Raw genomic sequence first — 114,843 nt, 5'->3', positions numbered from 1 at the left:
CAGGATGACGCTGATGCCGAGCAGGCTCGGCACCGCGACGATGAGGCGCCTGAGGAGGTAGTTTCCCATCGCTCAGCCTCTAGGATGTCTAATCATGCTGGTGGCGCAATCAGGTCTCGCGATACCAGTTGGCGATCTGCCAGAGATCGTTGTCCCAACCGCTCTTGTTAGCGACCATCCCGTTCTTCAACCCGATGCAGTTGCGGCGATTGATCTCGGGCAGGATGTAATTGTCCTGAACGACGAGATCGTTGAGCTTAATGAACAGCGCCGCGCGCTTGACCGGGTCGAGCTCGCTCGAGGCCTGCTTGTAGGTCTCGTCGTATTCCTTGTTCTGCCAGCGCGAGACATTGCGGCCCTGCCACTTGTTCTCCTTGTTCGAGACCTCCCATGAGGTGAACTGGTTCATGAAGAACTGCGGATCCGCCTGCGGCATGGTGGTCTGGTACATCTCCATGTCGCAGTAGAAATGGGTGTAGGTGTCGGGGTTGGCCGCGTCGGAGGAGAAGAACACCGACGCGACGACCGATTTCAGCTCGACCTCGATGCCCGCCTTCTGAAAAGCCTGCTTGATGATCGCCTGGTTCTTCTGGCGCGGCGCGTTGATCGACGTCTGGAATACCAGCTTGATCGGCTTGCCGTCCTTTTCGCGAATGCCGGACGAGTTCTTCTTCCAGCCCGCCTCCTCCAGGATCTGATTGGCCTTGTCGATGTTGAACTCGAACTTGTTGTTCGGCGAGCGGAAGCGCTCGGGATTGTTGAGGAAGTTGGGCGTCGCGACGCCAGCGCGCCCGTAGATGAACTTCTGCACCGAGGCGCGATCGATCAACAGGTTGATCGCCTTACGGACGGCCGGATCGGAGAACACCGGATGCTTGGTCTTGATGCTCGCGCGCTCGCCGTCGACCTCGGTCCAGGGATCGGTGACGTTGAGCGCGATATATTCGATGTGACCGGTCACCGTGAGCTGCGCCTTGCCCTGGCCGCCGGCCTCCAGCTTGGTCAGGATCTCGTCCTCGACCTGGAGATTGTAGGCGTAGTCGTATTCACCGGTCTGCAGCACCGCGCGTGCCGCCGACACCGCGTCGCCGCCGCCCTTGACCTCGACCGTGTCGAAATAGGGTCGGTTTTCCTGATGATAATCGGGGTTGCGCTTGGCGGAGATGGAATCGCCGGGCTTGAAATCGACGTAGACGTACGGGCCGGTGCCGACCGGCTTCAGATTTGCCGGCGCCTCACGCGACTTGCCGCCGATATAGTCGGCGAACAGATGCTTCGGAATCACCGGACCGTAGGCTGCGACGAAGGCATCCGCCCAGAACGGCGTCGGCTGCTTGAACGTCAGCTTGACAGTATGGTCGTCGATCTTCTCTGCCGATTTGATACCCCGGTAGCTGCCGATCGAAACCGCAGCGGTGTCGGGATTGACGGAATATTCCCAGTTGAAGATCACGTCGTCTGCGGTGAACGGCTTGCCGTCGTGCCATTTCACGCCCTGCTTCAGCTTCCAGGTGACCGACAGGCCGTCGGCGCCGAGCAGGCCGTTCTCCTTGCTCGGAATCTCGGCCGCGAGAATCGGCACGAGATTGCCGTCGGCGTCCCAGCCGGCGAGCGGCTCGTAGAACAGCCGGCAGGCCTCCTGATCCTTGGTGCCGTTGGCGAAGTGCGGGTTGAGCAAAGTCGGCGCCTGCCAGAACAGCAGCTTGAGCGGGCCGCCGCCGCCGGCCTTGGGCGGCTTGTATGCGATCGGCTCGGCGGCCATCGCAACGCCGGAATGGGCGAGCATCGCGCCGGCCATCGGCGCGGTCAGCCCCACGGCGATCATTCGCTGCACAAATTCGCGCCGTGACAGGCGTCCCGCTTTGACATCAGCGATCTGGCTACGGAGGTCACGCTCGTTCATTCATCGACTCCAAAGTGGTGCTGAATGCCAAAAAACGCGTCCCCGTCATGCATCGATCAGGAACTGCACAAAATTGGATCAGCCTTCGAAGCGACTGTCAAAGCAGAATCCGGGCCAATTCCGCAATAAAGAATGGATCGATTGTCGCACTTCGCAGATGCGGGAAGAATGACTGCCAGAGCATCCCGGAAAATGGAACTACGTCGTCAACGACGGTCGCCCCGCACCGGGATGGTCTGCTGCGGCATCAACGCCGTAAGGAGTGCTCAGCTCTCGCGATACCAGTTGGGCAGCTGCCAGAGGTCGTTGTCCCACCCCGAGGAATGGGTTTGCAGACCCTTGCGGATGCCGCTGACGCGCGGACGATTGAGCTCCGGCAGCACGTGACGACCGGCGCAGACCGTGTCGTTGAGCTTGATGTAGAGCGCCGCACGCTTCACCGGATCGAGCTCGCGCGTGAGCTCGTTGTAGAGATCGTCATACTCCTTGCTCTGCCAGCGCGAGATGTTGCGACCCTGCCATTTGTTGGCCTTGCTCGCCACTTCCCACGACACGTACTGAGTCATGAAGGCCTGCGGCTCGGGCGACGACATCGTGATCATCAGCATTTCCATGTCGCAATAGAAGTGCGTGTAGGTGTCGGGATTGGCGACGTCGCTGGAGAAGAACACCGAACCCACCACCGACTTCAGCTCGAGCTCGATGCCCGCCTTCTGGCAGGCCTGTTTGACGATCGCCTGGTTCTTTTGCCGCGGCCCGTTGGTGGAGGTCTGGAAGACGAGCTTCAGCGGCTTGCCGTCCTTCTCCCGAATCCCGCTCGTCCCCTTCTTCCAGCCGGCGTTCTCCAGGATCTCGTTCGCCTTGTCGATGTTGAACTCGAAGCGCGTGTTGGGCGAGCGATAGCGCGCGGGATTGTTGACGCAGTTCGCCGTGGCGATGCCGCCGCGGCCATAGACGAATTTCTGGATCGATGCGCGATCGATCAGGAGGTTGATGGCCTCGCGCACCGCCGGGTCCGAGAACAGCGGGTGCTTGGTCTTGAGGCTCGAGCGCTCGCCGTCGACCTCGACATTGGGATCGGTGGCATTGAGCAGGATGAATTCGAGATTGCCGGTCGGCACGATCTCGGCGACCCCGGTCCCGCCGGTCTCCAGCTTGACGAGGATCTCGTCCTCGACCTGCAGATTCCAGGCGTAGTCATATTCGCCGGTCTGCAGCACGGCGCGTGCCGCCGATACCGCGTCGCCGCCGCCCTTGATCTCGAGCGTGTCGAAATGCGGCCGGTTCGGAACGTGGTAGTCGGGATTGAGCCTGCCGGTCAGGATGTCACCCGGCTTGAAGTCGACGAACAGATAGGCGCCGGTGCCGACCGGCTTGAGATTGTTCGGCGCCTCGCGCGACTTGGCGCCGATGTAGTCGCCGAACAGATGCTTCGGAATGATGGCACCGCGGCCGCCGACGAACGGCGTGAACCATTGCGGCGTCGGCTGGCTGAACACGAGGCGAACGGTGTGGTCGTCGATCTTCTCGATCGTCTTGATGTCCTTGTAGTCGCCGATGGTGACCGCGGACGTTTCGGTATTGGTGGCATATTGCCAGTTGAAAATCACATCGTCGGCAGTGAACGGCTGGCCGTCGTGCCACTTCACGCCCTGCTTGAGCTTCCAGATGACCCAGGTGCGGTCGGCCGCGACGGTGCCGTTGGCCACGCCGGGAATCTCGCTCGCCAGCACCGGGACGAGATTGCCGTCGGCGTCCCAGCCGGCCAGCGGCTCGTAGAAGGCGCGCGCGGATTCCTGGTCCTTGGCACCGATGGCGAAATGCGGATTGAGCAGGGTTGGCGCCTGCCAGAACAGGAGCTTCAGCGCGCCGCCGCCACCCGCCTTGGTCGGCTTGTAGGGGAATTCCTGCGCCGCCATTGCCACTCCCGAATGCGCCAGCATCATGCCGGCCAGCGGCGCCGTCAGTCCGGCCGCCAGCATCCGCTGCACGAAGTCGCGGCGCGACAGCCGCCCGTCCTTGACCGCGGCGATCTCGTGGCGCAGGTCCTGCTCGTTCATGTCCGTCTCTCCAGATCCTCGGTCACAATGCGGGCTCGATCGCGCTCTGAAAGCTCAACCACACTGCAGCACCGCCCGGAAAGCAGGATGTAGGCCAATTGCGCGGACACTGATGCAGCTCAGCGCTCCGGCTTCAGCTTGCGGAAGCGGACGCCCTTGCCATCGGGCAGCCGGGTCGCGACATAGCCTGCCGCCAGGCAGGCCTCGCGCTGCGGCATCTTCTCCTGCGGACTCCGCAGGCTGTCCCACCACGAGGCGCGCTGCGCGGCGCGCGGCAGGCCGTCGCCGATCAGCTCCTCGATCTCCTCGAGGCTGAGCACCAGTTCGGGGCGGGTCTGCCGCTTGAGATAGTCTCGAAGCGCATCATAGTCCGGCAAGTCTCGACTCCCTCATACCAGCGCGTGTGCGGCCGCCTTGACGACAGGCGCAGCGAACGCAACCGCTCGTTAACCTAACATGCGTTACTTCGGCCTGATCCGTCAGTCTACGGACGGGGTTTCACGGGGACGGGACGAGCCGATGCGCTGGACACGCCGAGCGGGCCGGGCGACGCAGCCTTGGCGGCTCTCGGCGCGCACGCTGATCACCTGCTCCATCTCGACCATCATCGGTTTCTCCGCCATCTGCGCCAGCGTCATGATCGACCTGCGCCGGAGCGAGGAGGTCCGCGCCCGGCAGGCGCTGGAGAACATGGCCGCCAGCATCGGCGCCGACATCAGCCGCAACGTCGAGCTCTACGATCTCTCGCTGCGGGCCGTGGCCAGCAACATGTTGCTGCCCGAAATCAACGAGGTCAGCAAGCCGGTCCGCCAATTGATCCTGTTCGACCGTTCGTCGACCGCGAAGAATTTCGGCATCATCCAGGTCTTTGACGCCCGCGGGCGGCTGTCGCTCGAATCGTCGACGCTCGACCCGCTGCCGGAGGACCGCAGCGACGCCGATTTCTTCCAGGTGCATCGCGACGGGCCCGACACCGGGCTCTATGTCGGGCGGCCCGCCCAGCATCATGGCCAATATTCCATCGTTCTCAGTCGCCGCATCTCGACGCCGGACGGACGCTTCGCCGGCGTCGTCGCCGGCTCGATCCGCCTCGGCTATTTCCGCGACCTGTTCGCGCGGCTCACGCTCGGAACGGGCGACAACATCACCGTGCTCCGGCGCGACGGCACCGTCATCGTCGGCGCGCCGTTCGATCCTGCCGCGATCGGACGCAACCTGGCGCGGGCGCCGGCCGTGACCCGCGCGCTCACCGAGCCGGCCGGCTGGTCGAGCAGCCATGGCGCGCTCGACGATCTGCCGCGGCTCCTGGTCTGGCGCAACGGCACCGAGCCGCTGGTCGTGATCGCCAGCAAGTCGTGGGACAGCGTCTTCGCCTATTGGCGCAACGAAGCTGCGCAGATCGGCGCGATGATGCTGGCGCTGATCGTGTTCGTGCTGGCTGCGACGCAGGTCGCCGCGCGCGAGATTCAGCTCAGGGCGAAGGTCGAATCCAGGCTGGAGCAGCTTGCCACCACGGATCCACTGACCGGCCTGAAGAATCGGCGCAAGTTCGACGAGACCATCGAGCTCGAATGGCGGCGGGCGCAGCGCGCCGGCGCGCCGCTGGGGCTCTTGATGATCGATGCCGATCACTTCAAGAGCTACAACGACACCCACGGGCACCAGGCCGGCGACCAGGTGCTGGTCGGCATTGCCGTGTGCATTTCCGATTCGGTGCGGCGCGCCGGCGATTGCGCCGCGCGCTATGGCGGCGAGGAGTTCGCGGTGCTGCTGCCGGGGACCTCGGAAGCGGATGCGCTGCGCGTCGCGGAGACGATCCGCAGCAAGGTCAAGCTGTGGGCGGGAGAGGCGTGCACCACCTCGATCAGCATCGGTGCCGCCAGTGTCACGCCGTCGCGCGACACGGATTGGACCGGCCTGCTCAATGCCGCCGACCGCGCCCTCTACATGGCCAAGGCCGCGGGCCGCAACCGCTGCGCCAGCGCAGCGGTGCATAACCCGTCACCCGCGGCCTCGCTGGCGGCGTGATGCCACCAACTGTCTCGAAGGCGCGGCATTTCTCGTCGGCTTGGCCTCAGCCCTTGCCGTCGAGATAGCGCTTCATGTCCTCGCGCAGGCCATCGCGCAGGTCGGGCCGCGCCATGGCGAAGGCGATGTTGGCCTTCAGGAAGCCGGACTTCGAGCCGCAATCGTGCCGCTCGCCGTCGAAATCCACGCCGTAGAATTTCTGCGTCTTGGACAACCCGATCATCGCGTCGGTGAGCTGGATCTCGCCGCCGGCGCCGCGCTCCTGCGTCGCCAGGATCTTGAAGATCTCCGGCTGCAGGATGTAGCGGCCGGTGATCGAGAAGTTCGACGGCGCGGTGCCCTTGGCCGGCTTCTCGACCATGCCGTCGACCTCGAAGATCTTGCCGTCACGCTTGCCGACGCCGCAGATGCCGTATTGATGGGTCTGGTCGGCCGGCACCTCCTGCACCGCGAGCACATTGCTCTTCTCGGGCAGCTTGTTCGCGGCGGCGATCATCTGCGCCAGGCACCCCGGCGCGTTCAGCACCAGTTCGTCCGGCAGCACCACCGCGAACGGCTCGTCGCCGACGATGTCGCGCGCGCACCACACGGCATGGCCGAGCCCGAGCGGGGCCTGCTGGCGGGTGAAGCTGACGGCGCCGGCCTCCGGCTGGTCGCGCGCCAGGATTTCCATCTCGGTCTTCTTGCCGCGCGCCGCGAGCGTCGCGTCGAGCTCGTACATGCGGTCGAAATGATCCTCGATCGCGGTCTTGTTTCGCCCGGTCACGAACACGAAATGCTCGATGCCCGCCTCCTTGGCTTCATCGAAGACGTATTGGATGAGCGGCTTGTCGACGATCGTCAGCATTTCCTTCGGCATCGCCTTGGTGGCGGGAAGGACGCGGGTGCCGAGACCGGCGACCGGAAAAACGGCTTTGCGGATCTTCATGGGGATGACTAGACCTTGTGGCGATATGAATGCGAAATCGATCGCATTTTAGGTAGCTCGTTTGCAGCCGAGAACAAAGGCGGATGTTGGTCCGGTGTTCCGCTCGACATGGACCGAACGGCTAAATTTCGCTGCGGAAATCGTTAACCTTGTTAATCTCCCGTTAAGCAGGACCGGGCCTCGTGGAGGCCGATCTTCCATGCGATCTGGATCGAGACATGATGCGACGGAACGTGATGCTGACAGCTCTGAAGGCGGGTGCCGGCGCGGCGGTTGTGGTCACGGCGTTGACGGTGGTGTCCGGTTCCGCTGTCGCGCAATCCGGCGGCGGGCCGCTGAACTTTCTCGACGGCCTGTTCACGGGCACCTTGACCAAGGGCAACCCCGCCCCCACCCAGCCCCCCGCCGCCGGCGGGCCGCAGCCGTGGAGCGGCGAGGACGGCGCCTCCGGCCATCCGCTGATGACGGCGGCGGCGATCCGCGAGGCCGCCGGCAATTTCGACAATTGCGTCGCCGGCATGTGGCCAGATGCCGCAAGGCGCAACATCACACAGGACAATTTCCAGCGCTTTACCGCCGGCCTGTCGCCGGACCTGCGCATCATGGACCTGCTCGACGCGCAGCCCGAATTCACCAAATCGATCTGGGACTATCTCGACATCCTGGTGAACGACAACCGGCTGGCGAAGGGCCGCGAGGTGCTGGCGAAGTACAAGCCGCAGTTCGATGCGGCCGAGCGCGCCTACGGCGTCGACCGTTACATCGTCGCTTCGATCTGGGGCATCGAGTCCAACTACTCGACCCAGATCGGTGACCGCAGCGTGCTGCAGTCGACCGCGACGCTCGCCTGCATCGGCCGCCGCCAGGCCTATTTCAAGGATGAGTTCCTCTCCGCCCTGGAAATCCTCAATCGCGGCGATCTGCGCCCCGAGCAGCTGCGCGGCTCCTGGGCAGGCGCCTTCGGCCCGACCCAGTTCATGCCGACCGCGTTCAAGCGCTTCGCCGTCGATGCCGATGGTGACGGCCGCCGCGACGTCGTCGACAATCCGGCCGACCTGATCGCCTCGACCGCCAACAATCTGAAGAAGGACGGCTGGCAGAGCGGCCAGAGCTGGGGCTACGAGGTCGTGGTGCCCCAGGGCTTCAACTACATGCTCGCCGACCGCGCCAAGAGCATGAGCTTCCGCCAGTGGGAACAGCTCGGCCTGCGACGGGCCAATGGTCAGCCGTTCCCGACTAGCGCCGAAAAGGCCTATCTGCTGGCGCCGGCCGGCGCCCAGGGCCCCGGCTTCCTGATGCTGCAGAACTTCCGCGTCATCATGAAATACAACCCTGCGGAAGCCTATGCGCTGGCGATCGGACACTTCGCCGACCGCCTGCGCGGCGCGCCGCCGTTCGTTCAGGCCTGGCCGCGCGAGGAGCGAACGCTGTCGCGCGGCGAGCGGCTCGAGCTGCAGCAATTGCTCGCCGAGCGCGGATTTTACCGCGGAACGCCGGACGGCCAGTTCGGTGGCCAGACGCGCGAGGCGCTGCGGAACTTCCAGGCCTCGATCGGGGCGCCGGCGGACGGATTTGCCACCTCGGACGTGCTCGAACGGCTGCGGGCGCGCTGATCGCAGCCCAACCTGCCCTGCCGGTAACCTTCTGGGGTGATTACCGGCGCCGTCAACACCATCCGGTGAATGCCCGTTTGCGGCCTGATTCGCGTCCTATTATATGGATCGTCACGATCACGCCGCGCGACGGGTGCGCATGTCAAAGCTGAAGTCCATCCTCAAGCTGTTGAACGAGCCCGGCCCGCTGGTCGTGCTGGCGGTCGTCATCGCCATGCTCGTCGGCATCGCCGGCCCCGCCTCGGCCCAGTTCTTCAACTTCAACCCGTTCGCTTCGCCCCGCCCGGCCCCGCGCGGCGGTGGAGGTGGCGGAGGCTGGTTCGGCGGCGACTTCTTCGCTCCGTTCCCGCAGCAACAGCCCAAGCGGGTGATCCAGGACTATTCCAAGGCGCCGCCGCCGGAAAAGCGTGACGGCGCGCCGGACCGCTACGTGCTGGTGCTGGGCGACGCCATGGCCGACTGGCTCGCCTATGGCCTGGAAGAGGCCTATGCCGAGCAGCCCGACATGGGCGTGACCCGCAGGATCAGGACCACGTCGGGCCTCATCAAGTACCAGCCCAGGGGCGAGCCGGCCGACTGGGCCGCCGCCGCCAAGGGCATCCTGGCGACCGAGCGCGCCGACGCCATCGTCATCATGCTCGGCCTCAACGACCGCATCTCGCTGCGCGAGCCTGCGGTGGAGAAGACCGAGAAGCCGGACGACAAGAAGGGCGACAAGGCCAAAAAGGATGCCAAGGCCAAGCCCGGCGAGACAAAGCCCGGTGAGGCCAAGCCGGGCGAAGCCAAGCCGGACGGCAAGGCCGACACGGCGGCCAAGCCCGACGACAAGGCTGCCGATACCGATCTGCCGCAGGACGAGGTCGACAACGACACGCCCGCGGTTGCGGCACCGGAGAAGGCCGCCCGCTCGCCGGGCGGCCTCTATGAGTTCCGGGACGAGCGCTGGGTCGAGCTGTATGCGAAGAAGATCGAGGAGATGATCGCGATCGCCAAGAGCAAGGGCGTGCCCGTGCTCTGGGTCGGCCTGCCCGCGGTTCGCGGTCCCAAGGGCACCGCGGACACGCTGTTCCTCGACTCGCTGTATCGCGATGCCGCCGGCAAGGCCGGCATCACCTATGTCGATGTCTGGGACGGCTTCGTCGACGAGTCCGGCCGCTTCCTGCAGAAGGGCCCGGACTTCGAGGGCCAGATCCGCCAGTTGCGCTCCTATGACGGCGTCTATTTCACCAAGCCGGGCGCGCGCAAGCTCGCCCACTATGCCGAGCGAGAGATCAACCGGCTGCTCGCGGCCCGTTCTGCGCCGCTCGAGCTGCCAAACGAGCCGGCGACGCCGGACGCCAATGCCGTGCCCGGCCAGCCGGCGCCGCGGCCGGTCGCCGGCCCGATCCTGCCGCTGGTGGCGTCATCCGTCGGCACCGACCAGTTGCTGGGCGGCCCCGGCTCCCGACCTGCGGCGGTCGACGCGCTGGCGGCCCGAACCCTGGTCAAGGGCGAGGCCCTGAGCCCGCCGGCCGGCCGCGCCGACGATTTCGTCTGGCCCCGCCGCGAGGTCGGCCGCGAACAGGCCAAGGAGCCGCCGAAGGAGCTGACCCGGCCCGAAGCGCCGATGGCAGCGACCACGCCGGCGGAAGCAACGCCGGCCGCGCCGACACCGGCGCCACCGAGACAGAAGCGGCTGACCGCGCCGACGGCCCCCGGCCAGCAGCCGCCAGCCCAGGCACAGCAGCCGAATCAGCCAGGTCAGGGCGTCCGTGAATTCTTCGGCTTCGGCGCGCCTCAGCAGCCGGCACGGCCCCCTGCCGCGCGCAATCCGAACGTGCCGCCGCGGCCGCCAGCATCGGTCGGCCGCTCGGCGGCAGCGCTGGAGTCCCAGGGACGCTGATCGTGGCCGCGCCTGAGCGCCAGGGGTGATCGACGCGATCGTCCGAAACGAAATGCCCACAACAAGATCGGCCCGCATTCGCGGCGAATGCGGGCCGATTGTCATCTGATCGTCAGGGGGACTTACGGATTCAGTAGCGCCAGCGCTGCGGCGGCTGCGGCCGACTCGGCGAGCGCATCAGCATCGCCAGCAGGAAGCCGATGCCGCCGGCGACCAGGAGCGCGCCCATCGGATTGTCCTGAACCCGCTTGGTCAGGGCCTGCGTGCCGTCACGCAGCGTCTCGGAGCCGTTACCGAATTTATCCTTGGCGAAATCCATCGCCGCATCGCCGGCCTCGCGCGCCGCGTCCTTGGCCTGGCCATACATGTTCTGCACGACGCCCGCGGCCTCGCATGCACGGCCCGAGGCCTGCGTGCTCTTGTCGCCCAACATCTCGCCGACGCCGCCCTCGATCTTGCCTGCGACATCCTTGGCCGTACCGGTCAGCCGATCCTGATCCATTGCCGCTCTCCTTCTCTGAACTGTGCGGGATTGCTGGCCTGCTAACCGGCCAGCGCGGCGCAAGTTCCGAACGACTACAAAATCAGGCCGCCGTCGACGACGAGGGTCTGGCCGATGATGTAGGACGACAGTGGCGAGGCCAGGAACAGCGCCGCACCGGCCATGTCCTGCGGCGTCCCCAGCCGCCGCAGCGGGATGCGCTGCAGCGCGCCCTCGAGGCGCTTCGGATTGGCGGTCGTCACTTTGGTCATCTTGGTGTCGACGAGCCCGGGCGCGATCCCGTTGACGCGGATGCCGTCTTCCGCCCACGCCTCAGCCAGGGTTCGCGTCAATCCCATCGCGCCGGTCTTCGAGGCGTTGTAGGCCGGATTGCCCATGGTCGAATGATAGGCCGCAGTCGACGAGACGATGATGAGCGCGCCCCTGGCATCGCGCAGCAGGCCGTGAAATTTCGTCGCACAGGCCATCAGGCTGATGAGGTTGACCTCGACCACCTTGCGGAAGCCCTCCATGGCGAATTCGCCGCGGCGGTACAACACCGCGCCCTGCGCCAGCACCAGCACATCGAGCCGATCGAGCCGCGGCGCGAAGCTTTCGATCGCGCCGGGATCGCTCACATCGAGCTGATGGTAGTTCACCCCTGCGAGATCGGAGCCCTCTCCTTCGGCATAATCGGCAGCGCTCGCCCGCGTGCCGCTGATGTCGACGCGCGCGCCCTGCGCGCGAAACGCCTGCGCGATGCCGTTGCCGATGCCGCTCGATCCGCCGATCACCAGCACCGAACGTCCCGTGAAATCGAGTGCGTTCATCTCCCCACTCCTTCCATTGTTGTTTGTCGGATGGTGTGGGGATCGGCGCAGGCCCTGTCAACGGCATCGCGGCTGTGGCGACACCGGCATCGGCACCTTTCGCATCAATGCTGCTGCGCAGCTAATTCATCGGCGTCAGCCGCAGCAGGCGGCCGGGCGAATCGTCCTCGATCACCCAGACAGCGCCATCCGGCGCCACGGCGACATCTCGGATACGCTCGCCCATGTCCCAGCGCTCGGCCTCGTCAGGCTGACCATCGGGCCGGAAGGCAACGCGGACCAGCGCCTGCGCCCGCAAGCCTCCAATCAATGCCGATCCCTTCCATTGCGGAAACATCGGACCATCATAGAAGACGAGGCCGGCCGGCGCGATCACGGGATCCCAATACAGCGGCGGCGGCGCGAGGTCGGGCCGCGTCGCATGCCGCGGGATCGGCGTGCCGTCGTAGTTGTCGCCGTTGGACACCAGCGGCCAGCCGTAGTTCTTGCCCGGCTCGATCAGGTTCAGCTCGTCGCCGCCGCGCGGTCCCATCTCGTGCAGCCAGAGCTTGCCATCTGATGCGAAGGCGAGCCCGTACGGATTGCGGTGGCCGCTGGTCCACGTCTGGGCCGGCACGCCCTTGTCCTCGGCCATGGGATTGTCCGACGGAGTCGCGCCGTCGAGATTGAGCCTGAGCACTTTTCCGCGCGCCTGCCGTGGATCCTGCGCGCTGTTCGGCTGCATGCGGTCGCCGATGGTCAGGAACAGATGCGTTCCCGACGGATCGAACGCGATGATGCCGCCGGGCTGGCCGCCGCCGCCGGCCGGCGTCTGGCGCCAGATGACGGTGGGGTCGGTCAGCGCGGCGCTGTCGTTTGCGAGCGACAGCACGGCGCGGGTCAGCACGAGCCGGCTGCCCTCGCTGCTCGGCTCGGTATAGGTGAGATAGATCTGCGACGTCGTCGCGAAGCTCGGCGACACCGCAATGTCCAGGAGACCGTTCTGTCCGCGCGCCGCGACGGCGGGCACGTTGCCGATCTGGATCTTCTTTCCACCTTGCGTGACCAGAAAGATCCGGCCGGGCTTCTCCGTGATCAGCATCCGCCCGTCGGGCAGGAAGGCGATGGCCCAGGGCGTATCGAACTCGGCAACGCTCCGCGCCTCGAACGGCCGCACCGCGCTTGCCTTGCGATCGCCGGCGTTGATGCTCTCGGCTCGCGCAGCCGTAGTCGCAACGAGTCCCATCACCAATGCCAAGCGCATGAAGGTCGTGGAGAGCACCATGATCACTCCGGTTTGTTGATCCGTGTCGTCAGCAACGAGAATTCGGCCATGCCGGATCGGTGCCTACCGAATGCGTTCGATCAGTGATAATCTCAACGGCGCGCATGCGATGCGCATTTTTCCGTGAGCCGCAAATATGCACCAGCACAGGCAACTCAGCCGCTCGGTCAAGGGATTGATCGTCCTGATCACCGGCGCAGCGTCGGGGATGGGGCGCGCGACCGCGCGCGTGTTCGCCAATGAAGGCGCCAGGGTCGCAGTCACCGATGTCGATGAGGACGGGGCCCGCGCCGTGGCGGCGGATATCCTGGCCGGCGGCGGAACGGCGCGTGGCTGGCGGCTCGACCTCGCCGACCGCGACGCCATCAGCGCCGTCGTCGGCGACGCTGCCGCGCATTTCGGCGGACTCGACATCGTCGTCAACAATGCCGGCATCTCGGTGCGCGTCGCGATCGACGACGAAGCGTACGACGAGGCCTGGGCCAGAGGGCTTGCCATCATGCTGACGGCGCAGCAGCGCGTCATCCGTGCCGCGCTGCCACATCTGCGCCGCTCGAACAGCCCGCGCATCGTCAACATCGCCTCGACCGAGGCGCTCGGCGCAACTGCGCTGCACAGCGCCTATTCGGCTGCAAAGGCCGGGGTGACCGGATTGACGCGCGCGCTCGCGGTCGAGCTCGGCCGCGATGGCATCACCGTCAACTGCATCTGTCCGGGACCGATCACGACCGCCATGACCGCGCGCATTCCGGACGAGCAGAAGGCGGTCTATGCGCGGCGCCGCACCGCGCTTGGCCGCTATGGTGACCCCGAAGAAGTGGCGCACATGACCTTGAGCCTGAGCCTGCCGGCCGCCTCGTTCCTCACCGGAGCGGTGATCCCGGTGGATGGCGGGCTGATGGCCCGCAATGCGTGATGTCTGCCGCCCCGGCATGACAGCCGTGCACGCGGCGCTCCGCGCCTTGCGTTGACTTCGCACATCGCCGGCGTAGCCTCCATCAGAAGAAGCGGACAGGAGTCCGCCCTCATGAGGACGCGAGGAGGACACCATGGCGATCGCCATCCGACAGCTGCACCCGCATTTCGTCGGCGAAGTGTCCGGTATCGATCTGCGCAAGCCTCTCGCCGGGGACGACGTCGCGCAGCTGCAGGCCGCGATCGATCACTACGCCGTTCTGGTATTTCACGATCAGGACGTCACCGACGCGCAGCAGCTCGGCTTTGCGCTCAGCTTCGGCGAGCGCGAGCAGGCGCGCGGCGGCACCGTCACCAAGAAGGAAGACTACCGCCTAACCACTGGCCTCAACGACGTCTCCAATCTCGGCAAGGATGGCAAGCCGCTGCCACCGGACCATCGCACGCATCTGTTCAATCTCGGCAACTGCCTGTGGCACTCCGACAGCTCGTTCCGGCCGATCCCGGCGAAATACTCGATCCTCTCCGCGCGCATCGTGAACCCGAAGGGCGGCAACACCGAATTCGCCGACATGCGCGCCGCCTATGACGCGCTCGACCAGGAGACCAGGGACGAGATCGAGGATCTCGTCTGCGAACATTCGCTGATGTATTCGCGCGGCGCGCTCGGCTTCCTCGACTACACCGACGAGGAGAAGGAGATGTTCAAGCCGGTCAGGCAGCGACTGGTGCGAACGCATCCCGCGCACGGCCGCAAGTCGCTGTATCTGTCATCGCATGCCGGCGCCATCATCGGCATGAGCATGCCGGAGGGCCGGCTCTTGCTGCGCGACCTCACCGAGCATGCGACACAGCCCGAGTTCGTCTACGTCCACAAATGGCGGCTGCACGACCTGATCATGTGGGACAACAGGCAGACCATGCACCGCGTGCGCCGCTATGACCAGTCGCAGCCGCGCGACATGCGCCGCGCCACGGTCGCCGGCACCGAACCGACGGTGGCGCAGCAGGCGGCGGAGTAGCGCCCTTTCACACACTGTCGTGAGAGATGCCGTCATTGCGAGGAGCGAAGCGACGAAGCAATCCAGAGTCGCGGGCGGGACTCTGGATTGCTTCGCTTCGCTCGCAATGACGGTTGGAGAAACAGGCGATACCTCGATAACGCGCTTCTTCGATCCCGGCGCGCGCCGGACCATCAGCAGGATGATCGCCTCTACGCGTGCCCCGCGGCGTTGGAGAGCATGCCGGGATCGATGCCGATCTTGCGCAGCGCGAGATCGTATTTGGCGTCGACATTGTCGCCGAAGATCAGCTCCGGATCGGCGTCGCAATGCAGCCAGCCATTGTCCTGGATCTCTTCCTCCAACTGGCCGGCGCGCCAGCCGGCATAGCCGAGCGCGAGGATCGCGTGCTTTGGACCGTCACCCTTGGCGATCGCCTTGAGGATGTCGATGGTCGTCGTCAGGCAGACGCCGTCGTTGATCTTCAAGGTCGCGTTGGCGATGAAGTAGTCGCTCGAATGCAGCACGAAGCCGCGGCCGGTATCGACAGGGCCGCCGCTCAGTACCTTCATCGTCTCGGCGCTGTCGGGCAGGCTGATCTGATCGCTCTTCTCGATGATATTCAGTTGCATCAGGAGCTGAGGGAAGTCGATGCTGCCCGCCGGCCGGTTCACCATGATACCCATGGCGCCCTCGGCCGAGTGCGCGCAGAGATAGATCACCGAGCGCTCGAACCGGGAATCGCCCATCACCGGCATTGCAACCAGCAGCTGGCCGTCGAGGTAACCACCGTGAGAGGTGTGATCCCCGATCCCCGTCACTTTGCGGCGAATGTCGCCCAGCCTTTTTGCCTCAGGATTCATCCGCAAGGACTCTCATGATCATCGATATCCTGATATTGGGATGCGCATCTGTCAATCAAGGTTCAGGTCCTCGCGAGGAAATCTGCTCACAAGCATTTCAATGGTTTGCGCCCGAACCGCACTCTAAAGACGTCTCATGTCCGCCTTGGTTCCTCACCACTCTGCCACACTGCTGGTCGCGACCGTCGTATCATCCTGCCTTGCGTTCGGCGCGCAGGCGCAGGACTCCTCGCCGTGGCAGCGCGACAGCCACTCCGCGGTGCGCCTGCTTGCGGGCTCGCGCAGCGGTCCGGTCATGCTGGGCGGCATCGCCCTTGCGCTGCAGCCGGGATGGAAGACCTATTGGCGGACGCCCGGCGATTCCGGCGTGCCGCCACGGTTCGACTTTTCCAAGTCGGAGAACGTCGAAGCGGTGACGGTTCTGTGGCCCGCGCCGACAAAGTTCGATGATGGCGCCGGTGGACACTCGCTCGGCTATCATGATCAGGTCGTGCTGCCGCTGCGCATCGTCGCCAAGAACCCCGACAAGCCGATGACCCTGCGCGCCGACATCAGCTACGCGGTTTGCGAGAAGATCTGCATTCCCGTCGAGGCAAAGGCCGAGCTCGCCTTCACCAGCGTCGCCAGCACCGAAGATACGACGCTCTCGGCGGCCCTCGACACGGTGCCGAAGCCGGCCACTGTCGGCGATGCCAATCCCTTGACGATCCGCGACGTCAAGCGCGACGGCCAGAAGGACGTCGTCGTCGACGTCGCCGTCGCCGATCCGCGCAGCGTCCAGCTCTATGTCGAGGGTCCGACGCCCGACTGGGCGCTGCCGATCCCGACCGTGCGCGACAGCGGCGTGCCGGGCATCAAGCGCTTCGCCTTCGAGCTCGACGGCGTTCCGCCGGGCGTGAAGCCGGACGGCGCGGCGCTGAAATTCACGCTGGTCGGCCCCGACAAGTCTTACGAGTTCAATTTCACTCTGCCGTGACGGCTGGTGCGCCGCGCGACCGACGCGGCGCCGGTCCAACTCAATCTTAACGTTGCGTTGATAGGGAGGACCATCGCCGCCATCCGCGCGGCCGTGGAGCCGGAGCCCCGCCGTGGCCGTGATGGATGCCCGCAACGCCCCCGCACCGACCGGCCTCGCGGCCCGCCTGAAGGCGCGCTTGGCCGCGCTCGGCGGCAGCGGCGAGGCTTCGCTGACGCGCCGCCTCGCCGGCACCATCTTCCTGATCCGCGTGCTCAGCGCCGGCCTCGCCTATCTCAGCCAGATCCTGCTCGCGCGCTGGATGGGCGGCTCGGACTACGGCACCTACGTCTACGTCTGGACCTGGGTGCTGCTGCTCGGCAGCATGCTCGATGTCGGCATCGCCTCCTCGGCGCAGAAGATCATTCCGGACTACCGCACCTCGGGCCAGCAGGCGCTGCTGCGCGGCTTCCTCTCCGGCGGACGCTGGCTGACCTTGGCGACCTCCACGGCTGCCGCGCTGCTGCTCGCCGGCCTGGTCGCGCTGCTGTCGCCCTGGATCGACGCCGGCGAGCGCATGCCGCTCTATATCGGCTGTCTCACCCTGCCCGCCTTCGTCGTCGCCAACACCCAGGACGGCATCGCCCGCTCGCACGACTGGATGACGCTCGGGCTGATGCCGCAATTCATCATCCGCCAGACGCTGATCATCGGCTTCACCGCCGGCGCCGTCGTGCTCGGTCTCGATCTCGGCGCCACCGCGGCGATGGCCGCGAGCGCGGCCGCGGTGTGGCTCGCGATGCTCGGCCAGATGCTGGTGCTGAACGACAGGCTCCGCCTCCACATCGAACCGGGACCGAAGCAATATGATCTGCGCGGCTGGCTCGCGATCTCGCTGCCGATCCTCCTGGTCGAGAGCTTCTATCTGCTGCTGTCCTACACCGACGTGCTGGTGCTGCAGCAGTTCCGCTCTTCCGAGGAGGTCGGCATCTATTTCGCGGTGGTGAAGACGCTCGCGCTGGTATCGTTCATCCACTACGCGATGTCGGCGACGACGGCGCATCGCTTCGCCGAATATCACGCGCTCGGCGACAAGGCGCGGTTGTCGGCCTATGTCGCGCATGCGATCAAGTGGACGTTCTGGCCGTCGCTCGCGGCGACGCTGGTGCTGCTCGCGCTCGGCAAGCCGCTGCTGTTTCTGTTCGGCGCGCAGTTCACCGCCGGCTACGACATCATGTTCATCGCCGCGATCGGCCTCGTCGTGCGCGCCGCGATCGGGCCGGTCGAGCGGCTCTTGAACATGCTGGGCCAGCAGCGCGCCTGCGCCAAGGCCTATGCGGCGGCCTTCGTCATGAACCTCGTGCTCTGCATCCTGCTGGTGCCGCAGTTCGGCGGCCACGGCGCCGCGGCGGCGACCTCGCTGTCGCTGGCCTTCGAGACCGTGCTGCTGTTCCGGATCGTCAAGCAGCGGTTGGGGCTGCATGTCCTCGCCTTCGGCAAGGCATCTTGAGAAAACCATGTTGACGCATCTGTTGCGTCATCTTGTCCTCGTCTTGTCGGAACTGCGAGCGCAGCGCGCCGCGCGCGACGATCACGCAAGTGTTGGGTGCAACGCCTTGATATTGGCGCGATCCTCCAGGCACATGATTTGATCGCGCGCTGGGGGAGAATGAGATGTCGAGACTGGGGGTCGCACTCTCGCTGGCCGGAACCGTGATGCTGGCCGGCTGCATGGAAGCGACGCTGTCGCCGACGTCGGACGCGGCGTTGACGCCGCGCGACCGCCAGTTGCTGTCGCGCGCGCCTTATGCCGAGGCGCAGATCCCGCAACAGTTCCAGCGGCACATCGTCGACTACACAAGGCAGGAGCAGCCGGGCACGATCGTCGTCGATACCGATGCGCGCTTCCTGTACTACGTTCTGCCGGACCGCAAGGCGATCCGCTACGGCGTCGCCGTCGGCGAGGAGGCGATGGCGTTCTCCGGCGTCGCCACGGTCGGCAAGCTCGCCGAATGGCCGGACTGGGTTCCGACCGCCGACATCCAGGCGCGCCTCGGGCCGTATCCCAAGCGCGTCGCCGGCGGCCCGGCGAATCCGCTCGGCGCCCGCGCGATCTATCTGTACGAGGGCAACAAGGACACCCTGTACCGCATCCACGGCACCAACCAGCCCGAATATATCGGCCAGGCGATCTCGTCGGGCTGCATCCGCATGACCAACACCGACGTCGCCGACCTCTACACCCACGTCCAGCTCGGCTCGACCGTGGTCGTGCTGCCTCCGGGCCAGAGCGTCGCCTCCACCACCCCGAACGTCTTCGCGCGCCGTAGCTGATCGGCTGGCGTCCCGCTAGCCGTAGCGCAGCTTCAAGCCGAGGATCGCCGCCACCAGGCCGAGCGTGATGGCGTTGGCGACGACCAGCGGCAGATCGCTGATCAGCGCGCCGTACAGCAGCCACATCGAGTTGCCGGTGGTCTGCAGCACGAACATGCCCATCGAGATGTCATGGGTCGAGCGCGAGCGCCAGGCCTTGATGACCTGCGGCAGGAACGAGCATGTGGTGCAGGTGGCGGCGCCGAGGCCGATGATGGTGGTCAGCAAGGTGAGGTCCGTGGGCGTGCGTCCAAGAGAAGCACGCTTGTAGAACGGACCGCGCCGAAGCGAAACCCGCCTCGGCGCGAAACTGGCGCTTTGTCCGGCGCTTGCGCGGCGATCAAGCCGCGGTCCAGCCGCCGTCGATCGACAGATTGGTGCCGGTGATCTGAGCCGCATCGTCACCGCACAGGAACAGCGCCAGCGCCGCGACCTGCTCGGATGTCACGAACTCCTTGGTCGGCTGCGCCGCCAGCAGCACGTCGTTGATGACCTGCTCCTTGGTGAGGTTGCGCGCTTTCATCGTGTCCGGAATCTGCTTCTCGACCAGCGGCGTCCACACATAGCCCGGCGAGATGCAGTTGCAGGTGATCTTGAAGGTCGCGAGCTCGAGCGCCACGGTCTTGGTCAGGCCGGCAATGCCGTGCTTGGCCGAGACATAGGCCGACTTGAACGGCGAGGCGACCAGCGAGTGCGCGGACGCCGTGTTGATGATGCGGCCCCAGCCGCGCTTCTTCATGCCGGGCACCGCGGCGCGGATGCCGTAGAACGCCGAGGAGAGGTTGATCGCGATGATCTGCTCCCACTTCTCCGGCGGGAAGTCCTCGACCGGCGAGACGAACTGGATGCCGGCATTGTTGACGAGGATGTCGACCGCGCCGAACGTGGTCTCGCCGAGCGCGATCATGCCGGCGATCTCGGCCGGCTTGCTCATGTCCGCCGGCGAGTGCACGGCCTTGACCTTGTAGTCGCTCTCGATCGCCGTCCGCTCCTTCTCGATATCGGCAGGCGCGCCGAAGCCGTTGAGCACGATGTTGGCGCCGGCGGAGGCGAAGGCGCGTGCATAGGCCAGCCCGATGCCGCTGGTCGAGCCGGTCACGACCGCGGTCTTGCCCTTCAGATTCGTCGTCATTGCTTCACTCCTTCTTGGCGGCAGCGGGACTGCCGTCCTGCGTGAGATCGTAGGTGACCATGGTCTCGCCGGACTGCGGCCGCTGCAGCCAGTCCTTGTGGCGCATCGACTGGTGGACGTCGCGCACGCCCGCCTCCCAATGCTCGACCATCGCGACATGGGAGAAGTCGTAGTCCTTCGATGAGCTCTCGTAGCTCTTGCTGCGATAGATCAGGTGCACCACCGTCACCGTGTTCTCCTGCGCCGCCTTGCACAGTATCTCGAGCGACGGATCGTTGCGCAGCTCGTCCGGCAGCCGGGCGTAGAGCTCGCGCAGCGCCTTGCGCGTGTTGTGGATCATGCGGTTCTTGTCGGTGTTCATCCGCGTCCGGCTGGAATAGCGAATGTCCTTCTCGCGCTCCGCGGCCTCCAGCAGCGTTCGCGGCAGATCGCCGCGCGCGGAGAACAGATCGACCTGGAATATAAGGAGATCGCGATCGGTTTCCATGTCGAGCACGTAGTCGAGCGGCGTGTTGGAGGCGATGCCGCCATCCCAATAGTGCTCGCCATCGATCTCGACCGGCGGGAAGCCGGGCGGCAGCGCGCCCGACGCCATGATGTGCTCGGGCCCGATCCGCTTGCCCCGCTTGCTGAATTCGACATTGTCGAAATAGGTGAAATTGCCGGTGGTGACGCCGACGGCGCCGACGGAGAGCCGCGTCTTCAGATCGTTGATGCGGTCGAAATCCACCAGCCGCTCCAGGGTCCGCTTCAGCGGCGAGGTGTCGTAATAGCTGACCGATTGCGGCGTTCCGGACGGCCACAGCGGCGCCGGCGGAAAGCGCGGCGTGAAGAAGCCGGGCACGCCGAACGCTGCGATCAGCCCGGCGCTGACTTCGTTGAAAGCCGAGCGGTGATGATCACCATTGAGCAGCGGCTTCCACGGCACCGGCGACGACACCATCTCCCAGAATTCCTTGAGACGGCCGATGCGTTTCTCGCGGTCGTTGCCGGCGATGATCGCGGCATTGATGGCGCCGATCGAGATACCGGCAACCCATTCCGGTTCGAAATCAAAATGGCACAGCGCCTGATAGGCGCCGGCCTGATAGGAGCCGAGCGCGCCACCGCCCTGCAGGACGAGCACGCGTTGCGATTCGGCTGGAGTTGCAGGCAGCGGGGGAAATGGATGTTGCGTCATCACTGCGGTCATTAGCAAAGCAAGGCGCCACCGTGGCGTCACTTCGCGGTGACGTCAATCCACCCCCAGGGATAGCACCCTGCACCGGGACGCGTGTCGGCGTCGAGCGCGCCTCCGCTGCACAGGCCCGGAGCGGGCCTGCCCGTTATGACGGCTTCTTGCCGTCCGGCGCGGCGAGGATCATGGTCCAGAACACCTTGTACTTGGTGTTCGGAGCATAGCTCGCGGCGATGCCTATTTTTGTGACACCGCTCTTGAGCATGTTGGCGCGGTGGGGCGGCGAGTCGCGCCAGCCGGAAAACGCTTCCGCCAGCGTGTGATAGCCGGCCGACACGTTCTCGACCGCGACGGTGGCGTCGTAGCCCGCGCCGTTCAGCCGCTTGGCCAGCGGGGCGCGCACGTCATGATCGAGCTTGTTCTTGTCGGCCATCGCCTGCGACTGCGACTCCGCCAGCCGCATCAGCTCGGGATCGACCTCGACCGTGCCGAGCCCGTTGTTCTGGCGGTATTGCGAGATCATCGTCGCGGCAGCGACAGCATCGAGCTTGGCGCCTGCGACCGCCATGTCGGCATACATCGTCGGCGCCTGCACGACCGGCGTCTCGGCCGCGCAGCCGGCGAGCAGGAATGCCAAGGAGAAAGCGAGTGCCCGATGCTTCAATGAACCAGTCCCTATGCCGATACGAGAGGCGGGTTGTTGCACATCAACCGTGGCTGAAAGGTGAATCGGCGGTAAGTTCCGTCGGTACAATTGCGGCCATTCCGGCCGGTTACGGTTCGTTGACCATAAGAGCGGCGCGGTCAAGCCTGCCGGGTGGGACAAAGCCTCTTTAGCCCTGCCAATCGTGTGACGAGCAAGGCGCCCCAAAGCCGGTGTCGTCCCGACCTCCGCGCCGGGACCCATAACCCCAGGGAATGGTTCGAGGCAGGCGGGACGACCAGCCGTTTCTAGCCGCGACATCACCCGGTATGGGTCCCGGCGTTCGCCGGGACGACAGCGGAGGCTACGGCGCGCAGCTGCGCCAATTAGGACGTTGCCGGGCTTCCTGTTTGGCCGACTGTCTTGGACCAACTACCTATAGTCGGGGGCTGAGCTCAGCGTGTCGTCACCCGCCCGCAAAAATCCGATAGTGCCGTGGCTTCAATCCGACCCGTTCGCCGATGCGGAGGTCGCGGTCGCGTGGCGCGTCGATCTCGATGGTGGATCCCTCCGTCAGCGCGATCTCGGCGCGCTGCACCGGGCCGAAGCTGCGGACGTGGGTCACGGCACCATGCAGCGTGCCGCTGTCAGCCGGACCGATCAGCATGTCGTGACGACGCACGAACAGAGTGGACGCGCCCGCGGCATCGCCAGGCGCAGCAATGTCCAGCGGCCGTCCGTTCAGATGCACGGCGCCGCCGGTGATCTCCACCGGCAGCATGATCGACTCGCCGATGAAGCCGTGGACGAAGGCGGTCGCCGGCGCGTCATAGACGTCGCTCGGCGAGCCGACCTGCTCGATGCGGCCCTTGTCCATCACCACCACGCGGTGCGCGACCTCGAGCGCCTCCTCCTGGTCGTGGGTGACGAAGATCGAGGTGACGTTGATGGAGTGATGCAGGGTGCGCAGCCATTGCCGCAGCTCCTTGCGTACCTTGGCGTCGAGCGCGCCGAACGGCTCGTCGAGCAGGAGGATGCGCGGCTCGATCGCGAGCGCGCGCGCCAATGCGATGCGCTGGCGCTGGCCGCCGGAGAGCTGGCTCGGATAGCGGTCGGCGAGCCAGTCGAGCTGGACGAGATCGAGCAGCTCCTTCACGCGCGCGCGGATCTCGGCCTCGCTCTTGCGGATGCGGCGCGGCTGCACGCGCAGGCCGAAGGCGACGTTCTCGAACACGTTCATGTGCCGGAACAGCGCGTAGTGCTGAAACACGAAGCCGACGTGGCGCTCGCGCGCGCCGCGATCGAGCGCGCTCTCTCCGTCGAACAGGATCTCGCCGGAGTCGGGCCATTCCAGCCCCGCGATGATGCGCAGCAGGGTCGTCTTGCCCGATCCGGACGGTCCGAGCAGCGCCAGCAATTCGCCGTCAGCGACCTTGAGATCGACGCCGTCGAGCGCCTTGAAGGTGCCGAACGTCTTGACGACACCCCTGACTTCAATGGTCACGCGGACCTCCCTCATCGAGTTGCCGTTCGAGGACGGTTTTGACGACCAGCGTGATCAGCGCGAGCATCGCCAGCAGCGAGGCGATCGCGAACGAGGCGACCATCTGGTATTCGTTGTAGAGGATCTCGACCAGCAGCGGCATCGTGTTGGTCTCGCCGCGGATGTGGCCGGACACGACCGAGACGGCGCCGAACTCGCCCATCGCACGTGCGTTGCAGAGAAGCACGCCGTACAGCACGCCCCATTTGATGTTCGGTAAGGTGACGCGGAAGAAGGTCTGCAGGCCGGACGCGCCGAGCGAGACCGCCGCCTCCTCTTCCTGCGTGCCCTGCTCCTGCATCAGCGGAATCAGTGCGCGGGCGACGAACGGGAACGTCACGAACACGGTCGCGAGCGCGATGCCGGGAAAGGCGAACAGGATCTGCAGGCCATGGCGCTGCATCCATGGACCGAAGAAACCCTGCGCGCCGAACAACAGCACGAACACGAGGCCCGAGATCACCGGGCTCACCGAGAACGGCAGATCGATCAGGGTGATCAGGAACGTCTTGCCCGGGAAGTCGAACTTGGCGATCGCCCAGGCGGCGCACAGGCCGAACACGAGATTGGTCCCGACCGAGACCAGCGCCACCAGCAGGGTGAGGCGGATCGCGTCCCACGCCTCGGCATCGGCGAGCGCGCTGAAATAGGCCGCGATGCCCTTGCCGAACGCTTCCACGAACACGACGATCAGCGGCAGCACCACGAACACCGACAGGAACGCCAATGCCAGCGTCGTGATGACGATGCGGACCAGGCGCGGCTCGGTACGCGGATCGGGTCGGCCGGCCTGCGCGACGCGCCGGCCGGTCGCGGACGATGCCACGGACGGCGCCTGCAGGGTCATCTCCACGCTCATGTCGGGTCCTAGTTCAAGGGCGCCCGGCTCTGCGCCCAGCGCTGCAACCGGTTCACGGCAAAGATGATCAGGAACGCCACGACGAGCATCACCACCGCGATCGCGGTGGCATCGGCGTAGCGGAATTCGGACAGCCGGATCACGATCAGCAGCGGCGCGATCTCGGAGACGTTCGGCAGATTGCCGGCGATGAAGATCACCGATCCGTACTCGCCGACCGCGCGCGCAAAGGCGAGTGCGAAGCCAGTGAGCAGCGCCGGCGTCAAGCTCGGCAGGATCACGCGGGCCACGATCTGCCAGCGCCCGGCGCCGAGGCTCGCCGCCGCCTCCTCGATCTCCGGATCGAGATCGATCAGCACCGGCTGCACGGTGCGGACGACAAAGGGGATGCCGATGAAGATCATCGCAACGAAGATGCCGAGCGGCGTGAACGCCACCTTGATGCCCATGGCGGCGAGCGGCGCGCCGAGCCAGCCCTTCTGGGTGAACAGCGCCGTCAGCGCCACGCCCGCCACAGCGGTCGGCAGCGCAAAGGGAACGTCGACGATCGCGTCGAACAGGCGGCGCCCCGGAAAGCGGTAGCGCACCAGCGCCCAGACGACGATGGTGCCCATCACCAGGTTCACGCAGGCCGCGGCGAAGGCGAGTCCGAACGAGATCTTGAGCGCGCTCAAGGTGCGCCGGCTGGTGACGATGCCCCAGAACTGGTCGAGGCTGAGATCAGTCGAGCGGACGAACAGTCCCGCCAGAGGAATCAGAACGATCAGCGACAGCCAGGTCAGCGTCAGTCCCATGGTGAGACCAAAGCCCGGCAAGGTGCTGCGGCGTGGTGCAAGTACGTTCAAAAAAAGGCCTGGTCCGTTGATGATCAGTGTCGATGGCTCGAGTCGATGGTGGTGTCCGCCCGCGGCCCCCCGTCTCGTCTTGTCGATCGAGACCGGGGACAGCGTCTCACGCGCAATGTCGCAGATTGCCGCAACACCAGCTTACTGCCTTCGTTTTTTCTGCCTTGCCGTCGAGGCCGTAGCAGACCGGCGGTCACCAACTCGTTCCCTATGATTCGATCAATTCTTGTAGATTTGATCGAAGATCCCGCCTTCCGCAAAGTGTTCCTTCTGAGCCTTGGTCCAGCCGCCGAACACCTCGTCGATGGTGAACAGCTCGACCTTGGCAAAGTCAGCCTCATGCTTCTTCGCGACCTCAGGATCGCGCGGACGGTAGGAGTTGCGTGCGGCAATTTCCTGACCTTCCTTTGTATACCAGTATTTCAGGTAGGATTCAGCCACACTTCGCGTGCCCTTCTTGTCGGCCACCGAGTCGACCACCGCAACTGGCGGTTCGGCCAGGATGGAGAGCTGCGGCGCGACGATCTCGAACTTGTCCTTGCCGAACTCACGCAGGGCCAGATGCGCCTCGTTCTCCCAGGCGAGCAGAACGTCGCCGACCCCGCGCTCCACGAAGGTCACGGTGGCGCCGCGGGCGCCGGTATCGAGCACAGGGACGTGCTGATAGAGGTCGCCGACGAACTGCTTGGCCTTGTCGGCCGAGCCGAACTTCTTCAGCGCATAGCCCCAGGCGGCCAGGTAGTTCCAGCGCGCGCCGCCGGATGTCTTCGGATTGGGCGTGATGACGTCGACGCCCTTCTTGAGCAGATCGTCCCAGTCCTTGATGCCCTTGGGATTGCCTTTGCGCACCAGGAAAACGATGGTCGAAGTGTAGGGCGATGCATTCTGCGGCAGCCGCTTCTGCCACTCCTTGTCGAGCAGCCCCCTGCCGGCGATCGCGTCGATGTCATAGGCAAGCGCCAGAGTCACGACATCGGCCTGCAGCCCGTCGATGACGCTGCGGGCCTGCGCGCCGGAGCCGCCATGCGACTGCTTGACCTCGACGCTCTTGCCGGTCTCCTTCTGATAGCTCGCCGCGAACGCCTTGTTGAACTCGACATACAGCTCGCGAGTGGGATCGTAGGACACGTTGAGCAGGTTCACGTCGGCAGCATAGGCCGACCCCGCCCATGCCAGACCCGCGACCACAGCCAGAACACGCCGCATCATTCGAGCACTCCATTTCCAGGCCCCGCGATGTTGCAGGCGCGCACGCCAGATCGCCGGATGTGCACGTCAGAGTCAACGAAAGCGGATTTTCTTGTTTCCGGCAGGACATGGGCATTTTGCTATGAAGCGCCGCGCAACGGGATTGGCATTCTTTGCCGCGACACATTGCCGTCATCGGCGCGCTGGTGACCACGATAGGGCGCGATCTCGAAAAGATTGCAACAGGGCGAGGCTTGACATTGTTCACTTTATGTTCGCAAAATAGCCGGCAACCTCAGCAGGAGAACAGAGCGGTGGCAACGAGGGACGTGATCGACGGGAGCGCACTCGCACGCTGGCTGAAGCTGGCCATCATGACAATCGTGTTACCCGCTTTCCCCGCTCTGCTGGTGATGTCCACGGTCGCCCGGGCCGACGATCGGACCGGCTTCCGGGTCGGCGAGATCGACGGCGGCCCGGTTGCCCGGATCGACGTTCGGCTAAAGACGAAGAAATATCCGGGAATGCTGCGCTGCCTCGATCAATCCATAGCGCTCTATATCGTCGACCGCGATGGTGCTGTCCCTCCGCCTCTCCGCAATCTCAAGGACAGGCCCGCGGAATTGCAGGATGCCAAGCAGCGCACGCTGAAAGCGTCTGCGACCTATCTGCCCGGCAAGACGGCGAAGGACGGCGTCATGCTGTTCAAGGTTGAGGGGCTGAAGGCCTCGTCTTTCGCAGGCACCGGATTGATGCTCTGGGATCTCGCGCCGCCTGACTCTGCAGATCTCAGCGCGACCGCCGACAAGATCATATGGGCGGACACTGTGACCAACTTCACCTTTGTGATCCGGGCCGACAACGGCGAACAAGTGTTACCGACGGTCCTGAAATCCTGTGGTGTCTCTTAGCTCGACGACGTCACCACCGTGTGGATGCCGCATTCCGTCTTGCCGCGGCCCCGCCAGCGTCCGGCGCGGTCGTCCTCGCCGGTGTCGGAGCGGCTGGTGCAGGGCATGCAGCCGATCGAACGGAAGCCGGCGGCCATGAGCGGATGCTGCGGCAGGTTCGCGGAGCGATAGATGTCCGCGATGTCTTCGCGGGTGACATTGGCGAACGGGTTGAACTTCGCCCGGGCGCCGTCCTGCTCGACGACTTGAATCGCGGCACGCAGGCCGCCCTGGAAACGCTTGCGGCCATTGATCCAGGCCGTAAACGGCGCCAGCGCGCGCGCCAGCGGCTCGACTTTGCGGATCCGGCAGCAGGCGTCGGGGTCGGAGAACCACAGCTCGTTGTCGGCGTCCTCGCGCTTCAGTGCTGCGGCATCCGGCTTGATCGAGCGCACGTCGCGCAGGCCGAGGAGCTCGATCAGCTGGTCGCGATAGGCGAGCGTCTCTGCGAACATGTGCCCGGTGTCGAGGAAGATCACCGGAATCGCCGGATCGACATCGGCCGTGACCTTCAGCAGCGCCGCCGACTCCGTGCCGAACGACGACACCACGGCGAGCCGCTCGCGCCCGATCGCCCCGAGAGCGGCAGCAATGATCTCCTGCGGCGCAGCGGTGCGCAACGCGGCGTCGAGCGCCGCGACTGGGATCTCCGCAACGGAAGGCGATGCAGCCAGCGTGCTCACAGCCCGGCACTCTCCGAATGGCGCAGTTGCAGGCGCTGATGCAGCGCGGAGATCCGGCCGTCGCCGGCCGGCTGGTAGAACACCGAATAGCGCTTCACGGTCTCGGTGAAGGCCTCGGCGTCGGCCTGCTTCTTGACCTCGAAGGCGTCGAAGCCGGCGCGCAGCATGAACACGAACTGGTCGCGCAGCACCTGGCCCGTCGCGCGCAGCTCGCCGCGATAGCCATAGCGCTCGCGCAGCAGGCGCGCCTGGGTATAGGCGCGGCCGTCGCGAAAGCTCGGAAACACCAGCGCGACCAGCGCGAGCCGGTCGAGATAGGGCACGAGATCGTCGACATCGCGATTGTTCGGCCAGATCACGCCGAGCTTGCCGGGGGCGCGGCTGACCAGCGCGTCGGGGCCGGCGAGGAAGCGCGTCTCCGGGACGAGGATCGCACCCTCTGCCGGCAGCTCGGCATCGTCGGTGATGCGGACGAACGCGTCCGCGATGATGTGTCCGCCCTTAACGAGTGGCATAAACCCGCTCCCTGAATGGTTCGACCCCGAGCCGCTTCACCGTGTCGACGAACAGCTCCTCAGGGTGCGCGCGCAGCGCAAGATAGGCTTCGACGATGTCCTCGACGACATCGGCCACTTCGGCATAGGGCACCGCGGGTCCGATCAGGGTGCCGAGCGCGGCGCCCTCGTCGGCACGGCCGCCGATCGTGATCTGATAGAATTCCTCGTTGTTCTTCTCGACGCCGAGGATGCCGATATGGCCGACATGGTGGTGGCCGCAGGCATTGATGCAGCCGGAGATGTTGATGTGCAGCCGGCCGATCAGGTTCGCCGTGTCGTGGTTGGCGAAGCGCCGCGTGATCTCCTGCGCGATCGGAATCGAGCGGGCGTTCGCCAGCGAGCAGTAGTCGAGCCCAGGGCAAGCGATGATGTCGGAGACGAGATTGACGTTGGGGATGGCGAGCCCGATCGCCTCGAGCGCCTTCCACACCGCCGGCAGATCACGCTTGCGGACATGCGGCAGCGCCAGGTTCTGCTCATGGCCGACGCGGATCTCGCCGAACGAGTATTTGTCGGCGATGTCGGCCAGCGCATCCATCTGGTCGGCGGTCGCATCGCCCGGCGGCTTGCCGATCGGCTTCAGCGACACGGTGACGATCGCATAACCCTGCACCTTGTGCGAGACCACCGAGTTCTTGCGCCAGGCCTCGAACTTCTGATCATGCGCGGCCTGCCTGAGCTCGTCCGGCATTGCTGGCTGCGTCTCATAGGCCGGATAGAAGAAGCGCGAGCGGATGTCCTCGACGATGCCGTCGTCCAGCTTGAGCACGCCGTCACGGATCTGCTGCCACTCCTCCTCGACCTCGGCCGCGAACTTCTCGATGCCGAGCTCATGGACCAGGATCTTGATGCGCGCCTTGTAGATGTTGTCGCGGCGGCCGTACTGGTTGTAGACGCGCAGGATCGCCTCGACATAGCTCAGGATGTCATGGCCGTGCACGAACGGCTTGACCGTCTTGGCGATGAAGGGCGAGCGTCCCAGGCCGCCGCCGACCAGCACCTCGAAGCCGGTCTCGCCCTGCTCGTTCTTCAGAAGCCGCAGGCCGATGTCGTGGATCTTGATCGCGGCGCGGTCGTGCTCGGACGCCGTGATCGCGATCTTGAACTTGCGCGGCAGGAACGAGAATTCCGGATGAAGCGTCGTGAACTGGCGCAGCAGCTCGGCCCAGATCCTGGGATCCTCGATCTCGCCCGGCGCGACGCCGGCCCATTGGTCGGAGGTCACGTTGCGCATGTTGTTGCCGGAGGTCTGCATCGACTGGATGCCCACTTCCGCCAGATCGGCCATCGCATCCGGCAGCTCGGCGAGCTTGATCCAGTTGAACTGGATGTTCTGCCGCGTCGTGAAGTGGCCATAGCCGCGATCGTAGCGCCGCGCGACATGCGCCAGCCTGCGCAGCTGGTTCGACGCCAGCGTGCCATAGGGGATGGCGACACGGTACATGTAGGCGTGCAGCTGCAGATAGACGCCGTTCTGCAGCCGCAGCATCTTGAACTCGTCCTCGGACAATTCGCCCGAGAGGCGCCGCTTCACCTGGTCGCGGAATTCGGCGACGCGCTCGTTGACCAAAGTGCGGTCGATTTCGTCATAAGCATACATGACAGGGCCTTCAGGCTTGAGCCGGGAGCGCGATGGAGGCGCCCGTCAGCCGGATGTGTTCGCGCATGTTGCCGGGCTTGACCGCACCGTCGGCGCTCACCTCGACCGGGGCGATGTAGGGACCGATCGCACCGAGATCGTCGGCCACCGCTTCGGTCAGCAGGGCGCGCGCCTCGTCGGCGGTGCGCACGATGGCCGCATCGGAGAGCTCATCCGACCAGCTCTTGGCGCCGGTGCGGTAGATCACCGCGCCGTCCCAGGTCCGGTTCGCGGTGATGATCGAGGGACCGGCGATCTTGATCTTCTGTTGCAGCGGGGAGGTCATTCAGACGGGTTCCAGGAGTTGTGCGATCACGCCACTGAGAGTCTGCTGACGCCACGGCGCGGAGTGCGCCACGACGTCGCCGATGATGAGGATGGCCGGGCCGCCATCGATTTGGCCGACGAGATCCGGCAACTGATCGAGCATGCCGACCGCGGCCTGCGCATCGGGGCGCGTCACCTTGGCGAACACGCCGACCGGCGTCTGCGGCGAGCGGCCGGCGGCGAGGAGCCCCGCGCGCACCGCCGGCGCCGCGGTCATGCCCATATAGACGACGACGGTCATCTTGGTGTCGGTCAGCGCAGACCAGTCGACCGCCTCGGCATCGCGCTCCTTGTGCGCGGTGAGGAAGGTGATGCGCAGCGCTTTGCTGCGGAAGGTCAAGGGCACCTCGAACTGCGCGGCGGCGCCGAGGCCGGCGGTGATGCCGGGCACGATGGTGTAGGACACGCCCGCCTTGCGCAGCGCGTCGACCTCCTCGCCGCCACGGCCGAACACGAAGCAATCGCCGCCCTTCAGCCGGACCGCGCGCTTGCCCTCGCGCGCCGCCTCGATCAAGAGCTTGTTGACGGCATCCTGGCCGATGCCGGGCTTGCCGACCCTGCGGCCGACCGGCACGCGCGAAGCATCGCGGCGAATGCGGTCGAGAATCTCGGGTGTGACGAGCTCGTCGTAGTACACGACGTCGGCGTCCTGCAGCGCCCGCAGCGCCTTGATGGTCAGAAGATCGGGATCGCCCGGACCGGCGCCGACCAGGGTCACATGCCCGTTGCTGCGGCCGGCATGATCGGCGCCCGCAAAAGCACTGGGATCGGCAATGCCGTGCAGCGCCGCCTCGGCCTCCTGCTTGCGCCCCGCCAGCACCAGCGCGCCGATCGGGCCGTCGACGATGCGCTCCCAGAAGCGGCGGCGCAGCGGCATCTCCGCAATCAGCGGATTGATGGTCTTGCGGAAGTCGCCGATGAAGCCCGCGAGCTCGCCGATCCGCGCCGGCAGCAGCGCCTCGATGCGCTCGCGCACGCGGCGTGCCACGACGGGCGACGAGCCGCCGGTGCCGATCGCCACGACGACATCGCCGCGATCGACGATCGCCGGAAAGATGAAGCTGGAATGCGCGAGGTCGTCCATCACGTTGACGGGCAGACCGACGCTGCGTGCCCGCGCGGACATCGCCACGCCGATGTCGCCGGCGCCTGCGCACAGCACGGCGATGACGCCAGTGAGATCGGCGCTCAGCGGGTCGCCTTCGGCGCGCTCGATCTGGCCGTGCTCATCGCGCAGACCCGCGAGATCGAAGTCGCCGTCGGTGGCGAACCAACGAATCCGCGCGCCCGCGGACAGCAACACGCGAAGCTTGGCGCGCACGAGTTCGCCCGCGCCGATCAGCAGCACGGGGCCGGTCTTCAGGTCGAGAAACACCGGCAGATATTGCATTGCGTTCTTCAGCTTCGGCACTTCGGGGTTGACTGGAATTATTTTCTATATAAGTGTCTCGCCTACGACGTAAAGAGAAAATTATTCCTTGGCTTCGCCATAGAATTTTCTCCCAGGCAGGCGATGGCTGATAGCATGCACATTCTCACCAACGACGTTTCCAGAGATCGGTTGCCCTCCTCCGAGATCGAGCAAGCATCTTCCATGCCGCGCGTCCTCAACGCCGCGCCGACGATGGACCATCTCGATGAGCTGGAGGCGCAGAGCATCTACATCCTTCGCGAGGCCTTTGCACGGCTGAAGAAGCTGGCGCTGCTGTGGTCGCTGGGAAAAGATTCCAACGTGATGATCTGGCTGGCGCGCAAGGCATTCTTCGGCCGCGTGCCGTTTCCGGCCATGCATGTCGATACGGCCAAGAAGTTTCCGGAGATGTACGCCTTCCGCGACACCTACGCGAAGGAATGGGGCCTGGACCTGAAGATCGAGCCGTGCCCGCCGATCGATGCGGTCGATCCGACCTTGCCGCCCGCGGCGCGCTCGGCTGCGCGCAAGACCGAAGGCCTGAAGATGGCACTCGCCAAGCACGGCTTCGACGGCCTGATCGCCGGCATCCGCCGCGACGAAGAGGCGACGCGCGCGAAGGAGCGCGTGTTCTCGCCGCGCGGCGCCGAGGGCCATTGGGACGTGCGCGACCAGCCGCCGGAATTCTGGGATCACTTCAACGCCTCGCCGCCGCAGGGCGCCCACTTGCGCATCCATCCGATCCTGCATTGGACCGAGGCCGACATCTGGGCCTACACGGCGCGGGAGAACATCCCGATCATCCCGCTGTACCTCTCGAAGAACGGCAAGCGCTATCGCTCGCTCGGCGACCAGGACATCACCTTCCCCGTCGCGTCCACCGCCTCGAACATCCCCGAGATTCTCGCCGAGCTCGAAAGCACCAAGGTGCCCGAGCGTGCGGGACGCGCGCTCGACCACGAGACCGAGGACGCCTTCGAGCGGCTGCGCGTCGCCGGCTATCTGTGAGCGGAGCCTGAGGCAATGAACATGAGAGTCCCGGCCGCCGCTCCCGCCACACCGAACGGCACCACCCGTCCCCAGGTCCGCATCGTGATCGTCGGCCATGTCGATCACGGCAAGTCGACCCTGGTCGGACGCCTGCTGCACGAGACCGGCAGCCTGCCCGAGGGCAAGCTCGAAATGCTGCAGGCCGTCTCGGCCCGCCGCGGCATGCCGTTCGAATGGTCGTTCCTGCTCGACGCGCTGCAGACCGAGCGCGACCAGGGCATCACCATCGACACCACGCAGATCCGCTTCCGCACCAATGCGCGCGAGGTCGTGCTGATCGACGCGCCCGGCCACGCCGAATTCCTGCGCAACATGATCACCGGCGCCTCGCAGGCCGACGGCGCGGTCCTGATCATCGACGCGCTCGAGGGCGTGCGCGACCAGACCCGCCGCCACGGCTATCTCCTGCATCTGCTCGGCGTGAAGCAGGTGGCGGTCGTCGTCAACAAGATGGACCGTGTCGATTTCGGCGAGGACCGCTTCGATGCGATCAAAGCCGAGATCTCGGCGCATCTCGAAGGCCTCGGCGTCAAGCCGGTCGCCGTGATCCCGATTTCCGCGCGCGACGGTGATGGCGTCGCCGCGCTAACGTCGCGGATCGGCTGGTACGACGGCCCGACCGTGGTCGAGGCGCTCGATGGGCTGGAGCCGGCCAAGCCGCTGTCGAGCCTGCCGCTGCGCCTGCCGGTGCAGGCGATCTACAAGTTCGACGATCGCCGCATCGTCGCCGGCCGCGTCGAGGCCGGGGAATTGCGCGCCGGCGACGAGATCGTGATCATGCCGGCCGGCAAGATCGCCAAGATCAAGACCGTCGAGGGCTGGCCGCAGACCCCCGTGACCACGCCGCAAGGCGCAGGCCGCTCGGTCGGCATCACCCTCGACCGCGAGCTGTTCATCGAGCGCGGCGACGTCATCGCCCATGTCGGCCGCGAGCCGCAGGCGGCGCGCCGGCTGCACGCCCGCATCTTCTGGCTGCACGACCAGCCGCTCGCCAAGGGCGACAACATCCTGGTCCGGCTCGGCACCCGCGAGGCGCGCGGCAGCGTGGTCGCGATCGAGAAAGCCGTCGATCCGGGCTCGCTGTCCAACGAGCAGAACGCGTCGATCGCGCGCAACCATGTCGGCGAGATCGAGATCGCGCTGACCCAGCCGGTCGCCGTCGATCCCTACACCGAGAATGCGCGCACCGGCCGCCTCGTCATCGAGGTGCAGGGCCGCATCGCCGGCGGCGGACTGGTGCTGTCGATCGCAGCCGGCAAGCGCGCCGCGCCGGTCGACATCATGCCGGTGGAATCGGCCCTGCAGCCGCAGGAGCGCGCCGACCGCTATCGCCACAAGGGCGCGGTGGTCTGGATGACCGGCCTGCCCGGCGCCGGCAAGTCGACCTTGGCGCGTGCGCTGGAGCGGCGGCTGTTCAGCCGCGGCGGCGCGCCCGTGCTGCTCGACGGCGACACCGTGCGCGCCGGCCTCAACAAGGATCTCGGCTTCACGCCGGAGGACCGCGCCGAGAACATCCGCCGCCTCGCCGAGGTCGCGACCCATCTCGCCCGCAACGGCCACATCGCGATCGTCGCCGCGGTGTCGCCGGCGCGCGAGGACCGCGCGGCTGCGCGCCGCGTGGCCGGCGACCTGTTCCGTGAGGTCTACGTCGCCACCGCCGCCGAGATCTGCGAGAGCCGCGACCCCAAGGGCCACTACGCCAAGGCCCGCGCCGGAAACCTGCAGAACTTCACCGGCATCGGCACCGACTACGAGCCGCCGCTCGATGCCGAGTTGGTAATCGACACCGCGACGCGCGGGATTGCGGACGCCACCGACGAGCTCGAGGCGCTGCTGTCGCGGACATCAGTGCTGTTCGACGACATCGCCGATCTCGGCGCGAATATCTGAGGCGCCGTACAAGCTCCCAAAGCTTGTAGCAGGCGGCCTGCCCCAAACCGTCCTTCATACCCAATGTGCAGCTCTGGCTTCGGAGCTGACCCCTCATGGTGAGGAGCCCGCCCAAAGGCGGGCGTCTCGAACCACGAGGCCCCACTGTGGCCTCGCCCTTCGAGACGCTCGCCTTCGGCGAGCTCCTCAGGGTGAGGGGGACCGGCATTCCGAGAAGAGCGAATTGCGGACGCGGGCGGAAGTCTCAACCCTCTCCATGAACACGCGATCAGCGTATCCATGGCCCCGCGTGCAGCGTCAGTCCGGCGCTTGCCACTCATGGTGAGGAGCGCCGCCTTCGGCGCGTTCAGGCGATGCTCTCGCATCGCCTTGAGAACCATGAGGCCCAGTCATCGCAGATCTTCGGCGAGGTATCGCCGCGACGACGATTGTTAGTTCCGGCCCGCCGCCTACAGCGCTCCGACATAGGCGGTGAGATCGTCGAGCTCGGCCTCGGTCGGCAGCCGCGTCTCCATCTTCTTGGCATAGAACTCCCACATCAGCTTGACGGCGTCGCGCAGCGAAGCCGTGCGGCCGTCGTGGAAATACGGCGCGGTCGACGCGGCCGCATGCAGGGTCGGCACCTTGAACTTGCCGCCGGTGCCGATGTCGTCCTTGCTCTTCTTGTCGAAGCTCGGCAGCTGGTGACAGGTGCCGCAGCCGCCGTCGCCGATATAGAGCTCATAGCCGCGCCTGACGGCCGCGCTGGCATCCTCCCGCGGCGTGCCGTCCTCCTTGACCTGCCAGTTGGCCGGATAGTTCAGCGTGCGCACATAGGCGACCAGCGCCGCCAGGGTCTCCGGCGACGGCTCCGGCCCCTTCATGCGGTTGACGATGATGCCGCGGATGCTGTCCTCCAGCGTCGGCGCCTGGCCGGCCCAGCCGAACACCGCACGCTCGCCGACGCCCCACAGCGTCGGCGTATTGCGGCCGTTGGGATCGCCGTCGGCGACCACGTCGAGGCCGACATAGGTCTTGTTGTTGGTGTGCCCGGTCGAGAAGTGACAGGTGGCGCAGGATGCCTTGCCGCCGCCGGAGAGGCTTGCGTCGTTGAACAGCTCCAGCCCCTTGGCGGCGAGCTCCACTTCGGAGAGCTGCGCGGGTGCCGCCACGGCCGCACCGACCGTAGTGGGCGAGGCCACCGGCTCCTCGGTCACGACAGGTGCTGAGGCCTTCGGCCTCCTCTTCGCCGCGGCCTGGCGGAGTCTCGGCCTGTACTCGGGCACGGCCGGGTGCGCGGATTTCGGCTTCAGCGCCGACGCGAGCATTTGCAGCAAGGTCGGCTTTTCCGGAGCCGCCGCAAGGTATGGCGCCGTCGACATGTCGGCGGCGAGGGCGGGCACGGCGAGCAGACCGAGGCACAGGACGATCGACCGCAGCCCAGTGAACGACATGATGCGTCTCCCCACACCCCGCTAGATGCAATTAGTTATCGATAGCCTTTACGTCCGAAGTGGGACTGTGCGGGGGCAATGAATCGGCGCAGGCGGGATCGAGCGACAACATCGCGCCCGCCTGCGAGCGCCTCGCCGAGGTGCCGTCCGCAGCGCGGCCACGAGTCGGCCTCGTGACATGACGCGCGACATCGGCGCACAGCGATCGCCGCAGCCAAGCGTGGTCACATCCTGCCCGAAGAACTACGGAGGAGTGCGCTGGTTCGCTCTTGGACGCCAGCCTGGCCATCGGGCCGCCGGACGATCTGCAAGCAGAAATTAGCACTTCATCCGCACAGTTCACGGCACGCGCAGCAACGCTGTCGAGGCGCATGATGGAGCATCTGGCGGCCTATTGGTCGAGGGCGGAGCTGGAGACGAACGGAATTCTGCTGCTGCACCTGATGGGTGCTGCGGCCGTCGGCCTGTTGCTGGGCTACGAGCGCACCTATCACGGACGGGCGGCCGGCATGCGGACCTATGCGCTGGTCTGCGTCGCATCGACCTTGCTGACGGCGATCAACGGTTTTCCCGGCAGCTGGTATGGCGGCATCGCGGTGTCGCCGACCGTGTCCGATCCGACACGCGTGATCCAGGGCCTGATGACCGGCATCGGCTTCCTCGGCGCTGGCGTCATCATCAAGGACGGCTTCACCATCCGCGGCGTGTCGACCGCCGCCTCGATCTGGATGACGTCGGCGATCGGCATCATTATCGGCATCGGCCTCTACGGCACCGCGCTGTGCGCTACGGCCTTGTCTCTGGCCGCGATGACCCTGCTCGGCGCGGTCGAGCAATGGCTGCCGCACCAGACCACGCTGTCGCTGTCGGTCGTCTATCGCCATGGCCTGCAGCCGAGCGAGGCCGAATTGCGCGAATGCATGCGGGCTTATGGCTTCGACGTGCTGGACTGGTGCTACGAATACAGCGAGACGAAGCGTCAATTCCATTTCGAGCTGGTGCTGCAGGCCGCCGGCCGGTTCGAAACCGCGCAGATGGCGCGCGACCTGTCGGGCGCGGAAGACGTCGTCGAATTCCGGCTGGCGCCGTCGCGGGCGTGAGGGCGAAGCGGTACCGTGTCACTTATTTGATGAGCACGTGCATATCGCAGCTCGCGCTGCGCACGCCACGGAATGACGGCGGAGAGAGGTGCCGTAGGGCGGGCAAAGCGACGCCGAAAGGCGGCGCGTGCCCACCGTCTCACACCGAGCAGACAAATGGTGGGCACGCCGCTTCCGCGCGATGCGCGGGCGCGTCTTTGCCCACCCGACAGACTTGCCAATCGTGCCACGTGACCGATATTTCGGCGATGCCGCTCACGACAGATCCACTTCATCAGGCTGTGCTGGACTTCGTCGCCAAGGAGACGATGACGCCCAAACGGCTCACCGACGAGACCGACATCGCCGGAGACCTCGGCGTCGACGGCGACGATGCGCGCGAATTCATGGGCGCGTTTGATCGCGCATTCGACATCGACATGCCCGGCTTCGCTTTCGACCGTCATTTTGGACCGGAAGGCCTGTCCTTGATCGGGCTCGTCCGGACTATTCTTCGCTTGCGCCGTCCCCGCCGGCCGCTGACGATCACAACGCTGGTCGACGCCGCGCGACAGAAGCGTTGGCCAATCCACGCGGCCAACCCTATGGCGACTGCAGACGTCGAAGTAAGTTGAGCGCCCGCTTGTCTAAACAGCGTGATGGCCGGGGCTCCCCCGCCAGCGAGCGACATTGACCCGCCATCAATCGGCTATTGACGCGCCTGGTCGGATTTCAATTCTCTAAGCACGTCCATCAGTCTCTTAGGAACGAAGGTATTTCGCCATTTGCGATGAACCTCAAACGCGCTGATGCACTCCCTCGCAGAACCTTGCAGGGCAAGCCCGATCAATTGAGGATTATCAATGTTGTTCTTCTGCAGCACCCCGAGAGCTAGAACATACTGATTTAGACACGAGATTATATCAGGCACCCCTGTCTTTCCAATAATCCTGGCTATTTCCTCCGAATAGGCTTCACCTTCCTTCATAACGTCAGCAAGCGGGTTCATTGCGGCCTGAAACCTGTCTCTAAGCTCTACTAAAGACGAGACGGAAGCATCGAGTCCATCCCGCTTGATCTTATCAACCCAAGATGTCCGCTGAAACAAGTACAGCGGCGGCATCGGCGGCAGCAGCGCTTGCGGAGCCTCGATTTTGTAGAATGCTTCACCAAATTCACGCAGCCTCTTCGTCAATCCGGTTAGCTCATCTAGTTCTACGTGACTTAGCTTTCTTCGCAAGACAGGCCCAGGATCATAGACACCACCATTCGGATCAGCGGCCGCTTCGTCAACAACAATCGACGGGGCTCTACTGCTCTTTTCATCCGCCCCGCGAATCAGGGGAGAATGATTCCCATTTCGCAAACCCAGACCATACGTGGCAGCGCCAAATGAAAGGACTGCAACCGAAAGCATAGTCAATATGAAATACCAAGACTCCATTCCCGGCCTTCCCTCTGCGCGTCGACGACGAAGCCAAACGGAGACGAAAACGATCGCTGCGAGCGCACCAAATAGGACGGCGGTCGAAAAATTGTCGCTCGTGGCGTAGTTGGTAGCTGCGTTAACCAGCAGATTGAAGAGCCACATGCCGAAGCCCATACTAGCTCCTGCCTATAGAATAAAATCTAGAAACCAGATGGCTAGCTCGACCGTACAGAGAGATAGCCACAACTTGCCTAACTAGCAACTAGAGGTGCAGATTTATCCTGTTTCAAAGCCTTCGAACACTCCAGCGAAGCGATAGCCCCCATTCCCTTGCCATCGTCCCTACGGCAAAATTGATCCGTTTCAAAAGGCAAAATTCATCAATCCGATCCACCTGATTTGCCTGTCCAGTCCTCGCCAGAAAAATATTCCGCTTTCATTTTTTCCGAAATCATGTTTCTATCTCCGCATCCCGTCCCACACGAGGGACAGTTCGCGACCGTCACGGACGTCGGGTGCGGGATGCGGTGGGCGTCTTGGGCTGCGGCGTGAGCGATCATGCTGGCGGACAGTTCCGAGGCGCACGGCCAAGCCGTGGGGTCCTGGCATCCCGACGCTGATGCCACGTCTGCGACAGCGCCAACGCGCTGCGCGGGCAACGGTGACCAGAAAGCCCGGCGCACCGGGGAGACCACGGAGCAACCGTAAATCCATCGCGCAGGGAAGGCCGGATGTCCGGCTCGTACCTGTGGTGACTGCCGCCTGCATTTTTTTCTGCAGGCGGGCCATGGGTGCAGCCTGCACCCGGCCTTCCCTGCGCCTCTCGTTAGCAGAGGCGTTCAACTGGCAAAGCTCGGACGCCAACAGGCGCCGCGAGAACGTTGGCGACTGTTCGCAAGCGCACGATCCAAATGAGCAGCGAGATGCAACCTCAGGCGTCGTTGCGAGCGAAGCGAAGCAATCCAGACCATCTCCGCAGCGACAGTCTGGATTGCGTCGTCGCTTCGCTCCTCGCAACGACGGCGGAGGCCGGAGCAAATGCCGCGGACTTCCGCAACACCGGATCGACAGGATCGGCCCCTCGCGCCCGATCTCGGAACCGACGCCCTCCCCCGACCAACTGCGATACCCCTCCCCCCTTTCGTGACCTCCGCTTTGGCGCTAAATGCACTGCACACGCCGCCTTCGAGGCGGCCATTCAGCATGCCCAATTCGCGCGCAACGTCGCCCTTTTTCGAGAGAAACGTCTCATCATGACCCGTATCGACGCCCATGGACTGAAGATCGCCCCCGTTCTGTTCGACTTCATCGCCAAGGAGGCCGCGCCGAAGACCGGGATCGATCCGGACGCGTTCTGGGCCGGCCTTGCCGCGATCCTGCGCGATCTCGGCCCCCGGAATCGCGAGCTGCTCGCCTTCCGCGACGCCCTGCAGGACAAGATCGACGCCTGGCACCTCGCCAACAAGGGCAAGGCCTTCGACCTCGGCGCCTACACGGCGTTTTTGCAGGAGATCGGCTACCTCCTGCCGGAGCCGGCGACCCACAAGGTCGAGACCGCCAATATCGACGAGGAGATCGGCAAGATCTGCGGACCGCAGCTGGTGGTGCCGCTCACCAACGCCCGCTATGCGCTGAACGCGGCGAATGCGCGCTGGGGCTCGCTGTACGACGCCTTCTACGGCACCGACGCCATCCCGCATGACCCGAGCGAAGCGGGCAAGGGCTACAACAAGGCCCGCGGCGACAAGGTGATCGCCAAGGCCAAGGCCTTCCTCGATACGGCCGCGCCGCTCGCCACCGGCAGCCACACCGACGTCACCGCCTACAGCGTCATTGCCGGCCAGCTCTCGGCCAAGCTGAAGAGCGGCAACGCCACCGCGCTGAAGGACGCCGCGCAGTTCGCCGGCTATCAGGGCTCGGCGGAGACGCCGTCCGTGATCCTGCTCGCCAACAACGGCCTGCACGTCGAGGTCGTGATCGACCGCAGCCATGTCATCGGCAAGGACGATCCGGCCGGCGTCTCCGACATGATCCTGGAAGCCGCGGTCTCGACCATCCTCGACATGGAGGATTCCGTCGCCGCCGTCGACGCCGAGGACAAGGTGCTGGTCTACCGCAACACGCTCGGCCTGATGAACGGCACGCTGTCGGCCGATTTCGAGAAGGGTGGCAAGACGCTGACGCGCGCCCTGAACAGCGACCGCAGCTACACCACGCCGGCCGGCGGCACGCTCACCCTGCACGGCCGCAGCCTGCTGCTGATCCGCAATTGCGGGCACCACATGTTCACCGACGCCGTGCTCGACTCCGAGGGCAAGGAGGTGCCGGAGGGCATTCTCGACGCCGCCGTCACCGGCCTGCTGGCGATCCACGACCTCAAGGGCAACTCCAAGGTCAAGAACAGCCGCACCGGCTCGATCTATATCGTCAAGCCGAAGATGCACGGCCCGGACGAGGTCGCGCTCACGGTCGAGCTGTTCGCGCGCGTCGAGACAATGCTCGGCCTGCCGGAGAACAGCATGAAGGTCGGCATCATGGACGAGGAGCGCCGGACCACGGTCAACCTCAAGGCCTGCATCCAGCAGGCGTCGAAGCGCATCGTGTTCATCAACACCGGCTTCCTCGATCGCACCGGCGACGAGATCCATACCTCGATGGAAGCGGGTCCGATGATCCGCAAGAACGAGATGAAGGCGCAGCCCTGGATCAAGGCCTATGAGGACTGGAACGTCGACATGGGCCTGATCGACGGTCTCCCCGGCCACGCCCAGATCGGCAAGGGCATGTGGGCCGCGCCGGACAAGATGGCGGACATGCTGGCGCAGAAGATCGGCCATCCGCAGGCGGGCGCCACCACCGCCTGGGTGCCGTCGCCGACCGCGGCGACCCTGCACGCCCTGCACTATCACCAGGTCAACGTGCACGCCCGCCAGGCCGAGCTCGCCAAGGGTGGCCCGCGCGCCAAGCTCGGCGACATCCTCACCATCCCTGTGTCGAACTCGAACTGGGCGCCGGACGACGTCCGCCAGGAGATCGACAACAACTGCCAGGGCATTCTCGGCTACGTCGTGCGCTGGATCGACCAGGGCGTCGGCTGCTCCAAGGTTCCGGATATCCATGACGTCGGCCTGATGGAGGACCGTGCGACGTTGCGCATCTCCAGCCAGCATCTCGCCAACTGGCTGCACCATGGCGTGGTCAGCAAGGACCAGGTGATGGACTCGCTGAAGCGCATGGCCGTCGTGGTCGACAAGCAGAATGCCGGCGATGCGCTCTATCAGCCGATGGCGCCGTCGTTCGACGGCGTGGCGTTCAAGGCGGCCTGCGACCTCGTGTTCGAAGGCCGCACCCAGCCGAACGGCTACACCGAATACATTCTCACGGCGCGGCGCCGCGAAGCGAAGGCAAACGCCTGATGCGAAAAGCCCCGGCCATCCGCCGGGGCTTTTTTTGATCAGTCGGAGGTAACATGATGCCGGATCATATCACCGCAATGAAGCGGAGCAGCGAGATCACGCCGAGCACGATGACGATCACGCGGCAGATCTGCTTGGCGCGGCCATCGATCGGCAGCAGGTTGATCAAATAGAGAATGAGGATGACGACGAGAAAGGTGACGAGTGCACTGATCAGCATGAAGAGCCCCTTGGCGAGAAAGATGCGCTGGCGTTGGTCAGCTAACCCGCTCGCGGGCTGGTAGTTCCGCACCCGGAACCGTGGGCGCCCTGGGCCGCCTCCGTAGTTCCACGGAGCCACCCCTCATCCAGATTTTTACCGGTTTGCGGTCGAATGCGGTGAATCGGAGATCAACATGCTGAACCGACTGACCATTTCCACGACGTTGAAGGCCATCATCCTGGTGACGGCATGCCTGTTTGTCGGCCTGTTCGCCTCGCGGGCCTATTATTCGTGGCAGCAGCTCAAGCTCACCGCCCGCATCACCTCGATCGTCGATGCCTCCGAAAGCATGTTCAAGGCGATGGACAAGCTGCGGGCCGACCGCTCCACCTCGAACCGCATGGTGACCGTGGACGAGAAGGTCGAACCGGAGACCGAGCGGTACGTCCGCGGCCTGCGTGACGTTGCCATGCCGTCCATGGGCCGGGCGCTCGGCATCCTTCCGGGCATCGCGTTTGCCGACAAGGCGGCGCTGCTCTCGCAATTCCAGCAATTGCTGGCGACGCTGAGCGATCAGCAGAAGGAATTCTGGCTGGAGGTCGCCAAGCCGAAGGCGTCGCGCCGATTGGCGCTCGGCAAGGAATACATGCAGACCGAGGACAGGCTGCTGGAGACGCTGGAGAAGATCCAGGCCATTCTCGCAGCCGAGGTCAACCACGCGGACCCGACCATCGATCAACTGCTGCAGATCAAGCAGATCGCATGGCTGCTGCGCAACACCGCCGGCGACGCCTCCTTCCTGGTTTCGAACGGGCTCGCCGCAGGCAAGATCACGCCCGAGGCGCGGCTGAACTATACCAAGGCGGTCGGCGGCGCCGAGGCCGCATGGAAGGCGCTCGAACTGGCGACCACCGGCGCAAAATGGCCGACCGCGATGACGGCGGCGCTGGAGGCCACGCGCAAGGCCTATTTCGACGCGGAATACACCGCGTTGAGGGATCGCCTCGTCAACGCGGTCGCGAGCGGCGAGACGCCGGAGATGGTCGCCAACAAATGGAGCCCGTTCACGGTCGGGCGCCTCAATGCCGCGGTTGCGGTCGCCGAGACCGCGCTTGAAACCGCAAGGACCTATATCGAGGAGCAGCATGCGGCCGCCATGCGGACCCTCGGCATCGAACTCTGCCTCCTCATCGCGGCGACCGGGATCGGCGGCGCCGCGCTGATGCTGGTGAGCCGCCGGGTGATCCAGCCGCTCAACAGAATGCGCGATGCCATGCTGGCGGTTGCGGGCGGCGACCTCAGCGTCGAGACGGGCTACATGCAGCGCCAGGACGAGATCGGTGCACTGGCGGGCGCGCTCGAGACGTTCAAGCAGCAGGCCAAGGACAAGCTCGCGATCGAAGCCCAGGAGCGCCAACGCAACGAAACGACGGTTGCGCGCCAGCGGGCGATCGAAAGCTATGTGAGCGAGTTCGAGGGGCTGGTGCGCGATTCGCTCGAGCAGCTTGGCCGCGCCTCCACCGACATGCAGGCGACGTCCGCCGGCCTGACCAACGTATCGCGGCAGACCAACGCCCGCGCCGAGGAGGCCTCGAAGGCCTCCAGCGATGCCTCGATGAGCGTGCAGACGGTGGCCTCCGCCGCGGAGGAATTGAACGCCTCGATCGCCGACATCAGCAAGCAGGCGTCGCATGCGGCCGGGATCGCCAGCCGCGCGGTGGAGCAGGCCCGCATGACCGACGGCACCGTGCAGGGGCTGGCGCAGTCGGCAAACCGGATCGGCGAGGTGGTCGGGCTGATCAACAGCATCGCCTCGCAGACCAATCTGCTGGCGCTGAACGCCACCATCGAGGCGGCGCGCGCCGGCGAGGCCGGCAAGGGTTTCGCCGTCGTCGCCTCCGAGGTGAAGACGCTGGCGAGCCAGACCGCAAAGGCGACCGACGATATCTCCGAGCAGATCGCCGACATCCAGCGTGTCGCCAATGACGCGATCGACGCGATCAAGCGCATCGGCGGCATCATCGGCGAGGTCAACGAGGTGGCGACCGCGATCGCCGCGGCGGTGCAGGAGCAAGGGGCGGCGACGCAGGAAATCTCGCGCAGCACCCAGTTCGCGGCCGACGGCACCAAGCACGTCTCCGACAACATCACCGGCGTGAAGTCGGACGCCGATGCGGCTGCGGCGGCCGCCGACAACGTGCGCAATGCCTCAGAGACGCTGGAGAGCCAGAGCAGGAACCTCGGTCATCAGGTCACGGACTTCCTCGGCAAGATCCGCGCGGCCTGACGGCCTCGCGGGATCAGTCGGACGCCATCACCGGCGCGCGCTCGTACTTCGCGCGCAGTGCCGCGGGCGCCGGCGAGAAGTTCAGCTCGGCACGCTTGCCGCTGCCGGTCCGGTTGGCGACCTTGAGGCCGTCGTCGCTCGCGACGACGTCCCCCTTGCGCAGGGTCGGATCGTTGTCGATCGACACCTTGGCAAGGCCGAATTGGTCCTTGCCGTTGCAGGTGCAGCCGTCGACGATCTCGGTGCGATACTTGAAGGCGTTGGGCAGCGCCGAATATGGCTTGCCGCCATCCGTCTCGGCGGCGTCGATCGAGCTGCCGTAGACCACCTCAGTCTTGGACGCCGGGCAGAAGCTGTTGCAAGCAGCTTCCTTGCTCTGGTCGCCGGTGGCTCCGAGCGGGAAGTAGCGGCCGTCGCAGGTGCGGACGCACCAGGCGACGCTGCTGCTGCCGCCGCGATAGCTGACATCGCCCCGCGGGGCCGGCCGTGGCGCCGGAGGCGCCTCGTCGGCGAACGGCATCCGGATGTAGGGCGCCTGGCGCTGCGGCGCGTTGAAGCCGCCGAACAGCGCGGAGAAGAAATCCTGCGCCCCCGCCGAGGTCGGCGCCGCCAACGCACCCGCGGTTGCCATGGTTGCCACTGCGATGGCGGCGAGTGCACGTCGACCTTTCATCGTCCCACTCCCAGATCAGTTGATGGCCGAGACCTGCAGCGACATCGCCTGACGCCCCGACGGCAGCGAGGTCACGCGCGGCGCCCGGTCGGAATTCGCGCGCGCCTGCAGCGATGCGGCCTTCGGCAGCACGACGACCTTCGTCCCCACCCGCACGCGGCTGAACAGGTCGCTCACGTCCTCATTGGTCAGGCGGATGCAGCCTGAGGACACGAACTTGCCGATCGTGGTCGGATCGTTGGTGCCGTGGATGCGATACTCGCTGGAGCCGAGATACATGGCCCGCGCGCCGAGCGGATTGCCCGGGCCGCCAGCCATGAAACGCGGCAGATAGGGCTGGCGCGCGATCATCTGCGCCGGCGGATGCCAGTCCGGCCATTCCGCCTTGCGGGTCACCGTCTGCACACCCGACCAGGTGAAGCCCTCGCGCCCGACGCCAACGCCATAGCGCAGCGCGCGGCCGCCGCCGAGCACGTAGTACAGGTAAGTATTGGCGGTATCGATGATGATCGTCCCCGGCGCTTCCCGCGTATCCAGATTGACGATCGTGCGACGCAGCCGGTCCGGAAGCTGGCTGTCCTCGTCCTGCTCCACGGCGGGTGCAGTCGCCTGGTCGGGCGGGAAGGCCTGCTGCTGCTCGACCGGCGCATAGCCGAGGCTCTGCGCGTGAGACGCGGCGGGACCCGCGACGAGAAGAACCGCGACGCCGACGATCAGCGAAGCGGTCCGCCGCGAAAGGTTGCGATGGCCGGAAACGAGCTGTGTCATGGAGTGCCCCTGTCAGACGAGCATCGCGGTGCGATGCATGATTGCCTTCCAAACGCCGAACGGCTCGCCGCAGTTCCGGCTCCGCTGTGGTCGCCCTGCGTCAGTCAAGCGTAGCTGCTGTCACGTTCTCGCGACGGAACCCGGCGCCGTCTCGCCAGTTAGGCGAAAGAAGAACGTCATCACGCGAACTGTGCGCGAACGACCCGATCGGGGGGGACCTATGGTGCGAGTACTTCCCACCGAGCGGCTGCTCGCGAGCGGGAGCGAAGGCGCGGCGCTGGATGAAAGCCGCCACGAGCTTCCTCCTGTGATCAGGCGGGCCGAAGTTGTCGCCATCGCGCTCGTGGTTCTTACCGCGATCTGCGTCACCGGCGTTCTCTACGTCGCCCGCGGGTTCTTTCTGCCGATCGTGATGGCGTTCGTGGTCGGCACCATGCTGTCGCCGGCCGCCAACTTTCTCGAACGCCACCACGTGCCGCGCGGCGTCGGCGCCGTGCTGATCGTGATCGCCGTTGCCGCGGGACTGGCCTTCATCATCGGCCTGATCTCGGCGCCGGTCCTCGACTGGACCAATCGCCTTCCCGAGCTCGCCACGACGCTCAAGGCCAAGCTGCACGTCTTCGATCGGCCGCTGGCGCTGTGGCACGAAATGCAGGCGGCGATCGGCGGTGGAAGCGGGCAGGCCTCGACCAGCCTGGAGCTGCCCAAGTTCGATTGGGTTCAGCCGACGATCGAATTCCTGTCGCCGACCTTCACGGAATTCCTGCTGTTCTTCGCCACGCTGGTGCTGTTCATCGCGAGCTGGCGGGACCTGCGGCGCACCTTGATCATGACCTTCGGTGATCATGAGGCCCGGCTTCGGACGCTGCGCATCCTGAACGAGCTCGAACTGCACCTCGGCAACTATCTGCTGACGGTCACGCTCATCAACACCGGGGTCGGCATCGCCGCAGGCCTCGCCTGCGCCATCGCCGGCATGCCAAACCCCGCCGGGCTCGGCGCGCTCGCAGCGACGCTGAACTTCATCCCCATCATCGGCCCGATCGCAATGTTTGCGGTGCTCGTCCTGGTCGGCGCGGTCGCATTCCCGACCCTGAGCGCCGGCATGGTCGCGCCCGCCATCTTCGCCGTGATCACCTTCATGGAAGGCCATTTCGTCACGCCGACCATCATCGGCAGGCGGCTCGCGCTCAACGCACTCGCGGTGTTCATAGCGCTGGCATTCTGGACCTGGCTGTGGGGCCCGATGGGAGCCTTCCTCGCCTCGCCGCTGCTGATCGTCGCCCTCATCGTCAAAGAGCATCTGCTGCCGGACGATACGCCGCAACTGCCGGCGGACTAATTCGGTTTCCAGCGTCGGAACTTCGGCTGAGACCCCGCGTTTGTCGAGCAGACGCAATCACCTTGCTCCGGGAGCTTGCCATGCCACCGACTGACGGTGAGACCGCCCTGAAAGATCTCGTCGACAAAGCGAACTACGAACGCCTGCAGAAGGATGTCCACGCCGTGAAAAACGATATCGCAGCTCTCACCGAACAGATCACCGACGCGCTGAACGCTTTCGCCGGGCAGGCGAGCAAGCAGGCCCGCAGCGGCTATCGACAGGCGCGCGAGAACGCGGACCAGACGTTCGACGACATGTCCGAGCGCGGCACGGCCATGTTTGGTGCGGCCCAGGAGGCCGCGAACTCGCTGGAGGAGCGCCTCGAGGACGTGATCTCGCAGCGTCCGCTCGCCACCGTGGGTCTCGCGCTCGGACTTGGATTTCTCATCGGCGCCGCCTGGAGACGCTGAGGATTTGGCCCCTGAAATCCAGAGGCTTGTCTCGTTTCGGCGCCGCGTCTTCGGCGCCGATTTGAGTCTGTTGCGCAGATGAATGAGATCGGGAGGGAATGACATGCTGCAGCGCCTGATTGCGGACTTCCAGGAATCGACCGGGCATGCCGTTAGGCTCACGTCGCTCGCAATCGCTGCAGCGGTCGGACTGTTCGTAACCACGAGCTTTCTGTGCGCCGCCGCTTTCGTCGCCGTCCTGGATCGATACGGGCTCGTGGCCGCGTGCCTCACCGGTGCCGCCATCTTCTTCGTGGTGACGTTGATCGCCGCGATCAGCTACATGGCGCGCAAGCGCGCGATCGAGAGCCGTGCCGCGCGAAGCGCGGAAACGGCGCGGTCGGCAGTCCAATCGGCTTTTGCAGACCCGATGCTGCTGGCCAGCGGCTTGCAGATCGTCCGCATGATCGGCATCAAGCGGCTGATTCCCATTCTGGCCGTCGGCGGTCTGGCGCTCGGATTCATGGTCAGCCGCCCAGCGGCGGAGGAGCAAACGCCCGCAGAGTGAGGATCCAAGGCGTTGATCGAGTGCTTAGGCGGCGGATCGGGTGCAAGCTGCTATCAACTAAGTCACACACCGTCCCGGTTGCAGGCGCTTGGCGATCTCCGTCAGCACCGACACCGACGGCTCGCACGCCACCGGATGCTTGACGGCCTGCCGCTCGTTGCCGGTGGTGATGAGCTGCGATCCCTGCGGCGACGGCAACGAGCCCGCGCTCACAGCGGCGGGGTTGACGGGAAGCCGCACCAGGAAGGACGTCTCCGCGAAGGCTGCCAGCTTGATCGACACAGTTTGTGACGGCGCCACAGTACCGCTTTGTTGCGCGCGGTCAGACTTGGCGGCCCGGTTCACGTCGTTCGCGGTCGCGACGATCGTCTCGCGGGCGGAGTTCTGGAGCGGCAGGTTGGCGCCAAGATCATGGCCGGAGGCCAGTTGCATTGCACCCACGAGCATTGTGGAAGCCGCAAGCGAACCCAAAACGATAACCTTCCTGGTCTGCGACATGTCTCTGCTCCCCTCGCCGCAAGGCGATCGGCATACCAACGTAAGTCGCAGGAACTGGGTTCTCGGTCGGGCAAATCACTTAACCGTGTGTAAACTGCGGCGACATTCTTCAAATTCGTGGCGTCAAAAAATTCGATCTCACGCGGAACGACTTTTCGGGTCGCGCGTCATCTCGGCAGCCGGTTATTCCCCCTGCCCCATTGACCGGCGACGCGGGGCACCGCCGTGGTGATGCCGGCGGTGCCCCGCATTCTTTTCTGATCCATCTGCTCGATCGGATCCCAGCCCGACATTCCCGGCGCTTTATCCGCTTTTCCCCTGAGGTATATGTGGCAGTGGCGCGGCCACGTTCATCGTCCGCGCATGGGGGCGGAGATGCTGAGCTCGTTGGATGGCGTGCGGAAGGGGCTTGGGCTGGCGCTGGCTCTCCTGTGCCTGTTTCCCGCGATGGGAGCGGCTGAGAGCGCCAAGGATACCTGGATCAAGAATCTCGTCGCACAATTGAAGATTCAGCGCCGTTATCCGCTGCGGGCTTCGGATGAGGGCGGGACGGCCAAGGTCCTGTTCCACATCGACCGCGAGGGTCATCTCATCTCGGCGGTGCTGGCGGAAACGACCGGCGATCCCGCGCTTGACCAGGAGGCGCTCGCCATGGTCCGGCGCGCCCAGCCATTTGCCCCACCTCCGCCGGAGCTGGCGGATGGGGATCTGACGTTTCTCGTGCCGATCGTTTTCGCGCCCCGGCGGACGTCGCAAATCTTGCAGACGGACATCGATCCGAGTGACGCGGTCCTGAAGGCACGACTCGGCGGGGTGTGCCGCGGCTGCTGATCTCGCAATTCGATGCTGCAAAAGAAGCCGGCGCGCTCCACGAGGAACGCGCCGGAACAGGATCGTGCACGCGTGGCCTGATCAGGCTGCCGGCTTCGGCATCCGGTTGCGCGAATTGCGCTGGAAGAACAGCGCCTGACTCGCCACCGCCGACACCATGGCCGGCTGGAACGGCTTGGAGATGAGGAACGCCGGCTCGGGCCGCTCACCGGTGAGGAAGCGCTCCGGATAGGCGGTGATGAAGACCACCGGTACCTCGAAGGTGCGCAGAAGCTCGTTGACAGCGTCCAGGCCGGACGAACCATCGGCGAGCTGAATATCAGCCAGGATCAGACCGGGCTTCTTGTTCTTTGCGAGAGCCACCGCATCGGCATGAGTGCGGGCCACGCCGATGACGTTGTGGCCGAGATTCTTGACGAGGCTCTCGAGGTCCATCGCGATGAAAGTCTCGTCCTCGATGATCAGCACATCGGTAGCGATTTCGGCGGCGAGCTCCCGTCCGGCAGCATCCGCCAGCCGGCGGGTTTCAGCGACGTCGATGTCGAGGATGAAGGCCACTTCCTCCTCGGGAAAACCCTCGAGCGAGAGCAGCAGGAAGGCCTGGCGTGGTAAGGGGGTGATATTCGAGAGCCGCCGTTCCGGCGGCATCGGCAGGGTCGCCACTTCTGCGTCGTCGTTGAGCGCTACCGAATTCCAGATCTGCGTGAACAGGCGGAACAGGGCCGCCCGCGGTCCATAGCGCTCGTCCAGCAGCGCCGGATCCTGAATCAGGGCCTCGAGCATCGCTCCGACATAGGCGTCTCCGGAACCCTGGCTGCCGGTGAGAGCCCTCGCATACCGGCGCAACAGCGGCAAATGTTCAGCAACAAGCTGTGATCGGCTCATCCCCACTCCATTCGGTCATCTGGGCTTCCGCCCGGGTTCCATAATGCGCTGATTACGCCTGAACCGACGAAAAGTTCCCCAAACGCGTGGAACTTTTATCGCCCCGTCGCATTAGTTCCCGACAGACCCTCTCGGTGGCGAGAATAATTCTTGAAGCTTCAGGGACTTAACTCTCGGGGAAACGTGGAAAAGGTCATGAAAGATGTAAAGTCTCAAGCCAGCAAGAATGCGGCACCGCGCAAGCCCGGCGGACTGAACGCGGAAATTCAATCCAGAATCGGTCATCAACTCCGCGCGATGTACGACGACGTCGTCCGTCAGGGAGTGCCGGACCGCTTCGCGGATCTGGTGCGGAAGCTTGATGCGCCGGCAGCACAGTCCCACGTGGAGAACGGCGGGGGATCCAACGACCAAACCGACGGGAGGGAGTGAATGCCTCTCACTGATTCCTTGCGGGACGATATCCTCGCGGCCGTCCCCAGCCTTCGCGCATTTGCGATTTCCTTGAGTGGTAACAGCGATCGTGCCGACGACCTCGTACAGGAAACCCTGCTCCGGGCGCTGGCCAACATCGACTCGTTTCAACCGGGATCGAATCTGCCTGCTTGGCTGTTCACGATCCTGCGCAACCTGTTCCGATCCGACTACCGCAAACGCCGGCGCGAAGTGGAAGATGCCGAAGGCAACTACGCCAAGACGCTCAAGACACATCCCTCGCAGGGCGCGCATCTCGAGTTCGAGGAGTTCCGCGCGGCGCTCGAGAAGCTGCCTCAGGACCAGCGCGAGGCACTGATCCTGGTCGGTGCATCGGGCTTTTCCTACGAGGATGCGGCAGCGATCTGCGGCTGCGCGGTGGGCACCATCAAGAGCCGCGTGAACCGCGCGCGCTCGAAGCTGGCAGCGCTGCTCTACGTCGAAGGCGCCGAGGATTTCGGCCCGGACGAGACCGTGCGGGCGGTGATCGGCGGCAGCGGCGGCTGATAAGCCAAGCCGTCGCAAACGAACCAGCAAAGAGGCGGCTCCTCAGCGAGCCGCCTCTTCTTGTTGTTGATCTCTTGTGCCCGGGATCGTACGCCCCGGCAGCCTGTTCGCCGACCAGCGCTGCGGCTATCGCGCCGGATGCAGTGGTGCGGAGAACTGCTCGGTCCGATCGCGCTCGGTCATGTCGATGACCGTCTCCATCGGCGCGCTCAGCTCATAGACATAGCTCGCCTCGGTGAAGAAGCGCTTTGACGTGCCGCCGAGCGCCTCCGGCGCAACGCGATCGAGCAGGATCAGTCCGAAATCGCTGTCCGGCCGCCGCGTTGCTTCACTGGTGTTCAATTCCTCCCAACGGAAGTGGAAGACGGCATTCGGCTCCTCGCCAGTCACCTCCCATTTGGCGGTGATGTGCGGGTGCTTTCCCACCAGCGAGAGGCCTTCGTCCGAGTGCGAGGCGAGTTCAAAGAACAGCAGCGACAGGCTCTGCGCGGCACGCGCGCTCACGGTGATGTCGGGTCCGTTGACCGCAATCCTGTCGGCATGCGGGATGGCGCGAGCTTCGAACAGTCCGCGCAATTGCACGCCCTGCCATTGACTCTCGCTGAGCAGCGTGACGACGTTCGACATCGCATGGATCCGCCCGATCAGCAGCTCGCGCGCGACATCGATGTCGCTGCCATGACGCAGCGTGCGCGTCACGATGGACTGGATCACCGCCAGGATGTTCTTGACCCGGTGGTTCAGCTCGTCGATGACCGCCGTCAGTCGGCGCTCGAAGCCGATCCGCACCTGGATTTCGCGACTCAGGCGCAGATTATTGTAGGCGACGTAGCCGAACAGGCCGCAGATGATACCGGTCAGCGCCATCCCGATGACGCCGACGATCGCCGCGGTCTGTTGCGCACGCCGGACCGCATTGCTCTTGGCGTAATAGACCAGCGACCAGTCGTGATTGCCGAAGGCGACGGTGCGGGTGGACGACGGAGCAGGATCGTCCGGCCCCCGGGTCCGGCTCGTCACCGCGCCCTGATCATTGGCAACCAGCTCGTCCGAGGCGTTGCGCGGATCCTTCAACGCCACCGAGAACAACGACAGATCGTCATTGGTGAGCAGCAGCGGCCCGATCTCGTAGGAAAACGTCACGAAGCCCGCCGGCGCAGTGGCACCTTGCGGGACGACCGGGGCTGCCAGCACGATCCCGATCGGACCGTCGCTCCGCACCAGCGGGGTGGGGTCGGAAGCGACCGGCTTGCCCTCGGCCATGGCGCGCGCAAGCATCGGTCCGACGATCGGCTGCCGGTCGAGTGCGATGCCGGGAAGCTTCGAGGTCTCGGCATTGCGTGGCTCGAGATCCATCAGAACGTCCAACGGACGATCGACGTTCGGCCCCAGCGGCGTGTCGTCGAAATTGCGAATGGTTGGATTCGGGAAGCCAGCCTGGCGCAGCTCGGTTTGCGCGATGGAGAGCTCATCCGGCCGCAGCCGCGCGATCCACGATGCCACCACGAAGTCGGTCTTGAACGCGTAGATCGACGATCGCAGCGGCTCCAGCATATTGGCCTTGATCACCGAGGGAGCGCGGAACAGCCCGGAGGCCACCCGGGCCAGCAGCTCACGTTCGGTCAGCCGGTCCTGGACGAGGCTGGCATGGACGTCGATGGCTCGGGCCAGCGCAATGCGATCGAGGGCCAGCTCCTGGTCGTGGACGCGATAGGCGGCCAAGCCGGACAGCGCCGTCCCGACCAGCGCGATCAAACCGATGATGACACCCAGCCGGAGCACTCGTTTACTCTGAAGTAAAGGGTTGGCGAAGGAGGAGACGAGTCATCCAATAACCGGGCCTGCAACTCAAGGACGCACCTCGGGGCGATCGGAAGTGATCGGAGCGATCAGTGGATAGCGATCCCAGGATACCGGTGCATCAGCGCCGAGACGCCTTGGGCAAGGCGCACCCCGGGTCGAGGAAACACCCGAGGGCTCAAGTTGTTCCGGCCGGATGAGGCTTTTTTGCGTCTGTCATTGCAGCAGACGCATCGGGCAACGAAGAACGCTGCGACGCAGATCAGTCCCGGCGCTCAGGCCGACGGCTTCAGACCGCCCTTGGCTTCGATGAAGCCGATGATCCGGTCAAGCCCCTGGCTCTTCTTCAGATTGGTCATGACGAAGGGCCGTGCGCCGCGCATGCGCTTGGCATCCGTCTCCATCTTCTCCAGAGAAGCGCCCACATGGGGTGCCAAGTCAATCTTGTTGATCACCAGAAGGTCGGAGCGGGTGATACCCGGTCCGCCCTTCGACGGGATCTTGTCGCCCGCCGCGACGTCGATGACGTAGATCGTGATATCGGCGAGTTCCGGCGAGAACGTTGCCGCGAGGTTGTCGCCGCCCGACTCGATCAACACCAGGTCGAGTCCGGGAAACTTGGCCCGCATGTCGGCCACTGCGGCGAGGTTCATGGAAGCGTCCTCGCGGATCGCAGTGTGCGGGCAGCCGCCGGTCTCCACGCCGGCGATACGATCCGGGGTGAGCGATCCCGAGCGAACGAGAAACTCCGCGTCCCATTTGGTGTAGATGTCGTTGGTGATCGCGGCGATGTCGTAGCGCTCCCGCATCGATTTGCACAGGAGATCCATCAGCGCAGTCTTGCCGGACCCGACCGGGCCACCGACGCCAACGCGGAGCGGACCGTGAGACGATGCCATGTCATTTACCCTTCTGTCGTGCGCGCGACCGCGCGGGGCCGTGATCGGAGCAGCCCTTGCCCCGCTTCATCACGACCGAAACAGCCTTGTATATTGCGTCTCGTGATGAAGGCTTGCGAGATCGGCGCGAAATGTTGCGCCGCCGATGTCGTCGAGCGAGGCGAGCAGAGCGCGGTCCGCCGTCGCGGCAACGACAGGCTCCAACGCGGCAAGCACGCGCTGGCTGTCGGTCTGCCCCAACGGTACGAGACGACTGCCGGCGGAAATCCAGTTCGACGTGAGGGCGTGCAGGAAGCCGTGCAGCAGGGGTCCCAGAGGAACGCCGTGAACCGCGCCGACCAGCCCCACGGCGACCGGATAGACGATGCTCTCACATCGCGCCACCGCCTCGTCGAGGCCTGCGCAGTTCCAGGCGGACCGCGCGATCTCGATGAAGGCACGGCCCTGCGCCGTGGTTTCGAGCTGACGCTCGCGCGACGGTACGAAAGCGGCGGCAAGCTCGGCCACCTCGCGGAGGCTTGCCATATCGTCGAGCTCAACCGCGCGATAGGCGTGCGCGAGGAAAGCCGCGTCGCAGAAGCCGGAGCCATTGGTCAGCATCGTCGCGAGCCAGCCGCGCAGCGCCGCCGCATCGCCGATGTCGCCCGCCTCGACCGCCCATTCGATGCCGCTCGAATAGGAGAATCCGCCAATCGGAAACGCCGGCGACAGCCATGTCAGCAGCCGATACAGCGCAGCCGGATCCGCGGCGCTGATTGCAGCCGGCCGAGCCCCCTCCTCACTTGTGCTCATGAGCATGGGAATGACCGTGATCGTGATGGTCATGGCCGCAGTGCTCGTCATGCACGTGATGATCATGTGCATGGCCGTGGTCGTGATGCGCGTGATCGTGCCCGGCATGATCGTGATGATGATCGTGGCCGTGGTGATCATGATCATCATGGCCATGCGCATGGCTGGGCTCGGCGTAAGCACCGCCCTCCGGATCGAACGGCGCCTCGATCTCGATGACGCGCGCGCCGAGGCCCTTGACCATGGCCTCGATCACGTGGTCGCGGCGAATGCGCAGGCTCTTGGGCATGAGCTGCGTCGGCAGGTGCCGGTTGCCGAGATGCCAGGCGAGCCGCACCAGATGATGCGGATCGGAAGCCCGGATCTCGAGCAGCGGCTCGGCCGCCGCCACGACCTCGATCAGCCGGCCGTCCTCCAGCACCAGGGCGTCGCCACCGCGCAATGCGGTAGCGTGCTCGAGGTCCAACAGAAACTCCAGCCCGCGCGTTCCGGTCATCACCAGCCGCCGCCGGTGCCGGTCATCGAAATCGAGCAGGACGGAATCGGCGGCGGCCTCTTTCCAACGATGCTGCCCGAGCACGCGTGTCGCGCGGATCATGCTGAAACTCTCATTCTCTTATTCCGCTCACTCTTATTCCGCTCAGCGGACATCGACCTTCTCAGGCGTAATGATCTCGATCTTCGGCGGCGCCGCCATGCATTTCACCGCGACGCGCCCGAAGGTCTTCATGTGCTCGGTCGCACGGTGCGGCACCAAGGCCTCGGCGTTCTGCCACTGCTCGACGAAGACCATCTTGCTCGGGTCGGTGACGCTCTCATGCAAATCATAGGCGATATTGCCGGGTTCTTTGCGGGTCCCTGCAATGCAGGCAGTCGCGGCGGCGATGAATTCCGCACGGGTTTCGGGCTTGATGGTCAAGGTGGCAACGACATAGATCACGCAGCAGTCCTCCCGGTACGTTTCTGGTTCTGGGTACCGGGCGGAGCTTAGAACATGAAGTAGCGCTGCGCCATGGGCAGCACCTCGGCCGGCTCGCAGGTCAGGAGCTCGCCGTCGGCGCGCACCTCATAGGTCTCCGGATCGACCTCGATCTTCGGCGTCGCGTCGTTGTGGATCATGCTCTTCTTCGAGATCCTGCCGCGGGTGTTTTGCACGGCGTAGAGCTTCTTCGAAAGACCGAGCTTGCGCGCGAGCCCGCCGGTGACGGCAGCCTTCGAGGTGAAGATCACCGAGGAGGCCGTCAGCGACTTGCCGAACGCGCCGAACATCGGCTGGTAATGCACCGGCTGCGGCGTCGGGATCGAGGCGTTGGGATCGCCCATCGGAGCTGCGACGATGGTGCCGCCCTTGATGACGCAGTCGGGCTTGACGCCGAAGAAGGCGGGCGACCACAGCACGAGATCGGCGAGCTTGCCCTTCTCGACCGAGCCGATCAGCTTCGACACGCCATGCGCAATCGCCGGGTTGATCGTGTACTTGGCGATGTAGCGCTTGACGCGAAAATTGTCGTTGTCCTGGCCCTTGTCCTGCGGCAGCGCGCCGCGCTGCTTCTTCATCTTGTCGGCGGTCTGCCATGTGCGGATGATGACCTCGCCGAGCCGGCCCATCGCCTGCGAATCCGATGACATCATCGAGAGCGCGCCGAGATCGTGCAGGATGTCCTCGGCCGCGATCGTCTCCTTGCGGATGCGGCTTTCGGCAAAGGCGAGATCCTCGGCGATCGACGGATCGAGATGGTGACACACCATCAGCATGTCCAGATGCTCATCGATCGTGTTGCGCGTGAACGGCCGCGTCGGATTGGTCGACGACGGCAGCACGTTCTTCAGGCCCGCGACCTTGATGATATCAGGCGCGTGGCCACCGCCGGCGCCTTCGGTGTGGAAGGCGTGGATGGTGCGGCCCTTGAACGCCTTGATGGTGTCCTCGACGAAGCCGGACTCGTTGAGCGTGTCGGAGTGCAGCATCACCTGCACGTCGTAATCATCGGCAACCGACAAGCAGTTGTCGATCGCAGCCGGCGTCGTGCCCCAGTCCTCGTGCAGCTTGAGCGCGCAGGCGCCGGCCTTGATCATCTCGACCAGCGCGGCCGGGCGCGAGGCGTTGCCCTTGCCGGAAATGCCGAGGTTCACCGGAAAGGCGTCGAACGACTGCATCATCCGCCCGATGTGCCATGGGCCGGGCGTGCAGGTCGTCGCGAAGGTGCCGTGCGACGGACCGGTGCCGCCGCCGAGCAGCGAGGTGACGCCACTCATCAGCGCATGCTCGATCTGCTGCGGGCAGATGAAGTGGATGTGGCTGTCGAAGCCGCCGGCGGTGAGGATCTTGCCCTCGCCCGCGATCACGTCGGTGCCCGGGCCGATCACGATGGTCACGCCGGGCTGGATGTCGGGATTGCCGGCCTTGCCGATCGCCGAGATCATGCCGTCCTTGATCGCGACGTCGGCCTTCACGACGCCCCAGTGGTCCACGATGAGCGCATTGGTGATGACGGTGTCGGCGGCGCCCTGCTTGTTGGTCGCCTGCGACTGGCCCATGCCGTCGCGGATCACCTTGCCGCCGCCGAACTTCACCTCCTCGCCATAGACGGTGAAGTCCTTCTCGACCTCGATGATCAGGTCCGTGTCGGCGAGCCGGACCTTGTCGCCGGTCGTGGGACCGAACATGTCGGCGTAGACGGAACGCTTGATCTTGACGGACATCGTTGGCCCCCAATTAGCTCTGCTTGTCTTGTTCTCGCAACGCCGACGGTCCGCTCACAGCGTCCCCCGCGCGTTCGCAACGGTCTCGTCGAACAGCGCGTCCAGCGCCACATTCACACCGCGGCAGCCTGCGACGACCTGCTCGGCCCAGCCAAGATACTCCATCAGCTCGAGCTGCTGCTCGAGATCCGGCTCGAACACAATGCGGGCGCGGATGTTGCTGATCTTGTCGGCGATCTTGATCTGCTTGGCGCCATCAGACTTGCCGGGAGCCGCGATGACCTGGACCGCGCGCCGCTCGCTCTTCGGCAGGGTCATGTCGTCGGTGACCTCCTCGACCAGCCCGGCGACGCGCGAGCCGAAACGCTGCATCAGCTCGTCGTGGCTGGTGTCGGTGTCCTCGATGCTGTCGTGGAGCCAGCCGGCCGCGACGAGCTCGGCGTCCTCGCCGTTGCAGGCGACCGCGAGGATGTTGGCGACCTCAGCGAGATGATTGATGTACGGCTCCTCGTCGCGGCCCTTGCGCTGCTGGCCGGCATGACGGCGCGCCGCCAGCTCGGCCGCTTCGGAGACGAGGCGCAATCCGGTCAGCATCGTCTACAGCTTGCCCATCACGTCGCCGCGGAAGCCGTAGACCGTGCGCTTGCCGCCGAGCGCGACCAGCTGCACCTCGCGGGTCTGGCCGGGCTCGAAGCGCACCGCCGTGCCGGCGGCGATATCGAGCCGCATGCCCCTGGCTTTCTTGCGGTCGAACTTCAGCGCCGGATTGGTCTCGAAGAAATGGTAATGCGAGCCGACCTGGATCGGCCGGTCGCCGGTGTTGGCGACCGACAGCGTCACGGTCTTGCGGCCGGCATTGAGCTCGATCTCGCCGTCCTGGATGAAAAATTCGCCGGGGATCATGTGTCTTTCTCCGTCATTCCGGGGCGGTCCGCAGGACCGAACCCGGAATCTCAAAATCGATTGCAGACAATCTCTGGATTCCGGATTCAGCCCTGCGGGCTGCCCCGGAATGACGTGCAAGAACTTAGCGGATCGGCTCGTGCACCGTGACCAGCTTGGTGCCGTCCGGAAACGTCGCCTCGACCTGGATGTCGTGGATCATCTCGGGGATGCCCGGCATCACCTGATCGCGGGTCAGGACCTGGGCGCCGGCCTGCATCAGCTCGGCCACGGTGCGGCCGTCACGCGCGCCTTCCAGAATGAAGTCGGAGATGATCGCGACCGCTTCGGGATGGTTCAGCTTGACGCCGCGCTCGAGCCTGCGGCGGGCCACGATGGCGGCCATCGAGATCAGGAGCTTGTCCTTTTCGCGGGGAGACAGGTTCATGCGGACTCTCTGGTGATCGTCTTCTAATGATCGTCAGTTGGTAAACGTCTAGTTGAGCCACAGCCGCGGCAGCGGTCCGGCCGATGCGCAGCCGAGCACCGCCATCATGTCGGCGCGCAGGCTCGCGGCATCTTGGGCACAGAAGCGCGCCATTGCAAATCCATTCCAGGCGGACAGTCCGGCCTCGCCCCGAAACGCCGGCAGGCTCTCCCTGATGCGCTCCACCAGCGCGGCGTCGCCGGGCACGATCAGCGCAGTCCCGATGGCCGCGGCGCCCTTGGCGATCGCGGGCTGCGCCAGCTTGTCGCCGATGTCGCCGTCGAGGCGGACCGTCTCGGCGAACACCAGCTTGCCGCCGCGCTTGAGCCGCCAGCGATCGACGAACTCGCCCTCGCGCATGCGCTCGCCCATGGCCGTGCGGCCGAACACGACGATCTCGCACAACAATAGCGAGGCGGTGTCGGCGAGGTCGATGTCGATGCGGCGATGAATGCGGGCGCGGTCGAACAGGATGGTCTCCTGCGGCAGCCACGAGATGTGCGCGCCGGCATGAGCCGTCAGCGCGATCTCGAGCTCGGCTGGCTTGCCCGGCGCGCGATAGACCTTCTCGGCCGCGGCGCTCGACAGCGTGACTCGGCTGCCTTCGCCGGCCGCGACCTCGATCGCGAAATGGTCGCCGCCGGCGATTCCGCCCGCGGTGTTGACGAACATCGCCGAGAGACCGTCGTCCTCGGGCGAGGGAAAGCGGACGCGCAGCGAGCCGGATTCATGCAGGTGATGGCGCCGCGTCACGCCGTCCTGCAGCCGCACGTCGAAGCGCACCGCGCCGCGGGCGCGGTTGGCCTCGAAGATGTCGGCAGCGGCGTTGGCGGGATCGGCCCGCATCGATCCCCTCCCCTGGGACCAGACGCGGGCGAGACCGCGTCGAGAAGCTACGTGATGATCACAGCGCCATCTGGCGGCTGATCTCGGCCTGGTCGAGATTGGCGCGGGTGCAGGTGAACTTCACCGCGCCGCGATCCATGACGGCGAAGTTGTCGCCGAGTTCGCAGGCAAAGTCGAGATATTGCTCGACCAGGACGATGGCGATGTTGCCGAGATTGCGGAGGTACGAAATCGCCCGGCCGATGTCCTTGATGATCGACGGCTGGATGCCCTCGGTCGGCTCGTCCAGCAGCAAGAGCTTCGGCCGCATCACCATGGCGCGGCCGATCGCAAGCTGCTGCTGCTGGCCGCCGGAAAGATCGCCGCCGCGGCGGCCGAGCATCGATTCCAGCACCGGAAACAGCGAGAATACGTCGTCCGGGATGCTGCGATCGGCCCGCTTCAGCGGCCCGAAGCCGGTCTTGAGATTCTCCTCGACCGTGAGCAGCGGGAAGATCTCGCGGCCCTGCGGCACGAAGCCGATGCCCTTGCGCGCCCGCTCATACGGCTTCAGGCGGGTGATGTCAGCGCCATCGAAGGTGATGCTGCCCGACGCCAGCGGATATTGCCCGACCAGCGCCCTCAGCAGCGAGGTCTTGCCCACGCCGTTGCGGCCGAGCACGCAGGTGACCTTGCCCGGCTCCGCCGCGATCGAGACGCCGCGCAGCGCCTGGGCGGCGCCGTAATAGAGGTTGATGTCCTTGACGTCCAACATCGCCTAGCGTCCCAGATACACTTCGATCACCCGATCGTTCGACGACACCTGGTCGATGGTGCCCTCGGCCAGCACCGTGCCTTCGTGCAGGCAAGTGACCTTGACGCCGAGCTCGCGAACGAAAGTCATGTCATGCTCGACGACCATGACGGTATGATCCTTGTTGATCTCTTTGAGCAGCTCAGCCGTCTGATGCGTCTCGACGTCGGTCATGCCGGCGACCGGCTCGTCGACCAGCAGCAGCTTCGGGTCCTGTGCCAGGAGCATGCCGATCTCCAGCCACTGCTTCTGGCCGTGCGAGAGGCTGCCGGCGAGCTTGCGTCGGGCATCCTTGAGCCGCACCGTCTCGAGCACCCGGTCGATCTGCTCGGCCTCGCCCCTCGAGCCGCGCCAGAACAGCGTCCCCTTGACGCTGTGGTCGACATTGAGCGCAAGCAGCAAATTGTCCTCCACCGACTGGCTCTCGAACACCGTCGGCTTCTGGAACTTGCGGCCGATGCCGAGCTCGGCGATCCGCGTTTCGTCGAGCCGGGTCAGGTCGGTCTTGCCGTCGAACAGCACCGTGCCCTCGTCGGGCTTGGTCTTGCCGGTGATGATGTCCATCATCGTGGTCTTGCCGGCACCGTTCGGGCCGATGATGGCGCGCATCTCGCCGGGCTCGAGCGTCAGCGAAAGATTGTTGATGGCGTGGAAGCCGTCGAACGAGACGTGCACGCCGTCGAGATAGAGTAGCGACGACGTCGCGCGGGTGTCCATCACGTTCATGCGCTCACTCCGCCATCTTGGGTTCGGTGACGCCGTCCTCGCGGGCGGCGCTCTCGGCGTTCAGCCTCCTGCTGCCGAGCTGATCCCACCAGGAATTGAAGGTGCCGATAATGCCTTTGGGCAACAGCAGAGTGACGAGCACGAACAATGCGCCGAGCATGAACAGCCAGTAGGGCGCCAGCACGCCCGAAGTGAAGAAGGTCTTGGCGTAGTTCACGACGACGGCGCCAAGCGCAGCCCCGACCAGCGTGCCGCGGCCGCCGACCGCGACCCAGATCACGGCCTCGATCGAATTGCCGGGCGCGAACTCGGAGGGGTTGATGATGCCGACCTGCGGGACGTAGAGCGCGCCGGCGACGCCGGCCATGCAGGCCGACAGCGTGAACACGAACAGCTTGTAGGACTCGACGCGGTAGCCGAGGAAGCGCGTCCGCGACTCGGCGTCGCGGATCGCGATCAGCACCTTGCCGAGCTTCGACGACACGACCGCCCGGCAGATCAGGAACGCCAGAATGAGCGCAAGGCAGCTCAGCGCGAACAGCGCGGCGCGGGTGCCTTCCGCCTGGACGTTGAAGCCGAGAATGTCCTTGAAGTCGGTCAGGCCGTTGTTGCCGCCGAAGCCGAAATCATTGCGGAAGAAGGCGAGCAGCAGCGCGTAGGTCATCGCCTGGGTGATGATCGACAGATACACGCCGGTGACGCGCGAGCGGAAGGCGAGCCAGCCGAAGCAGAAGGCGAGCAGGCCGGGCACCACGAGCACCATCAAAGCTGCAAACCAGAACATGTTGAAGCCGTACCAGTACCAGGGCAGCTTGGAATAGTTCAGGAACACCATGAAGTCCGGCAGGATCGGGTTGCCATAGACGCCCCGGGTGCCGATCTGGCGCATCAGATACATGCCCATCGCGTAGCCGCCGAGCGCGAAGAACGCGCCATGGCCAAGCGAGAGAATGCCGCAATAGCCCCAGATCAGGTCGATCGAGAGCGCCAGGATCGCGTAGCAGACATATTTGCCCCACAGCGCGACCAGATAGGTCGGCACCTGCAAGGCCGAGCCGGCCGGCAGCAGCAGGTTGGACAGCGGGATCAGCACGCCGCAGGCGGCGACCACGAGCACGAAGATGGTTGCGGCGCGATCGAGCGACCGGGTGAGGACGTGCGGCATCATGCTTCCACCGCCCGGCCCTTGAGCGCGAACAAGCCGCGCGGGCGCTTCTGAATGAACAGGATGATCAGCACCAGGATCGCGATCTTGCCGAGCACGGCGCCGGCGACCGGCTCCAGGAACTTGTTGGCGATGCCCAGCGTGAAGGCGCCGACCAGCGTGCCCCAGAGATTGCCGACGCCGCCGAACACCACGACCATGAAGGAATCGATGATGTAGCTCTGGCCGAGGTTCGGGCTGACGTTGTCGATCTGCGACAGCGCCACGCCGGCGATGCCGGCAATGCCTGAGCCGAGCCCGAAGGTGAGCGCATCGACCCGCGAGGTCGCGATGCCCATCGAGGCCGCCATGCGCCGGTTCTGTGTCACCGCGCGCATCTCCAGACCAAGCGCAGTGTAGCGCAGCATCGCCAGCAGGATGGCGAACACGGCCATCGTGAAGCAGAGGATCCAGAGCCGGTTGTAGGTGATGGTGATCTGGCCGAGCTCGAACGCACCGCTCATCCAGGAGGGATTGCCGACCTCGCGGTTGGTCGGACCGAACGCCGTGCGCACCGCCTGCTGCAGGATCAGCGACAGGCCCCAAGTCGCGAGCAAGGTTTCCAACGGACGCCCGTAGAGGAAGCGAATGATGGTGCGCTCGATCAGCACGCCGATCGCGCCGGCGACCAGGAAGGCGAGCGGGACGGCAATCAGCAGCGAATAGTCGAACAGCGCCGGGTACCGCGTGCGGATGACCTCCTGCACGACAAAGGTGGTGTAGGCGCCGAGCATCACCATCTCGCCATGGGCCATGTTGATGACGCCCATCACCCCGAAGGTGATGGCGAGGCCGATGGCGGCGAGCAGCAGCACCGAGCCGAGCGACAGGCCGTACCAGGCGTTCTGCACGCCGGACCAGATTGCGAGCGAGCTCTGGATCGATGAGATCGCGCTGGCAGCAGCCTTGGTGACGGTGGCCGGCTGGTCGCCGCCGCTGATCTCGGTCAGCAGCGCAAGCGCCTCCTGGTCGCCGCGCGACCTGATGGTGGCGACCGCCTCAAGCTTGTCCACCTCGCTCGCGTCGGACTTGAACAGGAGGATGGCAGCCCGCGCCTCGGTCAACGCCTGCTTGACCGCGCGATTGGTTTCCTTGGCGAGCGCCGATTCCACCGTCGGCAGCGTCGCCTCCTCATGCGACTTGAACACCGATTTGGCGGCGGTCAGGCGTGTGTTGGTATCCGGCGACAACAGCGTCAGGCCACCCAGCGCAGCATCCACGCTGCGCCGGAGCCGGTTGTTGAGGCTGACCGCCGCGGCATTGTCCGGAAGCTTGTCGACGGCAGCGCCGGTCGCGGCATCGATGATCTTGCCGTCGGTCTGCTTGACATAGACCTTCTTGGTTTCGGCATCGAACATCAGCCGCTCGTCCTGGAGCGCGCTGATGATCGGAAAAGCCAGCGGGTTGCCCGACACCGCGATCTCGCCGACGGCCTCGTCCGTGTCCGAGAAATCATCGTTCGCGAGCTTCGCGACCGACTCTTCGAAACTGGCTGCGAAGGCGGGAACGGAAACGGCGATCAGGGCGAGCAAAACAAGCAGACGGCGAATGATCGCCAGAAAAACAGCAGGCACTGGACAACCCCGGCAGGAGTTCAGGAGGTCAAGAGAAGGCGGCAACATCGCCGCCTTCTCCTGTCGTCATGGTCGCGTCAGGTCGGGATCAGGAGCCCGAGCCCAGGCACTTGTTGGTCTTGACGTTGAAGTTGCCGCACTTCTTGCCGACCCAATCGCCGATCAGGTCCTTCGAGCCCTCGAGCTCCTTCGACCAGGCGTCGCCCGGGACGAGATCCTTGGTCTTGTAGACGACGCTGAACTGGCCATCGCCCTTGATCTCGCCGATGAACACCGGCTTGGTGATGTGGTGGTTCGGCAGCATCTTCGACACGCCGCCGGTCAGGTTCGGCGCCTCGATGCCCGGGAGCGCGTCGATGACCTTGTCCGGATCGGTCGACTTCGCCTTCTCGACCGCCTTCACCCACATGTTGAAGCCGATATAGTGGGCTTCCATCGGGTCGTTGGTCACGCGCTTCGGATTCTTGGTGTAGGCCTGCCACTCCTTGATGAACTTCTCGTTCGCCGGGGTCTTGATCGACTCGAAATAGTTCCAGGCAGCGAGATGGCCGACCAGCGGCTTGGTGTCGATGCCGGCGAGCTCTTCCTCACCCACCGAGAACGCGACCACCGGGATGTCCTTGGCCTTGATGCCCTGGTTGCCGAGCTCCTTGTAGAACGGAACGTTGGCGTCGCCGTTGATGGTCGAGACCACGGCGGTCTTCTTGCCGGCCGAGCCGAACTTCTTGATGTCGGCCACGATCGTCTGCCAGTCGGAGTGACCGAACGGCGTGTAGTTGATCATGATGTCGTCCTGAGCCACGCCCTTCGACTTCAGGTAGGCTTCGAGGATCTTGTTGGTGGTGCGCGGATAGACGTAGTCGGTGCCGGCCAGCACCCAGCGCTTCACCTTCTCTTCCTTCATCAGGTAGTCGACCGCCGGGATCGCCTGCTGGTTCGGCGCCGCACCGGTGTAGAACACGTTGCGCTCGCTCTCCTCGCCCTCGTACTGGACCGGGTAGAACAGGATGCTGTTGAGCTCCTTGAACACCGGCAGCACCGACTTGCGCGACACCGAGGTCCAGCAGCCGAACACGACCGCGACCTTGTCCTTGGTGATCAGCTCGCGCGCCTTCTCGGCGAACAGCGGCCAGTTCGAGGCGGGGTCGACCACGACGGCCTCGAGCTTCTTGCCGAGCACACCGCCCTTCTTGTTCTGTTCGTCGATCAGGAACAGGATCGTATCCTTCAGCGTGGTCTCGCTGATGGCCATGGTGCCGGACAGAGAATGCAGAACGCCAATCTTGATGGTGTCGTCAGCGGCCTTGGCCGGGCCAAAGCCGGCTGCGCCGAGCGCCAGGCCGGCAGCAGCAGCCAGCCAGCGACGGCGGCTGAACGGCGCCGTTAATTCCTGAGTGAGTCGAGTAAGCATGAGGTAATATCTCCCTGACGCAGACGTGCTTCGCAGCCAAGGCGGCCGGCGGTCTGCGGCGGAAGAATCGCAAGAAGTGTGCCATGCCGTGCACATCTGGTAAGGCATTGACACAGAAGTGGAACTTCGCGTTCTCGTGGCACGAGGTCGCAGCCTTCTGCCGTCGAATTGAGCAAGCTCGATGATTAATCAGATAGCATGTAGCGCAGGATTTGTGCACTTTGTTTTGAATGGCTAAATTTAAAGCAGCCGGGTACCACCCGGAAAGCCGATCCGTTGCGCAGCGGCCTTGCATGTGCCGTCCACCTGTTCCATATATCTGGTAGATCGAGGCGAATCGGCCGGATCTTTGCAAGCCGCGTGTTCTTTAGCTCGACCCGAGCTTCTGGCTTTGCATTCTCACCCATCCAATCTAGGCGCTCCAAACACGCGGGTGTCTCTCAACCACCCACCCGCGTCCGGCTGCCTGCCGACACGGGCCTTATCCTCTTATGGAAAGCCCAATCTTTTGACATCCTTCCAGGATTTTAACCTCGCCGACGCGCTGACGCGCGCGCTGAAGGAAGAGAACTACACCACCCCCACCCCCATTCAGGCCCAGACCATCCCGCTCGCGCTCGAAGGCCGCGACGTGATCGGTATCGCCCAGACGGGAACCGGCAAGACGGCCTCGTTTGCGCTGCCGATCCTGCACCGCCTGCTGCAGAACCGGATCAAGCCGCAGCCGAAGACGGCACGCGTGCTGGTGCTGAGCCCGACCCGCGAATTGTCGGGTCAGATCCTCGACAGCTTCAACACCTACGGCCGGCACATCCGCCTGAGCTCGGCGCTCGCGATCGGCGGCGTGCCGATGGGACGCCAGGTCCGCGCTGTGATGCCCGGCCTCGAAGTGCTGGTTGCCACCCCTGGCCGGCTGCTCGATCTGGTCCAGAGCAACGCTTTGAAGCTGACCCATGTCGAGTTCCTTGTGCTCGACGAAGCCGACCGCATGCTCGACATGGGCTTCATCAACGACATCCGGAAGATCGTGGCCAAGCTGCCGATCAAGCGCCAGACGCTGTTCTTCTCGGCCACCATGCCTAAGGACATCGCCGAGCTCGCGGACGCCATGCTGCGCGACCCCGCGCGGGTCGCGGTGACCCCCGTCTCCTCGACGGTCGAGCGCATTGCCCAGCGCGTGATCCACGTCGACCACTCGGCCAAGCCGAACCTTCTGGCTCAGTTGCTCAAGCATGAGCCAGTCAACCGCGCGCTGGTGTTCACCCGGACCAAGCACGGCGCCGACAAGGTCGTGAAGAGCCTGGAAAAGGCCGGCATCCCGTCCCAGGCGATCCACGGCAACAAGTCGCAAAATCACCGCGAGCGCACTCTGGCCGCCTTCCGCTCCGGCGAGATCCGCACCCTCGTCGCGACCGACATCGCGGCGCGCGGCATCGACGTCGACGGCGTCAGCCATGTCGTCAATTTCGACCTGCCGAACGTGCCCGAAACCTACGTCCACCGGATCGGCCGCACGGCGCGCGCCGGTGCCGAGGGCGTTGCGATTTCGCTCGTGGCGGGATCGGACGAGCTGTCCTATCTTCGCGACATCGAACGGCTGATCAAGATCTCGCTGCCGCGCGACGATCGCCGCACGCCCGGCCTCCGCGAAGCTGCAGCACCGGCTAAACCGCCTCAGCGCGGTGGCCGTCCTGGCATGCAGAATGCGCGGACCAACGAGGGTGGCACCGCCGCAAAAGGCCCTCGCCGTCGCCGTCGTTCCAATGCTAAGATGGCGCCTCTGCCAGGCAATCGTCAGGAGCCCCAGCGGCCGTCGCAAGGCGGCGGTAAGGCCGGGTCGATTCAAGGCGTTGCTTTCCTGCATCGCGAGGGCAGACCCAAAAACCACGCTCACAACCGCAACCAACGGCCAAACTAGACGTCTATCGATCTGGAGAAAGACATGGCTAAGGAAGAGCTGATCCAGTTCGAAGGGCTGGTCACCGAAATCCTTCCCGATGCACGCTATCGGGTACAACTCGACGCGGGGCACGAGATCGTTGCCTACACCGCCGGCAAGATGAAAAAGAATCGCATCAAGACGCTCGCGGGAGACCGCGTGACCGTCGAGATGTCGCCCTACGACCTCGAAAAGGGCCGGCTGATCTTCCGCCACAAGGACGAGCGTCCCAGCTCGCCCGGCGGTCCTCCGCGTGGCGCAGCGCAGCGCGGCGGCCAGTTCCGTCGGCGCTAGGGGGATTGGGCGGAGCAATGTTCCGCCCGGCCCGGCGGATTGATCAAGCCTTGCGCAATCAGCGACAATTCAGCGCGTCGGCATCGAGCCGGCGCGTCAAAAAATCATGCACTCTCGCGCAGCTCAGGATTGTTTTGCGCGGGCATTTCCAATAATATATCCCGCAATCGATTTTCGGCCGGACGAGATTAGCTATTACCGGTACAGCCGGTTCAGACGCTGACGACCCTTCCAAAAATTCGATCTAACCAGCCCAGGAGACTGGGTTACGCATTTGGTATCTGAGAAGGGAACTACCCCCGTGAGCATGGGAACCGTGAAGTGGTTTAACGCAACCAAGGGCTATGGCTTCATTCAGCCGGACGACGGCGGCAACGACGTGTTCGTGCACATCAGCGCCGTCGAGCGCGCTGGTCTCGGCACGCTGCGCGAAGGCCAGAAGATCTCCTACGAGATCGTGGCGGACCGCCGTTCGGGCAAGTCGTCGGCCGACAATCTCCGCGCCGCCAATTGAGCGACGCCAGGGCAATCGCCTACGATTGCCCACCTGGACAACGAAAGGCCGCCTTGTGCGGCCTTTTTTATTTGCCGGCTGTTCGCCGTCGGATTGTGATCGCCTGGAACGCGGTCTGTTGCCCGCGCGCAAGCGGACCCGGCACCGCGCAGGATTAGTCCGGCGCTCAGCTCAGCAGGAGGTCGCCGGGCTATACATCACACAGGTCGACTGCCGCGGCCGGGTATAGGCGACGTCGCTGAGATTGACGCCCGTCTTGCCCATGACGTAGCCGATCGTCGGAACGTATTGGTAGTTCACCTCGCTGAAGATCAGATAGGTGCCGGACACCAGCAATTCGGCCGGCACGCCGACCGTCATGCCCACGGTCCGCGGCGTCGACCCCTTACTCCACTTCACCGTCGCCTGCATGGTGGTGGGATCGACATAGAGTTCGGTGATCGTCGCATTCACCGGCGTGGTCGAGTACGGATACATGATGCCGGTCGAGGCGGCGAAGAAGTTCGACATGTCGCTGTCGCCGACCGTGGTCGACTGCGACGTCAGATCGGACAGGGTGCGCGCCATCAAAGTGACCTTGCGGTCGACGGCGATGGCCGAGCAGAATTCGACCGTGCCGAAGAACATCACCAGCATCAGCGGCACGATGAATGCGAACTCGGTGGCCGCGACACCGCGACAATCGGCAGCGAAGGCGTCGATGCGACGCCACAGGCGCAGGCGCGAAGACATACCCGGCATTCTTCCCAACGGCATGATGAATTCCTGGTGTCCCTCAGAAGCAGCTCGCGAGGTCCGTGTTATGAATACGGCTCGTTCTTGAATGCGGCCGTACCCACCAGCAGCCGCTTGCTGCCGCTCAGGTTGGCGATGTTGTAGCCGAGGCCGGTCACGAAGATCGGCCACTGATAGAACAGCCTGACGACGACAATGTCTCCGGCGGCGCCCGGACTGTAGGTCATGTTGTTGACGAAGTTGCCGCTGTTGTCGATCTGGTTGCTGATCGAGACGCTCCCGAACGAGGAGTAGCTCTTCACGTCGATATAGATCTTGTTGCAGTCGAACAGCGCGGGAACCTGGGTGCAGACGTAGCTCGCGAACTGCGACTGCGTATAGGAGCCCTGTTGCGCCTGTCCGGTCAGGATCATGCGCGCCGAGTCCTGCGTGATGGTCTCGAGCACCTGGCCGGCAAAGAACATCAGCGCCGTTTCGATGATCGCGAACAGCAGCGCAAAGAAGACCGGCGCGACCAGCGCGAATTCGAGCGCGGCCGATGCCCGCCTGTTGCGCCGGAAGCGGCGCAGCAGCCGGCGCATCGAAGCGGTCGAGGAGACGGAGGCTTGCATGGGGTCATCCGGACTGGAAAGGCACATCAACCTGAGTGAAACGAATAGCGGAAACTCCTTGGGAAAGAGTTTCCTACGATACGGACAGTATGGCCCGCCGCATCAACGTCCCGCTAACCATGCTTGGGCAGGGCGATCGCATATGGTGAAAAAGCTGGGCGCGCAGTCTTTTCGCGACCATCCTTCGAGACGCCCGCCTTCGGCGGGCTCCTCAGGATGAGGGCCTTTCTCCGCCGCAAAGCTGTTGATCCTCATGGTGAGGAGCGTCGCTCTTGCGACGCGTCTCGAACCACGAGGCCATGAAAGTTCCGCCCGGGAAAACCATATGCGATCGCCCTGCATGCTTGGGGGGGCGCTCGCAGTCAGCCCTTTGAGGCAGCGCCACCTGTCCGATCCGACCATCGAAACCAAACGAATCGGGCTATCGAGCCGCAGCGCCAGCGGCAAGGCTCACCGCATCGTCGGTGCCGACGCGCGTGGAGATGCGGTCAGACGTCGCCATCGACCCGGCCAGGCACGGCCAAGCCAGCCGCTCAGTTGGTCTTCGACGCCGCTGCCGCGTTGCCGCTCGCCGTGCTGGACATCGTTCCAGCCTGGTCGAGCACCGATTTGAAGTAGTTGTCGCCGTCGCCCAAGGTCACCCGGCGCTGGCAGATCGGCATGCAGCTATAGGTCTCACGATCGACGCCGCGATACACCGTGACGAGCTGGTCGGTGGGTCCGGCGACCTGGATCTGGCGATCGATCAGCACCTGTCCGCCGCGATCCATCGCAATGAAGTTGGTGGCACCGTAGCTCTTGCCGGTGACGACGATGATGCCGCCGCTCTGCAAGGTCACATCGGCGATCATCGGATTGCCGACGACGAGGGTCGCGACCCGGTCGGGCAACTTGACCAGCTTGGCCTGGTCGACATTCACGGCGATGGCAGGATCGGGTTCCGCCGAGGCGGCAGCCGGCCACAGCAGCACGGCGGCGACAGCCGCCCGCAATGCGAAGGAAACAGAAGGACGACGCGATACACAGAACGACATACTCAACCCCGGGACCTTGACGAGCCGTCTCAAGCGATACGCAGCGGTGACGGCGCCCGACGCGGCAAATCTGCGCTCAATTGGTGAACGTTCTGCAAACGCCGCCATCTCAGCTCGGGCGGTTGCAGAACACGTCATCTTCGGAACGGAAACGCGAGCTGACCGCCGAACTCACCGGGCATCGTCGCCTCGTCCTTGCCGTAGGCCATGGGCAACTGCCCCTCCGGCATCCGGAACGTGCCGAACAGGATGTCCCAGATCGGGAACGTGCCGGCGAAATTGGTGTTGCCGCCCTGCTCCATCGACGTGTGGTGCCAGCGATGGAAGACGGGCGTGGCGAGGACATATTTCAGCGGGCCCAGCGTCCAGTTGAGATTGGCGTGGACGAAGGCCGAATGGAACGTCGTGAACGGTCCAACCCAGATCATGACATTGGGCGAGATGCCGGCCATCAGGAGGATGACGTCGACCGCGATCGTGCCGAGGATCAGGTTGATGGGATGGAAGCGGGCCGCCGAAATCCACTCCAGATCTTCCGAGGAGTGGTGGACCGCGTGGTATTTCCAGAACTCGCCGCCATGGAACAGACGATGCGTCCAGTACAGCATGAAGTCGGAGAGCACGAGAAAGAGCAGCCCCTGCAGCCATTCCGGAAGCTGCGCCAGCGGGCCGTGCCCGTTCTCATAGAAGGCGATCAACTCGTCGGCGTCGCGGATCTTGAAGAGAACGCTGGCGCCGAGCACGAGAAAGCCGATGCGGAGCACCCGCGCGAAAACCGGCACGAAGAACCAGTAGACCACGTCGGTGACGAGCTCGCGCTTCTGCCACCACGGCTTGCCGGGATTGCAGGCCCAGAAGTGGCTGAGCACCGAGAACACCACTGCCAGCACCAAGGTGATCGGCAGCACCTTCTCGATGGTCTGGCCGAGCATCAGCGCGACTTCCCATGGCAGACCGGACATCACATTCCTCATCTCATGAACTGTTCCGAGGGGTACTCCTTGGCGCTTAAGGAGCCGTGAACCTCGTGGCCGGCCGAGCTGGGCTGCCGATCGGTCCAGCACGATCGACGCGGAGCCAAGGGCTCGCCGGCCAGGTCGACGGGACCATATGCCTATGGTGCGGAACGCGGCGCAGGCTCCTGCGCTGGAAACATTGGGCGCGGCAGTGGAAGCTCGCGCTCATCTTTTCAGTGAGATTGGCACAGCGCGTGCCGTGGATCATTTAGAATGATCACGGTCCGCTTCATCCTACGTTTACTCTGCACAATAACAGCCATTTGTCGCCGGGTTTCGGCGACCGAATTAACTACGCCGAAATTCCTGCCCCCTAGGGTGGCCGCATGGTCACGGTGCTGAGAACGCCGCAACGACCAGAGTTTGTTCGACCAGCCACGTGTACATGGAGTTACCTATGAAGAATCTTCTTGCTCGCTTCGTGAAGGATGAATCCGGCGCGACCGCGATCGAATACGGTCTGATCGCCGCCGGCATCTCGCTCGCGATCATTGCCGCAGTGAACGGTCTCGGCTCCAGCCTGAGCTCCAAGTTCGGCGCGATCAACACCTCGCTGAAGTAAGCGGTCGTCACGGCCGAGCAAAGAAGGCCCCGGACATCCGGGGCCTTTATCATTTCCACCTTCAGCTCCGCGGCGTTCAGTGATGCGTAACCACGTTTTGTCCGCAGCCGCGTCCCGGCCTCCGCCCAGCGGGACCGACGTCGCCTTGCGTTGGATCTGCGGCGGCCTCGGCCTGTCCATCCTCGCTCTGGCGGCCCGCATCGTCAGCGTCTGGTGAGATCGACAACCGGCCGGCCATTCCGGCCGTTTCCCGATCATTTATTTCTTGCAGCTAGACTCTGGCGCAGCGGCGCACCCATGCCCCGCGTCGATGCCATTGAGAGCCCATGACCCTCGATCTCGCGCGCCTCCTGCTGTTTCCGGCCCTGATGGCCTTTGCCGCGGCGAGCGACCTGTTCACGATGACCATTTCGAACCGGGTCTCCCTGGCGCTCGTCGCCGGCTTCCTGGTTCTGGCGCCGCTGAGCGGGATGAGCATGGCAGACATGCTGATGCATCTCGGTGCGGGCGCGACCTTGCTGGTGATTGCGTTCACGTGCTTTGCATTCGGCTGGATCGGCGGCGGTGACGCCAAGGTTGCATCCGCCGCCGCCCTGTGGTTCGGCTTCGCCCACCTGATGAACTACCTGTTGTACGCCTCGATCTTCGGCGGCGTGCTCACCCTCGCTCTCATGCAGTTCCGGCAATGGCCGTTGCCCTACATGCTGGCGGGGCAACCCTGGCTTGCACGCCTGCACGCCAAGGAGAGCGGCGTGCCCTATGGCATCGCGCTCGCCCTGGGCGCTCTGATGGTCTATCCGGAGACCGATTGGGTGAAGGCGATCGACGCTGCGCGTCTTGCATTGCTCTGAACACACCGTGTCAACGCGGTGTTAAGGCGATTTAGATACGCCTCATTAACCATGCTTTGACGAATAACTGCTCAACTCCCATCACGGCGGCGGAAACGTCGCGGCGTCATGTGGAAAGTGAAGCGTATGAATACCGCACGCATTGTGGTTCTGACCATCGCTGTAGGCGCTGGCGGCGTGGCCGCATATCTCGCGAGCGGGTCCGACGACCGGCCGGCTCAAGTCGCCGCGCCCGCGCCGCAGATGCCGACCGTCGACGTTCTCGTCGCCAAGGGCGACATTGCCCTCGGCCAATCCCTCAAGCCCGAAGATCTGCAGTGGCAGAGCTGGCCGGCGGCCACGGCCAGTTCCAGCTTCATCCGCCGCAACGAGCGGCCCGAAGGACAGACGCAGATCACCGGCACGATCGCGCGGGCGCCGTTCATTGCCGGCGAGCCCATCCGCGAACAGAAGCTCGTCAAGGCCGACGGCTCGGGCTTCATGGCCGCGATCCTGCCGGCCGGCATGCGCGCCGTGTCCACCGAGATTTCGCCGGAAACCGGCGCCGGCGGCTTCATCCTGCCGAACGATCGCGTCGACGTGATCCTGTCCAAGCGCGAACGCAATCCGGATCAGCCCAACGCGGGCGACGTCGTCAGCTCCGATATCATCCTGTCGAACATCCGCGTGCTGGCGATCGATCAGGCTCCGAAGGAAAAGGACGGCCAGACCACGGTGGTCGGCAAGACGGTCACGCTGGAGCTGAAGCCAGAACAGGCCGAGACGCTCGCGCGTGCCCGTCAAACCGGAACGCTGTCCCTGGCGCTCCGCAGCATCGCCGACGTCAACGTGGCCGAGCGCCGCACGGACGAGACCAGCCGCAAGCGCAGCGACAGCGTTGCCGTCGTCCGCTTCGGCATTCCCAGCACGATGACGACGCAGAAGTGAGCAAGAGGACCACCCAGATGACCTGCAGCGAAAATCAGCGGAAGATGCGGACCCTGCTGGTCCGCGCGCTGTCGTTTTCGGCCGCCGCTGCGCTGACCCTCAATCCGGCGATCGCGCCGGTGATCGCGGCAGACTATCGCCCGGCGACTGCAGCCGCCGCCGCGGACGGCCAGAACAATGCACGTTTCCTTGCGCTCGGCATCGGCAAGTCCGTCGTCATCGATCTGCCGCGCGATATCAAGGACGTTCTTGTTGCCGATCCGAAGATCGCGAATGCCGTCGTGCGCTCCTCTCAGCGCGCCTACATCATCGGTGCGGCGATCGGTCAGACGAATATCGTCTTCTTCGACGCGCAGGGCCAGCAGATCGCGGCCTACGACATCGCGGTCAAGCGCGACCTGAACGGCGCGCGGGCGGCGCTGAAGCAGTTGCTGCCGAATGCCGATATCCAGATCGAGGGCCTCGCCGACAGCATCGTGCTGACCGGCTCGGCGTCGAGCCAGATCGAAGCCCAGCAGGCCGGCGAACTGGCCGCCCGGCTCGCCGGCGGCGCCGACAAGGTCGTCAACTCGATCACCGTGCGCGGCCGGGACCAGGTCATGCTGAAGGTGACTGTCGCCGAGGTACAGCGCTCGGTCGTCAAGCAGCTCGGCATCGATCTCTCCGGCCAGCTCAACTACGGAACGGCTGTTATCAAATACGCGAACTCCAATCCGTTCACCGCCTACGGCAGCAATCTCGTCTCCAACAACGCCGTGACCGCGTCGTTAGGCGGAGCGACCCCGACGGTGCAGGCGACACTGCGCGCGATGGAGAACGCGGGCGTGATCCGTACGCTCGCGGAACCCAATCTGACCGCCATCTCGGGCGAGTCCGCGACCTTCATCGCCGGTGGCGAGTTTCCGGTTCCCGCCGGTTACTCCTGCGATCCGACGACCCATGTCTGTACGACGCAGATCAGCTTCAAGAAGTTCGGCATCTCGCTCAACTTCACGCCCGTCGTGCTCAGCGAGGGCCGGATCTCGATGCGGGTGATGACCGAGGTCTCCGAGCTCTCAAACGAGAATTCGATCACGCTGTCGCAAGCCGTCAGCGCGTCGACGGTCAACTCGTTGACGGTTCCCTCGATCAAGACCCGCCGCGCCGAGACCACGCTGGAGATTCCTTCCGGCGGCGCCATGGCGATGGCCGGCCTGATCCAGCAGCAGACCAAGCAGGCGATCAGCGGCATGCCGGGCCTGATGCAGCTGCCGGTCCTCGGCGCGCTGTTCCGCAGCCGCGACTACGTCAACAACCAGACCGAGCTGATGGTTCTGGTGACGCCGTTCGTCGTCCGCGCCGTGGCACAGAAGGATCTCTCCCGCCCAGACGACGGCTTTGCGGCCGCCTCCGATCCCCAGGCCGATCTCCTGGGCAGCATCAACCGCATCTACGGCGTACCCGGCCGGGTCGAACCCGGACGCAACTATCGCGGCACCTATGGCTTCATCACGGACTGAGCCGGGACAAGGACCTGCAACGATGACCACGAAACCCAGCCCCGCTCGACACCGCCGACTGCAACTTGCCGTGGCCCTGGCCGGCGCAGCGGTCCTGCTCGGCGCTTGCAACTTCCGCAGAGATCCGGCCGTCACGGCCAGCATCCCCGACGACTACCGGCTACGCCACCCGATCGCGATCCAGGAGGCCCCGGACTCCCTGGTGGTCTTCGTCGGCCAGGGCCGTGGCGGCCTGACGGCCGAGCAGCGCGCCGACGTGATGGGACTGGCCCAGAGCTGGATTCGCCAAGGCACGGGCGCGATCAGCGCCGACGTGCCGAGCGGCACCCCCAACGCACGGGCGGCCGCCGACTCGATGCGGGAGATCCACTCCCTGCTGGCCGCCGCCGGAGTCCCGCCGCACGGCATCACCGTACGCAACTATCAGCCGAAGGACCCGCGCCAGATGGCCGCGATCCGGCTGAGCTATCCAAAACTGTCGGCCACGGCGGGGCCCTGCGGGCTCTGGCCGGACGACCTCGGGCCGTCGATCAAGAACAAGAACTGGTTCGACAACAAGCCTGACTGGAACTACGGCTGCGCCTACCAGCGCAACATGGCGGCAATGGTCGCAAACCCGTCGGATCTCGTGCAGCCGCGATCCGAAACGCCGTCCTATACCACCCGGCGCACGGCGTTATTCGACAAATATCGCAAGGGACAATCAACCGCGATCACGTATCCAGAGGCCGACAAGGCCAAACTCAGCGACACAGGCAAATGATCAGCTACGCCCGACAGACCCAAGAGGAGCAGCCTGACGTCGTGCCGCCGCCGGCCGACGATCACATCGCGCCCGCGCCGCGCGTGTCCGTGCAGGCGTTCTGTGAGACGGTGGAAACCGCCGCCACGGTTCAGGCCGCCGGTGAGGACCGGCGTCTCGGCAAGGCCCATCTGAAGGTTCAGATGGGCGGCATGGCGGCGGCGATCGAGGCCTACCGGTCTGCCCCGACCCCGAACGTCATCATCCTGGAGACGGATGCGCGCACCGACATCCTGGCCGGCCTGGATCAGCTCGCTACGGTTTGCGACCCCGGCACGCGCGTCGTCGTGATCGGCCGCGTCAACGACGTCACGCTGTATCGCGAGCTGGTTCGTCGTGGCGTCAGCGACTATGTGCTGTCGCCGGTGACGCCGATCGACGTCGTCCGCTCGATCTGCAACCTGTTCTCGGCGCCGGAAGCCAAGGCTGTCGGACGGATCATTGCCGTCGTCGGCGCCAAGGGCGGCGTCGGAGCCTCGACCCTAGCCCATAACATCGCCTGGGCGATCGCGCGCGACCTGGCGATGGACTCCGTGGTGGCAGATCTTGATTTGGCGTTCGGCACCGCCGGCCTCGACTACAACCAGGATCCTGCGCAGGGCATCGCGGACGCCGTGTTCTCACCGGACCGGATCGACATCGCCTTCATGGACCGGCTGTTGTCGAAATGCACCGATCATCTGAGCCTGCTGGCCGCGCCTGCGACGCTCGACCGGGTCTATGATTTCGGCGCTGAGGCATTCGATGCGGTGTTCGACACGCTGCGGGCCTCGATGCCCTGCATCGTGCTCGATGTTCCGCATCAATGGGCAGGCTGGACCAAGCGGGCGCTGATCTCCGCGGACGACATCCTGATCGTCGCGGCGCCGGATCTCGCCTCGCTGCGCAACACCAAGAACATGTTCGATCTCCTCAAGGCCGCCCGGCCGAACGATCGCATGCCGCTCTACTGCTTGAACCAGGTCGGCGTTCCCAAGCGACCCGAGATCAATGCGAGCGAGTTCGCCAAGGCGATCGAAAGCCCGCCGATCGCAACGATCCCGTTCGAGCCGCAGATCTTCGGCGCGGCCGCCAACAACGGCCAGATGATTGCGGAAATGTCTCCCAGCCATCGGACGACGGAGATGTTTCTCCAGATCGCGCAGCGGCTCACCGGCCGCAGCGAGACAAAGAAGCCGAAAGGCTCCTTCCTGTCGCCTCTGCTGGACAAGCTGAGGGCGAAGTAAGCACGCGTGGAGTTCTAAGTCGTGTTTGGTAAGCGTAGCGGATTGGACAACGATACCAGGGCCCTCAGGCCGGCCGCGCCGGCGCCCGAGCCGGCGCCGGCTGCGCCACGCGCGGCGGCTCCGGCCGTGCCGTCGCCACCTCTGGCTCCGACCCGGCAGGCTCCGCCGCCGCCGCCACCGGTTGTCGAGGCCCGGCGCTCGGACAGTTACTATCAGGTCAAGGCGACGATCTTCGGAGCGCTGATCGAAGCGATCGATCTCGCTCAGCTGGCCAAGCTCGACGGCGAATCCGCGCGCGAGGAAATCCGCGACATCGTCAACGAGATCATCGCGATCAAGAATATCGTGATGTCGATCGCCGAGCAGGAAGAGCTGCTCGACGATATCTGCAACGACGTGCTCGGCTATGGCCCGCTGGAGCCGCTGCTGTCGCGCGACGACATCGCCGACATCATGGTCAACGGCGCCGGCACGGTCTTCATCGAAGTCAACGGCAAGATCCAGCGCACGGGCATCCGGTTCCGCGACAACCAGCAGCTCCTGAACATCTGCCAGCGCATCGTCAGCCAGGTCGGCCGCCGCGTCGACGAATCCTCGCCGATCTGCGACGCGCGTCTCGCCGACGGCTCGCGCGTCAACGCCATCGTTCCGCCGCTGGCGATCGACGGCCCCGCGCTCACCATTCGTAAGTTCAAGAAGGACAAGCTGACCCTCGATCAGCTGGTCAAGTTCGGCGCGATTTCGCCGGAGGGCGCGGAGATCCTGCAGATCATCGGTCGCGTCCGCTGCAACGTGCTGATCTCCGGCGGTACCGGTTCGGGCAAGACCACGTTGTTGAACTGTCTGACCAACTACATCGATCACGACGAGCGCGTCATCACCTGCGAGGACGCCGCCGAACTCCAGCTGCAGCAGCCGCACGTGGTTCGCCTCGAAACCCGCCCGCCCAACATCGAAGGCGAAGGCCAGGTGACCATGCGTGAGCTGGTGAGAAACTGCCTGCGTATGCGGCCCGAACGCATCATCGTCGGCGAGGTCCGCGGCCCCGAGGCATTCGACCTGCTGCAGGCCATGAACACCGGTCACGACGGATCGATGGGCACGCTGCACGCCAACAACCCGCGCGAAGCGTTGTCCCGCTGCGAATCCATGATCACAATGGGCGGCTTCTCGCTGCCGTCGCGGACCATCCGTGAGATGATCTGCGCCTCGATCGACGTCATCGTCCAGGCGGCGCGCCTGCGCGACGGCTCCCGCCGCATCACGCACATCACCGAGGTGATGGGCATGGAAGGCGACACCATCATCACCCAGGACATCTTCCTCTACGACATGATCGGCGAGGACGCGAACGGCAAGATCATCGGGCGCCACCGCTCGACCGGAATCGGCCGGCCGCGGTTCTGGGAGCGCGCGCGCTACTACGGCGAAGAGAAGCGGCTTGCGGCTGCGCTCGACGCCGCCGAAGTCGCGAGCAAGGACTGAGGAGAGACCCCATGAAGCTGCAGGCTCTCGCCCTTGCCTTCCTCGCCGCCACCGCGATCGGCGGCATCGCCTGGGTGTTCCTCTACCCCCTGCTGTCTGGCGAGCGGAAGGCCGAGCAACGGCGCAGCACCGTCGCCAAGTCCGAACCGGTGGTCCGCCAGGCCGAACGCAGTCAGCGCTCGCGCCGCGAGCAGGTCGAATCCTCGCTGAAGGACCTCGAAGCGAAGGCCCAGAAGCAGAGCAAAGTCCCGCTGAACATGCGGATTTCGCAGGCTGGGCTCGACTGGACCGTGCAGAAATTCTGGATCGTTTCCGGTGTCCTCGGCTTCGTCGTCTGCGCCGTTGCCTTCTTCGCCGGCGGCGGCCCGCTCGGCGCGCTCGGGCTTGGCTTCGCCGCCGGTCTCGGTCTGCCGCGCTGGATCCTCGGCTACCTCAAGAAGCGGCGCGAGAAGAAATTCCTGGCGGCATTGCCGGACGCCGTCGACGTGATCGTGCGCGGCATCAAGGCCGGCCTGCCGCTGTTCGAATCCATCAAGGTCGTCGCCGCCGACGCGCCGGAGCCTTTGCGCAGCGAGTTCCTCGGGATCATCGAGACCCAGGCGATCGGCATGCCGCTCGGCGAGGCTTGTGCGCGGCTCTATGAACGGATGCCGCTTCCCGAAGCCAACTTCTTCGGCATCGTCATCGCGATCCAGCAGAAGTCGGGCGGCAATCTCTCCGAGGCGCTCGGCAACCTCTCGAAGGTGCTGCGCGACCGCAAGAAGATGAGCGAGAAGATCCAGGCGATGTCGATGGAGGCCAAGGCGTCCGCGGGCATCATCGGATCGCTGCCGCCGATCGTGATGCTGCTGGTCTATCTGAGCACGCCCGAGTACATCTCGTTGCTCTGGACCCATCCGACCGGCCAGCTGATGCTGGTCGGCTGCGTGATCTGGATGTCGATGGGCATCCTGGTCATGAAGAAGATGATCAATTTCGATTTCTGAGGTGGACCATGGTCGACATTCTGGTCTCCAAGCTGCACGACCCGCACTTCATGACGATGTTCTTCGCCGCCATCGCGGCGACGGCCACCGTCTATACGCTGATCATGCCGCTGTTCGCAGGCGAGAACCTGAACAAGCGCATGAAGGCGGTCGCCAGCGAACGCGAGCGGATCAAGCAGCGCGAGCGCGAGCGGTTGAACGCCGGCGAGAAGGTCTCGCTGCGGCAGACGCCGAAGCAGCTCATCTCTCGCGTGGTGGAGGATTTCAACCTCACCAAATGGCTCGCCCAGGAGGCGGCCCGCGAGAAGCTCATCATGGCGGGCTACCGCGGCCAGGCGCCCTACATCACCTTCCTGTTCGCACGCCTGGTGACGCCGCTGGTGCTGTTCGTCGGGTCCGTGCTGTACGTCTTCGTGATCGCGCATCTGCAGAAGTCGATGCCGGTCAAGATCGGCATCTGCGTCGGCATGGCCTATCTCGGCCTGCAGGCGCCGATGCTGTTCCTCAGCAATGCGATCTCCAAGCGCCAGCTGTCGATCAAGCGCGCGTTTCCCGACGCGCTCGACCTGCTGCTGATCTGCATCGAATCCGGCATGTCCATCGAAGCCGCCTTCCGCAGGGTTGCCATCGAAATCTCGAGCCAGTCGATCGCATTGTCGGAGGAGTTCACGCTGACCACCGCGGAGCTCTCCTATCTGCAGGACCGCAAGGTCGCCTATGAGAACCTCGCCCGCCGCACCGGCCTCGAGGGCGTGAAGTCGGTCTGCCTCGCGCTCCAGCAATCGGAGCGCTACGGCACCCCGCTCGGGCAATCGCTGCGCGTGATGGCGCAGGAAAATCGCGACATGCGCATGAACGAGGCCGAGAAGAAGGCCGCGGCGCTGCCGCCGAAGCTGACGGTGCCGATGATCCTGTTCTTCCTGCCGGTGCTGTTCGTGGTCATTCTGGGACCGACCGGCATCAAGGTCGCGGCCATGCAGTAGACGTAGACCGCTCGCGAGAAATTTCGCTTGCGGTCAGGGCTCTACCCTGGAAGCTAGGCGGAGCATGATCGAGGTCTCCGCCTGATGTCCGACAAGCTCCGCCGCGCCGACGGCGCCCGCGTCCTGGCCGATCTGAACGCACTGCGCGCCTTCGGCACCTACAAGACCGGCGTGCACCGGCCGACCTTCTCCGACGCCCATCGTCAATCGCTCGCTTGGCTCGCCGAGCGCCTGCCCGATGCGCAGCTGACGCCTGATATCGACGGCATCGGCAACGTGCTGGGCACCAGCGCCAAGCCCGGCCCCAAGCTGCTGGCCGGATCGCATCTGGAGAGCCAGAATCAGGCTGGCTGGCTCGACGGCCCGCTCGGCGTCGTCTACGCGCTGGAGGCGGCGCGCGTGCTCAATCCCGATCCGTCTATTGTCGGTGCGGTGGAGGTCGCCTCCTGGTGCGACGAGGAGGGCCATTTCGGCAGCATGCTCGGCAGCCGCTCCTATGTCGGCGACGTCAGCGAGGCCGAAATCGATGCTGCCCGCGACCGCAGCAGCCCGCGCACGCTGCGGGAGGCGCTTGCCGAGATGGGCCTTGCCGGACGGCCGCGCCTGCAGGCCGAGCCCGGCCGGCATATCGGCTATCTCGAAGCTCATATCGAGCAGGGCGACACGCTCGAGGCGGGCGAGCTCAAGATCGGCGTCGTCACCTCGATCGTCGGCATCTGGCAATACCGCATCACCTTCACCGGCGAGCAGAACCATGCCGGCACGACGCGGATGGCGGTGCGCAAGGATGCCGGGCTCGCGCTCGCCAAGTTCTGCGTCGCGATCGACGCGCGCTTTCCGGCCGCCTGCGGCCCGCGCACGGTGTGGACCACGGGACGCATCACGCTCGATCCGGGCGCACCGAGCATCATCCCCGGCCAGGCCGAGATGCTGTTCCAGATCCGCGACGACAATGCCGCCGTGGTCGACCGGCTCGAAGAGCTGCTGCGCGAGATGGCTGCGCAGGCGTCAGACGCAGGTCCCTGCCATGTCGCCGTCGAGCGCATCCGTACCGGCGCGCCAGCCATGATGGACGGCACGTTCCAGGATGCGGTCGGGGCCGCCAGCCGCGATCTCGCCGCCGGCAGATCGCTGCGGATGCCGAGCGGCGCCGGACACGACGCGCAGGTGCTCGCGACCATCATGCCGGCCGGCATGCTGTTCGTGCCGTCGATTGGCGGCATCAGCCATCACTGGACCGAGAACACCGCCGATGCCGACATCGTCACCGGCGCCGACGTGTTCGTCGATACCTGCCGCCGCCTGCTGGCGGGCGCCACACGATAAGGCCCGCGATCAGCGAGGCACGTCGTCAGTCCGGCGGATTGAGCGCGGCCATCGGCGCCGCGTTGCGCGCCTTGCCCTTGCTTTGGCTCTGCCCCTGGATCATCTGCTTCAGGTAGGCGACGTTGGCGGCGGCCTCGTCCGGCGGCAGATCGGCCCGCGCGATCTGCTCGGCCTCCGCGAAGCGTCCCTGCAGGCCGACGACGAGCGCGAGGTTCTGGCGCACCCGCGCGTCCGCCCGCTGCGAGCCGTAGGCCTGGCGCAGCACCTCCTCGGCCTTCGGCAGCTCCCGCGTCAGCATGTAGGACAGGCCGAGATTGGAGAGCACCGAGGGCTCGCCGGGCACGATCTTCAGCGCGCTGTCGTAATAGCGCCGCGCCTCCTCGTGGCGGCCCATCTGGTCCAGCGCGGTGCCCTGCACCGACAGCAGTTTCCAATCGGGATTGTCGGGCGAATGCGCGCGCGACAGCACGTCGAATGCGAGCTTGAAATTGCCGTTGTCGGCCAGCGCTCGGCCATAGGCCGCGAGCACGGTCTTGTTGCCCGCGTTGGCGAGCGTGGCCTGCTCCAGCACCGCAACCGCCTGCTCACGCTGGCCGTTGTTGCGCAGTGCCTGGCCATAGGCGACGGCAATGGCCGCATCCTTGGGATTGGCGCGGTAGCGCTCGCCATAGACCTCGACCGCGCGCTGCGGGGTCGCGGGCGGCGGCTCGGCGCGACTGCCTAGCGAGCCCGTGACGTCGGACATGGTCTGGCAGCCGCCGAGTCCCGCAGCGACGAGCGCGGCGAAGGCGACGGACGCGAGGAGCCGGGGAATGGAAGGCGGTTGACGCATGTCACTTGGACTCGACCGGGCGAATTGAACGCGCCAGCAATAAACTGTTAACGCTAACAGCCGGTTAATGGCGCGATCCCGGCGCAGACGTCACATTTGCGTCGGCTTGCGGGCGAGGCGCCCGGCGCGATTGCGGCGGCCTTCAAACTCTGCGAAGTCTGGCTCAAGCGCGCCAGTTAGGGAACCATTAGGCATGCCGTCGATGTTCGAGACCGCCTCCACAACGTCCGCCATCCCGATCACCTTCGTGACGAAGGCGAGCTGGCCGAGGATCAAGGAGAGCCTGTCGGCTGAAGCGCGCAACTTCGCCGAGGCCAACGTCTACACCGCCAAGCCCGGCAGCTATCTGGCGCTGCCCGGCGCGGACGGGCGCATCGCTCAGGTGCTGTTCGGCATCGAGGACGACGACGCCAAGCACCGTGACCTGTTCCGGCCGGGCGCCCTGCCCGGCCTGCTGCCCGCCGGCACCTACCGCTTCGCCAATGCGCCGCATGATGCACGGCTCGCCGCGCTGGCGTTTGCGCTCGGCAGCTACCGCTTCGGCCGCTACCGCAAGGCCGAGACGCCGGAGGTCCGCCTCGTTCCGCCGGACGGCGTCGACGCCGCCGAGCTGAGCCGCCTGGCCGACGCGGCGACATTGGCGCGCGACCTCGTCAACACGCCGTCGAACGACATGGGACCCGAGGAGCTCGAGGCCGCCGCGAAGCAGGTCGCCGACCGCTTCGGCGCACGCTTCACCAGCATCGTCGGCGACGATCTGCTGGAGCAGAACCATCCGCTGATCCATGCCGTCGGCCGCGCCTCGACGCGCGCGCCGCGGCTGATCGAGCTGGTTTGGGGCGACGCATCGCATCCCAAGGTCACGCTGGTCGGCAAGGGCGTCTGCTTCGACACCGGCGGGCTCGACCTGAAGCCGTCGAGCAGCATGCTGCTGATGAAGAAGGACATGGGCGGCGCCGCCAATGTGCTGGCGCTGGCGCAGATGGTGATGGACGCCGGGCTCAAGCTGCATCTGCGCGTGCTGATTCCGGCGGTCGAGAACGCGGTCGCCGGCAACGCCTTCCGTCCGATGGACGTGTTTCCGTCGCGCAAGGGCATCACGGTCGAGATCGGCAACACCGATGCCGAGGGCCGGCTGGTCCTGGCCGATGCGCTGGCGCTCGCTGACGAAGACAAGCCCGATCTGCTGATCGACATGGGCACGCTGACGGGCGCGGCCCGGGTCGCGCTCGGTCCCGAGCTGCCGCCGTTCTACACCCAGGACGAGGCGCTCGCCGCCGATGTCGCGCGCTGCGCCGCCGCCGAGAACGATCCGCTGTGGCGCATGCCGCTGTGGGCGCCGTATGATAGTTGGCTCGACTCCAAGGTCGCGACCATCAACAACGCGCCGTCGGGCGGCTTCGCCGGCTCGATCACCTGCGCGCTGTTCCTGCAGCGCTTCGTCGAGCACGCCAGGAGCTGGCTGCATCTCGACATCTTCGCCTGGACGCCGTCGGCCAAGCCCGGCCGCCCCGAGGGCGGCGAGTGCCAGGCCGCGCGCGCGCTCTACAAGCTCTTGAGCGAGCGCTATGGCTGATCCGAGGCTCACGCCGGCACGCGGCGATATCGCGGCCAGGCATCTCCAGGGACAGGTGACGGCTGCGCGCTTCGTCGACGGCGAGACCCTCGTCGTCGTCGATCCGATCGCGCCACTGCGGCTGCAGCCGCATTCCGGCGCCGAGCAGGCGACGCAGGCGCTGAAGGGCGAGCGCGTCACGGTCTACGACCGCAATGGCGAGGGCTGGGCCTGGGGCCAGCTCGCAAGCGACGGCTATGTCGGCTGGCTGCCGGAGGCGGCGCTGGCGGCGCCCAGTGCTGCGCCGACGCACAAGATCAGCGCACTGCGCAGCTTCGCGTTTCCCGGACCGTCGATCAAGCTGCCGCCGCTCGAGACGCTGCTCATGGGAGCGACCATCGCGGTGACGCGTGAGGAAGCGAGCTTCGTCGTCACGCATGAAGGCTGGTTCGTGCCGAAGCAGCACGTCGTGGCGCGCGATCAGCGCGAGCCCGATTACGTCGCCGTTGCCGAGCGCTTCGTCGGCACGCCCTATCTCTGGGGCGGCAAGAGCAGCCTCGGCATCGACTGCTCGGGGCTGGTGCAGGTGTCGCTGAATGCCGCCGGCGTGCCGTGCCCGCGCGACAGCGACATGCAGCTCGCGGCGCTGGGCCGCGTGCTCGACGGCGGCGAGCCGCTTCGCCGCGGCGATCTGATCTTCTGGAAGGGCCATGTTGCGATCGCCCGCGATGCCGATACGATGGTCCATGCCAACGCGTTTCATATGGCGACGGCGATCGAGTCGGTCAGCGCCGCGATTGCACGGATCAAGGCGAGCGGGAGTGACGTACTCGCCATTAAACGGCTCGTTTGAGAAGGCCGAAGCACCACACGTGATGACATCGACACATCAGCTTCAAGGTATGAGTCTTGCTGGGCTGCTCGTGAATGGGCCCTCTCCCCTTGTGGGAGAGGGCATGTAGGACAGAGCAGCAAGCTCGGTCGGGTGAGGGGTCTGTATCTACGAGTGCGATCGCGGAGAGATACCCCTCACCCGACCGAGTACGTAGATCCGCCGAACATGCCCTCTCCCACAAGCGGCGATGGCGCAGTCATGAGCAGCGTGCCGAGAACACCAGTATTGCTGTAATTGCGCGTGCAATGGCGCGTTGCCCGCCGATGCGAGCGTTGCGTCGGATTCACATCTCAAACAGCATGGCGACAAGCGTCAGCACTCTCGCGGCCTCACTGGCCCGAGCTCTGCGACATTCATCCGCCCTCGAACAATGAGAGGGCGCAGGGAAGGCCGGGTGCCGAGCGCACCCGTGGTTGCGTGCAAGAAAGCACGCGGTAGTCACCACAGGTACGGGCCGAACATCCGGCCTCCCCTGCGCGATGTTTTGCGACTTACTTCGTGCTCTCCCCAGGGACCGGCTTTTTTGCCCCTGTCACAGGCGCGATGCTCTCGCATCATCGCCGGCTTGACGCCAGCATCGGGGCGCCAGGACCACACGACTTCGCCGTCCGCATGATGCCGTTCGTCCGTGCGCCCATGCACACGCAGCATCACCGCGGCCACCGCATCCCGCACCGACGTCCGTGACGACGCGTACGCCCCTCTCGTGGGCAGGACCGGTGCAGTATGCACGAATTCCGAAAATAAGAAACAGGAATATTTTTCGACGGAGGGCTGGACAGCGCCTCGCAAACACGACCCGTCGGGCAAATCATGCCACACCCCCCGCCCTCAACGAGGGGCGTTCGCGGCCCGGCATCGACGGGATCACGACGTGTTCGTGTCCTGCGCAAATCGCTCGACGAGGTCAGACCAGAACGGAATGTGCTTGATCTGCGCCGGCCAGGGTTTGCTGCCCCAGCTCGTGAACTCCCGCTCGAAATAGTCGTTCAGATTGGCGCCGTAGTAGATTGCGTCGATCCCGTAGATCGAAAACACCGGGTTGCCCGATTCGCGCGGCTGCTCGGGCAGGTAGCGATGAGCAATCAGCGGGATGAGTTTGGGCGCCCGGGAAACGATGTCCCGAAGCTTCTCTTCCCGGGCGCTTGCCGTCGAAGGCAATCTTCCCCATTCCGACCACCACAATTGCCCGGTTTCGACGGCGCAGCAAAGGCTTTCGAACGGCCACTCGAGCGCGCGTCTGATCGCACGATCTCCGTCCAGTCGTGACCATCCACCGGGCGCCTTCGCCGCAGGAGCGCGATCAGATCGGGAGGAAAGGTCAGCCCGAATCGACGTTGCGTTCTGTCGAGCTCGGATTGCGTATAGCCCTTGGTCCAACGATCCGTGTCCCTGCCGGACATTGTCATCGCTTCCGCTTGTTACGGCTCGATCCGTCTGCATCGGCGACCTGGCTTCGATGGATCATCAAAGCCCTTGCAGCGATCCGATGATCGGCTTCAGGACGCCCCTTGAGTGACATTCTGTCCGTGACGACACGAGCGAGATAGTTCGCGATCGACACGACATCGGCACCGCCTTCAAGCATGTTGAAGACCTCGAGAGCGTAGCGATCATATTCGTCTTCGGCGCCCTCGCAGCCGGAAACGCCGATCGGGTCCCACTCGGATAGCAGAAGAGCTCTTATGAGGTCCAACTTGGACGGCATTGTCTCGCGACTACCCTGCCACTGTCGTTCGCGGTTCCGCTAGCTCGCTGCCGCCCCATTCCCCGCCGTCTCGTTCCTGAACGCCGCCGCGAACAGCGCGCGCGTGTAGTCGGTCTTCGGCGCCTTGAACAGCTCCACCGCCGGTCCCTCCTCCACCACCTTGCCATGGCGCATCACGATGAGATGGCTGGCGAGGGCGGCAACGACGCGGAGGTCGTGCGAGATGAACATGTAGGTCAGCTCGCGCTTGCGCTGCAGCTCGCGCAGCAGCTCAACCATCTGCGACTGGAACAGCATGTCGAGCGCCGAGGTCGGCTCGTCCAGCACGACGAAGCTCGGCTCGAGCACGACGGCGCGCGCCACCGAGATGCGCTGGCGCTGGCCGCCGGAGAACTCGTGCGGATAGCGGAAGCGCGTCTCCGGATCGAGCCCGACATCGGTGAGCGCCTTGACGACCTTCGCCTCGGACTGCTCCTCCGACAGGTCAGGCTGATGCACGCTCAGGCCTTCGGCGATGATGTCGCCGACCGACATGCGCGGACTGAGCGCGCCGAACGGGTCCTGAAAGACGATCTGCATGTCGCGGCGGAACGGGCGCACCTGCTTGAAGGTCAGCCCCTGGATCTCGTTGCCAAGAAACACGATCGGACCGTCGGAGGAGATCAGCCGCAGCAGCGCCAGCCCCAGCGTGGTCTTGCCGGAGCCGGATTCACCGACCACGCCGAGCGTCTCGCCCTTGCGCACGGCGATGCTGACGCCGTCGACCGCCTTGATGTGGCCGACGGTGGAGCGGAACAGGCCGCGCTTGATCGGAAACCAGACCTTGAGGTCTTTCGCCTGCATCACCACGGGCGCATCGGGCCGCGGCGGCGCGGGGTCCGGCTTCGGCTCGGCGGCGAGGAGCGCCCTGGTGTAGGGATGCGACGGCGCGGTGAATACCTGCTCGACCGGACCCTGCTCGACGATCTTGCCACCGTTCATGACGCAGACACGATCGGCGATGCGGCGGACGATGCCGAGGTCATGGGTGATGAACAGCAGGCTCATGCCGAGCCGGGCGCGGATGTCGGCGAGCAGCGCCAGGATCTGCGCCTGCACGGTGACGTCGAGCGCGGTGGTCGGCTCGTCGGCGATCAGCAGATCGGGCTCGTTGGCGAGCGCCATCGCGATCATCACGCGCTGGCGCTGGCCGCCGGAGAGCTGATGCGGATAGCTGCCGAGCCGCGTCTCCGGCTCGGGGATGCCGACTTGCGTCAGCAGTTCGAGCACGCGCGCCCGCGCCGCGCCGTTCGAGATCGGTCGGTGCAGATGCAGGATCTCGCTGATCTGCCGCTCGATCGTGTGCAGCGGATTGAGCGAGGTCATCGGCTCCTGGAAGATGATGGAGATGTCGCTGCCCCGGATGCCGCGCATCTCGCCTTCCGACAGCGGCAGCAGATCGCGGCCCTTGAAGCGGATGCTGCCCGACGGATGCGAGGCGACCGGATAGGGCAGCAGCTTCAGCACCGACAGCGCGCTGACCGACTTGCCCGAGCCGGACTCGCCGACCAGGGCGACGCACTCGCCGCGCTTGATGTCGAACGAGACGTGGTCGACGGCGGTCGACAGGCGGCCCTGCTGGTGGAAGGCCACCGAGAGAGCGCTGACCGAAAGCAGCGGCTGGCTGATCGCATCCATGTCGGTCACCTGAACGTCTTGCGCGGATCGAATGCGTCGCGCACGGCCTCGCCGATGAAGATCAAGAGCGACAGCATGATCGCGACCGAGAAGAAGCCGGTGAGACCGAGCCACGGCGCCTGCACGTTGGACTTGGCCTGCGACAGCATCTCGCCCAGCGACGGCGATCCCGGCGGCAGGCCAAAGCCGAGGAAGTCGAGCGCGGTCAGGGTCATCACCGAGCTCGACACGATGAAGGGCAGGAAGGTCATGGTCGCGACCATCGCGTTCGGCAGGAGATGGCGGACCATGATGACGGCGTTGGAGACGCCGAGCGCGCGCGCCGCCTGGATGTACTCGAAATTGCGGCCGCGCAGGAATTCAGCGCGCACCAGGCCGACCAGCGAGACCCAAGAGAACAGCAGCATGATCCCGAGCAGCGTGAAGAAGCCGGGCACCAGCACCGCCGACAGGATCAGGAGCAGATAGAGATAGGGAATCGCGTTCCAGATCTCGATGAAGCGCTGGAACAACAGATCGACCCAGCCGCCGAAATAACCCTGCACGCCGCCGGCGGCGATGCCGATGATCGAGGAGAAGAACGTCAGCGACAGGCCGAACAAAACGGAGATGCGGAAGCCGTAGATCAGCCGTGCGACGACGTCGCGGCCCTGGTCGTCGGTGCCGAGCCAGTTGTATTCGAGATCCCGGCAGCTCTTCAGCCCCTTCTTCTCGACCACGGATTTGCACTGTTCCTCCGTCAGCATCCAGGTCGGCGGCGATGGCGCCGGCGTCGGCAGATCGAGATTGTGCGTGGCGTAGGAGTAGCGGACCAGCGGCCAGATCACCGTGCCGCCCTTGTCCGCAATCAGCTTCTGCAGATACGGATCACGATAGTCCGCGGCGGTCTCGAAGTCGCCACCGAATGCCGTTTCCGGATAGGTGACGAACGCCGGGAAGTACAGGTGGCCGTCGAACTTGATCAGGAACGGCCGATCATTGGCGATCAGCTCGGCGAACAGCGACACCACGAACAGGAACAGGAAGATCCACAGCGACCAGTAGCCGCGGCGGTTGGCCTTGAAGTTCTGCCAGCGGCGCTGATTGAGCGGCGACGGCCGGAAGCGGTGCCGCGTCGGCGGCACGGCCTCGCCGAGCGGGGCCTGCGCCTTGGTCTCGACCGGAGGGGTGGCTGTGATCGTCATCAGACCTCCCGCGCCTCGAAGTCGATCCGCGGATCGATCCACATGTAGGTCAGATCCGAGATCAGGTTGATCGCGAGGCCGAGCAGCGAAAAGATGAAGAGATTGCCGAACACAACGGGATAATCACGATTGAGAATGCTCTCGAACGAGAGCAGGCCGAGCCCATCCAGCGAGAAGATGGTCTCGATCAGCAGCGAGCCGGAGAAGAAGGCGTTGATGAAGGTGCCTGGAAAGCCGGCGATCACGATCAGCATGGCGTTGCGGAACACGTGGCCGTACAGAACCTGGTTCTCGCTGCAGCCCTTGGCGCGCGCGGTCATGACATATTGCTTGCGGATCTCGTCGAGGAACGAGTTCTTGGTCAGCAGCGTCATGGTCGCGAAGGCGCCGAGCGCCATCGATACCAGCGGCAAAGTGAGATGCCAGAAATAGTCGATGATCTTCCAGTACCACGGGAAGTCCGACCAGCCATCCGACGTCAGCCCGCGCAGCGGGAAGATGTTGAGAAACGAGCCGCCAGCGAACAGGATGATGAGCAGGATCGCGAACAGGAAGCCCGGAATGGCGTAGCCGATGATGATCACGGCCGAGGTCCAGACGTCGAAGCGCGAGCCGTCCTGCACCGCCTTGCGGATCCCCAGCGGGATCGAGATCAGGTAGGTCAGCAGGGTCATCCAGATGCCGAGCGACATCGACACCGGCAGCTTCTCCTTGATGAGCTGCAGCACGCTCGTGTCGCGGAAATAGCTCTTGCCGAAATCGAAGCGCGCGAAATTCCACACCATCAGCGCGAACCGCTCCGGCGCCGGCTTGTCGAAGCCGAACTGCTTTTCGAGCTGCTTGATGAAGGCGGGATCGAGCCCCTGCGCGCCGCGATATTTCGAGTTCAGCTCGCCGCCGGATCCCACCTGTCCCGGCGGCCGCGCGCCGAAATCCGAACCACTGCCGCCCGAGATGCGCGAGGTGCCGCCGGTGTCGGCGCCGGTCAGTTGCGCGATGACGCGTTCGACCGGGCCGCCCGGCGCGAACTGCACCACGACGAAGGAGATGAAGAGGATCCCGAGCAGGGTCGGGAGCATCAGCAGGATGCGACGGGCGATATAGGCGGCCATGAACTACTTCGCCTGCTCCAGCTTTGCGGCTTTGGCGGCATCGTACCACCAGATGTCGGGGGCGCCGACGCCCGAGGCGTATTTCGGCGGCTTCGGCGGGTGGCTGAACTGATCCCAATAGGCGATCGGGTGGGTCTGGCGATACCATTGCGGTATCCAGTAGTGGCCGGCGCGGAACACGCGATCAAGCGCCCGGCAGGCCAAGGTCAGCTCGATGCGGGTCTCCGCCGAAATCGCCTTGTTGACCAGCGCGTCGATCGCGGGATTGCTGATGCCGCCGAGATTGTAGGAGCCCTTGGTCTTGGCCGCGTCCGAGGTGAAATACGGCCGCAGGCTGTCGCCGGGGGTCGGCGACATCGACAGCCGCTGCACCGTGATGTCGAAATCGAAATCCTCGACGCGGGCGCGATACTGCACGGCGTCGACGATGCGCAGATCGGCGTCGATGCCGAGCGTCTGCAGGTTCTTGATCAGGGTGCCGTGATGCGGCTTGAACGAGACCTCGTCGATCAGGAACTCGATCGCGAACACCTCGCCATTCGGTAGCAGCCGCTTGCCGTCCTTCACCGGCAGGCCGGCCTGCTGCAGCAGTTGCGTGGCCTTGCGCAGCAGCGTGCGATCCTGCCCCGAGCCATCGGAGACGGGAGGGACAAAGGGCTCGCCAAACACATCGTCGGGCACCTGGCCGCGGAACGGCTCCAGCAGCTTCAGCTCTTCCGGCGACGGCGGCCCGACCGCGACCATGTCGGAGTTCTGGAACGGCGACACGGTGCGCGCATAGGCGCCGTACATGATGGTCTTGTTGGTCCACTCGAAGTCGAACGCGTAGGTCAGCGCCTGGCGGACGCGCGGATCCCCAAACTTGTCGCGGCGGGTGTTGATGAACCAGCCCTGCCCGCCGGACGGCGTCTCGTCCGGCAGCAGCTCGCGCTTGACGCGGCCGTCCTTGATCGCCGGGAAATCGTAGCGCGTGGCCCAGATGCGCGAGGTGAACTCCTCGCGGAACAGATAGCTCTTGGCGGTGAAGCCCTCGAAGGCGACGTCGCGGTCGCGATAGAACTCGTAGCGGACGATGTCGAAATTATACATGCCGCGGCTGACCGGCAGATCGGCGGCCCACCAGTCCTTGACGCGCTCGAACTCGACATAGCGGTTGATCTCGTATTTGCCGACCTTGTACGGGCCGGAGCCGAGCGGCACGTCGAGCGGATTCTCGTCGAAGGCGCGGTTGGCGTACCAGGCCTTGGAGAAGATCGGCAGGGTGACGACATAGAGCGGCACGTCGCGCGCGCGCTTCTCGACGAAGCTCACCACGACGGTCGCATCGTCGAGCGCCTCGGCCTTGATGAAGTCGCGCAGCTGCACGACGATCAGCGGGTGGCCCTTTTCCTTCAAGGTGTTCAGCGAGAAGGCGACGTCATGTGCCGTGATCTTCGTGCCGTCGTGGAAGCACGCCTCGGGACGGAGCGTGAAACGATAGCTCAGCTTGTCCGCTGATATCGCGACGGACTTCGCGACCAGCCCATACACCGCGTCCGGCTCGTCGCTCGCGCGCACCATCAAGGTCGCGAACGTCATATCCATGCCCTGGGCGCCCTCGCCCTTGAGGACATAGGCATTGAACGAGTTGAACGTCTGGTAGGACTGGTTGTAGGCGCGCACCGAGGGGATCAGCGAGAACAGCCCGCCCTTCGGCGCGTCGGGATTGACGTAGTCGAACTGCCGGAAGTCGGCGGGATATTTCAAATCGCCGAACGCCGACATGCCGTGGGCCTCGGCGCCGAACTCCGCGGCCTTGGCCGGCGTGAGCAACGGCGCCGTGAGCGCGCCGAGCCCAAGCCCGAGCACGCCGCGCCGCGACAAATGAGAAAGCCGGCTCAAGAGCGCTTCACCTTGGCGGCCTTGTCGGCATCGTACCACCACAGATTCGGCCAGCCGGACCGCGCATATTTCGGGAACGGCGTGAAATGGCTGAAGCGGTCCCAGCGCGCGCTGCGCGAAAACGGATAGGTGAACTGCGGGACGACGTAGAAATTCCACAGCAGCACCCGGTCCAGCGCATGCGTCGCGGCTTCGAGCGAGGCGCGATCCTTGGCGTAGATGATCTTCTCGATCAGCGCGTCGACGGCGGGGTTCTTGATGCCGATCGTATTCTTCGAGCCGGGCTCGTCGGCGGCCTTGGAGCCCCAGAAATCGCGTTGCTCGTTGCCGGGTGACAGCGACTGCCCCCAGACGTCGATGATCATGTCGTAGTCGAAGGTGCGCACCCGGTTCTCATACTGGACGTTGTCGACCTGGCGGACCGTCACCGCGACGCCGAGGCGCTCCAGCGCCGGCTTGTAGAACAGCACGATGCGCTCGGACGACGGGTCCTGGACCAGGAGTTCGACCGTGACCGGCTTGCCGGCGGGATCGACGAGCTTGCGGTCCTTGATCTCGAAGCCGGCGTCCTTCAGCAGCCTGGTGGCCTCTCGCAGATTGGCGCGAACGTTCTCGGGATTGCCGCCCACCGGGGCCTGGTAGACCGTGGTGAACACGTCCGGCGGCACCTTGTCGCGCAACTCCTCGAGGATCTGCAGCTCCTGGCCCTGCGGCAGCCCGGAACAGGCCAGATCGGTGCCTTCGAAATAGCTGTTGATCCGTTTGTACTGGCCGTAGAACAGCTGCTTGTTCATCTCCTCGAAATCGAAGGCGTAGTTGAAGGCGCGCCGCAACCGCGCGTCCTGGAATTGCGGACGCCGCAGGTTGAAGGCGAAGCCCTGCATGCGGCCGGAATCGCTGATCGGGAATTCGTCCTTGACCACGCGCTTGTCGTTGATGGCCGGGAAGTCGTAGGCCGTCGCCCATTGCTTGGCGGAATTCTCGTTGATCCAGTCGGCCTGGTCGGCCTTGAAGGCCTCGAGGGCGACGATGTTGTCGCGGAAATATTCGAACTGCAGCTCGTCGAAATTGTTCTGGCCGATCTGGACCGGCAGGCTGGCGCCCCAGTAGTCCTTGACGCGCTCCATCTTGATCGAGCGGCCGGGCACGAATTCCTTGATGCGATACGGGCTCGACCCGAGCGGCGGCTCCAGGGTCGTCGCGGTGACGTCGCGCTTGCGCCCTTGCGCGTCGGTGCCTTCCCACCAGTGCTTCGGCAGCACCAGCAGCTCGCCGACGATGTGCGGCAGCTCGCGATTGCCCGGACCGTCGAAGGTGAACTTGACCTCGAGATCGCCGGTCTTCTCGGCCTTCACGACATGGCGATAATAGGACGAATAGTGCGGGCTGTTCTTCTTCAGGACGTCCAGCGAGAAGATGACGTCCTCGGGCGTCACCGGCTTGCCGTCGTTCCAGCGCGCTTCCTTGCGCAGGCGGTAGATGACCCAGGAGTAGTCGTCCGGATACGCCGCCGACTCGGCGAGCAGGCCGTATTCGGTCGACACCTCGTCCTGCGACCGCGTCATCAGGGTCTCGTAGACCAGCCCCGCCGCGGAGGCGATGTTGCCCTTCACATACATCACGACGATGTTGAAATTATCGAAGGTGCCGAGCGAGATCATCCGCGCTGTGCCGCCCTTGGGCGCGTCGGGATTGACGTAGTCGAAGCGCTTGAAGTCGGCCGGGTACTTGATCTCGCCGAACAGCGACAGGCCGTGGCGCCAGACCAGTTGCTCGCCGGCCTGCGCCTGCGCGGCGTCGAGCGGGACGAGGCTGGCGGCGGTGCCGAGCGCCGGGGTCATCGCAGCGAAGACGCTGCTCTGCAGGAGCTGTCGTCGGGTAATCGTCAAATGAGACTTCCTCTGAATAAGACCGCTTGAAGCAGGTGGTCGGCCGTGGCCGCTGCTGCTCAAAGATCCAACGTTCGATCGTAACCCAATTCGCAAGGGCAGGTTTCGCCGGCCTCAGCCAGGGTGCTCCAGCCCGTGAACCCGTTCCATTCAGGGGACCAATATACGGCAAGGTTTCGACCAATAACCTTGCTTTTTCCTCATGATACCGGGTTGTGAACGAGGTGGATGCGACCAAAGGTCCCAAATGCGGCGAAATTCGCCCCGCAAAGCAAAACGGCCGGGCTTGGGGCCCGGCCGTCGGAAACTGGAGGTCTGCAGCCGATCACTTGGCTGCGGTCGGCAGCGGCGCCGGATTGTCCGACAGCGAGTTCAGGTAAGCCAGCACGTCGGCGCGCTCCGAGTCCTTCTGGATGCCGGCAAAACCCATCGCGGTGCCCGGGATGTAACCCTTCGGATTGGCGATGAAGTGGTTGAGTTCCTCGATCGTCCAAGTGCCGCCCTTGGCCGCCATCGCTGCCGAGAATTTGAAGCCGCGGCCTTCGCCGACCTTGTCGCCGACGATGCCGTAGAGGTTCGGGCCGACGGCATTCTTGCCGCCCTTGTCGAAGGTGTGGCAGGCCGCGCACTTCTTGGCAGCGGCGGCGCCCTTCTCGACCGAGGCGGTCTGCAGCAGCTTCTCGATCGGCTCGGCCGCGGCCGGCGCAGCGGCTTCCTTGCCTGCGCCCTCGGCCTCCTTCACCGCGATCTCGAAGCCCGGCTTCTCCGGCATTTTCGGCGCGAACAGCGCGCCGGCGGAAAAGCTCGTGACCAGCACGACCAGACAGGCGGCCAGGACGGCGCCGAGGATTTTGTTCAGTTCGAAGGAGTCCATTTTGGAATCAGGCTCCGAGGGCGGATTTCATTGCTTGGGGGCCGCGGGGCCGCGACCGTGAATCGCCCCAGGATTCGAGAAAGGACTCGTGAAGGCATCGAGCGGAATCGAGCCGTCGCGCCTCCCCCTGCGGCAGAAGTGAGATATCGGTTTGCCCGTGCTCTGGCAACCCGTATAAGCGGGCCGCTTTCGCTGTCCCCATCAAGCCCGGCCCGCGCTGTTGCGACCGGCTCCGACCTGCCGTTTCCCGGATGACCAAGTCCAAAATCCTCGTGCTGATCCCGGCCCGCATGGCCTCGACCCGCCTGCCCGGTAAGCCGCTGCTCGACATCGCCGGCCAGCCGATGATCGTGCAGGTGCTCCGGCGCGCGCAGGAGGCGGGAATCGGCCGGGTGGCCGTGGCAACGGACACGCCGGAGATTGCTGCGGCCGTCGCTGCCGCGGGCGGCGAAGTGGTCATGACCAGGCCGGATCATCCCTCGGGGTCAGACCGCATCTACGAGGCCATGTGCAAGCTCGACCCTGCCCGCGAGGCCGAGATCGTGGTCAATCTGCAGGGCGACTTTCCGACCATCGACCCGCAGAATATCAGCGACGTGCTGCCGCCGCTCGAGGATCCCGCGGTCGACATCGCGACCCTTGCCGCGCAGATCCATACCGAGGAGGAGAGCCTCAATCCGAACGTCGTCAAGGCGGTCGGCTCGCCTGTCGGTGGACGGCGCCTGCGCGCGCTGTATTTCACCCGGGCCACGGCGCCGCATGGCGACGGACCGAGGTACCATCACATCGGCCTCTACGCCTACCGCCGGGCGGCGCTGGAGCGCTTCGTCAGCCTGCCGCCATCGCCGCTGGAGCAGCAGGAGAAGCTGGAACAGCTGCGGGCGCTGGAGGCCGGCATGCGCATCGACGTGATGGTGGTCGACGCCGTGCCGCGCGGCGTCGACACCGCGGCCGACCTCGAAACCGCACGCCGGCTGCTGTCCAAGGCTTAATTGACAAAGGCTTGAGCTGCTAGAAGGCCCACCATGAGCAAGATCTTGAAAATCGCATTCCAGGGCGAGCCGGGAGCCAATTCCCACATCGCCATCTCCGAGGCCTATCCGACCGCCGAGGCCATGCCCTGCGCGACCTTCGAGGACGCGCTGAGCGCGATCTCCTCCGGCGAGGCCGATCTCGGCATGATCCCGATCGAGAATTCGGTCGCCGGCCGCGTCGCCGACATCCACCATCTGCTGCCAGCCTCGGGCCTCTACATCATCGGCGAATGGTTCCTGCCGGTGCGCCACCAGCTGATGGCGCTGAAGGGCACCAGGCTCGCCGACATCAAGACGGTCGAGAGCCACGTCCACGCGCTCGGCCAGTGCCGCCGCATCATCCGCCAGCTCGGCGTCCGGCCGATCGTGGCCGGCGACACCGCGGGCAGCGCGCGGGACGTCTCGCAGCGCGGCGACAAGAGCGTGGCGGCAATCGCCTCGCGGCTGGCCGCCGAGATCTACGGCCTCGACATCCTCGCCGAGGACATCGAGGACGAGGCCCACAACACCACCCGCTTCGTCGTGCTGGCGCGCCAGGAGCAGTGGGCCGAGCAGAATTCCGGGCCGCTGGTGACGAGCTTCGTGTTCCGCGTCCGCAACCTGCCGGCCGCGCTGTACAAGGCGCTCGGCGGCTTCGCCACCAACGGCGTCAACATGACCAAGCTCGAGAGCTACATGGTCGACGGCAATTTCTTCGCCACGCAGTTCTACGCCGACGTCGACGGCCATCCCAACGACAAGGGGCTGGCCTTCGCGCTGGAGGAGCTGAAGTTCTTCTCGCGCGAGCTGCGCATCGTCGGCGTCTATCCGGCGCATCCGTTCCGCGCGACCTTCAGCGAGCGGATGGAGTGATCGGGGCTCACGCTTCGAGATAGGCCGCGAGCTCCGCGGGCGTTCCCGTCGGGAACGCCTCCTTCAGATGCTCGAGGAAGGCGGAGACGCGCGCGCTCAGCAGCCGGCGTGACGGATAGAGCGTCCATAGCGCGATCGCGGGCGCGTCCAGATCGCCCCAATGCGCCAGCCGGCCGGCCGCCAGATCGTGGCTGACGAGCGACAGCGGCAGGCACGCGGCGCCGACGCCCGCGCGGACCGCATCGCGAACCATGATCAGAGACGACAGGCGAAGGATGGGGTCGAACGCGATGCGCGATCGTGCCGCCGGCGCTTTCACCTCCCAGACTGCGTTCTGATCGCTGCCGCGCACGACCGCTGGAACGACGGCGTGATCCGCCGGCCGCGTCAGGCCTGGGCTCGCCACGACCACCAGTCGGTCGCGCAGGAAGATGCGTCCAACCAGGCTTTCATCGGGATCGGGATTGACCCGGATCACCAGGTCATAGCCTTCCTCGACCATGTCGACGGTGCGGTCGTCGGTGGTCACGTCCAGCCGGACCTCGGGATATCGGAGCGCGAACGCGGCGGCGAGCTTGCCCATCGCGGTCTGCGAGAACAGCAGCGGCGCACTGATCCGCAACCGGCCGCGCGGCTTGTCGCCGCCGGAGGAAATGGCGGCGACCGTCTCGTCGAGCTCGGTGAGCAGCGCGCCCGCGCGCTCGAACAGCGCCCGCCCCTCCTCGGTCAGCTTCAGCGCGCGTCCGCCGCGCTCGATGAGCCTGAGATCCAGGCTCGCTTCCAGCTCGCCGACCCGGCGGGACAACGTCGCCTTGGGACGACCGCTGGCGCGGGCGGCACGGCCGAATCCGCCGTGGCGGGCGACGAGATTGAAATCGGCGAGCGCAAGCAGATCCATCCGTTCCACCAGTGAGACGACCTGTCCAGATATAGCGTCTATTGGCTCGTGTGTGGATCGATATCTTCCGGGTGTCCCAACAACCAACCCGGAGTGATCCCCATGACCATCCTCGTGACCGGCGCCACTGGAAATGTCGGCCGCCGCGTCGTCGAACAGCTCGTCAAGCGCGGCGCCGATGTCCGCGCCCTCGTCCGCGATCCCGCCAAGGCCAACTTTCCAGCGGGCGTTCAGATCGCCCAAGGCGACCTGCTCGACATCGATTCGCTCCGCGGCGCGCTCTCTGGCGTCTCGACGCTGTTTCTGCTCAACGCCGTCACATCAGACGAATTCACCCAGGCGCTGGTCGCGCTCAACATCGCTCGCGAGGCCGGCATCGAGCGGATCGCCTATCTCTCGGTGATCCACAGCGACGTCTACGTCAACGTGCCGCACTTCGCCGGCAAATTCGCCGTCGAGCGGATGATCGAGCAGATGGGCCTCGACGCCACCATCCTGCGGCCGGCCTACTTCATGAACAACGATCTCACGATCAGGGACGTCGTGCGCGGCTACGGCGTGTACCCGATGCCGATCGGCAGCAAAGGCCTCGCCATGATCGATGCCCGTGACATCGGCGAGATCGCGGCCATCGAGCTGATCCGCCGCGAGCAGTCCTCGACGCCGCTGCCGCTGACGCGGATCAACCTTGTCGGCCCCGACACGCTGAACGGCGCCGATGCCGCCGCTGTCTGGTCCGAGGTGCTGGGGCGTCCGATCGGCTATGGCGGCGACAACACCGCGGGCTTCGAGACCAACCTGCGGCAGCTCATGCCGAGCTGGATGGCGTTCGACATGCGGCTGATGAGCGAGCGCTTTCAGACCGACGGCATGGTGCCGGACGATGGCGACGTCGCCCGCCTGACCGCGCTGCTCGGCCGCCCCTTGCGCTCCTATCGCGACTTCGTCGCCGAGATCGCGACCGTCGCCTGACGGCACACCCCCCATGCGTCTGCGGGACGTCTCCATGAGAGCGTCCCGCGCAATCCAAGGAGGTCATCATGACCAATCAAACGAACGATGGCGTCACCATGAAGCCCAACATCCTCGTGCTCGGCGCGACCGGCGGCACCGGACGGCTGATCGTGCGCGACGCGCTGGCGCGCGGCCATCACGTCACCGCGCTGGTGCGCTCGCCGGAGAGGGCCGGGGATCTGCAAGGCGCGCAATTGATCGTCGGCGATGCCCGCGACGAAGCTACGCTGCGCAAGGCGCTCAAGGGACAGAACGCCGTGATCAGCTCACTGGGCACACCGCTCAGTCCATTCCGCGAGGTCACGACGCTCTCGACCTCGACGCGCGCGCTCGTCAACGCGATGAAGGCCGAGCATGTCGCGCGTCTGGTCGCCATCACCGGCATCGGCGCCGGCGACAGCCGCGGCCATGGCGGCTTCGTCTACGACCGGCTGATCCTGCCGCTGCTGCTGCGCAACGTCTACGCGGACAAGAACCGGCAGGAGGCCGTCATTCGCGACAGCGGGCTCGATTGGCTCATCGTTCGCCCCGCCATGCTGAACGACAAGCCTGGCGGGCAGAAGCTGCGTGCACTGACGGATCTCGCCGGCTTTCACGGCGGCACGATCGCGCGGGCCGACGTCGCGCGCTTCGTGGTGGATCAGGTGAGCGACGACAGCTTTCTGCATCGCTCGCCGCTGATCACATGGTGAGACCAGCGCCGTCCTGCTTATGCCGCCGCCTTCCGCTCGAGGCCGAAGGCGTCGGCGAGCAGGCTGTAGGAGCGCTTGCGGGCGTCGTGATCGTAGATCGCGGTGATCACCATCAGCTCGTCGGCCTGGCTCGCCGCGATCATCGGATCGAGCTTGGCCCGCACCGTCGCCGGCGCGCCCACGAACAGCCGCGAGCGGTTGCGCGCGATCGAGGCCCGGTCCGCGTCTGTATACATGTACGCCGTCGCTTCCTCCGGGCTCGGCAGCGGCAGGAACTGGCCGCGGTCGCGCCGCAAGCGGTTGAGGTCCATCGACGACGCCAGCCGCTCGGCCTCGGCGTCGGTCTCGGCCGTCACCACTGCGACTGCCAGGATCGCATGCGGCTGCGAACGCCAGCGCGACGGTGTGAAATGCGCGCGGTAGGTCCGCATCGCATCCACGGCATCGTGGCTCGCGAAATGATGCGCGAAGCCGAACCCCATGCCGAGCTGCGCCGCCAGCTCGCTGGAATAGTCGCTGGAGCCGAGCAGCCAGATCGGCGGCAGCGGCGCATCATCGGGCATGGCGATCACGTTGTTGTAGGGATGGCCGGCGGGGAACTCGCGGGTCTCCCACAGCATCAGCTCATGCAGCCGCTCCAGGAAGTCATCGCCCTCACGACGGTCGAGCCGGCTGCGCAGCGCATAGGCCGTGGTGCCGTCGGTGCCGGGCGCGCGGCCCAGGCCGAGATCGATCCGGCCGGGAAACAGTGCCTCCAGCATCTTGAAGCGCTCCGCGACCACCAGCGGCGCATGGTTGGGCAGCATCACGCCGCCGGAGCCGACGCGGATGTGCTGCGTCGCTGCCGCGATCTGCCCAATCATGATGTCGGGCGACGGGCTCGCCACCGACGGCAGGCTGTGGTGCTCGGCCAGCCAGTAGCGGACGTAGCCGAGCTGATCGACGTGACGGGCCAGGTCGATGCTGTTACGCAGCGCCACTGACGCCGGCGTGGCGGTGGTGGTGACGGAGAGGTCGAGGACTGAAATCGGGATCATGGCTTCAACCTAATGACTGCGAGGCGCGCCACAATGGGCTGGAAGCGATGGTGACCTGCCGGAAATGCAGTGGATGGCTGGACCTAATGTTGGGACAATACGATTGTATACATCAACGAAACCAAACTATCCCACATTCAGAATTGATAAAAACCCCTTCGCCATAATCGATAACCTTTGATATTGTTTACCTTTATCGTCCCACTCTGCATTTCCAATAGCTCCTCAAAAATCCGCTTCTTGCCATATCAGTGGGCCAAATCCCATTTCTGGTGGGCTGTTTATTGCAGCGCCCTTCCCTTATCTTGGCACATCCAGAGGCCGATCCCCTCTTGAGTTGAAATTTACGCCCCAGCCGGAACCTGCGTTGCCATGACCGACCTCGCCACCGCCATTGCCGACGGCCACACCGCGATTCCCCGGCCGAAGATCTCGTTCGAGTTCTTCCCGCCGAAGACCGAGGAGATGGACCGGACGCTGTGGGCCTCGATCGAGCGCCTCGCCCCGCTGGAGCCGAGCTTCGTCTCGGTGACCTATGGCGCCGGCGGCTCGACGCGCGAGCGCACCCACGCCACGATCGCGCGCATCCTGAAGGAAACCGCGCTGCTGCCGGCGGCGCATCTCACCTGCGTCGGCGCTTCGCGCCACGAGATCGACGAGGTCGTCGACCGCTATCACGAGGTCGGCGTCCGCCACATTGTGGCGCTGCGCGGCGATCCGCCCGGCGGCATCGGCACGCCCTACTACACCCATGCCGAAGGCTATCAGAGCTCGCCCGAGCTGATCGCCGGCATCAAGAAGCGCCATCCCGATATCGAGGTCTCGGTCTCGGCCTATCCGGAGAAGCACCCCGAGAGCCGCGACTTCGACGCCGACATCGACATGCTCAAGGCCAAGGTTGACGCCGGCGCCACCCGCGCCATCACCCAGGTGTTCTTCGACAACGATCTCTACTTCCGATACCTCGACCGTGTCCGCGCCCGCGGCATCACGATCCCGATCGTGCCCGGCATCATGCCGATGCACAATTTCAAGCAGGCGCGCGGCTTCGTGACCCGCGCCGGCACGACGGTGCCGGACTGGCTGGCCGAAAAATTCGACGGTCTCGACGACGATCCCGAGACCCGCAAGCTGGTCGCGGCGACCGTCGCCGCAGGCCAGGTGCAAAAGCTCGCCAAGCATGGCGTCGACACCTTCCATTTCTACACCATGAACCGCGCCGACCTCGTGTTCGCGATCAGCCATCTGCTCGGCATCCGTCCGAAGTCCGCCAACAAGGCTGCCGCCTGATGTCCGCCCCTGTATCTCCAGCGCGTACCGCCTTCCTTGACGCTGCCCGCGAGCGCATCCTGATTCTCGACGGCGCCATGGGCACGATGATCCAGGCGCTGCAGCTCGACGAGGCCGCCTTCCGCAGCGAGCGGTTCCGCGACTTCCATCGTGACCTCCGCGGCAACAACGACCTGCTGATCCTCACGCAGCCCGACGCCATCGAGGACATCCACGCGCAATATCTGCGCGCCGGGGCCGATATCGTCGCCACCAATACGTTCTCGGCGACCTCGATCGCGCAGGCCGATTACGACCTCTCCGACATCATCTACGAGCTCAACCGCGAGGGCGCCCGGCTCGCGCGCAATGCCGCGACCCGCGTCGCCGCCGAGGACGGCAAACAGCGCTTCGTCGCCGGCGCGATGGGTCCGACCAACCGCACCGCCTCGATCTCGCCTGACGTGTCGAACCCCGGCTACCGCGCCGTGACCTTCGACGATCTCCGGCTCGCCTATGGCGAGCAGGCGCGCGGGCTCTTGGATGGCGGCGCCGACATCCTGCTGCTCGAGACCATCTTCGACACGCTCAACGCCAAGGCGGCGCTGTACGCCATCGCCGAGCTCTGCGAGGAGCGCGGCATCGACGTGCCCGTGATGATCTCGGGCACCATCACCGACAAGTCCGGCCGCCTGCTCTCGGGCCAGATGCCGGAGGCGTTCTGGAATTCGGTCCGTCATGCCAAGCCGCTGACCATCGGCTTCAACTGTGCGCTCGGCGCCGAGGATCTGCGCGCGCATGTCGCCGACATCGGCCGCGTCGCCGACACGCTGGTCTGCGCCTATCCCAATGCCGGCCTGCCCAACGAGTTCGGCCAGTACGACGAGACGCCGGCCTACATGGCGCGACTGATCGGCGAGTTCGCGTCGGCCGGCCTCGTCAACATCGTCGGCGGCTGCTGCGGCACCACCCCCGACCATATCGCCGCGATCGCCGCCGCCGTTGCCCCGCACAAGCCGCGCGCCGTGCCCGAGATCGCGCCGCGGCTGCGGCTGTCGGGCCTGGAGCCGTTCGAGCTGACGCCCGCCATTCCCTTCGTCAATGTCGGCGAGCGCACCAACGTCACCGGCTCGGCGAAATTCCGCAAGCTGATCACCGCCGGCGACTACACCGCGGCGCTGCAGGTCGCGCGCGACCAGGTCGAGAACGGCGCCCAGGTCATCGACGTCAACATGGACGAGGGCCTGCTCGATTCGGAAGCCGCGATGCGGACCTTCCTCAACCTCGTCGCCGCCGAGCCGGACATCGCCCGCGTGCCGGTGATGGTCGACTCCTCGAAATTCCGCGTCATCGAGGCCGGCCTGAAATGCGTGCAGGGCAAGCCGGTGGTGAACTCGATCTCGCTCAAGGAGGGCGAGGAGAAGTTCATTCACGAAGCGAAGATCGCGCGCCGGCACGGCGCCGCGGTCGTGGTGATGGCATTCGACGAGACCGGCCAGGCCGACACCTATCAGCGCAAGACCGAGATCTGCGCCCGCGCCTACAAGATCCTGGTCGAGACGGTCGGCTTCCCACCGGAAGACATCATCTTCGATCCGAACATCTTCGCGATCGCTACCGGGCTGGAAGAGCACAATAACTACGGCGTCGACTTCATCGAAGCGACACGCTGGATCCGCCATAACCTGCCGCATGCCCACATTTCCGGCGGCGTGTCCAATCTCTCCTTCTCGTTCCGCGGCAACGAGCCGGTGCGCGAAGCCATGCATTCGGTGTTCCTGTATCACGCCATCAAGGCGGGCATGGACATGGGCATCGTCAATGCCGGCCAGATGATCGTCTATGACGACATCGATCCGGAGCTGCGCCAGGTGTGCGAGGACGTCGTGCTCAACCGCGACCCCGGCGCGTCCGAGCGGCTGCTAGCGCTGGCAGAGAAGTTTCGCGGCCAGGGCAAGCAGACCAAGGAGGCCGATCTCGCGTGGCGCGAATGGCCGGTCGGCAAGCGGCTGAGCCACGCGCTGGTGCATGGGATCACCGAGTTCATCGATGTGGACACCGAAGAGGCCCGCGCTGCCGCGACCCGGCCGCTCGACGTCATCGAAGGCCCGCTGATGGCCGGCATGAACGTGGTCGGCGACCTCTTCGGCGACGGCAAGATGTTCCTGCCGCAGGTGGTGAAGTCGGCGCGCGTGATGAAGCAGGCGGTCGCCTATCTGATGCCGTTCATGGAGGCGGAGAAGGCCGCCAACAAGGGCCGCGCCAATGAGCGCTCCAACGCCGGCAAGATCGTGCTCGCCACCGTCAAGGGCGACGTGCACGACATCGGCAAGAACATCGTCGGCATCGTGCTCCAGTGCAACAATTTCGAGGTCATCGACCTCGGCGTCATGGTGCCCGCGGCCAGGATCATCGAGACGGCGAAGGCCGAGAACGCCGACATCGTCGGCCTGTCCGGCCTGATCACGCCTTCGCTCGACGAGATGGCCTATCTGGCGTCCGAGCTGGAGCGCCAGGGTCTCAATGTGCCGCTGCTGATCGGCGGCGCCACGACGAGCCGCGTCCATACTGCGGTCAAGATCGATCCGAACTACCAGAATGGCCCGGTCGTTCACGTCAACGACGCCAGCCGCGCCGTCGGCGTCGCCTCCTCACTGCTGTCGCCGGAGCGCAAGGATGCCTACGCCACGGAGGTTCGCAGCGAGTATCAGAAGATCGCCGCGGCGCATCTGCGCGGCCAGGCCGACAAGAAGCGGCTGAAGCTCGCGGACGCCCGCGCCAACGCGCCGAAGATCGACTTCGCCAAGGCGAAGCCGGTGAAGCCGACCTTCCTCGGCACCAAGACGTTCGTCGACTATGACCTCGCCGAGCTCGTGCCCTATATCGACTGGACTCCGTTCTTCCAGACCTGGGAGCTCGCCGGTCGTTTTCCTGGCATCCTCGACGATGCCAAGGTCGGCGAGGCCGCGCGGGCGCTGTATGACGACGCGCTGAAGATGCTCGAGCGCATCGTCGACGAGAAGTGGTTCACGGCGCGCGCCGTGATCGGCTTCTGGCCGGCGAACGCCGTCGGCGACGACATCGTGCTCTATGCCGACGACGGCCGCACCCAGGAGGTCGCGACGCTGCACACGCTGCGGCAGCAACTCGAGAAGCGCGAGGGCCGCTTCAACACCGCGTTGTCCGATTTCGTCGCGCCTGTGGATGCCGGCGTGCCGGACTATGTCGGCGGCTTCGTCGTCACGACGGGCCTCGGCGAGGACGCCGTCGCCGACCGCTTCAAGAACGCCAATGACGACTACTCCTCGATCCTGGTCAAGGCACTGGCCGACCGCCTCGCCGAAGCCTTTGCCGAACGCCTGCATGCCCGCGTCCGCCGCGAGTTCTGGGCCTACGCCCCGGACGAGGCGCTCTCCGCCGATGACCTGATCCTGGAGAAGTATCAGGGCATCCGCCCGGCCCCCGGCTATCCGGCGCAGCCCGACCACACCGAGAAGGCGACCTTGTTCGAGCTGCTCGATGCCGAGAAGAATGCCGGCGTCCGCTTGACCGAGAGCTTTGCGATGTGGCCGGGCTCGTCGGTCTCGGGCCTCTATTTCGCCTCGCCGGAGAGCTTCTATTTCGGCGTCGGCAAGATCGAGCGCGACCAGGTCGAGGACTACGCCGCGCGCAAGGGCATGACGGTGACCGAGGTCGAGCGCTGGCTGGCGCCGATCCTGAACTACATCCCGGCGAGGGGCGGCCAGCAGGCAGAGACGCCTCGCGCAACCGCTGCGCCCGCTCCCGCAGCAGCCAACGACGCCGCGCCCGCGGAGCTCGCCAGTCATCCGGCCGGCTGCACCTGCGCCGTGCATCTGGCCTGGCGCAAGAAGGCGGTCGGCGCGAAATAGCCGGCGCAGTCACCACGCCCACAACTGTCGTCCCGGCGAACGCGGGGACCCATACCGCGTGATGTATCGGTCGTACGCGATGGCGGAGACCGAGCTCACCAACAACTTTCCGGGGTTATGGGTCCCTGCGTTCGCCGGCACGACACCTCGTGGTGGCGGACGGCTCTCGCCTCTCATCGGCGTTCGCGACACCGAGGGTTGGAGCCATCCTCCGTGTCTCCGGCGCCACGACCGCTCCGAATGACAAGGCGCCACAGTCGCCGCCAGCCGATGCGGCGTGGACATCGCCGCCGTAACCGGCTGAAATAGGCCCGGGGCCTTCGGGTGGTTTTGGTTCATGTCGTTGCAGTTCAGGCTTGCGTCGCGAAACCTGTTCCATGACAGGCTGCGCTTCATCGCGACCATCATCGGCATCATCTTCTCGATCGTGCTGGTGACCGTGCAGATGGGTCTCTATGTCGGCTTCCGCCGGATGGTCACGACCATGATCGACCACTCCCCGGCCGAGCTGTGGATCATGCCAGTCGGCACCAAATGCTTCGAGGACCCCTCGCTGCTCGACGAGCGGCAGCGGTTTCGCGCGCTTGCGGTTCCCGGCGTGGCGGAGGCGACGCCGCTGGTGATCGGCTATGCGCAATGGCGGCTGCCGCAGGGCACGACGACGCCGGTCTTCGTGGTCGGCTCGGAGCTGCGCGGACTCGGGCTGCATCCCTGGAACGTGGTGGAGGGACGGCTGGACGACCTGTCGGTGCCGGGCGCGGTCGCGATCGACCGGACCTATTTCGAGCGGCTCGGCATCACCGGCGTCGAGCAGGCCGCGGAGCTGCGCGATCGCAAGGTGCAGGTGATGGCGGTGACCAAGGGCATCCGCTCGTTCACGACGACGCCTTACGTTTTTACCGATGTGGAGCGCGCGCGGACCTATACCGGCATCGCGCCGAACAAGGCGTCCTATCTGCTGGTGAAGCTGACGCCCGATGCCGATCTCGGCACGGTGCAGCAGGCGTTGCGCGACAACCTCGGCAATGTCGATGTGCTCACCGCAGCCGAGTTCCGCAACCGCAGCCGCTCGTTCTGGCTGTTCGGCACCGGCGCCGGCGCGGCGCTGTTCGCCGGCGCGCTGCTCGGACTGATCGTCGGCACCGTGATCGTGGCGCAGACGCTCTATTCCAGCACAAAGGATCATATCAACGAGTTCGCGACGCTGCGCGCGATCGGCTCGACCAGCCGCTACATCTACACCGTCATCATCTGGCAGGCGCTGCTCAGCGCCATCGTCGGCTTCGCCGGTGCCGCCGGCATCGGCAAGATCGTGGCGGCGGCGACGGCGGAATCGGCGCTGCCGGTCATCATGACGCCGGCGCTGACGGTCGCGTTGTTCGTGCTGACGGTGACGATGTGCATCGGCTCGGCGATCGCGGCGATCCTCAAGGTCATGCGCATCGATCCGACGCTGGTGTTCTCGCGATGACCGAGACCGTGCTCGAGGCCACCGATCTCGTGCATCACCTCGGCCAGGGGGCCGGCCGGGTGCAGGCGCTGAAGGGCGTGAGCCTGTCGCTGAAGGGCGGCGAGCTGGCGCTGCTGATGGGTCCCTCGGGCAGCGGCAAGACGACGCTGCTGTCGATCCTGGGCTGCCTGATGACGCCGGATGGCGGAACCGTGCGGGTTGCCAGCCAGCCGGTCGCGGGGCTCGATCCCGAGGCGCTGGCGAAGCTGCGCCGCGAGCGCATCGGCTTCATCTTCCAATCCTATCATCTGTTTCCGACGCTGAACGCCGAGGACAACGTCCGGCTCGCGCTCGACGTGCGCGGCGAGCGCGCGCGGGCGGCGAAGAAGGCGGCGCGCGAGGTGCTCGACAGGGTCGGCCTCGGCCCGAAGAAGCGGTCGTTCCCGCGCCAGCTCTCGGGCGGCGAGCAGCAGCGCGTCGCGATCGCCCGCGCCATCGTCGGCAAGACGCAGGTCATTCTCGCCGACGAGCCGACCGGCGCACTCGATACCGCCAACGGCCAGGCGATCATGACCCTGCTCGCCGATATCGCCAGGGATCCGTCGCGCGCGGTGCTGGTGGTGACGCACGATCCGCGCATTCTGCCGTTTGCCAATCGCGTCATCCACATCGAGGACGGCCGCATCGTCCGCGAGGAGAGCGGCGGCGAGTCCATGAAGAAAGTCTCGCACGCATGATATCGGGAATTCCAGAACGCGCTCACCTGCTCGGGCTCGTCGCCGCGGCTGCATTGGCGATCATCGTCACGCCGACCTCGATTCCACCGACAGCGCGCGCCGCCAATGCCCAGGAGGAACGCTGGCTGGCCGTCGCACCCGGCCGGGTCGAGCCGGCATCCGGCCTGATCAAGCTTGGCGCGCCGGTGGTCGGGCCGATCCAGGAGGTGCTGGTCAAGCCGAACGAGACCGTGTTCGCCGGCCAGGCGCTGGTGCGGCTCGGCGACGCCGAAGCCCGCGCGCAGCTCGCCAGCGCCGAGGCGCAGGCCGCGATGCGCAAGCGCGTGCGCAACAAGGAGTCGACGCCGTCTGGCGCGGGTCCGCGGCGCCGCGCCGAAGACGGCCTCGCCGATGCGCAGGCGGCGGTGTTCGACGCGCGTGCTGCGCTCGACAAGGCCGTGGCCGAGCGGCGCGCCGGGCGCGGCGCCGATGCCGATGTCGACACCGCACGCACGCAACTGACAGCCGCGCAGGCGAAGCTGGAGCAGCAGGCCGACGAGCTGCGCAAGGTCACCGCGGATGCGCCGCTGCCGGTCAGCGCCGAGGGCCAGCTCAACGTCGCCCGCAGCGAACTGCAGGGCGCCCGCGCCACGTTGGAAAAGCTCACCATCCGCGCGCCGCTCGACGGCGCGGTGCTGCAGGTCAATGCGCGCACCGGCGAGATCGCTTCGCCGCAGACAACGCCACCGCTGGTGCTGCTCGGCGATACGTCCTCGCTGCGCGTGCGCGCCGAGCTCGACCAGCGCGACCTCGACAAGATCAAGGTCGGCCAGCAGGCCGTGGTCCGCTCCGACGCCTTCCGCGGCCGCGACGTGGCCGGCAAGGTCGCCGCCATCGCCCCGCTGGTCGAGAGCAGCCGCACGGCTGCGCTCAGCCAGCGCAACATGACCGATGTCGACGTGGTGGAAGTGCTGGTCGATCTCGCCGAGCCGGGTCCGTTCGCGGTGGGCATGAAGGTGGACGTGTATTTCAGGCCGTGAGGGCTGGTGGCTCGACTGCGCTCCGCGCCTGGCTGCACAGCTTCTCCTGGCGGGCTGAGGTGAGAACATCTCTCGCCGCTGGCGCGGTGCACCTCGCCCCGCTTGCGGGGAGAGGTCGGATTGCATCGCCAGATGCAATCCGGGTGAGGGGGTGCAGGTCTTTCCGCTGACACTTCTCGTGCGGCTGCCCCTCTCCCCGTGAGGAACGGGAGAAGGAGCGCACCATCGCCGGGGCGACGGCTCGCTCCAACGAGCTCAATCCCCGCTCGGCGGCGCCAGTGGCTGGACGAAAGCCTGGAATGGCGACAGCGCCTCACAGCGGGCGGCGTGCGTGGCCAGCGCCGGGTAACGCGTCGCGTCGAACAGATGCGGATGCGCCTCGCGGGTGAAGCGCAGGACGCAGGCGACGGCGATGTCCGCGTGGCCGATGCGCTCGCCATACCAATAATCCGTCGTCGCGGCGGCGCGCTCCGCCTCCAGCATCGCCAGCACGCCGGAGATCTGCGTCTCGCAACGCGCGACCCACAGGGCCAGGCGGTCCTTGCGCAGCACGCGCTCATAGATCAGGCTGACGGCCTTGTCGCCGAGACCGGTCGCGAGCGCGATCGTATGCAGCTGCCTGCGGCGCGGCGCGCCGCTGCGCGCCAGCATGGCACGCTCGGGCCCGACGGCCTCATCGAGGTGATCGAGGATCGCCGCCGAATCGATCAGCGCCTCGCCGTCATCGAGCACCAGCACCGGCACCCGGAGCAGCGGATTGTACGGCGCGATCTTGTCGGCATCGCCGAAGGTCGACCACGGCTTGTGCTCGAACGGGATGCCGTAGAGCTCGAGTGCGATCGCGGTGCGGCGGACGAAAGGCGAGTCGTATTGGCCGATCAGGAACATCGGTTATCCTCCTGTGCGGCGCATTGAAGCGCCGTTCGGCGCCGTTGTCAGCTGCCACGTTCAGGCGAGCAGCGGCACATGCGCGGCGACAGAACGCGGCAGGGTACCGTCGAGGCGGGGATCGGGGGCGATCTCGATCTGGCGGCGATAGGGGCGGAAGCCGGAGCGCTGGTAGAAGGCCAGCGCGCGCGGATGATCGAAGCTGCAGGTGTGGACCCAGAGCCGCGTCAGCGGCTGCGCCCAGGCGCGGCGCAGCGCATGGTTCATCAGCAGGCGTCCGGCGCCGGTGCCGATCAGCCTGTCGGTGACGCCGAACAGCACCAGCTCGCAATCGGTCTTGTTGCGGAAGTCGAGCTCCAGCAGGGCTTCGTCACCGCCGTCATGCGCCAAGGTGTAGATCTCGACTCCGTCGGCGCGAACTGTCTTGGCAAGCTCCGCATCGCTCATCCGCGTGCGCTGCGACCACAGCCACTCCCAGCCGACGCGGGCATAGAGGTCGCGGTACCAATCGAGATCGGGCTGCGCGACGCGGCGAATGCTCCAGTCGCCGATCGGATCCGGCGGCAACACCGGCGGCGCCACCATTTCCAGCGAGGTCACCACGGCCGCGACCTTGCCGTGTGGAACGTCGTAGTGGCCGTCGGGGACCGACATGCCGTTCACCTACTCGCCCTCGTCGCTCGCCAGCACGCCCTTCACGGCGCGGGCCCAGCCGGCGAGCTTGCGCTCCCGCGTGGCCGCGCTCATCGCCGGCCGGAAGCGGTGCTCGAGCCGCCAATTGTCGGCGAACTTTTCCGGCTCCGGATAGACGCCGGCGTTGAGGCCGGCGAGATAAGCGGCGCCGAGCGCGGTGGTCTCCTGAATCATCGGACGGTCGACTGGTGCGTCGAGCAGGTCGGCGAGACGCTGCATGGTCCAGTCCGATGCGGTCATGCCGCCGTCGACGCGCAGCACGATCGTGGCTGCGGACGCATCGGGCCAGTCGGCGCGCATCGCGGCCCACAGATCGTAGGTCTGGTAGCACACGCTCTCCAGCGTGGCATGCGCGAGCTCGGCGGGGCCGGTGTTGCGGGTCAGGCCGAACAGCGCGCCGCGCACGCGCGGATTCCAATACGGTGCGCCGAGGCCGACGAAGGCCGGCACCAGATAGACCGATTGCATCGAGTCGGACTTGTCGGCGAGCGGGCCGGTTTCGGCGGCATGCTTGATGATGCCGAGCCCATCGCGCAGCCATTGCACGGCCGAGCCGGCGACGAAGATCGAGCCTTCGAGCGCGTAGGTCCGGACGCCGTCGAGCTGATAGGCGATGGTCGTCAGCAGCCTGTTGTTCGATTTCACCGGCGTGGCACCGGTATTGAGCAGCGCGAAGCAGCCAGTGCCGTAAGTGGACTTCATCATGCCCGGCGTGAAGCAGGCCTGGCCGATGGTCGCCGCCTGCTGGTCGCCGGCGATGCCCGCGACCTTGATCGGACCGCCAAACAGGTCGGGCGTGGTGGTGCCGAACTCAGCCGAGGAATCTTTCACCTCCGGCAGCATCGAGCGCGGCACGCGCAAGAGCTTCAGCAGCGCATCGTCCCACTGCCCGGTGTGAATGTTGAACAGCAGCGTGCGCGAAGCGTTGGTGGCATCGGTGGCGTGCACCTTGCCGCCGGTCAGCCGCCACAGCAGGTAGCAGTCAACGGTGCCGAACATCAGCTCGCCACGCTCGGCGCGCTCGCGCGCGCCCGGCACGTGATCGAGGATCCATGCGACCTTCGTGCCGGAGAAATAGGGATCGATGATCAGGCCGGTCTTCGCGCTGACCTCCGGCTCATGGCCTTCGGCTTTGAGACGCGCGCAGATGTCGGCCGTGCGGCGGTCCTGCCAGACGATGGCGCGGTGGACGGCCTGGCCGGTGGCGCGGTCCCACACCACGGTGGTCTCGCGCTGGTTGGTGATGCCGATCGCGGCGATGTCCTTGGCCGCCAGTCCCGCCTTCTCCAGCGCATCGCGGCAGGTCATCACCGTCGAGGTCCAGATGTCCTCCGGCTCGTGCTCGACCCAGCCCGAGGCCGGAAAATGCTGCGGGAATTCCTGCTGCGCCACCGCGGCGATCGAGATGTCGGAGCGGAACACGATCGCGCGCGAGGACGTGGTGCCCTGATCGATGGCCAGCACGAAGGACATGGGGCTTCTTCCCGGGAGTTGACGACGTTGGGCCGACAAGCAAGCGGATTGGCGGGGGAAGGTCAAGGAGGTTGGGAGCGCGCGACGTCCTTCTGGAAAAAGTGGAGAGTTCGCACCTTACGAGCATCCAACCCCGTGTCCGAACTTGGCTGGGACCACTGCGCTGCGCATGGCTGGGCCCTCTCCCCTTGTGGGAGAGGGCCACACCGCCGACAGCCGCAAGCTCACTCGGGTGAGCGGTTGGCGCCACATGCGCGCTCTGAGTACGCGGAGAGAGACCCCTCACCCGGTTGCGCTTCGCGCAACCACCCTCTCCCACAAGGGGAGAGGGTGCGGCTATCGTGTGGAGAGATTTTTACACCGCCGCCGTCGTGACGCCGCCGTCGACCACGATGGTCTGCCCCGTCATGAAGGTCGAGGCATCCGACGCCAGATACGCCACCGCGCCGGCGATCTCATGCGGCTCGCCGATGCGGCGGAGCGGGGTCGTCGCGCAGCGCTGTTTCAGGCGGGCTTCGTCCTCCCACAGCGCGCGGGCGAAGTCGGTCTTGATCAGGCCCGGCGCGACGCAGTTGATGCGCACGCCTTGCGGGCCCCATTCGCCGGCAAGGCTGCGGCACAGCGCGAAGTCGGCGGCCTTGGAGATGCCGTAGGCGCCGATCACGGTCGAGCCGCGCAGTCCTCCGATCGAGGACACGATGACGACCGAGCCTTTGCCGCGCGCGGCCATCGGCGGGATCGCCTTGGCGCAGAGCCAGAGATTGCTCTTCACGTTGGAGGCCATGATCTTGTCGAAGGCCTCGTCGGTGATGTCAAGCAGCGGACCGTAATACGGGTTGACCGCAGCATTGCAGACGAGGATGTCGACCTGGCCGTATTGGCTGACGGCGCCGTCGATCAGCGCATCGACCTCGGCGCGGCGCGAGATGTTGCAGGGGATGACGCGGGCCTCGCCACCGCTCGCGCGGATGCCGCTTGCCACTTCCTCGCAGGCGTCGGCCTTGCGGCTGGAGATCACGACCTTGGCGCCGAGCTGCGCCAGCAGCTCCGCAGAAGCACGGCCGATGCCACGGCTCGAGCCGGTGATGACGGCGACCTGGCCGGAGAGGTTGAAGGGATTGGGGATCATATTCTGCGTCCTCCGAGTCATTGCGAGGAGCGAAGCGACGAAGCAATCCAGGGCGACGCGTGACGCCCTGGATTGCTTCGCTACGCTCGCAATGACGGCTCAAAACAACCGAGCCGGCGTAGGCTCTCACGCTCGTCATGCGCGGGCTTGACCCGCGCATCCATCATCAAGGAGCGATGGGTTGCCGGGTCAAGCCCGGCAACGACGGACCATCTCAGATCAACCCACCCGCCTCGCTGACGCGGCGCGTGTGGTAGTCGGTGTCACCGAAGGTGCTCTCGATCATGGTCAGGCGCTTGAAGTAGTGGCCGATCTTGGCCTCCATCGTCATGCCGATGCCGCCGTGGAGCTGGATCGCCTGCTGGCCGACGAACTTGGCCGATTTGCCGATCTGCACCTTGGCCGCGGCGATCGAGGTGGCGCGCTCCTTGGCGTCGTCGA

109 protein-coding genes (2 of these 109 cut by a window edge) are annotated in these 114,843 nt (G+C 65.4%); 45 read left to right on the top strand and 64 right to left on the bottom strand.

Translation table 11 applies throughout. From position 1 onward, the window contains the following. From QX010_RS02125 to QX010_RS02110, 4 genes are all read right to left on the bottom strand, one after another. Positions 1–69, bottom strand: partial view of an ABC transporter permease gene (locus QX010_RS02125; protein WP_316177308.1) — the beginning only. It extends 891 nt beyond the left edge of the window; only the first 69 of its 960 coding nucleotides appear in the window; its start codon is at positions 67–69; its stop codon lies beyond the left edge, outside the window. 40 nt (positions 70–109) lie between these two features. Then, positions 110–1,903 (bottom strand): peptide ABC transporter substrate-binding protein, encoded by a 1,794-nt coding sequence (locus QX010_RS02120; protein WP_316177307.1) that lies wholly within the window; start codon positions 1,901–1,903, stop codon positions 110–112. 266 nt (positions 1,904–2,169) lie between these two features. Then, positions 2,170–3,963, bottom strand: coding sequence for a peptide ABC transporter substrate-binding protein (locus QX010_RS02115; protein WP_316177306.1), 1,794 nt, complete (start codon positions 3,961–3,963; stop codon positions 2,170–2,172). A gap of 119 nt (positions 3,964–4,082) precedes the next feature. Next, entirely contained in the window at positions 4,083–4,340 is a 258-nt protein-coding gene (locus tag QX010_RS02110; RefSeq protein ID WP_316177305.1) for a hypothetical protein, read from the bottom strand. 142 nt (positions 4,341–4,482) lie between these two features. Between QX010_RS02110 and QX010_RS02105 the strand changes: the two genes are divergently transcribed. Further along, complete coding sequence (locus QX010_RS02105; RefSeq protein WP_316177304.1) at positions 4,483–5,991, top strand: sensor domain-containing diguanylate cyclase; 1,509 nt, start codon at positions 4,483–4,485, stop codon at positions 5,989–5,991. 46 nt (positions 5,992–6,037) lie between these two features. On the opposite strand, the gene galU is transcribed toward QX010_RS02105, so the two are convergent. Next, entirely contained in the window at positions 6,038–6,919 is an 882-nt protein-coding gene (gene galU / locus QX010_RS02100; RefSeq protein WP_315804753.1) for a UTP--glucose-1-phosphate uridylyltransferase GalU, read from the bottom strand. A 218-nt stretch (positions 6,920–7,137) separates the two neighbouring features. Here galU and QX010_RS02095 point away from each other — a divergent pair, with 218 nt between their 5' ends. Together QX010_RS02095 and QX010_RS02090 are read left to right on the top strand one after the other, a co-directional pair. Beyond that, complete coding sequence (locus QX010_RS02095) at positions 7,138–8,532, top strand: lytic murein transglycosylase (protein ID WP_316177303.1); 1,395 nt, start codon at positions 7,138–7,140, stop codon at positions 8,530–8,532. A gap of 139 nt (positions 8,533–8,671) precedes the next feature. After that, positions 8,672–10,414, top strand: coding sequence for a DUF459 domain-containing protein (locus tag QX010_RS02090; RefSeq protein WP_316177302.1), 1,743 nt, complete (start codon positions 8,672–8,674; stop codon positions 10,412–10,414). A gap of 130 nt (positions 10,415–10,544) precedes the next feature. Here the strand turns inward: QX010_RS02090 and QX010_RS02085 are convergent, their stop codons facing one another. The 3 genes from QX010_RS02085 to QX010_RS02075 form a co-directional block, all read right to left on the bottom strand. Beyond that, on the bottom strand, positions 10,545–10,916 hold the full coding sequence (locus QX010_RS02085) for a CsbD family protein (RefSeq protein ID WP_316177300.1): 372 nt from the start codon (positions 10,914–10,916) through the stop codon (positions 10,545–10,547). 74 nt (positions 10,917–10,990) lie between these two features. After that, positions 10,991–11,725: an SDR family oxidoreductase gene (locus QX010_RS02080; RefSeq protein WP_315804749.1), complete on the bottom strand. Its 735-nt coding sequence runs from the start codon at positions 11,723–11,725 to the stop codon at positions 10,991–10,993. Between the two features lie 121 nt (positions 11,726–11,846). Then, positions 11,847–12,989, bottom strand: a complete 1,143-nt coding sequence (locus tag QX010_RS02075) for a PQQ-dependent sugar dehydrogenase (protein WP_316177298.1) — start codon at positions 12,987–12,989, stop codon at positions 11,847–11,849. 136 nt (positions 12,990–13,125) lie between these two features. Here QX010_RS02075 and QX010_RS02070 point away from each other — a divergent pair, with 136 nt between their 5' ends. Next, the gene (locus QX010_RS02070; RefSeq protein WP_316177296.1) at positions 13,126–13,905 is read left to right on the top strand and encodes an SDR family NAD(P)-dependent oxidoreductase; all 780 of its coding nucleotides are present in this window, start codon (positions 13,126–13,128) and stop codon (positions 13,903–13,905) included. A 133-nt stretch (positions 13,906–14,038) separates the two neighbouring features. Further along, the gene (locus QX010_RS02065) at positions 14,039–14,926 is read left to right on the top strand and encodes a TauD/TfdA family dioxygenase (protein ID WP_316177294.1); all 888 of its coding nucleotides are present in this window, start codon (positions 14,039–14,041) and stop codon (positions 14,924–14,926) included. Between the two features lie 191 nt (positions 14,927–15,117). Here QX010_RS02065 and QX010_RS02060 read toward each other — a convergent pair whose 3' ends face one another. Then, positions 15,118–15,768 carry a YqgE/AlgH family protein gene (locus tag QX010_RS02060; protein ID WP_315713870.1) on the bottom strand — a complete coding sequence of 217 codons (651 nt, stop codon included), beginning with the start codon at positions 15,766–15,768 and terminating at the stop codon, positions 15,118–15,120. Between the two features lie 136 nt (positions 15,769–15,904). On the opposite strand from QX010_RS02060, the gene QX010_RS02055 reads away from it, so the two are divergent. The 3 genes from QX010_RS02055 (at position 15,905) to QX010_RS02045 (ending at position 19,057) form a co-directional block, all read left to right on the top strand. Beyond that, the gene (locus QX010_RS02055) at positions 15,905–16,744 is read left to right on the top strand and encodes a protein-disulfide reductase DsbD domain-containing protein (protein WP_316177292.1); all 840 of its coding nucleotides are present in this window, start codon (positions 15,905–15,907) and stop codon (positions 16,742–16,744) included. Between the two features lie 112 nt (positions 16,745–16,856). Next, entirely contained in the window at positions 16,857–18,233 is a 1,377-nt protein-coding gene (locus QX010_RS02050; protein ID WP_316177290.1) for a lipopolysaccharide biosynthesis protein, read from the top strand. Positions 18,234–18,397: 164 nt separating this feature from the next. Beyond that, positions 18,398–19,057, top strand: a complete 660-nt coding sequence (locus QX010_RS02045; RefSeq protein WP_315804743.1) for a L,D-transpeptidase — start codon at positions 18,398–18,400, stop codon at positions 19,055–19,057. A 15-nt stretch (positions 19,058–19,072) separates the two neighbouring features. Here QX010_RS02045 and QX010_RS02040 read toward each other — a convergent pair whose 3' ends face one another. The 8 genes from QX010_RS02040 to QX010_RS02005 form a co-directional block, all read right to left on the bottom strand. Beyond that, positions 19,073–19,324 (bottom strand): SemiSWEET transporter, encoded by a 252-nt coding sequence (locus QX010_RS02040; RefSeq protein WP_006614646.1) that lies wholly within the window; start codon positions 19,322–19,324, stop codon positions 19,073–19,075. Between the two features lie 112 nt (positions 19,325–19,436). After that, the gene (locus QX010_RS02035) at positions 19,437–20,228 is read right to left on the bottom strand and encodes a 3-hydroxybutyrate dehydrogenase (protein ID WP_316177288.1); all 792 of its coding nucleotides are present in this window, start codon (positions 20,226–20,228) and stop codon (positions 19,437–19,439) included. 4 nt (positions 20,229–20,232) lie between these two features. Next, positions 20,233–21,408, bottom strand: coding sequence for a patatin-like phospholipase family protein (locus tag QX010_RS02030; protein ID WP_316177286.1), 1,176 nt, complete (start codon positions 21,406–21,408; stop codon positions 20,233–20,235). Between the two features lie 145 nt (positions 21,409–21,553). Then, entirely contained in the window at positions 21,554–22,069 is a 516-nt protein-coding gene (locus QX010_RS02025) for a CAP domain-containing protein (RefSeq protein ID WP_315804740.1), read from the bottom strand. A gap of 445 nt (positions 22,070–22,514) precedes the next feature. Next, positions 22,515–23,552 carry a sulfate ABC transporter ATP-binding protein gene (locus QX010_RS02020; RefSeq protein ID WP_315804739.1) on the bottom strand — a complete coding sequence of 346 codons (1,038 nt, stop codon included), beginning with the start codon at positions 23,550–23,552 and terminating at the stop codon, positions 22,515–22,517. Continuing rightward, positions 23,542–24,450, bottom strand: a complete 909-nt coding sequence (gene cysW / locus QX010_RS02015; RefSeq protein ID WP_316177284.1) for a sulfate ABC transporter permease subunit CysW — start codon at positions 24,448–24,450, stop codon at positions 23,542–23,544. Before cysW ends, QX010_RS02020 begins: the two co-directional genes overlap by 11 nt. An 8-nt stretch (positions 24,451–24,458) precedes the next feature. After that, on the bottom strand, positions 24,459–25,295 hold the full coding sequence (cysT, locus tag QX010_RS02010) for a sulfate ABC transporter permease subunit CysT (RefSeq protein WP_315804737.1): 837 nt from the start codon (positions 25,293–25,295) through the stop codon (positions 24,459–24,461). Positions 25,296–25,514: 219 nt separating this feature from the next. Continuing rightward, entirely contained in the window at positions 25,515–26,504 is a 990-nt protein-coding gene (locus QX010_RS02005) for a sulfate ABC transporter substrate-binding protein (RefSeq protein ID WP_316177282.1), read from the bottom strand. A 152-nt stretch (positions 26,505–26,656) separates the two neighbouring features. On the opposite strand from QX010_RS02005, the gene QX010_RS02000 reads away from it, so the two are divergent. Continuing rightward, on the top strand, positions 26,657–27,394 hold the full coding sequence (locus tag QX010_RS02000) for a hypothetical protein (protein WP_316177281.1): 738 nt from the start codon (positions 26,657–26,659) through the stop codon (positions 27,392–27,394). Here the strand turns inward: QX010_RS02000 and QX010_RS01995 are convergent. From QX010_RS01995 to cysG, 5 genes are read right to left on the bottom strand one after another with little or no spacing between them, the layout of a single operon-like run. Then, positions 27,391–28,116 (bottom strand): phosphoadenylyl-sulfate reductase, encoded by a 726-nt coding sequence (locus QX010_RS01995; protein WP_316177279.1) that lies wholly within the window; start codon positions 28,114–28,116, stop codon positions 27,391–27,393. The two genes, QX010_RS02000 and QX010_RS01995, sit on opposite strands and share 4 nt — an antisense overlap. Beyond that, the gene (locus tag QX010_RS01990) at positions 28,113–28,631 is read right to left on the bottom strand and encodes a DUF934 domain-containing protein (protein ID WP_316177277.1); all 519 of its coding nucleotides are present in this window, start codon (positions 28,629–28,631) and stop codon (positions 28,113–28,115) included. The genes QX010_RS01995 and QX010_RS01990 overlap by 4 nt, the downstream gene beginning before the upstream one ends. Then, positions 28,618–30,273 carry a nitrite/sulfite reductase gene (locus QX010_RS01985; RefSeq protein WP_316177275.1) on the bottom strand — a complete coding sequence of 552 codons (1,656 nt, stop codon included), beginning with the start codon at positions 30,271–30,273 and terminating at the stop codon, positions 28,618–28,620. The genes QX010_RS01990 and QX010_RS01985 overlap by 14 nt, the downstream gene beginning before the upstream one ends. A 10-nt stretch (positions 30,274–30,283) precedes the next feature. After that, positions 30,284–30,598 carry a DUF2849 domain-containing protein gene (locus tag QX010_RS01980; protein WP_316177273.1) on the bottom strand — a complete coding sequence of 105 codons (315 nt, stop codon included), beginning with the start codon at positions 30,596–30,598 and terminating at the stop codon, positions 30,284–30,286. Further along, complete coding sequence (gene cysG, locus QX010_RS01975; protein ID WP_316177272.1) at positions 30,599–32,029, bottom strand: siroheme synthase CysG; 1,431 nt, start codon at positions 32,027–32,029, stop codon at positions 30,599–30,601. It abuts the gene before it with no gap. A 234-nt stretch (positions 32,030–32,263) separates the two neighbouring features. Between cysG and cysD the strand changes: the two genes are divergently transcribed. Together cysD and cysC are read left to right on the top strand one after the other, a co-directional pair. Continuing rightward, complete coding sequence (cysD, locus tag QX010_RS01970) at positions 32,264–33,058, top strand: sulfate adenylyltransferase subunit CysD (RefSeq protein ID WP_315804843.1); 795 nt, start codon at positions 32,264–32,266, stop codon at positions 33,056–33,058. Between the two features lie 15 nt (positions 33,059–33,073). Beyond that, positions 33,074–34,990 (top strand): adenylyl-sulfate kinase, encoded by a 1,917-nt coding sequence (cysC, locus tag QX010_RS01965; protein WP_316177271.1) that lies wholly within the window; start codon positions 33,074–33,076, stop codon positions 34,988–34,990. 449 nt (positions 34,991–35,439) lie between these two features. On the opposite strand, the gene QX010_RS01960 is transcribed toward cysC, so the two are convergent. Further along, positions 35,440–36,423, bottom strand: coding sequence for a cytochrome-c peroxidase (locus QX010_RS01960; protein WP_316177269.1), 984 nt, complete (start codon positions 36,421–36,423; stop codon positions 35,440–35,442). 371 nt (positions 36,424–36,794) lie between these two features. On the opposite strand from QX010_RS01960, the gene QX010_RS01955 reads away from it, so the two are divergent. Then, positions 36,795–37,523: an MgtC/SapB family protein gene (locus tag QX010_RS01955; RefSeq protein WP_315804727.1), complete on the top strand. Its 729-nt coding sequence runs from the start codon at positions 36,795–36,797 to the stop codon at positions 37,521–37,523. Positions 37,524–37,753: 230 nt separating this feature from the next. Next, entirely contained in the window at positions 37,754–38,137 is a 384-nt protein-coding gene (locus QX010_RS01950; RefSeq protein WP_316177267.1) for a DUF1493 family protein, read from the top strand. A 74-nt stretch (positions 38,138–38,211) separates the two neighbouring features. Here the strand turns inward: QX010_RS01950 and QX010_RS01945 are convergent, their stop codons facing one another. Then, positions 38,212–39,093, bottom strand: coding sequence for a hypothetical protein (locus QX010_RS01945; RefSeq protein WP_316177265.1), 882 nt, complete (start codon positions 39,091–39,093; stop codon positions 38,212–38,214). Between the two features lie 1,091 nt (positions 39,094–40,184). Between QX010_RS01945 and QX010_RS01940 the strand changes: the two genes are divergently transcribed. Next, the gene (locus QX010_RS01940) at positions 40,185–42,347 is read left to right on the top strand and encodes a malate synthase G (RefSeq protein ID WP_316177263.1); all 2,163 of its coding nucleotides are present in this window, start codon (positions 40,185–40,187) and stop codon (positions 42,345–42,347) included. 64 nt (positions 42,348–42,411) lie between these two features. Here the strand turns inward: QX010_RS01940 and QX010_RS01935 are convergent, their stop codons facing one another. Next, positions 42,412–42,567 (bottom strand): Thivi_2564 family membrane protein, encoded by a 156-nt coding sequence (locus QX010_RS01935; protein ID WP_315804721.1) that lies wholly within the window; start codon positions 42,565–42,567, stop codon positions 42,412–42,414. A 175-nt stretch (positions 42,568–42,742) separates the two neighbouring features. Between QX010_RS01935 and QX010_RS01930 the strand changes: the two genes are divergently transcribed. Beyond that, positions 42,743–44,836: a methyl-accepting chemotaxis protein gene (locus tag QX010_RS01930; RefSeq protein ID WP_316177261.1), complete on the top strand. Its 2,094-nt coding sequence runs from the start codon at positions 42,743–42,745 to the stop codon at positions 44,834–44,836. A gap of 13 nt (positions 44,837–44,849) precedes the next feature. On the opposite strand, the gene QX010_RS01925 is transcribed toward QX010_RS01930, so the two are convergent. Together QX010_RS01925 and QX010_RS01920 are read right to left on the bottom strand one after the other, a co-directional pair. Further along, entirely contained in the window at positions 44,850–45,509 is a 660-nt protein-coding gene (locus QX010_RS01925; protein ID WP_316177259.1) for a DUF2865 domain-containing protein, read from the bottom strand. A 15-nt stretch (positions 45,510–45,524) separates the two neighbouring features. Next, positions 45,525–46,277 carry a L,D-transpeptidase gene (locus QX010_RS01920; protein ID WP_316177257.1) on the bottom strand — a complete coding sequence of 251 codons (753 nt, stop codon included), beginning with the start codon at positions 46,275–46,277 and terminating at the stop codon, positions 45,525–45,527. 223 nt (positions 46,278–46,500) lie between these two features. Between QX010_RS01920 and QX010_RS01915 the strand changes: the two genes are divergently transcribed. From QX010_RS01915 to QX010_RS01905, 3 genes are all read left to right on the top strand, one after another. Beyond that, a complete protein-coding gene (locus tag QX010_RS01915; RefSeq protein WP_316177256.1) occupies positions 46,501–47,619 on the top strand; it encodes an AI-2E family transporter in 1,119 nt (372 codons plus the stop codon). 80 nt (positions 47,620–47,699) lie between these two features. Next, a complete protein-coding gene (locus QX010_RS01910; protein WP_316177254.1) occupies positions 47,700–48,071 on the top strand; it encodes a YqjD family protein in 372 nt (123 codons plus the stop codon). A 103-nt stretch (positions 48,072–48,174) separates the two neighbouring features. Beyond that, positions 48,175–48,618: a hypothetical protein gene (locus QX010_RS01905; protein WP_315804715.1), complete on the top strand. Its 444-nt coding sequence runs from the start codon at positions 48,175–48,177 to the stop codon at positions 48,616–48,618. A 57-nt stretch (positions 48,619–48,675) separates the two neighbouring features. Here the strand turns inward: QX010_RS01905 and QX010_RS01900 are convergent, their stop codons facing one another. Then, complete coding sequence (locus QX010_RS01900) at positions 48,676–49,116, bottom strand: hypothetical protein (protein ID WP_316177251.1); 441 nt, start codon at positions 49,114–49,116, stop codon at positions 48,676–48,678. A 375-nt stretch (positions 49,117–49,491) separates the two neighbouring features. Between QX010_RS01900 and QX010_RS01895 the strand changes: the two genes are divergently transcribed. Next, positions 49,492–49,947, top strand: coding sequence for an energy transducer TonB (locus QX010_RS01895; protein WP_316177249.1), 456 nt, complete (start codon positions 49,492–49,494; stop codon positions 49,945–49,947). Positions 49,948–50,028: 81 nt separating this feature from the next. Here the strand turns inward: QX010_RS01895 and QX010_RS01890 are convergent, their stop codons facing one another. Next, the gene (locus QX010_RS01890; RefSeq protein ID WP_315713838.1) at positions 50,029–50,832 is read right to left on the bottom strand and encodes a response regulator; all 804 of its coding nucleotides are present in this window, start codon (positions 50,830–50,832) and stop codon (positions 50,029–50,031) included. A gap of 195 nt (positions 50,833–51,027) precedes the next feature. On the opposite strand from QX010_RS01890, the gene QX010_RS01885 reads away from it, so the two are divergent. Together QX010_RS01885 and QX010_RS01880 are read left to right on the top strand one after the other, a co-directional pair. Beyond that, the gene (locus QX010_RS01885; RefSeq protein WP_315713837.1) at positions 51,028–51,264 is read left to right on the top strand and encodes a NepR family anti-sigma factor; all 237 of its coding nucleotides are present in this window, start codon (positions 51,028–51,030) and stop codon (positions 51,262–51,264) included. Further along, the gene (locus QX010_RS01880; protein ID WP_006612137.1) at positions 51,265–51,813 is read left to right on the top strand and encodes a sigma-70 family RNA polymerase sigma factor; all 549 of its coding nucleotides are present in this window, start codon (positions 51,265–51,267) and stop codon (positions 51,811–51,813) included. Between the two features lie 126 nt (positions 51,814–51,939). Here the strand turns inward: QX010_RS01880 and QX010_RS01875 are convergent, their stop codons facing one another. The 15 genes from QX010_RS01875 to urtA form a co-directional block, all read right to left on the bottom strand. Continuing rightward, positions 51,940–53,595, bottom strand: a complete 1,656-nt coding sequence (locus tag QX010_RS01875; RefSeq protein ID WP_316177247.1) for an HWE histidine kinase domain-containing protein — start codon at positions 53,593–53,595, stop codon at positions 51,940–51,942. A 293-nt stretch (positions 53,596–53,888) separates the two neighbouring features. Then, positions 53,889–54,512 carry an urease accessory protein UreG gene (ureG, locus tag QX010_RS01870; protein WP_315804711.1) on the bottom strand — a complete coding sequence of 208 codons (624 nt, stop codon included), beginning with the start codon at positions 54,510–54,512 and terminating at the stop codon, positions 53,889–53,891. Positions 54,513–54,581: 69 nt separating this feature from the next. Beyond that, on the bottom strand, positions 54,582–55,304 hold the full coding sequence (locus QX010_RS01865) for an urease accessory protein UreF (protein WP_316177657.1): 723 nt from the start codon (positions 55,302–55,304) through the stop codon (positions 54,582–54,584). Next, a complete protein-coding gene (locus QX010_RS01860; RefSeq protein WP_315804710.1) occupies positions 55,291–55,902 on the bottom strand; it encodes an urease accessory protein UreE in 612 nt (203 codons plus the stop codon). Before QX010_RS01860 ends, QX010_RS01865 begins: the two co-directional genes overlap by 14 nt. A 42-nt stretch (positions 55,903–55,944) precedes the next feature. Next, positions 55,945–56,244: a putative quinol monooxygenase gene (locus tag QX010_RS01855; RefSeq protein WP_316177246.1), complete on the bottom strand. Its 300-nt coding sequence runs from the start codon at positions 56,242–56,244 to the stop codon at positions 55,945–55,947. A 47-nt stretch (positions 56,245–56,291) separates the two neighbouring features. After that, a complete protein-coding gene (gene ureC / locus QX010_RS01850; RefSeq protein WP_316177244.1) occupies positions 56,292–58,007 on the bottom strand; it encodes an urease subunit alpha in 1,716 nt (571 codons plus the stop codon). Between the two features lie 54 nt (positions 58,008–58,061). Continuing rightward, entirely contained in the window at positions 58,062–58,601 is a 540-nt protein-coding gene (locus QX010_RS01845; RefSeq protein WP_315804708.1) for an HD domain-containing protein, read from the bottom strand. Between the two features lie 3 nt (positions 58,602–58,604). After that, positions 58,605–58,910: an urease subunit beta gene (locus QX010_RS01840; protein WP_315804707.1), complete on the bottom strand. Its 306-nt coding sequence runs from the start codon at positions 58,908–58,910 to the stop codon at positions 58,605–58,607. 124 nt (positions 58,911–59,034) lie between these two features. Further along, positions 59,035–59,337 carry an urease subunit gamma gene (locus tag QX010_RS01835; RefSeq protein ID WP_015669637.1) on the bottom strand — a complete coding sequence of 101 codons (303 nt, stop codon included), beginning with the start codon at positions 59,335–59,337 and terminating at the stop codon, positions 59,035–59,037. Between the two features lie 48 nt (positions 59,338–59,385). Then, positions 59,386–60,222 carry an urease accessory protein UreD gene (locus QX010_RS01830; RefSeq protein ID WP_316177242.1) on the bottom strand — a complete coding sequence of 279 codons (837 nt, stop codon included), beginning with the start codon at positions 60,220–60,222 and terminating at the stop codon, positions 59,386–59,388. Positions 60,223–60,280: 58 nt separating this feature from the next. Beyond that, positions 60,281–60,976, bottom strand: a complete 696-nt coding sequence (urtE, locus tag QX010_RS01825) for an urea ABC transporter ATP-binding subunit UrtE (protein WP_315804705.1) — start codon at positions 60,974–60,976, stop codon at positions 60,281–60,283. A gap of 3 nt (positions 60,977–60,979) precedes the next feature. Next, a complete protein-coding gene (gene urtD, locus QX010_RS01820; RefSeq protein WP_315804704.1) occupies positions 60,980–61,741 on the bottom strand; it encodes an urea ABC transporter ATP-binding protein UrtD in 762 nt (253 codons plus the stop codon). A 4-nt stretch (positions 61,742–61,745) separates the two neighbouring features. Next, entirely contained in the window at positions 61,746–62,909 is a 1,164-nt protein-coding gene (gene urtC, locus QX010_RS01815) for an urea ABC transporter permease subunit UrtC (RefSeq protein ID WP_316177240.1), read from the bottom strand. Further along, a complete protein-coding gene (urtB, locus tag QX010_RS01810) occupies positions 62,906–64,519 on the bottom strand; it encodes an urea ABC transporter permease subunit UrtB (RefSeq protein WP_409997975.1) in 1,614 nt (537 codons plus the stop codon). Before urtB ends, urtC begins: the two co-directional genes overlap by 4 nt. A gap of 88 nt (positions 64,520–64,607) precedes the next feature. Further along, positions 64,608–65,930 (bottom strand): urea ABC transporter substrate-binding protein, encoded by a 1,323-nt coding sequence (gene urtA, locus QX010_RS01805; protein ID WP_315804702.1) that lies wholly within the window; start codon positions 65,928–65,930, stop codon positions 64,608–64,610. A 508-nt stretch (positions 65,931–66,438) separates the two neighbouring features. Between urtA and QX010_RS01800 the strand changes: the two genes are divergently transcribed. The 3 genes from QX010_RS01800 to QX010_RS01790 all read left to right on the top strand — a co-directional run bounded on the left by QX010_RS01800 (position 66,439) and on the right by QX010_RS01790 (position 68,677). Next, positions 66,439–67,848: a DEAD/DEAH box helicase gene (locus QX010_RS01800; RefSeq protein ID WP_316177655.1), complete on the top strand. Its 1,410-nt coding sequence runs from the start codon at positions 66,439–66,441 to the stop codon at positions 67,846–67,848. A gap of 24 nt (positions 67,849–67,872) precedes the next feature. Next, complete coding sequence (gene infA / locus QX010_RS01795) at positions 67,873–68,163, top strand: translation initiation factor IF-1 (RefSeq protein WP_315804701.1); 291 nt, start codon at positions 67,873–67,875, stop codon at positions 68,161–68,163. 301 nt (positions 68,164–68,464) lie between these two features. After that, on the top strand, positions 68,465–68,677 hold the full coding sequence (locus tag QX010_RS01790; RefSeq protein WP_006612155.1) for a cold-shock protein: 213 nt from the start codon (positions 68,465–68,467) through the stop codon (positions 68,675–68,677). Positions 68,678–68,848: 171 nt separating this feature from the next. Here QX010_RS01790 and QX010_RS01785 read toward each other — a convergent pair whose 3' ends face one another. From QX010_RS01785 to QX010_RS01770, 4 genes are all read right to left on the bottom strand, one after another. Continuing rightward, a complete protein-coding gene (locus tag QX010_RS01785; RefSeq protein ID WP_315804700.1) occupies positions 68,849–69,409 on the bottom strand; it encodes a TadE/TadG family type IV pilus assembly protein in 561 nt (186 codons plus the stop codon). A gap of 68 nt (positions 69,410–69,477) precedes the next feature. Beyond that, on the bottom strand, positions 69,478–70,023 hold the full coding sequence (locus QX010_RS01780; protein WP_315804699.1) for a TadE/TadG family type IV pilus assembly protein: 546 nt from the start codon (positions 70,021–70,023) through the stop codon (positions 69,478–69,480). A 533-nt stretch (positions 70,024–70,556) separates the two neighbouring features. Beyond that, complete coding sequence (locus QX010_RS01775) at positions 70,557–71,057, bottom strand: pilus assembly protein N-terminal domain-containing protein (RefSeq protein ID WP_315804698.1); 501 nt, start codon at positions 71,055–71,057, stop codon at positions 70,557–70,559. A gap of 134 nt (positions 71,058–71,191) precedes the next feature. Further along, complete coding sequence (locus QX010_RS01770) at positions 71,192–72,019, bottom strand: sterol desaturase family protein (RefSeq protein WP_315804697.1); 828 nt, start codon at positions 72,017–72,019, stop codon at positions 71,192–71,194. Positions 72,020–72,470: 451 nt separating this feature from the next. Here QX010_RS01770 and QX010_RS01765 point away from each other — a divergent pair, with 451 nt between their 5' ends. The 10 genes from QX010_RS01765 (at position 72,471) to QX010_RS01720 (ending at position 82,720) form a co-directional block, all read left to right on the top strand. Next, the gene (locus tag QX010_RS01765) at positions 72,471–72,635 is read left to right on the top strand and encodes a Flp family type IVb pilin (protein ID WP_231317342.1); all 165 of its coding nucleotides are present in this window, start codon (positions 72,471–72,473) and stop codon (positions 72,633–72,635) included. A gap of 326 nt (positions 72,636–72,961) precedes the next feature. Next, positions 72,962–73,486, top strand: a complete 525-nt coding sequence (locus tag QX010_RS01760; protein ID WP_315734617.1) for a prepilin peptidase — start codon at positions 72,962–72,964, stop codon at positions 73,484–73,486. A gap of 126 nt (positions 73,487–73,612) precedes the next feature. Then, positions 73,613–74,413: a Flp pilus assembly protein CpaB gene (gene cpaB, locus QX010_RS01755; RefSeq protein WP_316177237.1), complete on the top strand. Its 801-nt coding sequence runs from the start codon at positions 73,613–73,615 to the stop codon at positions 74,411–74,413. Positions 74,414–74,430: 17 nt separating this feature from the next. Further along, positions 74,431–75,912, top strand: coding sequence for a type II and III secretion system protein family protein (locus QX010_RS01750; protein WP_316177235.1), 1,482 nt, complete (start codon positions 74,431–74,433; stop codon positions 75,910–75,912). A 22-nt stretch (positions 75,913–75,934) separates the two neighbouring features. Continuing rightward, on the top strand, positions 75,935–76,675 hold the full coding sequence (locus QX010_RS01745) for a CpaD family pilus assembly protein (protein ID WP_316177233.1): 741 nt from the start codon (positions 75,935–75,937) through the stop codon (positions 76,673–76,675). Further along, positions 76,672–77,940 (top strand): CpaE family protein, encoded by a 1,269-nt coding sequence (locus QX010_RS01740; protein WP_315804695.1) that lies wholly within the window; start codon positions 76,672–76,674, stop codon positions 77,938–77,940. Before QX010_RS01745 ends, QX010_RS01740 begins: the two co-directional genes overlap by 4 nt. A 21-nt stretch (positions 77,941–77,961) precedes the next feature. After that, entirely contained in the window at positions 77,962–79,425 is a 1,464-nt protein-coding gene (locus tag QX010_RS01735) for a CpaF family protein (RefSeq protein WP_316177231.1), read from the top strand. A gap of 11 nt (positions 79,426–79,436) precedes the next feature. Beyond that, entirely contained in the window at positions 79,437–80,411 is a 975-nt protein-coding gene (locus tag QX010_RS01730; protein WP_315804693.1) for a type II secretion system F family protein, read from the top strand. Positions 80,412–80,419: 8 nt separating this feature from the next. Then, positions 80,420–81,394, top strand: a complete 975-nt coding sequence (locus QX010_RS01725; protein WP_315753445.1) for a type II secretion system F family protein — start codon at positions 80,420–80,422, stop codon at positions 81,392–81,394. A gap of 84 nt (positions 81,395–81,478) precedes the next feature. Then, positions 81,479–82,720: a Zn-dependent hydrolase gene (locus tag QX010_RS01720; protein WP_316177229.1), complete on the top strand. Its 1,242-nt coding sequence runs from the start codon at positions 81,479–81,481 to the stop codon at positions 82,718–82,720. Positions 82,721–82,745: 25 nt separating this feature from the next. Here QX010_RS01720 and QX010_RS01715 read toward each other — a convergent pair whose 3' ends face one another. Beyond that, entirely contained in the window at positions 82,746–83,552 is an 807-nt protein-coding gene (locus QX010_RS01715; RefSeq protein WP_315804691.1) for a tetratricopeptide repeat protein, read from the bottom strand. Between the two features lie 193 nt (positions 83,553–83,745). Between QX010_RS01715 and QX010_RS01710 the strand changes: the two genes are divergently transcribed. Continuing rightward, a complete protein-coding gene (locus QX010_RS01710) occupies positions 83,746–85,128 on the top strand; it encodes a leucyl aminopeptidase family protein (protein WP_316177227.1) in 1,383 nt (460 codons plus the stop codon). Further along, a complete protein-coding gene (locus QX010_RS01705; protein ID WP_316177225.1) occupies positions 85,121–85,960 on the top strand; it encodes an NlpC/P60 family protein in 840 nt (279 codons plus the stop codon). Before QX010_RS01710 ends, QX010_RS01705 begins: the two co-directional genes overlap by 8 nt. A gap of 909 nt (positions 85,961–86,869) precedes the next feature. Here QX010_RS01705 and QX010_RS01700 read toward each other — a convergent pair. From QX010_RS01700 to QX010_RS01665, 8 genes are all read right to left on the bottom strand, one after another. Beyond that, positions 86,870–87,163, bottom strand: a complete 294-nt coding sequence (locus QX010_RS01700; RefSeq protein ID WP_316177224.1) for a hypothetical protein — start codon at positions 87,161–87,163, stop codon at positions 86,870–86,872. A 244-nt stretch (positions 87,164–87,407) separates the two neighbouring features. Continuing rightward, a complete protein-coding gene (locus QX010_RS01695) occupies positions 87,408–87,710 on the bottom strand; it encodes a hypothetical protein (protein ID WP_316177223.1) in 303 nt (100 codons plus the stop codon). 39 nt (positions 87,711–87,749) lie between these two features. Continuing rightward, positions 87,750–89,387, bottom strand: coding sequence for an ABC transporter ATP-binding protein (locus QX010_RS01690; protein ID WP_316177221.1), 1,638 nt, complete (start codon positions 89,385–89,387; stop codon positions 87,750–87,752). A 5-nt stretch (positions 89,388–89,392) separates the two neighbouring features. Further along, entirely contained in the window at positions 89,393–90,571 is a 1,179-nt protein-coding gene (locus tag QX010_RS01685) for an ABC transporter permease (RefSeq protein WP_316177219.1), read from the bottom strand. After that, positions 90,571–91,683, bottom strand: a complete 1,113-nt coding sequence (locus QX010_RS01680; protein WP_315805766.1) for a microcin C ABC transporter permease YejB — start codon at positions 91,681–91,683, stop codon at positions 90,571–90,573. The genes QX010_RS01685 and QX010_RS01680 overlap by 1 nt, the downstream gene beginning before the upstream one ends. A gap of 3 nt (positions 91,684–91,686) precedes the next feature. Continuing rightward, positions 91,687–93,564: an extracellular solute-binding protein gene (locus QX010_RS01675; RefSeq protein WP_316177217.1), complete on the bottom strand. Its 1,878-nt coding sequence runs from the start codon at positions 93,562–93,564 to the stop codon at positions 91,687–91,689. Continuing rightward, the gene (locus tag QX010_RS01670) at positions 93,561–95,405 is read right to left on the bottom strand and encodes an extracellular solute-binding protein (protein ID WP_315805770.1); all 1,845 of its coding nucleotides are present in this window, start codon (positions 95,403–95,405) and stop codon (positions 93,561–93,563) included. The genes QX010_RS01675 and QX010_RS01670 overlap by 4 nt, the downstream gene beginning before the upstream one ends. 373 nt (positions 95,406–95,778) lie before the next feature. Next, a complete protein-coding gene (locus tag QX010_RS01665) occupies positions 95,779–96,327 on the bottom strand; it encodes a c-type cytochrome (protein ID WP_316177215.1) in 549 nt (182 codons plus the stop codon). Positions 96,328–96,578: 251 nt separating this feature from the next. Here QX010_RS01665 and QX010_RS01660 point away from each other — a divergent pair, with 251 nt between their 5' ends. After that, positions 96,579–97,319 (top strand): 3-deoxy-manno-octulosonate cytidylyltransferase, encoded by a 741-nt coding sequence (locus tag QX010_RS01660; RefSeq protein ID WP_316177213.1) that lies wholly within the window; start codon positions 96,579–96,581, stop codon positions 97,317–97,319. 33 nt (positions 97,320–97,352) lie between these two features. Continuing rightward, positions 97,353–98,213 carry a prephenate dehydratase gene (locus tag QX010_RS01655; RefSeq protein WP_316177211.1) on the top strand — a complete coding sequence of 287 codons (861 nt, stop codon included), beginning with the start codon at positions 97,353–97,355 and terminating at the stop codon, positions 98,211–98,213. 7 nt (positions 98,214–98,220) lie between these two features. On the opposite strand, the gene QX010_RS01650 is transcribed toward QX010_RS01655, so the two are convergent. Beyond that, a complete protein-coding gene (locus QX010_RS01650; protein WP_316177209.1) occupies positions 98,221–99,111 on the bottom strand; it encodes a LysR family transcriptional regulator in 891 nt (296 codons plus the stop codon). A 102-nt stretch (positions 99,112–99,213) separates the two neighbouring features. On the opposite strand from QX010_RS01650, the gene QX010_RS01645 reads away from it, so the two are divergent. Together QX010_RS01645 and QX010_RS01640 are read left to right on the top strand one after the other, a co-directional pair. Continuing rightward, positions 99,214–100,083, top strand: coding sequence for an NmrA/HSCARG family protein (locus tag QX010_RS01645; RefSeq protein WP_316177207.1), 870 nt, complete (start codon positions 99,214–99,216; stop codon positions 100,081–100,083). 68 nt (positions 100,084–100,151) lie between these two features. Further along, positions 100,152–100,817, top strand: coding sequence for an SDR family oxidoreductase (locus tag QX010_RS01640; protein WP_316177205.1), 666 nt, complete (start codon positions 100,152–100,154; stop codon positions 100,815–100,817). Between the two features lie 17 nt (positions 100,818–100,834). Here QX010_RS01640 and QX010_RS01635 read toward each other — a convergent pair whose 3' ends face one another. Beyond that, positions 100,835–101,854 carry an LLM class flavin-dependent oxidoreductase gene (locus tag QX010_RS01635; protein WP_316177203.1) on the bottom strand — a complete coding sequence of 340 codons (1,020 nt, stop codon included), beginning with the start codon at positions 101,852–101,854 and terminating at the stop codon, positions 100,835–100,837. A gap of 372 nt (positions 101,855–102,226) precedes the next feature. Between QX010_RS01635 and metF the strand changes: the two genes are divergently transcribed. The 5 genes from metF (at position 102,227) to QX010_RS01610 (ending at position 110,219) form a co-directional block, all read left to right on the top strand. Further along, a complete protein-coding gene (gene metF / locus QX010_RS01630; RefSeq protein WP_315805757.1) occupies positions 102,227–103,144 on the top strand; it encodes a methylenetetrahydrofolate reductase [NAD(P)H] in 918 nt (305 codons plus the stop codon). Continuing rightward, on the top strand, positions 103,144–107,013 hold the full coding sequence (metH, locus tag QX010_RS01625) for a methionine synthase (RefSeq protein ID WP_316177200.1): 3,870 nt from the start codon (positions 103,144–103,146) through the stop codon (positions 107,011–107,013). Before metF ends, metH begins: the two co-directional genes overlap by 1 nt. Before the next feature lie 337 nt (positions 107,014–107,350). Beyond that, positions 107,351–108,484: an ABC transporter permease gene (locus QX010_RS01620; protein WP_315805755.1), complete on the top strand. Its 1,134-nt coding sequence runs from the start codon at positions 107,351–107,353 to the stop codon at positions 108,482–108,484. Beyond that, positions 108,481–109,200, top strand: coding sequence for an ABC transporter ATP-binding protein (locus QX010_RS01615; RefSeq protein ID WP_315805754.1), 720 nt, complete (start codon positions 108,481–108,483; stop codon positions 109,198–109,200). The genes QX010_RS01620 and QX010_RS01615 overlap by 4 nt, the downstream gene beginning before the upstream one ends. Beyond that, positions 109,197–110,219, top strand: coding sequence for an HlyD family secretion protein (locus tag QX010_RS01610; protein ID WP_316177197.1), 1,023 nt, complete (start codon positions 109,197–109,199; stop codon positions 110,217–110,219). The genes QX010_RS01615 and QX010_RS01610 overlap by 4 nt, the downstream gene beginning before the upstream one ends. A gap of 255 nt (positions 110,220–110,474) precedes the next feature. On the opposite strand, the gene QX010_RS01605 is transcribed toward QX010_RS01610, so the two are convergent. From QX010_RS01605 to pimD, 5 genes are all read right to left on the bottom strand, one after another. Beyond that, a complete protein-coding gene (locus QX010_RS01605) occupies positions 110,475–111,107 on the bottom strand; it encodes a glutathione S-transferase family protein (protein ID WP_315805752.1) in 633 nt (210 codons plus the stop codon). A 60-nt stretch (positions 111,108–111,167) separates the two neighbouring features. Beyond that, positions 111,168–111,761: a GNAT family N-acetyltransferase gene (locus tag QX010_RS01600; RefSeq protein ID WP_315805751.1), complete on the bottom strand. Its 594-nt coding sequence runs from the start codon at positions 111,759–111,761 to the stop codon at positions 111,168–111,170. Positions 111,762–111,770: 9 nt separating this feature from the next. Continuing rightward, positions 111,771–113,273, bottom strand: a complete 1,503-nt coding sequence (gene glpK, locus QX010_RS01595; protein WP_316177195.1) for a glycerol kinase GlpK — start codon at positions 113,271–113,273, stop codon at positions 111,771–111,773. Between the two features lie 355 nt (positions 113,274–113,628). Then, positions 113,629–114,402, bottom strand: a complete 774-nt coding sequence (locus QX010_RS01590; protein ID WP_315805749.1) for an SDR family oxidoreductase — start codon at positions 114,400–114,402, stop codon at positions 113,629–113,631. Between the two features lie 214 nt (positions 114,403–114,616). Beyond that, positions 114,617–114,843, bottom strand: the final stretch of a protein-coding gene (gene pimD, locus QX010_RS01585; protein ID WP_316177193.1) for a pimeloyl-CoA dehydrogenase small subunit. The gene runs 916 nt beyond the window's last position; the window shows 227 of its 1,143 coding nt (coding positions 917–1,143); the start codon falls outside the window, past its right edge; the stop codon is at positions 114,617–114,619.

It is taken from the genome of Bradyrhizobium sp. SZCCHNRI1009 (genome assembly GCF_032487575.1).
In the GTDB taxonomy this organism is placed as follows: Bacteria; Pseudomonadota; Alphaproteobacteria; order Rhizobiales; family Xanthobacteraceae; genus Bradyrhizobium.
This window is presented reverse-complemented; position numbering and strand designations above follow the sequence as displayed.

Coding starts and splice junctions, on each gene's coding strand:
- QX010_RS02120 (WP_316177307.1), bottom strand. CDS start 1,903: ATGAACGAGCGTGACCTCCGTAGCCAGATCGCTGATGTCAAAGCGGGA.
- QX010_RS02115 (WP_316177306.1), bottom strand. CDS start 3,963: ATGAACGAGCAGGACCTGCGCCACGAGATCGCCGCGGTCAAGGACGGG.
- QX010_RS02105 (WP_316177304.1), top strand. CDS start 4,483: ATGCGCTGGACACGCCGAGCGGGCCGGGCGACGCAGCCTTGGCGGCTC.
- galU (WP_315804753.1), bottom strand. CDS start 6,919: ATGAAGATCCGCAAAGCCGTTTTTCCGGTCGCCGGTCTCGGCACCCGC.
- QX010_RS02095 (WP_316177303.1), top strand. CDS start 7,138: ATGATGCGACGGAACGTGATGCTGACAGCTCTGAAGGCGGGTGCCGGC.
- QX010_RS02090 (WP_316177302.1), top strand. CDS start 8,672: ATGTCAAAGCTGAAGTCCATCCTCAAGCTGTTGAACGAGCCCGGCCCG.
- QX010_RS02085 (WP_316177300.1), bottom strand. CDS start 10,916: ATGGATCAGGATCGGCTGACCGGTACGGCCAAGGATGTCGCAGGCAAG.
- QX010_RS02080 (WP_315804749.1), bottom strand. CDS start 11,725: ATGAACGCACTCGATTTCACGGGACGTTCGGTGCTGGTGATCGGCGGA.
- QX010_RS02075 (WP_316177298.1), bottom strand. CDS start 12,989: ATGGTGCTCTCCACGACCTTCATGCGCTTGGCATTGGTGATGGGACTC.
- QX010_RS02070 (WP_316177296.1), top strand. CDS start 13,126: ATGCACCAGCACAGGCAACTCAGCCGCTCGGTCAAGGGATTGATCGTC.
- QX010_RS02065 (WP_316177294.1), top strand. CDS start 14,039: ATGGCGATCGCCATCCGACAGCTGCACCCGCATTTCGTCGGCGAAGTG.
- QX010_RS02060 (WP_315713870.1), bottom strand. CDS start 15,768: ATGAATCCTGAGGCAAAAAGGCTGGGCGACATTCGCCGCAAAGTGACG.
- QX010_RS02055 (WP_316177292.1), top strand. CDS start 15,905: ATGTCCGCCTTGGTTCCTCACCACTCTGCCACACTGCTGGTCGCGACC.
- QX010_RS02045 (WP_315804743.1), top strand. CDS start 18,398: ATGTCGAGACTGGGGGTCGCACTCTCGCTGGCCGGAACCGTGATGCTG.
- QX010_RS02035 (WP_316177288.1), bottom strand. CDS start 20,228: ATGACGACGAATCTGAAGGGCAAGACCGCGGTCGTGACCGGCTCGACC.
- QX010_RS02030 (WP_316177286.1), bottom strand. CDS start 21,408: ATGACGCAACATCCATTTCCCCCGCTGCCTGCAACTCCAGCCGAATCG.
- cysW (WP_316177284.1), bottom strand. CDS start 24,450: ATGAGCGTGGAGATGACCCTGCAGGCGCCGTCCGTGGCATCGTCCGCG.
- QX010_RS02005 (WP_316177282.1), bottom strand. CDS start 26,504: ATGATGCGGCGTGTTCTGGCTGTGGTCGCGGGTCTGGCATGGGCGGGG.
- QX010_RS01990 (WP_316177277.1), bottom strand. CDS start 28,631: ATGCCACTCGTTAAGGGCGGACACATCATCGCGGACGCGTTCGTCCGC.
- QX010_RS01985 (WP_316177275.1), bottom strand. CDS start 30,273: ATGTATGCTTATGACGAAATCGACCGCACTTTGGTCAACGAGCGCGTC.
- QX010_RS01980 (WP_316177273.1), bottom strand. CDS start 30,598: ATGACCTCCCCGCTGCAACAGAAGATCAAGATCGCCGGTCCCTCGATC.
- cysG (WP_316177272.1), bottom strand. CDS start 32,029: ATGCAATATCTGCCGGTGTTTCTCGACCTGAAGACCGGCCCCGTGCTG.
- cysD (WP_315804843.1), top strand. CDS start 32,264: ATGGACCATCTCGATGAGCTGGAGGCGCAGAGCATCTACATCCTTCGC.
- cysC (WP_316177271.1), top strand. CDS start 33,074: ATGAACATGAGAGTCCCGGCCGCCGCTCCCGCCACACCGAACGGCACC.
- QX010_RS01960 (WP_316177269.1), bottom strand. CDS start 36,423: ATGTCGTTCACTGGGCTGCGGTCGATCGTCCTGTGCCTCGGTCTGCTC.
- QX010_RS01955 (WP_315804727.1), top strand. CDS start 36,795: ATGATGGAGCATCTGGCGGCCTATTGGTCGAGGGCGGAGCTGGAGACG.
- QX010_RS01945 (WP_316177265.1), bottom strand. CDS start 39,093: ATGTGGCTCTTCAATCTGCTGGTTAACGCAGCTACCAACTACGCCACG.
- QX010_RS01940 (WP_316177263.1), top strand. CDS start 40,185: ATGACCCGTATCGACGCCCATGGACTGAAGATCGCCCCCGTTCTGTTC.
- QX010_RS01935 (WP_315804721.1), bottom strand. CDS start 42,567: ATGCTGATCAGTGCACTCGTCACCTTTCTCGTCGTCATCCTCATTCTC.
- QX010_RS01930 (WP_316177261.1), top strand. CDS start 42,743: ATGCTGAACCGACTGACCATTTCCACGACGTTGAAGGCCATCATCCTG.
- QX010_RS01925 (WP_316177259.1), bottom strand. CDS start 45,509: ATGAAAGGTCGACGTGCACTCGCCGCCATCGCAGTGGCAACCATGGCA.
- QX010_RS01920 (WP_316177257.1), bottom strand. CDS start 46,277: ATGACACAGCTCGTTTCCGGCCATCGCAACCTTTCGCGGCGGACCGCT.
- QX010_RS01910 (WP_316177254.1), top strand. CDS start 47,700: ATGCCACCGACTGACGGTGAGACCGCCCTGAAAGATCTCGTCGACAAA.
- QX010_RS01905 (WP_315804715.1), top strand. CDS start 48,175: ATGCTGCAGCGCCTGATTGCGGACTTCCAGGAATCGACCGGGCATGCC.
- QX010_RS01900 (WP_316177251.1), bottom strand. CDS start 49,116: ATGTCGCAGACCAGGAAGGTTATCGTTTTGGGTTCGCTTGCGGCTTCC.
- QX010_RS01895 (WP_316177249.1), top strand. CDS start 49,492: ATGCTGAGCTCGTTGGATGGCGTGCGGAAGGGGCTTGGGCTGGCGCTG.
- QX010_RS01890 (WP_315713838.1), bottom strand. CDS start 50,832: ATGAGCCGATCACAGCTTGTTGCTGAACATTTGCCGCTGTTGCGCCGG.
- QX010_RS01885 (WP_315713837.1), top strand. CDS start 51,028: ATGAAAGATGTAAAGTCTCAAGCCAGCAAGAATGCGGCACCGCGCAAG.
- QX010_RS01880 (WP_006612137.1), top strand. CDS start 51,265: ATGCCTCTCACTGATTCCTTGCGGGACGATATCCTCGCGGCCGTCCCC.
- ureG (WP_315804711.1), bottom strand. CDS start 54,512: ATGGCATCGTCTCACGGTCCGCTCCGCGTTGGCGTCGGTGGCCCGGTC.
- QX010_RS01865 (WP_316177657.1), bottom strand. CDS start 55,304: ATGAGCACAAGTGAGGAGGGGGCTCGGCCGGCTGCAATCAGCGCCGCG.
- QX010_RS01860 (WP_315804710.1), bottom strand. CDS start 55,902: ATGATCCGCGCGACACGCGTGCTCGGGCAGCATCGTTGGAAAGAGGCC.
- ureC (WP_316177244.1), bottom strand. CDS start 58,007: ATGTCCGTCAAGATCAAGCGTTCCGTCTACGCCGACATGTTCGGTCCC.
- QX010_RS01845 (WP_315804708.1), bottom strand. CDS start 58,601: ATGCTGACCGGATTGCGCCTCGTCTCCGAAGCGGCCGAGCTGGCGGCG.
- QX010_RS01840 (WP_315804707.1), bottom strand. CDS start 58,910: ATGATCCCCGGCGAATTTTTCATCCAGGACGGCGAGATCGAGCTCAAT.
- QX010_RS01835 (WP_015669637.1), bottom strand. CDS start 59,337: ATGAACCTGTCTCCCCGCGAAAAGGACAAGCTCCTGATCTCGATGGCC.
- QX010_RS01830 (WP_316177242.1), bottom strand. CDS start 60,222: ATGCGGGCCGATCCCGCCAACGCCGCTGCCGACATCTTCGAGGCCAAC.
- urtE (WP_315804705.1), bottom strand. CDS start 60,976: ATGTTGGACGTCAAGGACATCAACCTCTATTACGGCGCCGCCCAGGCG.
- urtD (WP_315804704.1), bottom strand. CDS start 61,741: ATGAACGTGATGGACACCCGCGCGACGTCGTCGCTACTCTATCTCGAC.
- urtC (WP_316177240.1), bottom strand. CDS start 62,909: ATGATGCCGCACGTCCTCACCCGGTCGCTCGATCGCGCCGCAACCATC.
- urtA (WP_315804702.1), bottom strand. CDS start 65,930: ATGCTTACTCGACTCACTCAGGAATTAACGGCGCCGTTCAGCCGCCGT.
- infA (WP_315804701.1), top strand. CDS start 67,873: ATGGCTAAGGAAGAGCTGATCCAGTTCGAAGGGCTGGTCACCGAAATC.
- QX010_RS01785 (WP_315804700.1), bottom strand. CDS start 69,409: ATGTCTTCGCGCCTGCGCCTGTGGCGTCGCATCGACGCCTTCGCTGCC.
- QX010_RS01780 (WP_315804699.1), bottom strand. CDS start 70,023: ATGCAAGCCTCCGTCTCCTCGACCGCTTCGATGCGCCGGCTGCTGCGC.
- QX010_RS01775 (WP_315804698.1), bottom strand. CDS start 71,057: ATGTCGTTCTGTGTATCGCGTCGTCCTTCTGTTTCCTTCGCATTGCGG.
- QX010_RS01770 (WP_315804697.1), bottom strand. CDS start 72,019: ATGTCCGGTCTGCCATGGGAAGTCGCGCTGATGCTCGGCCAGACCATC.
- QX010_RS01765 (WP_231317342.1), top strand. CDS start 72,471: ATGAAGAATCTTCTTGCTCGCTTCGTGAAGGATGAATCCGGCGCGACC.
- QX010_RS01760 (WP_315734617.1), top strand. CDS start 72,962: ATGACCCTCGATCTCGCGCGCCTCCTGCTGTTTCCGGCCCTGATGGCC.
- cpaB (WP_316177237.1), top strand. CDS start 73,613: ATGAATACCGCACGCATTGTGGTTCTGACCATCGCTGTAGGCGCTGGC.
- QX010_RS01750 (WP_316177235.1), top strand. CDS start 74,431: ATGACCTGCAGCGAAAATCAGCGGAAGATGCGGACCCTGCTGGTCCGC.
- QX010_RS01745 (WP_316177233.1), top strand. CDS start 75,935: ATGACCACGAAACCCAGCCCCGCTCGACACCGCCGACTGCAACTTGCC.
- QX010_RS01740 (WP_315804695.1), top strand. CDS start 76,672: ATGATCAGCTACGCCCGACAGACCCAAGAGGAGCAGCCTGACGTCGTG.
- QX010_RS01730 (WP_315804693.1), top strand. CDS start 79,437: ATGAAGCTGCAGGCTCTCGCCCTTGCCTTCCTCGCCGCCACCGCGATC.
- QX010_RS01725 (WP_315753445.1), top strand. CDS start 80,420: ATGGTCGACATTCTGGTCTCCAAGCTGCACGACCCGCACTTCATGACG.
- QX010_RS01720 (WP_316177229.1), top strand. CDS start 81,479: ATGTCCGACAAGCTCCGCCGCGCCGACGGCGCCCGCGTCCTGGCCGAT.
- QX010_RS01715 (WP_315804691.1), bottom strand. CDS start 83,552: ATGCGTCAACCGCCTTCCATTCCCCGGCTCCTCGCGTCCGTCGCCTTC.
- QX010_RS01710 (WP_316177227.1), top strand. CDS start 83,746: ATGCCGTCGATGTTCGAGACCGCCTCCACAACGTCCGCCATCCCGATC.
- QX010_RS01705 (WP_316177225.1), top strand. CDS start 85,121: ATGGCTGATCCGAGGCTCACGCCGGCACGCGGCGATATCGCGGCCAGG.
- QX010_RS01695 (WP_316177223.1), bottom strand. CDS start 87,710: ATGCCGTCCAAGTTGGACCTCATAAGAGCTCTTCTGCTATCCGAGTGG.
- QX010_RS01690 (WP_316177221.1), bottom strand. CDS start 89,387: ATGGATGCGATCAGCCAGCCGCTGCTTTCGGTCAGCGCTCTCTCGGTG.
- QX010_RS01685 (WP_316177219.1), bottom strand. CDS start 90,571: ATGACGATCACAGCCACCCCTCCGGTCGAGACCAAGGCGCAGGCCCCG.
- QX010_RS01680 (WP_315805766.1), bottom strand. CDS start 91,683: ATGGCCGCCTATATCGCCCGTCGCATCCTGCTGATGCTCCCGACCCTG.
- QX010_RS01670 (WP_315805770.1), bottom strand. CDS start 95,405: ATGACCCCGGCGCTCGGCACCGCCGCCAGCCTCGTCCCGCTCGACGCC.
- QX010_RS01665 (WP_316177215.1), bottom strand. CDS start 96,327: ATGGACTCCTTCGAACTGAACAAAATCCTCGGCGCCGTCCTGGCCGCC.
- QX010_RS01660 (WP_316177213.1), top strand. CDS start 96,579: ATGACCAAGTCCAAAATCCTCGTGCTGATCCCGGCCCGCATGGCCTCG.
- QX010_RS01655 (WP_316177211.1), top strand. CDS start 97,353: ATGAGCAAGATCTTGAAAATCGCATTCCAGGGCGAGCCGGGAGCCAAT.
- QX010_RS01650 (WP_316177209.1), bottom strand. CDS start 99,111: ATGGATCTGCTTGCGCTCGCCGATTTCAATCTCGTCGCCCGCCACGGC.
- QX010_RS01645 (WP_316177207.1), top strand. CDS start 99,214: ATGACCATCCTCGTGACCGGCGCCACTGGAAATGTCGGCCGCCGCGTC.
- QX010_RS01640 (WP_316177205.1), top strand. CDS start 100,152: ATGACCAATCAAACGAACGATGGCGTCACCATGAAGCCCAACATCCTC.
- QX010_RS01635 (WP_316177203.1), bottom strand. CDS start 101,854: ATGATCCCGATTTCAGTCCTCGACCTCTCCGTCACCACCACCGCCACG.
- metF (WP_315805757.1), top strand. CDS start 102,227: ATGACCGACCTCGCCACCGCCATTGCCGACGGCCACACCGCGATTCCC.
- metH (WP_316177200.1), top strand. CDS start 103,144: ATGTCCGCCCCTGTATCTCCAGCGCGTACCGCCTTCCTTGACGCTGCC.
- QX010_RS01620 (WP_315805755.1), top strand. CDS start 107,351: ATGTCGTTGCAGTTCAGGCTTGCGTCGCGAAACCTGTTCCATGACAGG.
- QX010_RS01615 (WP_315805754.1), top strand. CDS start 108,481: ATGACCGAGACCGTGCTCGAGGCCACCGATCTCGTGCATCACCTCGGC.
- QX010_RS01610 (WP_316177197.1), top strand. CDS start 109,197: ATGATATCGGGAATTCCAGAACGCGCTCACCTGCTCGGGCTCGTCGCC.
- QX010_RS01605 (WP_315805752.1), bottom strand. CDS start 111,107: ATGTTCCTGATCGGCCAATACGACTCGCCTTTCGTCCGCCGCACCGCG.
- QX010_RS01600 (WP_315805751.1), bottom strand. CDS start 111,761: ATGTCGGTCCCCGACGGCCACTACGACGTTCCACACGGCAAGGTCGCG.
- glpK (WP_316177195.1), bottom strand. CDS start 113,273: ATGTCCTTCGTGCTGGCCATCGATCAGGGCACCACGTCCTCGCGCGCG.
- QX010_RS01590 (WP_315805749.1), bottom strand. CDS start 114,402: ATGATCCCCAATCCCTTCAACCTCTCCGGCCAGGTCGCCGTCATCACC.